The following is a 102153-nucleotide window of genomic DNA, read 5'->3' on the forward strand; positions in this document are numbered from 1 at the left end:
CACGCTTTCGGCATCCGCCGTGGCCAGCCATTTGCCATCCGGCGACAGAACCATGTCGATCACCGCATTGCGGTGCGGGCGGATGCGGTGCAACTCGGCCCCCGTCACCGCATCAAGGATCAGGAGATGCCCGGTGGACAGACCAACCGCCAACAATTGCGAGCCGGGCAGCAGGGCCGCCTGCGTCGCCTGCGGCACCGGGAATTTGCGGATCAGCCGCTGGCTTTTCATATCCCACAGCGCGATCTCGGCGTCATTGCCAAGGGCCAGAGTGGTGACCATCACCGATTCGTCGGCGGCAAAGCCGATCGAATGGATCGAGGCGATGTCCTGAAAGAAATAGTAATGCGGGTTCGAGGGTTGCAGGCTGAACTCTGCCGCGCGGCCCGCCTGCGCCGCCGTCAGATCGGCCAGCGGCAGGTTCAGACGCGCTGCCGGGTCGGTCGCTTCGGGTGCGATCACGCCCCAAAGGTCGCCCTGCCGCACCGGCACCACCCCGCCCTCGTGCCGCCAGAAGTCCTGAAACTGCGGCTCGGCGGCAAAGCGGCCATCGGCGGTGATAAAGCCGCGCAGGTCGCCCACGACCACCCCCGCCAGCCCGTCGGAAAAACTGTAGGCCTGATCGAACTGCGCGGGAATCACCCAGGCGCCGGTCCGGTCGATATAGCCCCATTTGCCGCCCTGATCCTGCACGGGCGCCAACCCTTCGGCAAAGTCGCGGGCGGCAAGGAACTGATCGGGAATTTCAAAATAGCTGTCCCAGGGGCCGATATAGCCCCAAAGATCGCCCGTCCGCGCCGCCGCGAACTCTTCGGAAAAGCCGCGCACCTCGGCGAACACCGCCTGCCCGTTCTTCACCGCGCCATAAGCGCAATCCAGATGGCCGACCTTGCCTGCGATGGCCACGGGAACGCTGCCATTCTGCGGCACGCCCATCGCCGTGACCCCTTCGAGGCTGCTGGTGGCAGGTTCGTCGCCGCGATGCACGGCCACGGGCACACCTTTGGACGTGCCCACCATACAGGTGCCGTCATTGCCGATCAGCGTGTCGAAGGGCAGCACCTGTTCGTCGGCCTGCCCGCTGGGCCCGACGGCCCACCATTGCCCCTGCCAGAGCATCGGCGTGTAGATGTCCGGCTTGCCGATGGCATCGAACTCGAACGGGGTGGCGGTGCCGCCTGCGATGTCCACCACGCCCCATTTGCCGTTCTGCCGCACCGGAAAGCGGCCCATGCCCGGCGTGCCCACCGCCTCAAACTGCGGCTGCCAGACCCATTGGCCGTCAGCCGCCATCAGCCCCCAAAGATCACCCTGCCGCAGCGGCACCACCCCCTGATGGGCAGAGCCTGCATCCTGAAACTGCGGGGTCACCACCCAGCGAAAGCCGTCTTCGGCCAAGGCTGGCGCGGGCAGAAAGGCAAGCAGGAACAACAGGCGACGCATGGCAAATCCTCGGGTCCGGGCGCGGCCAGACTGACCGAAGCGGGCCGCCCGGGGCAAGTGACAGTTGCGGTCATCCTGCCCGGCGCCTAGCCTGCCGCAAACGGAGGCACCGATGCAGCTCTACACCTCGCCCACCACGCCCTTTGGCCGCAAGGCCATGCTGATGCTGCTGGAGACGGGCCTTGCCGGGCAGACCACGCTGCATGAGGTCGCGGGTTCGCCGACCGACCCGGGAAACATGCCGGTCGATCGTAACCCCTTGGGCAAGATTCCGGCGCTGGTGCTGGAGGACGGCCGGACCCTGTATGACAGCCGGGTGATCTGCCGCTATCTCGACGCCCGTTCGGGTGCGGGGCTTTACCCGCAGGGCGAGGCGCTTTGGGATGTGCTGACGCTTGAGGCGACGGCGGACGGCATCATGGAGGCCGCCCTGCTGATCGTCTACGAATCCCGCCTGCGCCCCGAAGAGCGGCGCCATGCCCCTTGGGTCGAGGGGCAATGGGCCAAGGTCGCCCGGGCGCTGGACGCCATCGAGGCGGGCTGGATGGCCCTGCTGGAGGGGCCTCTGACGGCGGCGCATCTCGCCCTTGCGGCGGCGCTGGGATATCTTGACTTCCGGCATGACGCGCGGGGCTGGCGCGCAGGGCATCCGCAGCTTGCGCAATGGGCCGAAACCATTGCCGCGCGCCCGTCGCTGATGGCCACCCGCCCCCCGGTTTAGCCGCCGTTAGGAAGCCGGGGCTGCGCCTTCAAGGTCACGCCCCACGACAAAGCGGTTTTCCGCGCCCCTGCGCGCCTTTGACCGCTGGACGGGCCGCCCTTCCTTGGGTAAACCCGCCCGGCAAGGCTGCGGGAAACTGCGGCCGCATCGGTATATGGGTCGCAAGCCCGGCGGCCCCGGAAGGGAGAAGTTCTCGTGTCCCACGCAGACGATCACGCAGGCACCCGCAGGGATTTCCTGTATTACGCAACCGCCGGGGCCGGCGTCGTTGCCACCGGCGCAGCGGTCTGGCCGCTGGTCAATCAGATGAACCCCTCGGCCGATACCCGCGCGCTGTCGTCGATCTTCGTCGATGTCTCGGCGGTCGAGGTCGGCACGCAGCTCACGGTGAAATGGCGCGGCAAGCCCGTGTTCATCCGCCGCCGCAGCGCGGACGAGATCAAGGCAGGCCGCGATACCGCGCTGTCCGATCTGGTCGATGCCAAGGCCGAAAACGCCAACAAGCCCGATGCCGACGCCTCGGACGCCAACCGCACCCTCGACGAAGCGGGTGAATGGCTGGTGATGATGGGCGTCTGCACCCACCTCGGCTGTGTGCCGCTGGGCGATGGCGCGGGCGATTTCGGCGGCTGGTTCTGCCCCTGCCACGGCTCGCACTACGATACCGCGGGCCGCATCCGCAAAGGGCCGGCGCCGCGCAATCTGGACATTCCGGTGGCGCAGTTCACCGACGCCACCACCATCAAGCTCGGGTAAGGAAACAAAAGATGGCCGGTATTCCGCACGACCATTACGAGCCCAAGTCGGGCCTTGAGAAGTGGCTCCACACCCGCCTGCCGGTGGTGAGCCTTGTCTATGACACCCTGATGATTCCCACGCCCAAGAACCTGAACTGGATGTGGATCTGGGGGATCGTCCTTGCCTTCTGTCTGGTGCTGCAAATCGTCACCGGCGTCGTGCTGGTGATGCATTACACCCCGCATGTGGACATGGCCTTTGCCTCGGTCGAGCATATCATGCGCGACGTGAACGGCGGGCACATGCTGCGCTATCTGCACGCCAACGGCGCTTCGCTGTTCTTCTTTGCCGTCTACCTGCACATCTTCCGCGGCCTCTACTACGGCAGCTACAAAGCGCCGCGCGAAGTGACCTGGATCGTCGGGATGCTGATTTACCTCGCGATGATGGCGACGGCCTTCATGGGCTATGTGCTGCCCTGGGGACAGATGTCGTTCTGGGGTGCCACGGTGATCACCGGCCTGTTCGGCGCGATCCCCGGCGTGGGTCCGACCATTCAGGAATGGCTCTTGGGCGGCCCGGCGGTGGACAATGCCACGCTGAACCGCTTCTTCTCGCTGCACTACCTTCTCCCCTTCGTGATTGCGGCGCTGGTTGCCGTTCACATCTGGGCCTTCCACACCACCGGCAACAACAACCCCACGGGTGTTGAAGTGCGCCGCGGCTCGAAAGAAGAAGCGCAGAAAGACACCCTGCCCTTCTGGCCCTATTTCGTGATCAAGGACCTGTTCGCTCTGGCGGTTGTGCTGGTGGTGTTCTTCGCGGTCGTCGGCTTCATGCCGAACTTCCTCGGCCACCCCGACAACTACATCGAGGCGAACGCGCTGGCGACCCCGGCCCATATCGTGCCGGAATGGTATTTCCTGCCGTTCTACGCTATCCTGCGCGCCTTTACCGGCGACGTCTGGGTGGTGATGCTGGTGAACTGGGTGACCTTCGGCATCGTGGACGCCAAGTTCTTTGGCGTGCTGGCGATGTTCGGCGCCATCGCCGTTCTGGCGCTGGTGCCGTGGCTGGACACCAGCCGCGTGCGCTCGGGCAAATACCGGCCCAAGTTCAAGGCGTGGTTCTGGCTTCTGGCCATAGACTTCGTGGTGCTGATGTGGGTGGGCGCGATGCCGACCGACGGGATTTATCCCTACATCTCGCTGATCGCCTCGACCTACTGGTTCGCTTATTTCCTCGTGATCCTGCCGCTCTTGGGCGTGCTTGAAAAGCCGCTGCCGCAACCGGCAACGATCGAGGAAGACTTCAAGGCCCACTACGGCACTCCGGCCGAGTGAGAGAAAGGAACTGACTGAGATGTTTCGTAAAATCGCAATCAGCGCCGTCTCTGCCCTCTGCTTGGCAACCGGCGCGGCCTTTGCGGCAGGTGGGGAAGTCCATATCGAGGATATCCCCTTCTCGTTCGAGGGGCCGTTCGGCACCTTTGACGAACACCAGTTGCAGCGCGGCCTTCAGGTCTTCACCGAGGTTTGTGCAGCCTGCCACGGCCTGAAATACGTCCCGATCCGCACCCTGTCGGATGAGGGCGGCCCTGCCCTGCCGGAAGATCAGGTGCGCGCCTATGCCACCCAGTTCACGGTGATCGACAAGGAAACCGGCGAAGAGCGGGAAGCCAAGGCGACCGACCACTTCCCGGCCAACACCGGGGCGGGCGCACCGGACCTGTCGCTGATGGCCAAAAGCCGGGCGGCGTTCCACGGTCCCTATGGCACCGGCATCAACCAACTGTTCCGCGGCATCGGCGGGCCGGAATATATCCATGCCATCCTGACCGGCTATTCGGGCGAGGAAAAGACCGAGGCGGGTTCGACCTTCTACGAGAACCACGCCTTCTCGACCGGCTGGATCAAGATGCCGGCGCCCCTGTCGGATGATCTGGTGACCTATGCCGACGGCACCAAGGCCACCGTGGACCAGATGGCGCAAGACGTTTCGGCCTTCCTGATGTGGACCGCCGAGCCGAAGATGATGGCGCGCAAGGATGCTGGCTTCAAAGCCGTGATCTTCCTGATCGTGCTGGCCTCGCTGCTTTACCTGACGAACAAGCGGCTCTGGTCGGGCGTCAAAGGCAAGAAGCACGCCTGATCTGTCAGACTTCGGAAACCCCCGCTTCGGCGGGGGTTTTTCTTTGCCTATATGCCCAGATAGGCCCGCAAGGCCGGGGGCGGATCGGCGAAAAGTTCCGCAGTGGGCCGTGGGGCATGGGCGATGCCATCGGCCACCAGAATGGTCTGATCGGCAAAGCGCCGGGCATCCGCCGGGTCATGGGTGACCATCAGCACCGTCGCCCCATCCGCCAGTTCCGCAACCAGATCCAGCATTTCCGCCTTGAGCGCGGGGCCAAGCGCCGCAAAAGGCTCGTCCAGAAGCAGAAGCGGCCGCTCCCGCAGCAGCGCCCGCGCCAGTGCCGCCCTGCCGATCTGCCCCCCCGAAAGCTGTGCCGGTTTGCGCGCGCCCATACCCGCAAGCCCCACCCGTTGCAGCGCCTCTTCCACCCGGGCGCGCTGACCTGCGTCAAGCCGCAGATCGGCGCGCAGGCCAAGGCCAAGGTTTTGCGCAAGCGTCAGATGGGGGAACAGGTTCTGATCCTGAAACAGGATGCTCAGGGGCCGGTCTCCGGGCGCCCGCCCTGCCAGATCTTGTCCGGCCCACAAAACCCGCCCAGCGACCGGGGCAAAGAACCCCGCCACCGCCATCAGCAGCGTCGATTTCCCCGCGCCGGACGGCCCGATCACCGCCACCCGCGCGCCCACAGGCACCGTCAGATCGGCTTGCAGACGGAAGTCGTCCTGCCTCAGGTCTAAATGCTCAAGCCGCAGCATGGCGGGCCCCCCATCGGTCAAACAGCCAGAACAGCGCGAAACTGAGGCCCACCAGCAACAGCGCCGCCGAAGCTGCCGCCTCCATCCGGTAAGCGCCGGTGAGACGCTGCACCAACAGCGGCAAGGTCACCCCCCGCTCTCCGGCGAAGAGCGCGATCACCCCAAGGTCGCCCATCGACAGTGCCGCAGCCAGCCCGGTGCCAAAGCCCAGCGGCCGCGCCAGCCGGGGCAGCACCAGAAGCCGCAGCCGGGCAGCCCCCCGCAGCGACAGGCTCTCGGCCAGCCGCGCATAATCGGCCTCAAGCCGCAGCGCCTCGGGCAAAAGCAGGCGGAACAGATAGGGCAGCGCCAGCGTCGCATTCACCAGCATGGTGACCGGCAGGGCCAGCCGCTCCACCGGGGCGACGGGCTGCACCAGCAAAAACAGCCCCGTCCCCATCACCAGCCCCGAAGCCGCAAGCGGCAGCATCGCCGCCAGTTCCGCCCAGCGCCGCCCGGCAACCCGGGCCTGCATCAGAACCAGCGCCGCCACCGCGGCCAATACTGCCGAAAGCACCGCCACCACCAGCGACCTTGCCGCCGCCCAGCCGACCGAAGGCGGCAGCGCCACCACCCCCGGCGCCCCGCGCCAGACCACCGCCAAGAGCGGCGCCAGCAGGAACCCCGCAGCCAGCACAATCATCAGCGCATCCACGCCCCGACGCCAGCCACCCGGCGCGGGCATCTCCACCTCGCGCCCCAGCCCGGCGCCAAAGCCCTCGACCCGGGCCAGCCGCATTGCAGCCAGCGTCACAGTCGCGCAAAGCGCAAATTGCACCGCCGCCAGCGTGGCCGCCTTGCCCGGCAGGAAATCGAACCGCAGCGCCTGATAGATCGCCAATTCCACCGTGCTGGCCTTTGGCCCGCCGCCCAGCGTCAGGGCCACAGCAAAAGAGGTCAGGCACAGAAGGAATACCAGCGCCGCCGCACCCGGCAAGGTCGCGCGCAACATCGGCAGCTCAAGATGCCGGAACTGCGGCCCCGGCCCCATGCCGAGCGCCTGCGCCAACCGGAACCGTTCGGCCGGGATCGCCTGCCAGCCGTGAACCAGCATCCGCGTGACCAAAGGCAGGTTCAGGAACACATGAGCCAAAACCACGCCATGCAGCCCAAAGACCGACAGCGCGGGCAGGCCCAGAACCGCCAGCAGGCTGTTCACCGGGCCCGAGCGGCCAAAGACTGCCAGCAGCCCCAGCACCGCCACCACCACCGGCAACAGAAAGGGCGCCGCCATCAGCCGCAGCAACAGCCCCCTCCCGGCAAAGCGCCGCCGCACCAAAGCCCGCGCCAGCGGCACCGCCAGCAGGGCCGAAACCGCCGCCGACAGCGCCGCCTGCAACAGGGTGAACCGCAGCGCCGCCCAGTCCGCCGGGCCAAGCCCGCCGCCGCCGCCCCAAACCGCCGTCACCGCCGCGCTGCCCAATGTCAGCGCGACGATGATCAGCGCCAGAAGCGCCGGGATCAGCGCGACAGCGCGGCTTGCCATTCCGCCACCGCCGCCTCACGCAGCGCGCCCGCCTCGTCGGAGGAGAAGAGCAGCGATTTGGCGGGCTGGATCAGCGTGCCGAACCCCTCGGGCAGACCCGCGGCAGGGACATTCGCCGGATACATCCAGTTCGTCGTCGGGATCACCGATTGCGCCGCATCGCCCACCAGATAGGCGAGGAAAGCCTTGCCCAACTCCGGCTGATCAGACCCCGCCAGCAGGCCCGCAACCTCGACCTGAAGATAGTGCCCTTCGGCAAAGGGGGCCGCAGCCTTGCTATCATCGCTTTCCGCGATCAGGTGATAGGCGGGCGAGGTGGTGTAAGACAGCACCATATCCGCCTCCCCCTCAAGGAACATGCCATAGGCTTCGGACCAGCCGGGGGTGACGGTCACGATGTTATCGGCCAGCGCCGCCCAGATGTCCGGCGCGCGGTCGCCGTATGCCGCCTTGACCCACATCACCAGACCAAGGCCGGGGGTGGAGGAACGCGGATCCTGAATCAGGATCTTCACATCCGACGCCGCCAGCGCCTCAAGGCTCGCGGGCGGGTTCGGCAGTTTTGCCTTGTCATGCACGAAGGCGAACCAACCCCAGTCAAAGGGCAGGAACTGCGCATCTTCCCAAGCCACCGGCAGGCCGGTGACGGCAGGCTGCCCATGCGGCGCGAAAAGGCCGCTCTCGGTGGCGGCGGCGGTCAGGTTGGTGTCCAGCCCGACAACCACATCGCCTTCGGATGCGGCGCCTTCAAGCTGCACCCGTGCCAGAAGGGCGGCGCCGTCGCCCGCAGTGACAAAGCGCAGGTCACAGCCGCAGGTCGCCTCGAACCCTTTTTCGATCGCGGGGCCCGGGCCCCATTCCGAGGCAAAGCTGTCATAGGTCATGACGGTAAGAACGGGCGTTTCGGCGCCTGCGATGGTCGCAAGGCAGGTAACAGCCGCAGCGAGGGGGAGCGTCTTCATGGTATCCTCCAGGTGCGACGGAATGGTCGGGCTGGAGGCTGTCCATGCACCTTCCCTCCGCCGGTATGATCCGGTTCAGGTTCGACGGGTTCGCTTGCGCATCTCAGCCCCTTGCAGGGCTCCCCGAGGTGAGGAGGAACATAGCGCCGCTTTCGCCGGGCGCAAGGGGCGGGTTCAGCCGGCCGCGCTGCGCGGGCCGGGTGTGGCCAGACCCCGATCAAACGCCGTTTTGGACGCAGCATAGCTGTGGCGGATTTCCTGGAGATCGGCAGAAGCATCACCCTGCGCGGCCCGGCGCTCCCCGATCTGGCAGAGGCTGGCGAAATCGGCAAAGCCAAGGTTCAGCGCCGCACCTTTCAGGAAATGCAGATCGGCCTCAAGCCGCGGAGCGCCCAGAAGGTTCGAAAGGCGGCTGACAACCTCATCCGCTTCTTCAAGGAAAAGCGTCACCACTTCGGCGAAATCCGTCGCGCCGATCTCATCACGCAATGCGTTCACTCTGCCCCAGTCGATCATGGTTCATCCCGCCCACAGCGGCCTCTGCCCAGCAAGCCCCAGATAACCCTGCCGCGACAGATTTAACAATTGGTGACCGCGCCTGCAGCCGAAAGCGCGAGTTTTAGATTTCACCTTCCCTTAAGCCCTTGGGCCCAAAACGGTGCGAAGGAATGGGGGCCAACCGTGGATCTGTCGTCAACACCGCAGCCAAATCCCGACCGATTCGGGCACTCCGCCGGCGCGGGCCAATCGGTTCTGGTCGTCGATGACAGCCGCGCTCAGCGCCGGATGCTAACTGTGCAACTTACCCGCTGGGGCTATCGCGTGACCGAGGCCGAATCAGGCGAGGCGGCGCTGCGGCTGCTGACCGACACCGGATTTGACCTGATTCTGTCCGACTGGATGATGCCGGGGATGAGCGGGCTGGAATTCTGCCGCGCCTTCCGGGCGCTGGGGCGCGAAAGCTATGGTTATTTCATCCTGCTCACCTCGAAATCCGACAAGGCCGAGGTGGCCGACGGGCTTGAGGCGGGGGCGGATGACTTCCTAACCAAACCCGTCAGCGCCGATGAGCTGCGCGCCCGCCTGCGCGCCGGGGAACGGCTTTTGGCGATGCAGCGCGAACTGGTGGAAAAGAACCGGCTGCTCGGCGCCGCTTTGGGCAAAATCCAGCAGCTTTACGATTCGCTCGACCGCGACCTGATCGAGGCGCGCAAGCTGCAACAGACCCTTGTGCGCGAAAGGTTCCGCGACTTTGGCGGCGGAACGGCCAGCCTGCTCTTGCGGCCTTCGGGCCATGTCGGCGGGGATCTGGTGGGCAGTTTCGTGATCAACCCGCGGCGCGTGGCGGTCTATTCGGTGGATGTTTCCGGCCATGGCGTGGCGTCGGCGATGATGACGGCACGGCTGGCCGGGCTGCTCTCGGGCGCTTCGCCGGATCAGAACATCGCGCTGACCAGCGCGGCGGACGGGCGGCGCGATGCCTGGCCGCCCGAACTTGTCGCGGCCCGCCTGAACCGCATGATGATCGAAGATTTGCAGGTCGATCAGTATTTTACCATGGCTTATGCCGAAATCGACCTTGCCACAGGCCAATGCATGATGGTGCAGGCCGGCCATCCCCACCCGATGGTGCTGCGCCATGACGGCGCGGTCGAGGTGCTGGGGCAGGGCGGCCTGCCGGTGGGGCTGATCGAGGGGGCAAGCTATCAGCGTATCGCGCTTAGGCTTTTCCCGGGCGACAGGTTGATGCTGGTGTCGGACGGCATCACCGAATGTCCTGACCCCGCGGGGCAAGAGCTGGGCAGCGAAGGGTTGCAGACGGTGATGCAGCATCACGCCGCCCAGCCCTCACCACAACTGCTGGAAACGCTGGTCTGGGATCTGGTGCGCCATGCCGGAACCGATGAATTTCCCGATGATGTTTCGGCCCTGATCTTCGATTTCCGCGGCGGGGGTTAGCACGCCAGAATCCGTGCCACCATGGCACGGTCGCCCGGATTGCCCAGCTCCTGCACCGCCGCTCGCGCCTCGATCCAGACCGCCTGATGCCCGGGTTCCGTCGGCGGGCCGACGCGCAGCACCGGCCGCGCGACATAGACCGTGCAGAGCTTTTCGGCCCACAGATCATATTCCGGCATATAGCAGAACCGCCGGAACGCACCAAAGCGGCGGATGCCCGCGATATGCCAGCCGGTTTCCTCCATCACCTCGCGGTGCAGGGCGGCAATCGGATGCTCTCCCCTGTCTATGCCGCCACCCGGCAGTTGGAACTCGGGCACCGGGGCGGCCTGATGGGTGACCAGCATCGCATCGCCATCCAGCAGCACCGCATAGACGCCCGGCCGCCGCCTGTAGCTCTGCCCCGCCTTCACCGCTTCGCCATACCGCCGGATCGACATGCCCCTTGGACCTTTCGTTGCCCTGCCTATATAGGCGCGGTATGCCAACACTGGCAGCCTTAGGAAACCCCGATGAATCCCGAACAGATCGCATGGGACGATACCGTCCTGCCTTTCCAGCTTGACCGCTCTGACATCCGCGGCCGCGTGGTGCGGCTGGATGGGGTATTGGAACAGGTTCTGCACCAGCACAATTACCCCCCGGTGATCGAAGCCTTGGTGGCCGAGGCCGCCCTGCTGACCGCGCTGATCGGGCAGTCGATCAAGCTGCGCTGGAAGTTGAGCCTGCAAATTCGCGGCAACGGTCCGGCGCGGCTGATCGCCACCGATTACTACGGCCCGAGCGACGAGGGCGAGCCCGCCCGCATCCGCGCCTATGCCAGCTATAACGCCGAGCGGCTGGACCACGAGGCGCGGCCCTTCAGCCAGATCGGACAGGGCTATTTCGCGGTCATGCTCGATCAGGGCGAGGGCATGGTGCCCTATCAGGGCTTTACCCCCATCGCCGGAGGCAGCCTTTCCGCCTGTGCAGAGACGTATTTTGCCCAGTCCGAACAATTGCCGACCCGGTTTGCCCTGCATTTCGGCAAAAGCCAGGTTCCGGGCGGGACCAGCCATTGGCGCGGCGGCGGCATCATGCTGCAACACATGCCGCCAGCGGGAGGTGCGGTCGCGGCCGAAGGCGGATCGGGGGAAGGCGGACTGTTGTCGCACAGCGATATCCTCTCTGGCGATCAGTCGGAAAACTGGACCCGGGCGAATGTGCTGCTGGATACGGTCGAGGAACTGGAGCTGATCGGCCCCTCGGTGACGCCTGCCGACCTTCTGGTGCGCCTGTTCCATGAGGAAGAGCCGCGGGTGTTTGACGCCCAGCCGCTGCGCTTTGGCTGTTCCTGCTCGGAAGACAAGGTGCGGCAGGCGATGTCGATCTATTCGCAGAAGGACATCGCGCATATGACCACGCCCGAGGGCAAGGTCACCGCAGATTGCCAGTTCTGCAGCGCGCATTACGAGCTGGACCCCAAGACCCTGGGGTTCGAGGGCAAGAATGCCTGAGATTGATCGCCTCCGCGCCGCGCTTACGCGCCCCGGGGGCGATTCGTCTGACTTCGACCTGAACCCGGGGCTGGTCTTGCCACCGGGCCGCGTGCTGCGGCCTGCGGCGGTTCTGGTGGCCATCTGGCAGGATCGGCTGATCCTGACCAAACGCGCCTCGCATCTCAAGCACCACCCGGGACAGATCGCCTTCCCGGGTGGCAAGGTTGATCCCAGCGACGACAGTGCCGAGGCCGCCGCCCTGCGCGAGGCCCGCGAAGAGATCGCCCTTCCCTCCGCCACGGTCGAGCTTTTGGGCCGCCTGCCCGCCCATGAAACCGTGACGGGATTTAGCGTAACCCCCATTTTGGGCCATATCAGAGACGCTTTTTCCCCGGCGCCAGAGGCGGGTGAGGTGGAAGAGGTCTTTACCGTGCCGCTGTCCCATGTGCTGAACCCGGCGCGCTATGTAGTGGAGCGGCGGCTTTGGCGGGGGGAGTGGCGGCATTATTACGCTGTGCCCTATGGCCCCTATTACATCTGGGGCGCAACGGCCCGTATTCTGCGCGGTCTGGCCGAGCGGGTTGGGCCATGAAGGTTTCGGGCGATTGGCTGCAGGCCGAGCCGACACAGGCGCTGTGCGCCGCGCTGGAGGCTGCGGGGTTTCAGGCCCTGTTCGTGGGTGGCTGCGTGCGCAATGCGCTTTTGGGCGTAGAGGTTGGCGATATCGACATTGCCAGTGACGCCACACCCGAAACAGTCTCTGACATTGCGGTTTATGCCGGTTTTCGGGTGGTGCCGACCGGCATCGAGCATGGAACGGTGACCGTCATCGCAGGCGGTATCCCGCATGAGGTGACAACCTTCCGCCGCGATGTCGAGACCGATGGCCGCCGCGCGACCGTCGCCTTTTCCTCGGATGTGGCCGAAGACGCGGCGCGGCGCGATTTCACCATGAACGCGCTTTATGCCCGTGCCGATGGCAGCGTGATCGACCCCCTGGGTGGCCTGCCCGACCTGCTGGCGCGCCACGTCCGCTTTGTCGGAGAGCCCGAGGCGCGCATCCGCGAGGATTACCTGCGCATCCTGCGGTTCTTTCGCTTTCATGCCCATTATGGTGATCCGAAAAACGGAATTGATGCCGAGGGGCTGGCCGCCTGTGCGGCTCTGAGTGCGGGTTTAGAGACACTTTCAGCCGAGCGCGTCACCTCTGAAACCTGCAAGCTCCTGGCGGCGCCGGACCCTGCCCCGGCGGTTGCCGCCATGGCGCAGGCGGGTGTTCTCGCCCGGATTCTGCCCGGCGCCGATCCCCGCGCGCTGGCGCCGCTGGTGCATCTTGAGGCGGGCGCCCCGCCCCGCTGGCACCGCCGCCTTGCCGTGCTGGGCGGGAATGCGGAGAAGCTGCGCCTGAGTCGCGCCGATACAGTCACTATAACGGCGATCAGAGACGAAATTGGCAGCATGAACAGCCCCGCCGCGCTTGGCTTTCTGCATGGCGCAGTCACCGCGACGGATGCTGTCCTAGCGCGTGCCGCCCTGCTGTCGCCCCTGCCACAAGACTGGCAGGCGGCCATCGCAAGGGGCGCCGCCGCCCGCTTTCCCGTCGCAGCCGCCGATCTGCCCGACCTTGCCGGCCCTGCCCTTGGTGCCCGTCTGAAACAGTTGCGCGCGCGCTGGCTGGCCAGCGACCTGCGACTGAGCAAGGAAGAACTTTTAGCCTGACTGTTTCCCTCGGGAGAAAAAACCTCTATATCCGGGGTCCAATTCCAGGTGAGATCATGTTCCGCTTCTTCGAGGGTCTGGTTGACCCCTACGCCACCTATACCCCCACCGACACGCCCCCGCGCAAGCTCTGGCCCTTTCTGTGGGATTATATCGTTCCCTTCCGCTGGGTCTTTGCCGCGACGGGCACTGTCGCCATTGCCAATGGTGCGCTGGATATCGCGCTGATCTGGTATGTCGGGCGTCTGGTAGATCTGTTGTCCACAGGCAGCCCGGCGCAGTTCTGGGCCAGCCACTGGGCCGAGGTGCTGGGCGTGGCGTTTGTGGTTCTGGTCATCCGTCCCGCCGTGGGCGTGACCGGGGTTGCCCTTTTGCACAACACCATCCTGACCAATTTCGGCACCATGATGCGCTGGCGCGCCCATGCCCATGTGCTGCGTCAGCCCGTCGGCTGGTTCGAAAGCGATTTTGCTGGGCGGATCGCCAACCGGATCATGCAGGCGCCGCCCGCCGCCGGGGAGGCGGTGTTCCAGACCTTTGACGCGGTTGCCTTCGCCTCGACCACGCTGGTCGGTGCGGCAATCATGCTGGCGGGGTCGGACCCGCGGCTTCTGGTGCCGCTGATCCTGTGGTTTGCGGGTTATATCGCGCTGATGCGCTGGACCGTGCGGCGTGCCGGCCCCGCCTCGACCGCCAGCTCCGAGGCGCGATCCGCGGTGACGGGCCGGGTCGTGGACGCCTATTCCAACATCCACTCGGTCAAGCTTTTCGCCCATACCGAGCGCGAGCTGGAATATGGCCGCGAGGCGATCGAACGGTCGCGCACCACGTTCCAATCGGAAATGCGCATCGTCACCACGATGGATCTGGTGCTGACCGTGCTGAACGGTTTCCTCATCGTCTCGGTCATCGGCTGGGCGATGTGGCTATGGTATGGCGGCGGCGCTTCGGTGGGGGCGGTGGCGGCGGCTGCGGCGCTTGTGCTGCGGCTGAACAGCATGACCTACTGGATCATGTGGGCGACGACCAACCTCGTGCAGAATCTGGGCACCGTGCAGGAGGGGATGGAGACGATCACCCAGCCGGTCACGCTGGTTGATGCGCCCGGCGCCAAGCCGCTGGCCTTCACCCGCGGCGAGGTGCAAATCGAAGGTGTCAGCCATCACTATGGCCGCGGTTTCGGCGGGTTGCAGGATGTCAGCCTGAACATCCGCCCGGGCGAAAAGATCGGTCTGGTCGGCCGCTCGGGCGCCGGGAAATCGACGCTGGTGAAGCTGATCCTGCGGTTCTACGACAGCGAGTCGGGCCGTATCCTGATTGACGGCCAGGACATTTCCCGCGTCACACAAGACAGTCTGCGGGCACAGATCGGCATGGTGCAGCAGGACAGCAGTCTGATGCACCGCTCGGTGCGCGAGAACATCCTTTACGGCTTCCCCGATGCCTCCGAAGCGCAGATGATTGCTGCGGCCAAACAGGCCGACGCGCATGAGTTTATTCTGGGTCTGGAAGATCCGCAGGGCCGCAAGGGATATGACGCCCATGTGGGCGAGCGGGGGGTAAAGCTTTCGGGCGGGCAGCGGCAACGGGTGGCTCTGGCGCGGGTGATCCTCAAGGATGCGCCGATCCTGATTCTGGACGAGGCAACCTCGGCGCTCGACTCCGAGGCAGAGGCGACGATTCAGGATGCGCTGTTCGGCGTGATGCAGGGCAAGACGGTGATCGCCATTGCGCACCGGCTGTCCACCATCGCAGAGATGGACCGCATCGTCGTGCTGGAAGATGGCAAGGTGGCGGAAGTGGGCAGTCATGCCGAACTTCTGGCTCTGAACGGCCTTTATGCCCGGTTCTGGGCCCGCCAATCGGGCGGTTTCATCGGGATGGATCTGGAATGATGAACCTCATACTCGGGCCTCGTATTCCGCCTTTCGCCGAGGCGGAGGTCCCGCCGCCGCCCCGGATGTGGGCCTTTTTCGGCTGGGCCCTGAAAGGGGCCTGGGCCGGAATCATCTGGGCTGCGCTCTGGTCGGCGGCGGCGGGTTCGCTCGAGGCGGTTTCGGCCACCATTCTGGGCCATGTGATCGACGCCGCCACCAGCGCCGAACCGGCAACGGCGCTGGCGAACCACTGGCACCTCGCGCTGGGGTTCCTTTTGTTCTATCTGCTTCTGCGCCCGGCAATTTTCGGAATGAACACCGCTGCCGCCTCGGTTCGGCTGGAGCCGAACCTGTTTCCGCTGATCCTGTCGCGCATCCACCGCTGGACCATGGGGCAGGCGGTTACATTCTTTGACAATGATTTCGCCGGACGCATCGCGCAAAAGCAGATGCAGACGGCACGGGCGGCAACCGATGTGGTTTCGGGAACCATCGAAACCGTGGCCTTTGCGCTGGCTTCGGTGGTGGGGTCGGTTGCGCTGCTCTTGGCGATTGACGTGCGGGTTTCGGGCCTGCTTGTGCTGTGGGTGATTGCCTATGGGCTGTTCATTCGTGGGTTCCTGAAGCGGATCAGGGCCGCTTCGGGCGCGCGGGCGGCGGCGCGGGCGATGGTGACGGGGCAGATCGTCGATACCGTCACCAATATGAAAACCGTCAAGCTGTTCGCCCATGCCGAGCATGAGGACCGCGTGGCGCTTGAGGCGATGGCGAGCTTCCGCGAAAAGGCCACCGAATACGGCATCATCTCAAGCTGGTTCCGGCTTGCACTGATGGCGCTGGCGGGGGTTTTGCCGGTGATGTTGGTGGGTGGCACCGTGGCGCTCTGGTTGCAGGGCCATGCGACGGCGGGCGACATCGCGGCGGCGGGGGCAATTTCCTTCCGGCTGGCACAGATGACGGGCTGGGTTTCGTTCAGCCTGATGGGCATTTTCGGTAATCTGGGCGAGGTGGAGGATGGTATCCGCACCCTGACCCCGCCCTATACGCTGGCCGATGCGCCCGACGCGGGCGAGATGCCGCGCGTCACGGGAGATGTGCAGTTCGATGCCGTCAGCTTTGCCTATGGCCGGCGCAGCGAAAGCGGTCGCGGCGGGGTGGACGGCATCAACCTGCACATCCGCCCGGGCGAAAAGATCGGCGTGGTCGGGGCTTCGGGTGCCGGCAAATCGACACTGGTTTCGCTCTTGTTGCGGCTCTATGATGCCGAACAGGGTCACATTCTGATCGACGGGCAGGATGTGCGCGACGTGACGCAGGAAAGCCTGCGGCGGCAGATCGGCATGGTCACGCAGGAAACCGCCATGTTCAACCGCACGGCGCGCGAGAACATCCTTTACGGCAACCCCGAGGCGACCGAGGCACAGATGATCGCCGCCGCCCGCGCCGCGGAGGCGCATGACTTCATCCTCTCGCTGCGCGACCATCAGGGCCGCGCCGGCTATGACGCCTATCTGGGCGAGCGGGGGGTGAAACTGTCGGGCGGGCAGCGGCAGCGGATCGCGCTGGCGCGGGCCTTCCTGAAAGACGCGCCGATTCTGGTGCTGGACGAGGCAACTTCGGCCCTTGATTCCGAGGTCGAGGCCAGCATTCAGGACGCGCTGGCGCGGGTGATGCAGGGCAAGACCGTGGTGGCCATTGCGCACCGTCTTTCCACCATCGCCGAGATGGACCGCATCATCGTGCTTGACGCGGGCCGCATCGTCGAGGAAGGCAGCCACAACGAACTTCTGGCGCGGGGCGGGCTTTATGCGCGCTACTGGAACCGTCAGTCGGGCGGCTTCATCGGCACCGAGGAAAAGGAACCGGCGTGAGGATCACCATTGACCGGCTGGGCCATCTGGGCGACGGCATTGCGCTGACCGACAGCGGCACGATCTATGCCAGTGGCCTGCTGCCCGGCGAGGTGGCCGAGGGCGCGTTGCAGGGCGATACGCTGATCAACACGCGGATCGTCACACCCTCCGCTTTGCGGGTCAAACCGCCGTGCAGTCACGCAAAGACCTGCGGCGGCTGCCTGATGCAACACGCAACCGACGCCTTTGTGGCCGAGTGGAAGGAAAGCATCATCCGCGGCGCGCTGGCCGGTCAGGGGCTTGAGGCGCCGTTCCGGCCCATCGCCACCTCCCCCGCCCGCTCGCGCCGCCGGGCAACGCTGACCGGGCGCAAGACCAAGGGTGGCGCGCTGTTGGGGTTTCACGCCCGGGCGTCGGACCTGCTCTTGCCGGTGCCCAACTGCCAGCTTTTGCACCCCGATCTGATGGCCACCTTCCCGGGGCTTGAGGCGCTGGTGCGGCTGGGCGGCAGCCGGACGACCGAGCTGCAACTGACGGTGACCCGCAGCCTTGCCGGGGCCGATGTGGCGGTCTCGGGTGGCAAAGACCTCGATTCAACCCTGCGGCTGGAACTGGCCCGGGTGACCGAGGCGCACGGCTTTGCCCGTCTGACCTGGGGCGATGAAACCGTGGCCCTGCGCGCCAGCCCGGTGCAGCGGATGGGCCGCGCGCTTGTCACCCCGCCGCCGGGCGCCTTTCTGCAGGCCACGGCCGAAGGGGAAACTGCGCTGTTGCAGGCGGTGGCGCTGGCCATCGGTTCGGCCCGCAAGATCACCGATCTTTTCGCCGGCTGCGGCACCTTCGCTCTGCCCTTGGCCGAACGGGCCGAGGTTCATGCGGTGGAAGGTGAAGCCGCCATGACCGCCGCCCTCGACAAGGCCGCCCGTCAGACCGAAGGGCTGCGCCGCGTCACCGTGGAAACCCGCGACCTCTTCCGCCGTCCGCTGGAACCGGATGAGTTCAAGGGGGTGGAGGCCGCGGTGATCGACCCGCCCCGCGCGGGGGCCGAGGCGCAAGTGGCGCGGCTGGGTGCCGCGAAGGTGCCGGTCATCGCCATGGTATCCTGCAACCCGGTCACCTTTGCCCGTGACGCCCGCAGCCTGTGTCAGGCCGGTTACCGGCTGGATTGGGTGCAGGCGATCGACCAGTTCCGCTGGTCCGCCCATGTCGAGCTTGCCGCGCGCTTCGTTCTGACAAAAGCGTGAGCGGCCATCGCCCTCTGGCCTGAGCCGATGTTTTCGGCTATGGCCAGAAAAAAACGGGGCAGAGCAGCATGGCCTTTCTGAGAATACTTCTGATTGTAGCCGCTTTTGTGGGGCTCGCGTCCTGCGGCGGCAAATTCCGCACCTATCATGGGCCGGAAATCACATCGATTCAGGTCCACAAGGCCGACCGCAAGATGTATCTCTTGCACAACAGCAAGGTCGTGAAGACCTATGACATCGGGCTGGGCGGCAATCCGGTGGGTCACAAGCAATTCGAGGGCGACCTGAAAACGCCCGAGGGCAGCTATACCATCACCCACCGCAACCCGAAATCGACCTATCATCTGTCGCTGGGCATCTCTTACCCCAATGCCAATGACCGCGCCTATGCGGCTTCGCAGGGCAAACAGCCGGGCGGAGACATCTTCATTCACGGCGCCCCGCCCAAAGCGGTGCGGAAATCGGTGCGCGACAATGACTGGACCGCGGGCTGTATCGCGGTGACCGACAAAGAGATCGAGATGATCTATGCCATGGTCAAGCCGGGCACGCCGATCCATATTCTGCCCTGAGGCGGAAAAGGCAAAGGGCCCCGCTGGGCCCTTTTTCGTCAGACGGGGTGGCGGGTTCAGCCGCCGGTCAGCATCGTCCACCAGATCTTGCCACCCGGCTCCTGGAACCAGGCGAACCCCGCCTCCCGCGCGCGGGCATCAAGAATAACCTCGCGGGTGTCCGGCTGCGCCATCCAGGCGGACAGCGTTTCCAGCTCGGTCTGATAGGTCTCGGAAATCAGCTCGCCCAGAAGCTGGCCGGTATAGCCGACGCGCTGCACCCGAACCAGCGGTGACGAGCCGTCCGAGCCGAAATGCCAGGGCCGGTTCTGCACCGACATATCGCGTGCATGGGTCAAGGCAGCCGCGTTCAGTGCGGCGTTGAAGTTCAGCGCCGGCGCGCCCTTGGCCTGACGCAGCGCATTCACGGCATCCAGCAGGCGATATGGAATCTTGGCCGCCTCGGCCCCCGAAATCACATAGACCTGCGGCAAAGGCTTGCCATCCGAGCCAAGGCGCGGCTCGGCCGACGTGGCCACACAACCCGACAACGCCACCGCCGCGCCGCCGATCATCAGAACTGTCCGTCTGTCCATCATCTCTCTTTTCCGTGCCCGCCCGGTGAACCCCGGTTCTTGGCAGCGCCTCTGCCCGTGCCTGCCCTCGTGCTTATCCAAAGCTGCGGCAAGGATCAAACAGCCTGTGCAATCTTTGGCCGATTGCCGCGCGTTTGATTGCTGGCGCCCCGCCACAAGAGTAGAAGGCGGCCAAAGACCCGCTTTGGAGACCTGCGGATGACCGCCGAACGCCACCCCGGCCTGAACCGCCGCCGCTTTCTGACCACCTCCGGCGCGCTGATCGGCGCCGCAGCCCTTGCCGCCCCCGCCCTTGCGCAGGGTGTGATGGAGGGCACGACCGAATTCGCCTCGCTGGCGACGAACCCGGTGCGCAACAACATCTCGTCCTTCACGATGAAGGAGTGGCGCGATTATTTCGACAATCTGCGCAACGGTGCGATTCTGGCCGACCTGACCAGCCGCGCCGTGCATTTCTGGAGCGAGGATGAGTCGATCTATCGGCTTTACCCCTCGTCGGTGCCGCTGAATGAGGAACTGACCAAGCGGGGCCGGACCACGGTGATCCAGAAGGTCGAAAATCCGGTCTGGATTCCCACCAAGGACGAGCTGACCCGCAACCCCGACTGGCCCCGCCGGGTCGAGGGAGGGTCGCCTGAAAACCCGTTGGGTGTGCGGGCGCTTTACCTTGGCTGGCCCGCCTATCGCATCCACGGCACCCATGACACGCGCAAGATCGGCCGCCGTTCGTCCAATGGCTGCGTCGGCCTTTATAATGAGCATATCCTTGAGCTTTATGGCTATGCCAAGGTCGGAACGCAGGTTCTGTTCCTGTGATCGTGACTGGACAGGGCGGCGCCCTGTCCCCATATCGTGCCGTAATGAGTGACGGAGTATCCCCATGACCGACAAGACCCCGGCCATCAACCGCCGCCTTTTGCTGGCCGCCACGGGCGGCGCGCTGGCCGCAGCCACCGTTCCGGCCCGCGCGCAGGACAACAGCACCGAATTTGTGCCCCCGGCCGACAGCCCGGTGCGCAACAACATCTCGTCTTTCCGCATCCTGAACTGGCAGGACCATTTCGCCTCGACCAAGAACGGGGCGATTCTGGCCGACCTGACTTCGCGCGCGCTGCACTACTGGAGCGAGGATCTGTCGATCTATCGGCTGTATCCCACTTCGGTTCCCCTGAACGAAGAGCTGACCCGGCGCGGCAAAACCGAGGTGATCCAGAAGGTGGTCAATCCGCCGTGGCGGCCCACCGCCTCGATGAAGGAACGCAATCCAAGCTGGCCTGATCTGGTCGAGGGCGGCTCTCCCGAAAACCCCCTTGGAACGCGGGCGCTTTACCTTGGCTGGCCCGCCTATCGCATCCATGGCACCCATGACACGCGCAAGATCGGGCGCCGTTCGTCCAGCGGATGCGTCGGGCTTTACAATGAACACATCGAAGAGCTGTTTTCCTTTGCGAAAGTCGGCACGCAAGTGTTGCTAATTTGACGACATCGGCCAGTGCCTGCCTGTTTGGTAGCCGCGCCAGATTGCAAATCACCGCGCGACATCATTAGAGAGCAAGCACGAGGAACAGTCTTGGGTTCGTGCCGTCACCTCTGTCAAATTGGCCGCACGAGATAACTGGAGGTTAACATGAAGAAACTTGCGCTCGCCGCCGCTCTGTCGCTGGCTGCTACCACCGCTTTCGCCGGTGGCGTTGCTGAACCGGTGATGGAAGAAGAAGTTGTCAAGGCCGCGACCTCGTCGTCGGCTTCGGGCATCATCGTTCCGATCCTGCTCCTGCTGGTCGTTGCGGCTGCCGTGTCGTCGTCGTCGTCGGCTGACTGATATTTCGGCTTTGCCGGAATGAAACGGCAGCCTTCGGGCTGCCGTTTTGCATTTCGGGCTTCACAGTTTGCTTGATCCGCGCCGCAATGTGGCGCAACCCTTGAAAACGGGCCGCCCCATGCGGGGACAGCGCCGGATTTCCGCCAGATTGGAGTTTCCGATGAAAAAGATCGCCCTTGCCGCCGCCCTCTCGCTGGCCGCCACCACCGCTTTCGCCGGTGGCGTCGCCGAGCCGGTGATGGAAGAAGAAGTTGTCGCCGCAGCCACCTCGTCTTCGGCTTCGGGGGTTATTGTGCCCCTGCTGCTGCTCCTGATTGTCGCGGCCGCCGTTTCGTCGTCCTCGGGCAGCGAAGCACCCTAAGGGCTTCGGCGCCTTCCGATACTGTTGTAGGAAAATCGCAACACAGGTGAAACTGTGCTGCGATTTTTCGTTTGTTTGCCAGATGGCGCCGCCTCTGCAATCTTCGGCCTGCCCACTGGCCTTCCGCCAGGAGCGCCGGACACGCATGTCTTGGCCTGCCAAATGGAGTGCTGAATGAAAAAGATCGCCCTTGCCGCCGCCCTCTCGCTGGCCGCCACCACCGCTTTCGCCGGTGGCGTCGCCGAGCCGGTGATGGAAGAAGAAGTTGTCGCCGCAGCCACCTCGTCTTCGGCTTCGGGGATCATCGTCCCGATCCTGCTGCTTTTGGTGATTGCCGCCGCCGTTTCGTCGTCCTCGGGCAGCGAGCCGCGGTAAGCCGACAGGGCTTTGCGGTCACATCCTGACCGCTGACTGTTGTAGGAAAATCGCAGCGCAGGTGAAACTGTGCTGCGATTTTTCGTTTGTTTGCCAGATTGCATTGCCTCTGCAATCTTCGACCTGCCCGCTGGCCTTCCGCCAGGAGCGCCGGGAGTTCTGCCCCCGGCCTGCCAAATGGAGTGCTGAATGAAAAAGATCGCCCTTGCCGCCGCCCTCTCGCTGGCCGCCACCACCGCTTTTGCGGGCGGCGTGGCCGAGCCGGTGATGGAAGAAGAAGTTGTCGCCGCAGCCACCTCGTCTTCGGCTTCCGGGGTTATCGTGCCCCTGCTGCTGCTTCTGATTGTCGCGGCCGCCGTGTCGTCGTCCTCGGGTGGCGGCGAAAGCTTGTGATCAAAGGGCTACGCACCTGTAGCCCGCAGACTTGAAATATTGGAGCTGACCATGAAAAAGATTGCCCTTGCCGCCGCCCTCTCGCTGGCCGCCACGACTGCTTTTGCGGGCGGCGTGGCCGAGCCGGTGATGGAAGAAGAAGTTGTGGCCGCCGCCACCTCATCTTCGGCTTCGGGAATCATCGTCCCGATCCTGCTCTTGCTGGTGATCGCGGCTGCTGTGTCGTCGTCGGGTGGCGGCGAGCGCGGCTGATATGGCGTCTGGCCGGGCGCGTTAGCGTCCGGCCTGCACCCAGCCCTGCAGATTATCGCCGATCACGGCGGTCAGCGCATCAATATGCGCAGCCTCGTCGTTCAGGCAGGGAATATAGGTGAACTCCTCGCCCCCCGCGTGCAGGAAACTCTCGCGGATTTCGCCGTTGATTTCCTCAAGCGTTTCAATGCAATCGGCGGAAAAAGCGGGGGCCATAACCGCAATCCGCTTCTTGCCCTGCCGCGCCAGTTCCGCGACATGCTCAACCGTATAGGGCCGCAGCCATTCCTCGCGGCCAAAGACCGACTGGAAGGTCGTCACGATCTCTCCCTTGTCCCAGCCCAGACGTTCGCGCAGAAGGCGCGAGGTTTTCTGGCACTGGCAGTGATAGGGGTCACCCTCCATCAGATAGCGTTTCGGCATCCCGTGATAACTGGCAATCAACAGGTCGGGCCGCTGCGGCAGCGCGGCATAGGCCCGCTCGACCGATTGCGCCAGCGCCTCGATATACAAGGGATGCTCGAAATATTCGGGCACGGTGCGCGCCGCGGGCTGGCGTTTTTCCTTGGCCAAAGCCGCGAAGAACGCATCATTTGCCGTGGCCGAGGTGGCCCCCGCGTAATGCGGATACAGCGGGAAAAACAGGATCTTCTCGCAGCCCGCCGCCACCATCGCCCGCACCTTTGACGCGGTTGAGGGGTTGCCGTAGCGCATACAGAAATCGACCATGACGGTATCGCCATATTCCGCCGCCAGCCGTGCAGCGATGGCTGCGGTCTGATCCTTGGTAATGGTCATCAGCGGGCTTTCGCCCTTGTCGTGGTTCCAGATCAGCTTGTAATTCGCGCCGCTGGTGAAAGGGCGTTTGGTCAGGATGATAAGCTGCAACAGCGGCTGCCACTTCCAGTCGGGAATGTCGATCACCCGCTTGTCGGACAGAAACTCGCTCAGATACCGGCGCATCGACCAATAGTCATAATTGTCGGGCGTGCCGAGATTGGCCAGCAACACGCCGACCTTGGCCGGTTTCACCGCCGGGTGATCCGCCGGGGCATGGGCCAGACGCCCTGTCCTGTCGCTCATCGCTTGCTCCCTCGCTCGCTTTGCATCCGAGATAACCCGCCGCGCCGCGCGGTCAACCGTTCTCGCGCGGAAGCGGGCGTTCCGCCGCATGCAGCGCCTCTGCCAGCCGGGTCGCGGCCGAGCCGGGGCGCAGCGGTTTCTGCTGGCTGTCATGCGGGGCCCAGCCGGTGAGCGCGATCACCTCGAACGTCGCGGGGATACGGCCGTCAGCCGTGGCGAATCGCTCGTGATAAAGCGCCATCGCCCGGGCCAGCACCGCCCGCCGCGTCGGGCGCCGCAGCCGCGCCATCAGCGCATTGCCTTCCCCCATCGCCCGCAGATCGGCCATCAGGTGCAAGGCATCGCGGTAAAGCACGGTCTTGGTATAGCTGTCGGCCACCGGCAGTGCGAAACCCGCGCGCTGCAACAGCGCGCCAAGGTCACGGATTTCGCCCATCGGCAGCACCCGGGGCGAAAGCCCGCCCGTCACCTCTGCCTCAGCCTCGGCCAGACAGGCGCGGAGTTCGTGCAGCGTCTGGCCGCCGAACATCAGACCCAGAAACAGCCCGTCGGGTTGCAAGGCACGGCGGCATTGCACCAATTGCCCCACCGGGTCATTCGCCCAATGCAGCGCAAGCGCGTGGATCACCAGATCATGGGCGCCCTGATGCAGATCCAGCGTTTCGTCATCCGCCACCACCGGGAAATCCGGCCACAGGGCGGGAAAACCGCTCACCACCACCGGCGTCGTAAAGGTTCTGTTAACCTCGGTGAGTCTCTCCTGAATCTCGTCGCGCGCCTCTTCCTGCAGGAAGAACGCGGTGGCGCGGGCGCGGTGGCGGGCCAAGGCGGCCCGGTCTGTCAGGATCGGCGGCGTCATGGGCGCGGACCATAGGGGGAAGCGATGGGATTGCAAGTGGCGCTGCATCTGGTCTACCCGCCGCAATGCCTTACCTGCGATGCGCTGGTCACCAGCGATTTCGGCCTCTGCGGCCGCTGCTGGCGCGAGACGCCCTTTGTCGCCGGGCTGGTCTGCGATCTCTGCGGCACCCCCCTGCCGGGCGCGGATGACGGCAAGCCGGTGCATTGCGACGATTGCCTTGCCATCGCCCGCCCATGGAGCCGGGGGCGGGCGGCACTTCTCTATAAGGACAATGCGCGGCAGATCGTGCTGTCGCTCAAACATGGTGACCGGCTGGATCTGGCCCGCTCGGCGGCGCAGTGGATGCTGCGGGCGGCGGCGCCGATTCTGCTACCAGGAATGCTGGTGGCGCCGGTGCCGCTGCACTGGCTGCGGCTGCTCAAACGCCGCTACAATCAGTCGGCGCTGTTGTCGGCTGCCGTGGCCCGTCATGCCGGGCTTGACCACTGCCCCGATCTGCTCATCCGCCGTCGCAGCACGCCCAGCCAAGAGGGGCGGGACCGCAACGCACGCTTTGCCAACCTTGCCGATGCGCTGGTGCTGCACCCCCGCCGCGCTACGCGGGTCGAGGGGCGGCATGTGCTGCTGGTCGATGATGTGATGACTTCGGGTGCCACGCTGGCCGCCGCCGCCGAAGCCTGCGTTGCAGGCGGCGCAACGGGGGTTTCCGTTCTGGTGCTGGCCCGCGTTGCGAAGGATGCCTAAATCCTTATAGTTACCGCGACTGCAAAGGATCGGCCCATGAAATCCGTCGAAATCTACACCACGCCCACCTGCCCCTATTGCCTTGCTGCCAAGCGGCTGCTCGCGAAAAAGGGCGTCGGCTTTGCCGAGATTGACGTATCGCGCGACCCGTCGCTGCGCATCGCCATGACCGAGCGGGCGGGCGGGCGCCGCACGGTGCCGCAAATCTTCATCGGTGGCACCCATGTCGGCGGCAGCGACGACCTGCACGCGCTGGACTATGACGGCAAACTGGACCCGATGCTGGCATGATCCGCGCGGCGCTGATCCAGCTTACGGTTTCCGACGATCCGGCGGCCAATCTGGCCGTCACGCAGGCCCGGATTGCCGAGGCGGCTGCGGGCGGTGCGGGTTTCGTGCTGACGCCGGAGTGCAGCAATATACTGTCGTCGAACCGCACGCATCAACGCGCCGTGCTGCGGCAGGAAGAGGATGACCCGACGCTGGCCGCGCTGCGCAAACAGGCAGCCGGTCTTGGTATCTGGCTGCTGATCGGCTCGCTCGGGGTGCTGACACAGGATGCCGATGGGCGGTTTGCCAACCGCAGCCTGCTGATCGGGCCGGATGGCGCCGTGGCCGCGCGTTATGACAAGATCCATATGTTCGACGTGAATGTCTCGGAAACCGAGGTTTACCGCGAAAGCGCGGCCTATAGGCCCGGCGCGCAGGCCGTGGTCGCCGAAACGCCCTTTGCCAAGATCGGCATGACGGTCTGCTATGATGTGCGGTTCCCCCATCTCTACCGCCGTCTTGCCAAGGCCGGGGCGCAGATCCTGACTGTGCCCGCCGCCTTCAACCACATCACCGGCGCCGCCCATTGGGAAACCCTGCTGCGCGCCCGGGCGATCGAGACCGGCTGCTTCGTGCTGGCCCCGGCGCAAACCGGCCTGCATCCCGAAGCGCATGGTCCCGGCACCCGCCGCACCTATGGCCATTCGCTGGCCATCGCGCCCTGGGGCGAGGTGCTGGCCGATGCCGGAACGGCGCCGGGGGTGACCTTTGTCGATCTGGACCTTGATCAGGTGGCCAAAGCCCGCGCCCGTGTGCCCTCGCTCTCTCACGACCGCGAGTTTGACGCGCCATGAACGAGCGCACCGACGATCTGGCGATCACCCTGTTCGGAGAGTTGTTCATGGCCGATCAGCTCGCCCGCAACCGCATCTCCAAGGCGCTGCCCAAGGGGATGGAACTGTCGCATTTCTCGGTGCTGAACCATCTGGCCCGGATCGGGGATGAGCGCACCCCGGCCCAGCTTGCCCGCGCCTTCCATGTGACGCGGGGGGCGATGACCAACACCTTGTCGCGGCTGGAATGGGCCGGGCATATCCATATCCGGCCCGATTGGGATGATGCCCGGCAGAAATTCGTCGCCATCTCGCCCGCAGGCAGGGCGGCGCGCGATGCCGCGGTGGCTGCCGTCGTGCCGCTGATTTCCGATGTGGTGGGCGCCCTTGGCGCCGACAAGGTGCGCGCCCTCTTGCCGGTGCTGCGCGAATTGCGGGTAAAGATGGAGGGCGAGGGCTGACCCCTTGCCGCCGCGCGCGCGCTGGCCCATCCTGACGCCATGCGCATTCCTTTCCTGCCCCCCAACGCAATGGCGGCCTTCTGGCGGTTCTACCGCCGGACCGAGCAGGCCGAGCTTGACCTAATCGCGGCCGGGGTGGCCTTTTACGCCTTTCTTGCCATCTTTCCGGCAGCGGCTGCGGTGATTGCGCTCTGGGGGTTTGTGTCGGACCCGGCGATGATCCGGCAGGAGATGCAGCTTCTGCGGCCCGTGGTGCCGCCGGATGTCTTCACCCTTCTGTCAAATCAGGTCGAGCAGTTGCTGGCGGTTTCCTCCTCGAATTTCGGGCTGACCACACTCTTGCCCACGGCGCTGGCCCTGTGGTCGGCACGGGCCGGGGCGGCGGCGCTGATCCGCGGGCTGAATGCCATTCATCAGCGGCCGAACCGCGCCGGGCACCGGCATCAGTTGCGGGCGATGTTCCTGACCTTCGTGCTGATCGGGCTGGTTCTGGCGGCGATGGTGATGGCGCTGGTGGTGCCCTTGCTGGCCACGTTCCTACCCGAAGGTCCGCTCTGGACACGGATGGCCAGCACCACAAACCTTGGTCTGGCAGTCCTTCTGGGGGTTCTGGCGGTCGGGCTGGCCTTTCGCCTTGGGCCCAACCATGGGCCCAGCGCGCCGCCGCTTCTGTCTTGGGGGCTTTTGGTGGCGGTGGTCCTCTGGGTGCTGGTGACCAAGGGCTTCATGCTCTACCTGTCGAATTTTCCCAGCTATAACAGGGTTTATGGGTCTATCGGCGCGGTGGCCGCGCTGATGATGTGGCTGTATCTGTCCGCCTATGCCGTGCTGATCGGCGCCGCGGTGGACGCCGAGCGCCAACGCGCCCGGCGCCAGTCGCCCTAGGGCTGCGCTTCGGCGCCCGCCCGGGTCACCCGGTAGAACCCGGGCGCCAGCTCCATCCAATCGCCCGCGGCGCCATCTGGCCAGATCACCCGCACCTTGGCCAGCGTCGCCGCACCCAGCCCGAAATGCGTCCAGCCAAGCTGCCCGCCGCCATGGCCGCCGCCCACGGTAATTTCGCGCCGCTGCCTGTGGCCATCCGCCTCAACCTCGATCCATGCGCCGATGGCATTGCGGTTGTCGCCCTCATCAGCCAGCGCGAGTTGCAGGAAGCCGCCCGCCCCCGCCGTCACGTTGCGCCAGATCTGTGCGGGTTCCCAGCGGTTCACCACCACCAGATCCATCAGGCCATCCCGGTTGAAATCGGCCAGCGCACCGCCGCGGGCATTGCCCATGCTGGCCACACCTGCGATATCGCCCATTTCGGCAAACTTGCCATCGGCTTTCTGCACCAACAGGTTGTTGGGGTCTTTCATCGCAAAATCCGGCATGGACGAGACATTGCCCTTGGCCACGAAGAGATCGGCCAGCCCGTCGTTGTTCACATCTTCGAATTGCGCGTGCCAGGCGGTCGAAGGGTGCAGGTCGCCGCCCGTATAGGGCCGGTGGGCGGTAACCCCCCGGGCAAACGCCTGATCCTCATAAACCGGCGCCACCGGCTTGCCCTCGGGCGGCGGCACCAGCGATTGCAGCTTGTTATCGGCCATTGACGTCAGGAACAGTTCGGTATCGCCATCGGCATCCAGATCGCGCGAGGCGATGCCCATGCCCCAGATGCGCAACCGCTTCCAGCCCTCGGCCTCGGTATAAAGCCGGGGGTCTTCGTGGCGCTTGATGTGCCAAAGCTGCTCTTGCCCGCCCTTGTAATATTCACGGTCATTCGAGACCCGCAGGTCGGAAAAGCCCTGACCGGCCCAGTCCGAGAACAGGATCGACAGCGCACAGAAGCTGGGCAGCAATTCCTCGGGTGGGGCGAAGCCGCCGCTTTCGGCGGGCATGTGCAGCCAATTCGGCGTGCAAGAGCCCCATGGGAACGCCTCTTCCTTGCGGTCGATGTAATTGCCCACGGCAAGGGTGGGCCAATCCGCCCCCGGCTCCCACCGCGCAGCAAAGGCGGTGGACCATGCGTCACCGCCGTCAAAGTTCCAGTCGGCGCTGGCATCGTCGAACCGGCAATCGCCCAGCCCTCGCATCAGCTTGTTGGCCCCGACCCGCAGCACCGCCAGATCGACATTGCCGTCGCCGTTGACATCCAGCGGCCAGGCGCCGGTCACCGCGTCGATCTCAAGCCCGCTGTCGCGCTTTTCAAAGCGCAGCGGACCGCCCTTTTCGGACAGGTTGCGATAGAGACCCGAGGGCGCTTCGCCGCCCGACAGGAACAGATCCTGCGCGCCGTCGCCGTCGCAATCGAACACGGCAGCACCGCCACCCACCATATATTGCCAATCGCCCATATAGGCGGTGGACAGGCCCGCCGTGGCGGTTTCCTCAAGGTATTTCGGCGCAAGCGGCTCCTGCGCAAGCGCGGGCGCGGCCAGCAGAATCAGGGCGATCAGGCTGCGCATCATGCCTCCCGGGTTTTCAGTTGCGCGACCTTGGCCGCGATGCAGGCCCCCTGGGCCAGACCCTGCTCGATCGCCGCGCGGAAGTGGATGCCGCCATACAGGCGCGAAATGGCCGCCTCGTTCGCGGCTTCGGCAAAGCTCGTAAAGGGGCGCACCGGCAGCCCGTCATCGGCATGGGCACCATCCTCGAAAGCAAAACCCTCGCCGAACAGCGCCGTCAGCACCCCCGCCGCTGCCCCCGATTGTGTCGAATGCCCCGAGGGATATTCCGGGAAGGGCGGGGTGTTCAGCAACGGCTCCCATTTCGGGTCGATCACCCGGCGGATATAGGTCAGGGGCCGGACCAGATCATAGCGGAACTTGGCATCCCAGCAGGCGATGAAGGCATCGGCCACCGCAATGCCCAGAAGCGCCAGAACCTCGGCCTGCCGGTCAACCGGGGTGGCGTCGCGGGCAAAGATTTCCAGCACAATGGAAATCCAGTGCCCGGGCGGGGTCGAGGACAGCATCGGATCATCCGACCAGAACCGCGCGATCAGCTTTTGCTCATCCGTCAGGCTGCGCGAGGTGTCATAGACCTCTTTCGCCTCGTTATAGAAGGCCGAGCCGGGCTCTTCGCTGTAGTCAGGCGGCGGCGGCAAGCCGCAATCGGCGCCCGAAGCCAGCACAAAGGTCCGCACCGTGCCCCAATAGGGCAGAAGCGGCGCCTGTTGCACCGCCACTTTCGAGGTGGGCACCCATTGCGACGGCAGCTTGTCCTTGGCGGCCTCCATGGGGAAACCCATGTTCTCGATCTCGGCGCCACCATCGGTTTCGGCCCAGGCAAGGATATGGGCGGCAATCGCCGCGCCATGGGCACGGCTGGCCGCCTCGGTTGCGGCATCGGCACCGCCGGACAGCACCTTGTCCTGCTGCGCGGCCATCGCCGCCATGGCACGCTGCCCGGTGGGGCCGGTGCGGCTGAACAGCGCCGGAACCGCCGTGGTGAAGGCCCCTTGCAGCACAAAGGCCGCATCCAGCCCCTTCGGCGCGGCGGGCGGCGGTGTCAGCCCCTGCACCTGCCCCGCCAGCGAGACCAGACCGCCCGGCCCGCCCACAAGCGCCTCGTGCAGGGTGATGCCCAGATAGGCGAAGGACCGGCTGGCCACGGGCGGCGAATAGGTGGCGGTGTGGCGCACCAGCTCCAGCACCAGACGATACCAGTCGGCCAGCACCGCCGCCCCATCCGGGGCCGCCTGCGCAGAGCGGGGCAGCGACAGCAGCAAAGGCATGGCGGCAGCGCCCAGAAGCGCCCGGCGATTGATCCGATGGGTCAAGGGCAAGGCGTTCTCCTCCGTAAACGTTTGCGCTATCAAATAGCCACAAAGCGCCCCTTGCGGATAGATGCCTATTGCAGGCCCGGACCGGGAAATTGATCTGCGGCGGATTGCCCTTTGCGGCCAAGGCTGGGATAATCCTACAACCACTTGTGGGGGATGCGATGTTTGGTGTTGGCGCCCGGGGTCTGGGCCGAGTTCTGGTGCTATCGGCGGCCTTCGGGCTGATCACCCCCGGGGCGGGGGCCTTGGAAACACTGGTTTTTCGGGCGCCCGGCGCAGACAAGGCGCTGGAAGACATCCTGCGGGGCGCATCCGTCCTGCTGGGTCAAGAGAAGGCCGGAAACAGCGCGGCACAAGATCTTTTCGCTGATGCGCGGGCCGAATACGGCGCCCTTTTGAATGCGCTTTATGCCGCCGGGCATTACTCGGGCGTGATCCACGTCTATATCGACGGGCGCGAGGCGGCGTCGATCGCGCCCTTGGACGCGCCTTCACGGATCGACCGGATCGAAGTTGTGGTCGAACCCGGCCCGGCTTTTACCTTTTCGCGCGCCAGCGTCCATCCCCTGCCGCGCGATGCCGAAATCCCCCAGGGATTTGCCCCCGGCAAACCCGCCGAAAGCGGTCAGGTTCTGTCGGCTGTCACAGCGGGCATCGACGCCTGGCGCGGCGAGGGTCATGCCAAGGCGCGCGCCGCCGCGCAGGATGTGGTGGCCGACCACCGCGCGGCCACGCTTTCGGCCGATGTAACGCTGGACCCCGGCCCGCGCCTGCGCTTTGGCCCGCTGACGATCGAGGGCAACAAAAGGATGCGGACCGAGCGGGTGCGCGCCATCACCGGCCTGCCGGAGGGTGAGGTCTATGACCCCGCCGAGCTTGAGGCCGCAAAGTCGCGTCTGCGTCGTTCGGGCGTCTTCAGCTCGGTCACCCTGACCGAGGCCGAGCGGATCCTGTCGCCCGACCTTCTGCCGATCACCGCCACGGTGATCGAGGAAAAGCCCCGCCGCTACACTTTCGGCGCCGAACTTGCCAGTTTTGACGGCGTGTCGCTGACCGGCGGCTGGCTGCACCGCAATCTGTTCGGCGGGGGCGAGCGGCTGCAGATTTCCGGCGCCATCACCAATATCGGCGCGGCAACCAGCGGGATTGACTATACGCTGGGTCTGACCCTGTCGCGCCCGGCCACATTCACGCCCGACACCACGCTGACCTTTGAAACCACACTGGCCAAGCTGGACCAAGAGGATTTCGCCGCCGACCTCTTTGGCGTCACGCTGGGCCTGAGCCATGTGTTTTCCGACAGCCTCTCGGGCAGCGCGGGCTTTGGTTACGAATATGCCCGTGTCACGGACGAAACCGGCGTGAACCTTTATCGCAACCTGTCGCTGCCGCTGGCGCTGACATGGGACCGGCGCAACAGCAAGACCGACGCCACCAAAGGCTTTTATGTGGATGCCAAGCTGAAACCCTTCCTTGGCTTTGGCATCACCGACAGCGGAGCGCGGCTGGCGCTGGATCTGCGTGGCTATCGCGGTTTTGGCGACGAAGAGCGTTTCGTGCTGGCGGCGCGGGTGCAGGCGGGGGCGATATTGGGTGCCAGCCTGCTGGGCACGCCGCGCGACTATCTCTTCTACTCGGGCGGCGGCGGCACGGTGCGCGGGCAGCCCTATCAGTCGCTGGGCGTGAATGTGCTGCGCAACGGGCCGGACAGTTTCCGCACCGGGGGCACCCAGTTTCTGGCCGCCTCGATTGAGGGGCGGGCGAAGATCACCGAAAAGATCGGCGTGGTCGGTTTCTTCGATGTGGGCCGGGTCGATGCGTTGGGCTTCTTCGGCGATGTCGGCGACTGGCACGCGGGCGCCGGGCTGGGCCTGCGCTATGCCACCGGCGTCGGGCCGATCCGGCTTGACCTTGCAATGCCCGCGGGTGGCAAGACCGGCGACGGACTTCAAATCTATGTTGGCTTGGGGCAGGCGTTCTGATGCGGTATCTGGTTCTTGCCATCGGCCTTTTGCCGCTGCCCGCGCTGGCCGATGACCGTGGCTATCTGCAGGCGCTTCTGGAAGACAATCTTTCCGGCGCCGGGCGGCAAGTTTCAATCACCGGCTTTGCCGGGGCGCTGTCGTCGCGGGCGACGATCGAACAACTGACCATAGCCGACGATACCGGGGTCTGGCTGACGCTGAAGGATGTCGCGCTGGACTGGAATCGGTCGGCCCTGCTTTCGGGCGCAGTTTCGGTCAACGAACTCTCTGCTGCCGAAATCGTGCTGGACCGCCTGCCGCAGCCGGGCGAAAGCGCCCCCTCGCCCGAGGCAGGCACCTTTGCGTTGCCTGAATTGCCGGTTTCGGTGGATATCTCCAAGGTCGAGGCGAAACGGATCGTGCTGGGCCCCACCGTTCTGGGCAGCGCGGTGGAGGGCAGCTTTGCCGCCTCGGTCAGCCTGATCGGCGGTGAGGGCAAGGCCAGCCTGACACTGGATCGCACCGACGATGGCCCCGAGGGGGCGATTGCGCTGACAGCCGATTATTCCAATGCCAGTCAGCGCCTGTCGCTGGACCTGTCCGCGCGTGAGGGCGCGGGTGGCATCGCGGCCACACTTCTGGGTTTGCCCGGCACACCTGCCGCTTCGCTGGAAATCCGGGGCGAAGGGCCGTTCAGTGACTTTGCCACCGATGTGGCGCTGGCCACCGACGGGGTGGACCGGCTCGCAGGGCAGATCACCGTCAAGGCGGCAGACAAGGATGCGACCGCCTTTGCCGCCGATCTTTCCGGCGACCTCGCGCCGCTCTTCTTGCCGGAATATGCCGAATTTTTCGGCAACCGCGTGGCGCTGGAGGTGACTGGCCAGCGTGAGGCGGACGGGCGGCTTGACCTTGGCAAGCTTGACCTTTCGGCAAAGGCGCTGACCCTACAGGGCGCTTTGTCACTGGGCGCCGACGGGCTGCCGCGCAGTTTCGCGCTGACCGGGCGGATTGCGGCGGCGGATGGGGCGCCGGTGCTGCTGCCGCTGACCACCGATCTGCCGGTGCGGGTGACCTCGGCCGACATCACGCTGGGCTTTGACGCGGCGCAGGACGAAGGCTGGCGTGCCTTGGCCAGCATTCAGGGGCTGGACCGTGCGGATTTCCGCGCCTCGCGGCTGACGCTTGCGGGGTCTGGCCGGATCGCGCGGGGCACGGCACCGCGGATCGGCGCCACCTTCCGCTTTGATGCCGAAGGGCTTTCTCCAACCGACCCCGCCCTTGCCGCGGCGCTGGGCAGTTTCGTGTCGGGCGATGCCGTGGCCTATTGGACCCAAGGCGACGGAGCCGTTTCAATCCCACGGCTGACCCTGTTGGGCGAGGATTACAGCGCGCGTCTGGGCGGGCAAATCACCGGACTGGACGCGGCGCTGACGATTTCGGGCCGGGCCGAGGCTGAAATGGCCGATATGGGCCGGCTGTCTGGCCTTGCCGGGCGTAAGCTGGGTGGAGCGGGCGTGGTCACCGTCTTTGGCAGTGGCAGCCCGCTGACCGGCGCCTTCGATGCTGAGGTGACTGCCGAGGGCACCGACCTTTCGGCGAGTATCCCCGAACTAGACGGCCTTCTGAAAGGCACCTCGCGCGTTGAACTTTCGGCTCGCCGCGACCAGACCGGCACCGAACTGCGCAAGCTGACCCTTGCCGCGACCAGCCTTGCGGCCACGGCGCAGGGCCGCATCGCCAGCAGCGGCGCCGATCTGACTGCCGATCTGGCCTTTGCCGATCTCTCGGTTATGGGCGCGCGCTATGGCGGGGCGCTCAAGGGCAAGGCACATCTGACCGGCACGCTGACCGAAGGTGCCGCCACGCTGGACGCCACCGGCAGCGGCCTGCGCATTGGCCAGGACGAGGCGGACAAACTTCTGGCGGGGCAAAGCAATGTTTCGCTGGAACTTGCGCTGAAAGAGGGTGCTGTGCAGGTGCAGCGGGCCGAAGTTTCAAACGCGCAACTGCAAGCCAGCGCCACGGGCGCCATTTCGGCAGGGGTCCAGACCCTGGACATCACGGCGCGGCTGGTCAATCTGGGCCTGATCCTGCCCGAATTTCCGGGGCCGTTCACGGTTGAAGGCAAAGTCAGCCAGCAAGCGGCAGGCACCGAGCTGCGCCTTGTCGGCAAGGGGCCGGGCGGTATTGATGCGGTGCTGGCCGGGCGGCTGTCCCCGGACTTCGCCAGCGGTGATCTGAGCGTGACAGGTAAGGCGCAGGCGGCGCTGGCCAATGCCTTTATCGCACCGCGCGCAGTTCAGGGCGGGCTGGGGTTCGATCTGCGGCTGAACGGGCCGCTGGCGCTGTCGTCGCTGTCGGGCACCGTCAATCTGGCCGAGGGCCGGCTTTCTGACCCTGCCCTGACCTTTGCCTTGCAGGGTATCGCCGCACGGGCCGATCTGCGCGGCGGGCGGGTGGTGCTGGATGCCACGCTGCCGGTTACCACGGGTGGCCAGATCGACCTGGCAGGCAGCGCCGGGCTGACCGCGCCTTTTGCGGGTGACCTGACCGTCGGGCTGCGCCGGGTGACTCTGCGCGACCCCGAGCTTTATGAAACCACGGTGAACGGCGATTTGCAGGTAAGCGGCCCGCTTGCCGGCGGCGCGCGGATTTCCGGGCGGCTCGCCCTTGCCGGGGCAGAGCTGCGCGTGCCTTCGACCGGCTTTGGCGGCGCGGCGGGCATCGAGGGGCTGCGCCATCTGGCCGAGCCTGCGGCGGTGCGTGCCACCCGTGCCCGCGCGGGGCAGATGGACGGGCCTGCCACCGGCGGAAATGGCGGCGGCCCGGCCTATGGGCTCGACATCACGGTGTCCGCGCCCAATCAGGTCTTTGTGCGGGGCCGCGGTCTTGATGCTGAACTGGGTGGCGAAGTGCGGCTTTTGGGCAGCACGGCGGCGGTGGTGCCTTCGGGCGCGTTCAACCTGATTCGCGGGCGGCTGGACATTCTGGGTAAGCGGCTCGACCTGTCCGAGGCGCTGTTGCAGATGGAGGGCGAGCTGATCCCCTATCTGCGCATCGTGGCCCAGACCGAGACCGATACAGCCACGGTCGGCGTGACCATCGAAGGTCCGGCGACCGATCCGAAGGTCAGCTTCACCTCGGTTCCCGACATGCCCGAGGAAGAGGTTCTGGCGCAGCTTCTGTTCGGGCAGACCCTGCAAAACCTGTCGGCGCTGCAGGCGCTGCAACTGGCCAATGCGGTGGCCACGCTGGCGGGCCGGGGCGGTTCGGGCGTGGTGGACCGGCTGCGCAAGGGCTTTGGCCTCGACAATCTGGACGTGAAGACTTCGGCGGCGGGCGGGGCCGAGCTGACGGCGGGCAAATACCTGACCCGCAACATCTATAGCGAGGTCACCGTGGACCAGAGCGGCAAGAGCCAGATCAACCTGAACCTTGACGTGTCCAAGTCGATCACGCTGCGCGGGCGGGCCAGTTCCGATGGCACCACCGGCGTCGGCGTTTATCTTGAGAAAGACTACTAGGCGGCGCTTTCGCGCCCGGCACCCAGAATGCTGTCGCTGACATGGGCCAGCGCCAGCGCCGCCGCCCCCTGGGACCACAGAAGATCGCCCCAGGCGTGAATCTCGATCGGGGTCGGCGGGCGGCCGGTGGGGATCACCAGATTGGCCATCTCGGCCAGCGTGTCTTCGGCGTAAAGATAGTCATAGCGCATCCGCTCACCCGAGAGGATGATCAGCGCCGGGTCGAACAGGTTCACCACATTGGCCAGCCCCACCGCCAGATAGCGCCCGGCCCGGCGAAAGATCGACCGGGCCGTCGCATTGCCCGCCTTGGCCTGGGCAAACAGGCTTTCCAGCAGAACCGAAACGCTCTGGCTTTCACGGTGGCCCCAGTTCAGCGCCGTCGTCGCCTCCCGCGCAAGGGCATAGTCGGCCAGATAAGCCTCAAGGCAGCCGCGCTGACCACAGCGGCACAACGCGCCGTCCAGTTGCACCTTGGTATGGCCGATCTCCATGCCCACGTTCCGCGCGCCACGATAGAGCCGGTGGTTCATCACGAACCCCATGCCCACGCCATGTTCCAGCGTGACCACGGCGAAATCCGACAGATCGCGCCCTGCACCGAACCACAGCTCTGCCATGGCCACCAGATTGGCGTCGTTATCGACGGCCACCGGAATCCCCAGCCGGGTCGATGCGGCGGCAGCCAGATGCACCCCCCGCTCGATCAGCACCGAGGACCACAGCACCAGACCTTCGGAAAAATCGACAAAGCCGGGCACGCCGATGCCCACCGCAGAAAGCTGATGCCGGGGCACCCCCGCCTTGGCGCAGACCCGCGACAGCAGGGTTTCCAGATCGTCCAGCAGGTCGCTGGTGCGCATCGGTCCGGGCTGACGCGGGATGGAATCATCGGCAATCATGTTGCCGGCAAAATCGACGATCACCGCCGTCTGCTCGCGGTCCGACAGCTTCATCCCGGCGACGAAATGCGCATTGGCCCGCACGCCCAGCGCCACCGCCGGCCGCCCGCGCCCCTGATCGCCGTCGCGTGAGGCGGAAACCTCTTCGATCAGCCCCGCCGCAATCAGTTCCGAGGTGACCGTGGTGACCGAGGCAGGCGAGACGCCCAGATCCTTGGCGACCTGCACCCGGGCAATCTGGCCCGCGGCGCGGACCCGCTCGAACACCTGTTGGCGCAGCGGGCGTTGCAGATCGGACAGCGGCGTGAACAGCGGGCCAGCGCCCCGCACCCCGTCTTTCGCAATCGCCTCTCTGTTCCGTCTCAGCATTATTTCGCCACTTGAACTAAACTTCGCGGTTTTCGCTGCAATGCCGCCTGATTTTGCTGCGCTGCGGCAGGTTATCGCGTTGTTTCTTGCGCTTCATCAGATTGGACTGCCATTTTTATTTTGACAACTGAATTTATTGGCGGCAATCTTTCCCCCGTTACGGCGAATCCGCCGAACCGGCCCGGGAGAGGCCGTTTCCATTGGGAGGAAATTCATGCGTAATGCGCTTCTCGTCGCCATTGCGGCGGTTGTCGGCTTTTCGTCGGCTGCCCTGGCGGAAGGCAAGAAAATCGGTGTGTCCTGGGCCCAGTTCCAGGAAGAGCGCTGGAAGATCGACGAAGCTGCGATGAAGGCCGCTATCGAAGCTGCCGGCAACGAATACGTCTCGGCCGACGCGCAATCCTCGGCTGAAAAGCAGCTTTCGGACGTTGACGCGCTGATCGCGCAGGGCGTGGATGCCCTGATCATCAACGCCTGGGACAAAGACGCCATCGGCCCGGCCGTGGACAAGGCCGCTGCCGAAGGCATTCCGGTCGTCGGCTATGACCGCTTGATCGAAGACAACCGCACCTTCTATCTGACCTTCGACAACGTTGGTGTGGGCCGTATCATCGCCCAGGAAGTCTTCAAGCTGGCGCCGAAGGGCAACTATGCCATCATCAAGGGCGACCCCGGTGACCCGAACGTCGGCTTCCTGCGCTCGGGCATGGAAGAAGTGATCGGCGCTGCGGTTGCTTCGGGCGATATCAAGATCGTCGGCGAAGCGAACTCGGACGGCTGGAAGCCCGAGAATGCCCAGAAGAACATGGAACAGATCCTCACCGCCAACAACAACGCCGTTGACGCCGTTCTGTCGCAGAACGACGGCATGGCAGGCGGTGCCGCTGCCGCTCTGGCCGCGCAGGGCCTGAACGTTCCGCTGGGTGGCCAGGACGGCGACCTTGCCGCGATCAACCGCGTGGCACGCGGCACGCAGACCGTTTCGGTCTGGAAAGACGCCCGCCAGCTTGGCAAGGCTGCCGGCGAAATCGCCTCGGCTCTGGCCGATGGGGCGGCGCTGGACTCGGTCGCCGGTGCGATCAAGTTCTCGGGCGGCGAGAAGGGCGTTGAAATGAACGCCATCCTGCTGACCCCGACGCCGATCACCCGCGAAACGCTGAACGTGGCGATCGACGCGGGCCACATCACCAAGGAAGCCGCCTGCGAAGGCGCGCTGCCCGACGTCGCTGCCTGCCAGTGATCTAGCCCTTGTCCGGCGCCGCTGACCTGCGGCGCCGGCTCTTTTCCAAGTCGGGTGGTTCTGCGTCCGCATCATGGCGCATCCCGCGCGCTGTTGCGCAGGCGGGCATCCCCGGCCAGATCCCTCTCACAGGTTGGACGAGGACATGAGCGACACCCCCCATTCCGCACAGACATCGGCGCCGGGCGAAGGCGGATTCCGCCGTTTCCTGCGCGCCACGGAAATTGACCCGCGCCTTCTGGGTATGCTGGGCGCCCTGCTGCTGATCTGGCTGGGCTTTCACCTTTATGGCGCGCTGGTGCTGGGCGAGGGATCGTTCCTGACGCCGCGCAACCTGTGGAACCTGTCGGTGCAGACCGCCTCTATCGGGATCATGGCCACGGGCATGGTTCTGGTCATCATCACCCGCAACATCGACCTGTCGGTCGGCTCCATCGTGGGTGTGGTGGGGATGTATACCGGCCTGTTGCAGGTGGAATGGCTGCCCCCCTCAATGGGGTTGGGCAATCCGATGATCTGGATCATCGCGGTGGTCTTCGGCATCGCACTGGGCACGCTGATTGGCTGGTTCCACGGGCTGCTGATCGCCTATCTGGCAATCCCCTCCTTCATCGTCACCCTTGGCGGCCTGATGATGTGGCGCGGCATGGCCTTTCTCGCCTCGAGCGGACGCACAATTTCGCCGGTCGATACGACCTTTGCTCTGCTGGGCGGCGGGCCCTACGGCTCTATCGGGGCGACGGGAAGCTGGATTTTGTGTGCCATCGCTTGTGCTGGAATCGTCTGGGCGATGATGCGCGGCCGCGCTGCGCGCAAACTGCACGGCTTTGCCCTGCGCCCGATGTGGGCGGAATATGTGGTCGCCGGGATCAGCGCCGGTCTGGTTCTGATCGCCACGCTGATCGTGAACGCCTACCCTTGGCCGAAAGGCATCCTGAAGGATTACTACGCCAAGCTGGGCCAAGAGGTGCCGGAAGGTGCATTTGTCGCCCATGGCTTTGCCTATCCGGTCATCATCATGGTGGTGGTGGTTCTGGTGATGACAGTCCTGATGACCCGCACCCGCTTTGGCCGCTATGTCTTTGCCATCGGCGGCAACCCCGAGGCTGCGGCGCTTTCGGGCATCAACACCCGCGCCATGACGGTCAAGATCTTTGCGCTGATGGGCGCTTTGGCCGGGATTGCCGCCGTCATCGCCAGCGCCCGCCTGAACAGCGCCACCAACGCGCTGGGCGATCTGGACGAACTGATGGTCATTGCCGCCGCCGTGGTCGGGGGCACCTCGCTTGCCGGGGGGGTCGGCACGATCTATGGCGCGATCATCGGCGCGCTGGTGCTGGTCTCGCTGCAGACCGGCATGGTTCTGATCGGCTTTGGCGACGGCTCTTACCGCAAGATCGTGATCGGGGTGGCGCTGGTTCTCGCCGTCTATCTCGACATCGTTTACCGCAAGCGCATCAAGTAAAGGGGCAAAGCCATGACAAAAGAAAATCGCGGCACCCCGCTTGTCGAACTGCGCGACATCTCGATTGCCTTCGGCGGGATCAAGGCGGTGGATCACGTCACCGTCGATCTTTACCCCGGTGAAGTCGTGGGCCTGCTGGGCCACAACGGCGCGGGAAAATCGACGCTGATCAAATGCCTTTCCGGGGCCTACAAGAAAGACTCGGGGCAAATCCTGATCAACGGGCAAGAGGTTGAAATCAACGACCCGCGCGACGCCCGCGCCCAGAACATCGAGACGATTTATCAGACGCTTGCGCTGGCCGATAACCTTGATGCCGCCTCGAACCTGTTCCTTGGTCGCGAGCTGGTGAACAAATGGGGGTTCGTCGATGAAACCAAGATGGAGGCCGAAACCCGCAAGATCATGGGTCGCCTGAACCCGAACTTCAAAAAGTTCAACGTTCCGGTTTCGGCTCTGTCGGGTGGTCAGCGCCAGTCGGTGGCCATCGCCCGCGCGGTCTATTTCAACGCCAAGATCCTGATCATGGACGAACCGACCGCCGCCCTTGGCCCGCATGAAACCCAGATGGTTGCCGAACTGATCGACGAGTTGAAGCGGCAGGGTCTGGGCATCTTCCTGATCGAGCATGACATCCATTCGGTGATGAAGCTCTGCGACCGCGCTTCGGTGATGAAGAACGGTCAGCTTGTCGGCACGGTGAACGTGAACGAGGTCACCGATGACGACATTCTGGGCATGATCATTCTGGGCAAGAAACCCGCCAAGGCCGCGTGATGTATATCGGGCTTGACCTTGGCACGTCGGGGCTGAAGGCGGTGCTGATCGGCGCGGACCAGAAGGTTCTCGCCGAGGCCACTGCCCCACTTGAGGTGTCGCGCCCCCATGACGGCTGGAGCGAGCAGGCCCCCGCCCATTGGATTGCCGCTGCCGAAGCAGTGCTGGACGCGCTGGCACCGCAGGGGCTGGCGGGGGTGCGCGGCATTGGCCTTTCGGGGCAGATGCATGGTGCGACCTTGCTGGACAAGGCCGACGACGTGCTGCGGCCCTGTATCCTGTGGAACGACACCCGTTCCCATGCCGAGGCGGCGGCGCTGGACGCCGATCCCCGCTTTCGCGCGCTGTCGGGCAATATCGTTTTCCCGGGCTTTACCGCACCGAAACTCGACTGGGTGCGCCGGCACGAGCCTGCAATCTGGGACAAGGTTGCCAAGGTCTTGCTGCCCAAGGATTACCTGCGCCTCTGGCTGACCGGAGAGCATGTGGCGGAAATGTCCGATGCCGCCGGGACAAGCTGGCTGGATGTCGGTGCGCGCGACTGGTCGGATGATCTTCTGGCGGCCACGGGCCTAAGCCGCGCGCAGATGCCGCGGCTGGTCGAAGGGTCTGCCGTGTCGGGTGTGCTGCGCCCGGAACTTGCCGCGCGCTGGGGCCTGCCTGCGGGCGTGGTCGTCGCGGGCGGCGGCGGCGACAATGCCGCCTCGGGCGTGGGCGTGGGCGTGGTCCGCGCCGGAGAGGCGTTCGTCAGCCTTGGCACCTCGGGCGTGCTGTTTGCCGCCAACAACGGCTATCAACCGGCGCCGGAAACCGCCGTGCATACCTTCTGCCATGCCCTGCCCGAAACATGGCACCAGATGGGGGTGATCCTTGCTGCGACCGATGCGCTGAACTGGTATGCGCGGCTGGTCGGGCAGGATGCCGCCACGCTGACGGGCGAACTTGGCACCTTCCGCGCGCCGTCGCGCACCCTCTTCCTGCCCTATCTGGGCGGAGAGCGGACGCCTTTGAACGATGCCGCCGTGCGCGGCGCCTTCATGGGGCTGGAACATGCCACCGACCGCACGGCAGGCACCCGTGCCGTGCTGGAAGGCGTGACCTTTGCCATCCGCGATTGCCGCGATGCCCTAGCCGCCACCGGAACCCGGCTGGAAAACCTGATCGCGGTGGGGGGCGGCTCGCGCTCGGACTACTGGCTGAAGGCGATTGCCACGGCGCTGGATTGCCCGGTGCTGCTGCCTGTCGCAGGGGATTTCGGCGGAGCCTTTGGTGCCGCACGCCTTGCCCTGATGGCCGCCACCGGCGCCGGGGCCGAGATTGCCAGCCTGCCCGCCATCGCCCGCAGAATAGAGCCTGATATGGCCCTTAGAGACGCATTCGACGCGGGCCATGCCCGCTATCGCGCCGCCCAATCCGCCGCAAGGAACCAGCCATGACCGATTTCTTCAAATCCATCCAGCCGATCAAATACGAAGGCCCGGAAAGCACCAACGAATTTTCCTTCCGCCATTATGACCCGGACGAAGTGCTGCTGGGCAAGCGGATGGAAGAGCATCTGCGATTTGCCGTCGCCTATTGGCATTCTTTCGCTTGGCAGGGCGGTGACCCGTTCGGCGGCCAGACCTTTGAGCGGCCGTGGTATGCCGACACGATGGAAGGCGCCAAGCTCAAGGCCGATGCGGCATTCGAGCTGTTCGACATTCTGGGCACGCCGTTCTACGCCTTCCACGATCTTGACGCCCGCCCCGAGGGGGCAACTTTTGCCGAGTCGAAGCGCAATCTGGAAGAGATCGTCGATTACCTCGGCAACAAGCAGGCCAGCCACAAGGCCAAGCTGCTCTGGGGCACGGCGAACATGTTCACCCATCGCCGCTGGATGTCGGGCGCCGCAACCAACCCCGACCCCGAGGTTTACGCCTATGCCGCCGCGACGGTGAAAAGCTGCCTTGACGCCACGCTGAAGCTGGGCGGACAGAACTATGTCCTCTGGGGCGGGCGTGAGGGCTATGAAACCCTCTTGAACACCGACCTGAAACGCGAGCGGGCCCATGCCGGGCGCTTCCTGCAACAGGTTGTGGACTATGCCCACAAGATCGGCTTCAAGGGTTCGATCCTGATCGAGCCGAAGCCGCAGGAACCGTCCAAGCATCAGTATGACTATGATGTTGCAACGGTTTACGGCTTCCTCAAGGATTTCGGGCTTGAGAAAGAGGTCAAGGTCAATATCGAGCAGGGCCATGCCATTCTGGCCGGCCACAGCTTTGAGCATGAGATTGCGACAGCCGCCGCGCTGGGTATTTTCGGCTCGATCGACATGAACCGGAATGACTATCAGTCCGGCTGGGACACCGACCAGTTCCCCAACAACCACGCCGAAAAGGCGCTGGCCTTCTATGAAATCCTGCGGGCGGGCGGCTATACCACCGGCGGCACCAACTTTGACGCCAAGGTGCGGCGGCAGTCGCTGGATGCCGAGGATCTGGTGCTGGCGCATGTCGGCGGGATGGACACCTGTGCGCGGGCGCTGCGCGCCGCCGCCTATATGTTCGAGGATGGCCCGCTGGAAGCCGCCCGCAACGCCCGCTATGCCGGGTGGGACCGCGAGGGGGCCAAGGCCATGCTGGCCCAGCCGCTGGAGGTGATCGCGCAGGCGGTCGAGGATAACAACATCAATCCCAAACCGCGCTCGGGCCGGCAAGAGCGGCTGGAAAACCTCTGGAACCACTATATCTGACGTGTCTAAATAGCTTTGGGGACGGCGGCGCGCTGCTGCCGTCCTTTCCATTTGAAGGGCCTGCCATGACCTATCTTCCCGCCGAAAACCGCTATGACCGGATGGTTTACCGCCGCTGTGGCCGCACGGGGCTGATGCTGCCCGCGATCAGTCTGGGCCTGTGGCACAACTTTGGCCATGACACGCCCCATGCCACAAAACAGGCGATCTGCCGCACCGCCTTTGACCATGGCATCACGCATTTCGACCTTGCCAACAATTACGGCCCGCCGCCCGGTTCCGCCGAAGAAGCATTCGGCGAGATTTTGCGGAATGATTTCAGCGGCCTGCGGGATGAACTGATCATTTCATCCAAAGCCGGTTACCGGATGTGGGACGGCCCCTATGGCGAATGGGGCAGCCGCAAGAACCTGATTGCGTCCTGTGACCAAAGCCTGAAGCGGATGGGGCTGGATTATGTGGACATCTTCTATTCCCACCGTTTTGACCCTGACACGCCGCTTGAGGAAACCATGGCTGCGCTGGACCATATCGTGCGCTCGGGCCGGGCGCTGTATGTCGGGATTTCCAGCTATAACAGTCAGCGCAGCCGCGAGGCGGCGGCCATTCTGAAATCGCTGGGCACGCCCTTGGTGATCCACCAGCCCAGCTATTCCATCCTGAACCGCTGGGTGGAAACCGATGGGCTGAAAGATACGCTGGCCGAATTGGGCGTGGGGTCTATCGCCTTCACGCCGCTGGCGCAGGGGATTTTGACCAAGAAGTATCTGGGGGGTATTCCGGCGGGCAGCCGGGCGACGCAGGGCAAATCGCTGGACCCAAAGACGATTTCCCCGCGCGCCATCGAATCGGTGCGGGCGCTGGATGCAATGGCACAGGCGCGGGGGCAGACGCTGGCGCAGATGGCGCTGGCCTGGGTGCTGCGCCACGGCGGCATCACCAGCGCGCTGATCGGGGCATCGAAGCCCGAACAGGTGGTGGATTGCGCGGGCGCAGTCGGCAATCTGGACTTCACCGTTGAGGAACTGGAGCGGATCGACGCGATTTCGGAAGAGAAAGACATCAACCTCTGGGCAAAATCCTCATCGGAGTAAGCGATGGATCACCTGCGCCGCGCGCCGTTTCATCTGGATGACGAAGCCATCGCCTGGGTGGCGGCGACGCTGGCCGGCCTGACACCCGACGAAAAGGTCGGGCAGCTTTTCATCCACATGTCGATGGGGCAGGATCCGCAGGAGCTGGCGCGCCTTGCGCGGCTGCATCCCGCCGGGGTGACCCGGTTCTTCACGCCGGATATACGTCACGAAACGGCCTTTATGGACGATATTCGCGCGCAGGCGCGGGTGCCGCTGCTGATCTCGGCCGATCTGGAAGGCAGCCGGATGAGCCTGCCCTTCGGCACCGAACTGCCCAATCCGCTGGCGCTGGCGGCGGTGGATGATGTGGCGGCCACCAGCACCATCGGCCGGATCATGGCCGAAGAGGCCCGGGCAATCGGGATCAACTGGAGCTTCACTCCGGTTCTGGACATCAACGCCGCCTTTCGCAGCCCCATCGTGGCGACGCGCGGTTTCGGGGCAGATGTGGCACGGATCGAACGGCACGCTCTGGCCCAGATCGCGGCGTTTCAGACGGCAGGTGTGGCGGCAACGGTCAAGCATTGGCCCGGAGAGGGCCATGACGACCGTGACCAGCATCTGGTGACCACGGTCAACCCCCTGACGCTTGAGGATTGGGAGGCCAGCCATGGGCGGCTTTACCGCGCGGCGATTGCTGCGGGGGTGATGTCGGTGATGTCGGCCCATATCGCCTTTCCGGCTTTCGTCCGCAGTCTTGACCCAGAGGCGGGGCTTGAGGCGTTTCGTCCGGCTTCGGTCAACCGGGTTCTGAACCAAACCCTGTTGCGCGAGCGGCTGGGTTTCAACGGTCTGATCGTATCGGATGCCACACCGATGGCCGGGTTCGGGGCCTTTGGACCAAGGGCGCAGATGCTGCCCGAAGTGATCGAGAATGGCTGCGACCTGATCCTGTTCTCGCCCGATCCCGCGGCGGATTTTGCGCTGATCTCGGATGCCGTCCGGTCGGGGAAGATCAGTGCCGAACGGCTGGAACAGGCTCTGATCCGGGTGCTGGGGCTGAAGGCGGCGCTGGGGCTGCATCGCGGCCCCGCGGCGCCTGCGGTGGCGCTGGCCCCCGAGGCGCATCGGGCGGCGGCGCGGGCGGTGACCGCGCGGGCGCCGACACTGGTCAAGGATGTGCAGGGGCTGCTGCCGCTGTCGCCGGGCCGGCATCGGCGGGTGTTGGTGATTTCGGGCGGGGTCATCTCGCCCATCCACCCCGAGCCGGCGCCGTTCGATCTGCCCGACCTTTTGCGTGCCGAAGGGTTCGAGGTGACGGATTACACCCCCGGAACACCCATCACCCGTGAGAGCTTTGATCTGGTGCTGTATCTTTTCGGCGAGGAAACCCTGCTGACCCGCGGCCGGATTTTTCTGGATTGGGCGCGGATCATGGGTGGGTTTATGGGCGCAATGGAGCGGGTCTGGCATGAGGTGCCGACGGCGATGATCTCGTTCGGCTATCCCTATATGCTCTATGACGCGCCACGCGCGCCCTGCATGATCAACGCCTATGCAACGATGCCCAGTATGCAGGCGGCGGTGCTGGAATGCCTGTTGGGCCGGGCGCCCTGGCAGGGGCGCAGCCCGGTCGATCCGTTCTGCGGGCTTGAGGATGCGCGGTTCTAGCGTTTGACGCTGGCGGTGACATAGTTCACCGACAAGTCGCGGTCCGACAGCGCCCAGCGCCACGACACCGGGTTGAACACCATGCCCTTGCGGTCTACCGGATCAAGCCCCGCATTGCGGATCAGCGTGTAAAGCTCGTCCGGGGTGATGAACTTGGCCCAGTCATGCGTGCCCTTGGGCAGCCAGCGCATCACCCATTCCGCCCCGACAATCGCCATCATGAAGCTTTTCGGATTGCGGTTGAGGGTGGAGCAGATCATCAGCCCGCCGGGTTTCAGCAATTGCTGACAGGCGGTCAGATAGGCCAGCGGATCGGCGACATGTTCCACCACTTCCATGTTCAGGACGACATCGAACCGTTCGCCCGCTTCGGCCAGCGCCTCGGCGGTGATGTTGCGATAGTCGATGGTCAGGCTGGATTGCTCGGCATGAAGCTGCGCCACCGGAATGTTGCGCGGCGCGGCATCGGCGCCCAGCACATCGGCGCCCAGCCGCGCCATCGGCTCGGACAAGAGGCCGCCGCCGCAGCCGATATCCAGAATCCGAAGCCCGGCAAAGGGCGCCCGCGCGGTCAGGTCACGCCCGAATTCGGCGGCAATCTGGCGGGTGATGTAATCGAGCCGGCAGGGATTCATCAGATGCAGCGGCTTGAACTTGCCATTCGGATCCCACCATTCGGCGGCCATCGCCTCGAACTTGGCAACTTCGGCGGGGTCGATGGTGTTGACGGCGGGCATTGCGAACTCCTTGCACACGCGCGCCAAGCGGCGCAGTCTGTGCCCCGTATATAGGACGGACATGGACCAGAGATCAGGCCAAAAGCGCGCAGTCGAATATCTTTACCCCGCGATTGATCCCTTTGATCAGCGGGTGATGGACATGGGCGACGGGCACCGTGTGTTCGTTGAACAATGCGGCAATCCCGCGGGTGTGCCGGTTCTGGTGCTGCATGGCGGGCCGGGGGGTGGATGCAGCCCGGCGATGCGGCGGTATTTCGACCCGGCGGTCTATCGCGTGGTGCTGTTCGATCAGCGCGGCTGCGGCCGCTCGCGCCCCCATGCCAGCGTCGAGACGAACACCACATGGCATCTGGTCGCCGATATCGAGCGTATCCGGCAGGCGCTGGGGATCGAGCGGTTCATCCTGTTCGGCGGCAGTTGGGGGGCGACGCTGGCGCTGATCTATGCGATTTCGCACCCCGAACGGGCGGCGGCGCTGGTGCTGCGCGGGGTGTTTCTGGCGACGCGGGCCGAACTGGACTGGTTCTATGGCGGTGGTGCTGGTGGATTTTATCCCGACCTTTGGGCGCGGTTTCTGGCACCGATTCCGCCGGCCGAGCGGGGCGATCTGATCGGCGCCTATCACCGGCGGCTGTTCAGCGGCGACATGCTGTCAGAGGGTCGCCACGCCCGCATATGGGCCAATTGGGAAAACGCGCTGGCCTCGGTCCAGTCCGAGAGTGGCATGGGCGAGGGTCCGTCCGACTATGCCCGCGCCTTCGCCCGGCTGGAGAATCACTATTTCCAGAATGCCGCCTTTCTTGAAGAGGACGGCTGGATTTTGAAGAACCGCGGGCGGATTACCCATCTGCCGGCAACCATCGTGCAGGGGCGGTTCGACATGATCTGCCCGCCACATTCGGCATGGAAACTGGCCGAGGGCTGGCCTCTGGCCCGGCTTTGGATGGTGCCGATGGCGGGGCACGCCCTGTCGGAACCCGGCATCAGCGAGGCACTGGTGCGCGCGATGAATGAACTTCGCCCGCAGATCGCCCCTTGAAATGACGCAAGCGTGATCCATGTCTAGGGGGCAGACCGGGCCCCTCTGACGATATCCTATCGTGATGTCGGACTGCATCGAGTGCGCTCGATGGTCATGCCCGGTGTCTTTTCGGCTGCCCTCAGGCGTGCATTGCAACAATGAGGACGGTATGGACCTTCTGACGACGCTATTTCTGGGAACCCCGCTGTGGATGTGGGGAACCTTCATTGCCATTGTGATCGGCCTTCTGGTGCTGGACCTTGGCGTTTTGCACAAGGATGGCGAAACCGAGATCGGGGTGAGCGAGAGCCTCAAGCTTTCGTCGATGTATGTGACGCTGGGCCTGGCCTTTTCCGGCTTTGTCTGGTGGACCAAGGACTGGGATTCCACCGCGAATTACCTGACGGCCTTTGTGGTGGAAAAGACGCTGGCGATGGACAATATCTTTGTCATCGCGCTGATCTTTTCCTTCTTTGCCATTCCGCGCGCCTATCAGCACCGCGTGCTGTTCTGGGGCATTCTGGGTGTGATCGTGCTGCGGGGCATCATGATCGGCCTTGGCGCCACGCTGGTCGCGCAATATGGCTGGATCCTGTATATCTTCGCCGCCTTCCTGATCTTCACCGGCATCAAGATGATGTTCGTTTCCGAGGAAAATCATAGCCTTGAGGACAACCGCCTGCTGCGCTTCCTCAAGCGGCGGATGAATGTGACCGAGAGCTTGCGCGGCAATGCCTTCTTCGTCAACGAACCGCATCCGACCACCGGCAAGCTGACCCGCTATGCCACGCCGCTGTTTCTGGCGCTGATCCTGATTGAGGTGGCCGATCTGGTGTTCGCGGTGGATTCGGTGCCTGCCGTCTTCACCATCACCACCGATCCTTTCGTGGTCTATACCTCGAACATCTTTGCCATACTTGGCCTGCGCGCGCTTTATTTCGCGCTGGCGGCGATCCTGCATCGCTTTGCCTATCTGAAATATGCGCTGTCGCTGCTTCTGGTGTTCATCGGGTCGAAGGTGTTCATTGCCGACTTGATGGGTTGGGCGAAGTTCCCGCCCTCGTGGTCGCTGGGCATCACCTTTGCCATCCTTGGCGCGGGCGTGGTGTTTTCGCTGTGGAAGACGGCGCGCGATACCCGTCTGGCGCGGCCCGCCCAATAGCCTGCTTCCCCCCCGCCTGCGTTTGCGCTAGGCGGGGGGAACGATCAGGAGGGCGCTATGAGCTTCAACACCTTTGGCCATCTGTTCCGCGTGACCACCTGGGGCGAAAGCCACGGTCCCGCGATTGGCGCCACGGTGGACGGCTGCCCGCCGGGCGTGGCGTTGAGCGAGGCAGACCTGCAACCCTGGCTGGACCGGCGCAAACCCGGCACCTCGAAATTCACCACCCAGCGGAAAGAGCCGGATCAGGTGCGGATTCTGTCGGGGGTGTTCGAAGGTCGCACGACCGGCACGCCGATCCAGTTGATGATCGAGAACACCGACCAACGGTCAAAAGACTATGGCGACATTGCGCAGGCTTTTCGGCCGGGCCATGCCGATATCACCTATCATCAGAAGTATGGCGTTCGGGATTATCGCGGTGGCGGGCGGTCTTCGGCGCGGGAAACCGCCAGCCGGGTTGCGGCGGGCGGCGTGGCGCGGGCGGTGCTGGCGGCGCTGGTGCCGGGACTGCGGATCAGCGGCTATATGATGCAGATGGGGCCAAAGGCGATTGACCGCAGCCGGTTCGATGCCGCGGTGATCGAAGGCAACCCCTTCTGGTGCCCCGACCCGGTCGCGGCGGCAGATTGGGCAGTCTATCTGGATGAGCTGCGGCTGGCACATAACTCGGTCGGCGCGGTGATCGAGGTGGTGGCAGAGGGCGTCCCGGCGGGGCTTGGTGCGCCGCTTTATGCCAAACTGGACAGCGATCTTGCCTCGGCGATGATGTCGATCAATGCCGTCAAGGCGGTGGAGATCGGTGATGGCATGGCAGCGGCCTGCCTGACCGGCGTCGAGAATGCGGACGAAATCCGCATGGGCGCCACGGGGCCAGAGTTCCTGTCGAACCACGCGGGCGGCATCCTTGGCGGGATTTCCACCGGGCAGCCGGTGGTCTGTCGTTTTGCCGTCAAGCCGACCTCCAGCATCCTGACCCCCCGCCGCACCATCAACCAGCGCGGCGAAGAGGTGGACCTGATCACCAAGGGCCGGCATGACCCCTGCGTCGGCATCCGCGCCGTGCCGGTGGGCGAGGCGATGATGGCCTGCGTTCTGCTGGACCACCTGCTGATGGACCGCGCCCAGACCGGCGGCCAGCGCGGGCCGATTGGCAGCTAAGGCTCGGGCACATGCAGGATGATGCCGTCCAGCGCGGGTGTCATCCTGATCTGGCAGGACAGGCGCGAGGTGTCGCGCCGTTCCGCCTCGGCCACGTCCAGCATGGCATCCTCAAAGGTTTCCGGGCTGCCGGAGCGGTCGGCCCAGACGGCATCGACATAGACATGGCAGGTCGCACAGGACAGTGACCCGCCGCATTCGCCCACCACGCGGGGCACATTGGCGGCGACAGCGGCCTCCATCAGGTTCTGGCCTTCGCGGACCTCGGCGCTGATCTGGCGGCCGTCGGAGAGTATCCAGGTGGCTTTCATCGCGGCCTCACACATACCAGACATAGAAATCGCGCAGCGCGTCACCTTCCAGCGCGGCAGTCTTGTCCACCTCGGCGCGCTTCATGAAGATGTGGTTCTCGCACAGCCCCTGCCCCACGGCGGCGCAGAGCGCGGTGTCGGTAGCCAGATCGTCCATCGCTTCGCCAAGCGAGGCGGCAACGCCCTGCCCGGCGTCGATCCGGTCAAAGCAATCGCCTTCCTCCATCGGCAGCAGGGGATAGCCGCCCTCGAACCCCAGCCGTGCCGCCTGCAACACCGCGGCGACGGCGGTATAGGGATTGGCAGAGGCGTCCGGCATCCGGTGTTCCAGCCGGGCCTTCTTGCCGCCCTCGGCCGAAACCCGCACGGTCACGCCGCGATGATCCCCGCCCCAGTTGCACCAATAGCCGGAAAGCGAGGCCGGTTGCAGCCGCGCGTAAGACAGGGCCGTGGGCGCCACCAGCCCCGCCAATGCCTTGTGGTGCCGCATCCAGCCCGCGACGCAGCCCCGGGCCAGATCGTTCAGCCGGTCCGGCCCGCCCCGGTCGCCATTGGCAAGGGCGTTGTGGCCCTTGGCATCCTCAAACGACAGGTTGATGTGCATTCCTGAGCCGCCCTTGCCCGCAATCGGCTTGGGCAGGAAGGTCAACAAGACGCCGTGATCCAGCGCCACCTCGCGCGCCATCTGGCGGAAGAGGACAACCTCATCCACGGCGCGCACCGCCTCGTCATAGGAAAGGGTGAATTCGAACTGCGGGGTGTCATATTCGGCGGTGATCAGTTCAAGCCTGAACCCCGCCGCAAGGGCCGCATCCCAGATGGCATCGGTGAACCGCTGCGGATCGGTGAAATTGCCGGTGCCGTAAACCACGCCGCCGGGGGTGTCATAAGGGACAAGCTTGCCCTCGTCATCCTTGACCAGCGCGAAAGCTTCAAGCTCGATGCCGACTTTGGCGGTCAGCCCGTGCTTTTGCCAATCGGCCTGCGCCCGTTTCAGCGCACCGCGCGGGCAGAGCGGCAGGGGAAGGCCGTCATCGCCGTAAAGGTCGCCGAGGACGACGTTTGTGTCCGGCTCCCATCCGGCGCGAATCTCATCGGCCTTCCAGCGCAGGGCCATGTCGGGCAGCCCCTCGCGGCATTTGGTATGCGGAGCGTCGAGCAGCAGATCCTTGTCGTAATGCACCGAGAAGGTGGGCCGGGCGAACCGGCTTTCGTCATCGCGCATCTTGTGGGCGGGAAGGTATTTCCCGCGCATGATTGACAGATGGTCACAGAACATCGCACGCAGGCGGTCGGTCATCGGATACTCCCTGTCGCGGTCTGACGCCGCTATTGCATGGTGATGCGGACGGGCAGTTCCTTGATGCCGCCCACAAAGTTGGAACGCAGGAATTTTTGCTCTCCGGCAGGTTCGATCCTGCGGATCCGTTTCGCAAGCTCTTCGAAGAGAACGCGAACCTCCAGCCGGGCCAGCCACATACCAAGACAGACATGCGGCCCGCCTTGCCCGAAGGCGACATGGCGGTTCACCGTGCGGGCCAGATCGACGCGGAAAGGGTCGCTGAAGGCCGTTTCGTCACGATTCCCTGACAGGAACCAATACAGCACCTTCTGACCTTGCCGCACCTGTTTGCCATGAAATTCGAAGTCGCGGGTGGCCGTGCGGCGGAAATAGATCGCAGGGGTGGCCCAGCGGATGATCTCATCCGCCATCGTGTCCCAGACCTCGCCACGCTGCAATTGGCCCAGCAGTTCGGGCTGATGGGCCAGCGCCTGAATACCGGCTGCGATGGAATAGCGGGTGGTGTCATTGCCCGCAGCAACCAGAAGGCAGAAGAAGTTGCGGAATTCGTGTTCCGGCATGACCTGCCCGTCAGGGCCGGGCTGCAGGATAAGGTTGAGAACGCCCGAAGTATCGCCGCTTTCCGCCTTTTTGCGCATCAGATCCTTGGCATAGACAAAGAGTTCCGCCCCGGCCGGAGAGTTGAAGGGCATCATGCGAAATTCATCCGTTGTCATCTTGTCGAGGACGTGGCTGGTAAAGTCCGGGTCGGTATTGGCGATCAGCGCATCGCCACGTTCGACCAGCCAAGGCAGATCTTCGTCTGGGGTGCCGATGATGCGGCCCAGCATCCGCATGGGCAGTTGACGGGCGATTTCGCGGGTAGCGTCGAAGGTGCCCTTTTCCAGCGCCGCATCAAGGATGGGCCCGCACAGCTCGCGGATCAGCGGTTCGAACTGCGCAATGACGGGTTTCGAGAAGGCTTTGGCAACCTTGATCCGGGTCTGCATATGCTCGGGCGCATCGGTTTCCTGAAAGGTGCGGCGGGCGAGGTATTCTTCATAGGTCTGATCCTCCATTCGAATACCGCGGGCGGAGGAGAGAAGGTCGGGCTGCCCGTTCAGCGCCAGAATGTCCGCGTGGCGGGTAACCGACCAGAAACTTTCCCCCGCGCCCCATTCGGTCCAGTGCATCGGATCGTCGCGGCGCAGGCGGGCAAAGGTGTTGTGCGGCGCGCCGGCAGCAAAGGTGTCATGGCTGGTCAGATCGGCGTGGCCGTCATCGGTGGGGGTCCAGATCGTCACGGGCAGGCTCCTCTTGAGCGGCGGATACAAAATATGCTAATGACATTCATAAATATGTAAAGCGGGAAGATCATGCATATTGCGGTTCTGATGGCGAACACCGACGAAAGCGCCTTTGCGCAGGCCCATCCGCGCGATGGCGAGAAGTTCCGCGCGATGTTGCAGGGGTGCCGGGCGGATTGGCGGGTCACAGTCTTTTCGGTGAAGGACGGGGAGTTTCCGCCCGATGACGCCCGCTTTGACGGTTGGCTGATCACCGGCAGCCCGGCCTCGGTGAATGATGATTCGGCGTGGATTGGGCGACTTCTGGCGCTGATCCGGCGATTGGCGGACGAGGGGCAGCCGGTTTTCGGCGCCTGTTTCGGACATCAGGCGGTTGCAAAGGCACTGGGCGGACGGGTGGGGCCAAATCCCGGAGGTTGGGTGTTCGGGTTGGCGCGAACAGAGATGGAGGGCGTTGGAATCAGTCTCTATGCGGCACATAGGGAGCAGGTTCTGGATCTGCCGCAGGACGCTGTGGTGCTGGGCGGCAATGCGGAATGTGCGGTTGGCAGCTATGCCATCGGCCGGCGCATTCTGACCACACAGTATCACCCCGAGATGGGCCCGGAGTTTGTTGCCGCGCTGGTCGAAGCTTTTGCCGATAGACTGCCGGAAGAGGTGGTTGCACGCGCCCGCGCTTCGATCTCGGGGCGGCAGGCGGATTCGGACTGGATCGCGGAACGGATCGCGCGATTCTATGAAGAGGCGGTCAGATGAGGAATTCGGCCAGAATCTCGTCCCGGGTGATGTCGCGGTAGGCGAAAGCGGCGGCGTCAAGCTGCGCAAAGAGCGCCGCGAAATTCTCGGCCCGGGCGGTTTCGATGCCGATCAGGACAGAACCGAAGTTGCGGGCGGATTTCTTGAGATATTCAAAGCGGGCGATATCATCTTCGGGGCCCAGCATGGCGAGAAATTCCTTCAGCGCGCCGGGGCGCTGCGGCATCCGCAGGATGAAGTATTTCTTGACGCCGGAATAGCGCTGCGCCCGCTCCTTGACTTCTGGTAGGCGCTCGAAATCGAAATTGCCGCCCGAAGTGATGCAAACCACGGTCTTGCCCGCGATCTCCTCGGCCAGTTCGGGCAAAACATCGACGGAAAGGGCGCCGGCGGGCTCCAGAACGATGCCCTCGACGTTCAGCATGTCCAGCATGGTGACGCAGATGCGGTCTTCGGGGGCGAGGAGAACCTCTTCGGGGCGAATCCAGGAGAGATGGGCAAAGGTCTTGTCCCCCAGACGGGCGACGGCAGCGCCATCGACAAAGCTGTTCACGGTCTTGAGCTTGACCGGCTCGGCCGCCTGAAGCGCTGCGGTCAGGCTCGCACCGCCAAGCGGCTCGACAAAGCGGAAGGCGGTCTGCGGCGCCTCGGCCCGCAGATAGGCGGTGACGCCCGAGGCAAGACCGCCGCCGCCCACAGGAAGGATGACCAGATCGGGGGCGCGGCCAAGCTGATCGAGTAATTCGACGGCAACCGAAGCCTGACCCTCGATTACATCCTCATCATCAAAGGGGGACAGGAAATGCGCGCCCTTTTCCGCGCAAAAGCTTTGGCTGGCGGCAAGGGTCTGGTCGAAATAGTCGCCGGTCAGCACGATGCGGACTGCATCGCCGCCAAAGGCGCGGGTCTTGTCGATTTTCTGCTGCGGCGTGGTGACGGGCATGAAGATGGTGCCCTGAACGCCGAAATGGCGGCAGGCGAAGGCAACGCCCTGCGCATGGTTGCCCGCCGAGGCGCAGACGAAATGCCGCTGTGCAGGATTGGCGGCGCGGACCTTGCGCATTGCATTCCAGGCGCCGCGCAGCTTGTAGCTGCGGACTGGCGAAAGGTCTTCGCGCTTCAGCCAGATATCGGCGCCGAAGCGGCGCGACAGATGGTCGTTCCGCTGCAGCGGCGTGCGCGGAAAGAGATCGCGCAGGGCGCGGGTGGTGGAGCGGGCGGCATCGGCAAAGCTGGTCATATGTCAGGCTTGGCCGATGCAGGGCGATTGTGCAAGTCAGACCAGCGGGCGCTGTTCGATGTAATGGCCGTAAAGCGTGGTCAGGATCGAGACCCCGACCATCGTGACGAGCCAGTTGGTCACAAGCTGCCAGAGGATGGCTGTGATCATCAGATGGCCGAAAACCACCATTCCAATCAGGTTTATCACGAAGATCGCCCCGACGATGATCACCGTAAGTTCGGCAAGTGCCCGGTTGTCATGGGCCGTCGCGCGCCAGCCTGCCAGAACCTCGCTCTCGACGCCCAGCGCCTGACCCGGCAGCGCCGCAGAAAGCCGCAGGCCGGCAAAAACCAGCGGCAATTGCACGATCAGTGTCATCAGCAGGACGCCAATCAGGCCAAGCCCAAAGTGGAACAGGCCCGAAAAGAGGACGCCGACAATCATCCCCCAGACGATTGCGGGCAGCAGGATGATCAGGCCAAGCAGCAGGGAGCGCAGGAAATAGGCCAGCATCCGGTCCTGCCGGAAGGTGGGCAGAAGGTCTGGCTTTTCGTTGAGCAAAACATAGCGGTGCCAGCCGACGGCAATCCAGAGGCCGGTAGTCACGGCGACCAGTAGCGTTATCAGCATCCCAAGACCCATGCCGCCGGTCATGCCGCCAGCGCCCATTCCAGCCTGTGCGGCCATGCCGAGACCGAAGATCAGGCCGACAACGGCCTGCACCGCATAGAGCAGCCCCGAAACCCGGAGGGCACCTTCGAGATTGCCCGTGACCTGACGGACGGAGTGGCGGAATATCTGCAAACCCTTCAAATCTGGCTCCATCGGCTGAAATCCGGATCAGTGGCGCAGGAATGCCGCGGCAAGTCAACCTTGGGCTGCGGAGCTGCGAGGGCCCCCGTTGCGGGGCGCGCGGCTTGCCCTTTCGGGGATTTCCCGATAATCGCGGGACAAACCGCGATGGAGCGTCCCATGTCCAAACCGAAGAAAGTCGTCCTTGCCTATTCGGGCGGGCTTGATACCTCGATCATCCTGAAATGGTTGCAGACGGAATATGGCTGTGAGGTGGTGACCTTCACCGCCGATTTGGGTCAGGGCGAAGAGCTGGAACCGGCGCGGCAGAAGGCCGTTCTTCTGGGGATCAAGGAAGAGAACATCCATATTCTGGATGTGCGCGAAGAGTTCGTGAAGGATTTCGTCTATCCGATGTTCCGCGCCAATGCGCTTTATGAAGGGGAATACCTTCTGGGCACCTCGATCGCGCGGCCGCTGATCGCCAAGCATCTGGTGCAGATCGCCCAAGCCACCGGCGCCGATGCCGTGGCCCATGGCGCGACCGGCAAGGGCAATGATCAGGTGCGGTTCGAGCTGGGTGTGGCGGCGCTCGACCCGTCGATCCGGGTTATCGCGCCCTGGCGGGAGTGGGATCTGTCCAGCCGGACCAAGCTGATCCAGTTCGCCGAGGAAAACCAGATTCCGATCGCCAAGAACAAGCGGGGCGAGGCGCCCTTCTCGGTCGATGCGAACCTGCTGCATACCTCTTCCGAGGGCACCGTTCTGGAGAACCCGGCCGAGGAGGCGCCCGATTATGTCGCCCAGCGCGTGGTTGCCGTGGAAGATGCGCCGAACACGCCGGAATATATCGAGATTGCCTTTGAAAGGGGCGATGCAGTGGCGCTGAACGGTGAGGCGCTGTCGCCCGCAACCATGCTGACCCGGCTGAACGAGCTGGGCGGCAAGCATGGGATCGGTCTGCTGGACTTCGTGGAAAACCGCTTTGTCGGGATGAAATCGCGCGGCCTTTATGAGACCCCCGGCGGCACCGTCCTGCTGGCCGCCCATCGCGGCATCGAGCAGATCACGCTGGATTCCGGCGCAGGCCATCTGAAGGATTCAATCATGCCGCGCTATGCGGAGCTGATCTACAACGGCTTCTGGTTCAGCCCTGAACGCGAGGCGCTGCAGGCGCTGATCGACAAGACGCAGGCACATGTGACAGGCACCGTGAAGCTGAAGCTTTACAAGGGGGTCGCCCGTGTTGTGGCCCGGTGGTCGGACCATACGCTTTACAGTGAAAAACATGTGACCTTCGAAGAGGATGCCGGCGCCTATGACCAGAAGGACGCGGCGGGCTTCATCCGGCTGAACGCGCTGCGCCTGCGCCTGATCGCCACGCGGAATGCGCGGGTGGCGAAGAAGGGCTAGGCTGCGTTCCTGCAATGTTTCACGTGAAACAAGGCCGCGCCGGGAAACCTGCGCGGCCTTTGCGTTCGTGACGTAACGGCGCGGTTGCGTCAGCGGGCATCGTGCCTAACCTGCCGGAGAACCGCAGGAGAGATCATGGAAGACATTGCAGCAGGCATTCGCAAAGCGCTGGAAACAAAACGCTTTTCCGGCAGCCTGAAATTCGACTGCGGCGTGGATGGCGTGATCGTTATGGCCGACGGAACTGCCAGCACCGAGGACCGCGAGACGGATTGCACCCTGCGCCTCAGTCAAGAAAATCTGGTCAGCCTGCTGAAGGGCAAACTGAACCCAATGGTTGCCATGGCGACGGGCAAGTTGAAACTGTCGGGCAATCCCGCCGTTGCAATGGGGCTGGCCAAGCTTCTCGCGTAGGATGGGCAATATTGCCCATCCTACAGTTTAAGTGCGGCAAGCCTTTCATAATAGGGCAGTGCCTGATCCGCCAATCGCTGATATTCCGGTGCCAGCGCCGGAAGCTCCCCCTCGGGTTCGTCAAAGCCGGTTGAGGCATGGACGGCATTATACCAATGCGGCGCCCAAGCCCCGTCATAAGGCTTGGGCCCGGCGGGCCAGCGCAGCATCGCCTCGGTAAAGGCAATGCCCAGCGCCGCACAGAGCCGTTCCAGCACCTCGCGCGGGCGGGCACGGATATCGGCGGAATCGACGACCAGCGGCGCATGGCCCAGCCAATCCGCAACTTCGTCAAACAGTTCGGCCTGTTGCACAAAGCCGATATCGGCCAGCACCGGCGCCTCGCGCTTTTTCGAATAGCTGGCCACCACCCGCGCCGGATGCCGGATCAGGAAGACGTTCTGCAGCCCGCGCATGAAGGCCCGGTCAAAGCCGGAAATCATGTGCAGCGTCATATGCTTTTGATAGAACAGCGGCTGCCCGCCCGGATGCGGCCCCAGACATGCCGCCGCAACCGCCTCGGGCGCAATCTGCCCCGCCGCGATCACCGCCTCTTTCATCGGATGGTCCAAGCCGGTCGCAGCAAGATAGGCGGCATAGAACGGCTCATCCCAGACCGCACAATCACCCCGCGCCGCGAAAGCATACATCATCGCGGTCGAAAGGTTCCGCGGGCCGCTCCACATGGCGATCTTCATGGTCATGCCTCCCTCTTTCCCGGCCGCTCACGCACCGACCAGCGACTTGTAAAGGCCCCGGATCCGCTCGGTCACCGGGCCGATCTGCCCGGTTCCGATCACCCGCCCGTCGATGATGCCCACCGGGGTTTGCGCCCCGAACGTGCCGGTCAGAAACGCCTCATCCGCGCCATAGGTGTCCACCAGTGAAAAGTTCCGCTCGTAAACCGGAATGCCGTTCGCCCGGCAAAGCCCGATCACCTTGCCCCGGGTGATGCCGTTCATGCAGTAATCGCCGGTCGAGGTCCAAACCTCGCCCTTGCGCACGATAAAGAAGTTGCAGGCATTGGTGGTGTTCACAAAGCCATGCACATCCAGCATCAGCGCCTCATCCGCGCCGGCCTTTTCGGCGGCGATACAGGCCAGGATGCAGTTCAGCTTGGAATGCGAATTCAGCTTGGGATCCTGCGTCATCGGCAAACCCCGCATATGCGGCACCGTGGCCAGCCGGATCGGGCGCGGCAGGCTGGGGCGCGAATGTTCCATGATGATCACCATGGTCGGGCCGCGCTGGCTGAGTTTCGGATGCTGGAACGGCCGGGTCTTCACCCCCCGCGTCACCATCAGCCGGGCGTGGGCATCGCTGACCATGCCATTGGCCGCTTGCGTTTCCAGAACGGCGGCCACCACCGCAGCGCGGTCCATCCCGATATCAAGGTCGATCGCCCGCGCCGCTTCGAACAGCCGGTCGATATGTTCGTCCAGAAAGCTCCAGCGCCCGTTGTAAAGCCGGATCCCCTCCCAGACACCATCGCCCAGCATGAAGCCCGAATCATAGACAGACACCATCGCTTCGGCTTTCGGCACGACTCGGCCGTTCACCCAGATCAGGATGGTTTCGTTGCGCGCATCCTCGGCGGCCTGATGGGTGGAAACATGGTCGGTCATGGCGGTTCTCCTCTGGCCGCCACGCTATGCGGGCGGGGCGGAAAGGCCAAGGGGGTCTGGAATCCCGCGCTTGTGACGACTCGGGCAGCATGGTCTACTCGCCCGGCATTTGTCACAGCCGCTTTGCCGGAGGTCGCGATGAAATCGACGATCAAATTTCCCCGATTCGATGCCGAACTTGATACCGACTGCTGCGACCCCTACAACAACGCCGAACTGACGCTGACGCTGCGGCTGGGTTTTACCCAGATCAACCCGGCGGGCGGGGCTGCCGCAGGCAGCCATCATGATTATGGCAATGCCGCCAAGCCAACCCGCAAGACGATCAAATGGACAGATGCCGCCTGGAAGACCTGGAAAGACAACTTCTGCAGCACGGCGCAAAGCTTCTGGACGGGCAAATTCTGGCTGGTCAATGATGCCGGCAGTTTTCCCTTCGTGACGAAATCCGGCCAGGGCTATATCCCGAATGTCTGGTGCCGGATGAAGATCGTGGCGCAGGATGGTAGCGCGGCCAACAATCACCACAGCATCAGCGTGGTCCGCCTTGACCCATCCGAAAGCTGGTTCGGCTCGCATTCCACGCTATACGACAGCAAGGACACCGACCTTGTGCAGAAGAACACCGACAGCGCCGGCAACAAGGTAATGCAGCGCGCCCATGTCCATGAGGTGGGGCATCTTCTGGGCCTTGGCCATGTCGATATCGGCAAGGCGCATTGCCCGGCTTCGGGCGACACCAATGCCTCGGCCTGTTATGGTGTGGCCGACAATGACATGAAATCGGTGATGGGTTCTGGCATGGAGCTGCGGCTGGAACATGCCGAGCCTTGGCGCGAGGCGATCCGCGGCTTTTCCATTGGCGAAGTGCTGACCGGCGTGCTTGCCCCGGGCAAGCTCTTCCTGCCCTTCGGCAGGCTGCTGATCGGCGCCAATCCGCTCTTTGCAGTCTGGCCCGCCAAATTCAAGCGCCACTACCCCCGCACCGCCGAAGAGGTTGCGGCGGGCACCCTGATCACCGCCAAACCCGCGAGACCGGCATGACAAGACCCAGCCAACGCAGCATGGCCTTTTTCGCAGCGGCGCTGGTCGCCGCGCTGGCGATCTGGGGAACCAGCCTTGCCCGCGCCGAAAAGCAGGGCACGACGCAGAACAGCGCAGAGGAATGCAAGATGGACCCGGTAGCCCAGTCGATTTGTGTCTATGATCTGATCCTTGACGATATCCGCGACAATTACCGGCAACGCGGCGGCGGCGGCATTTCCGGTATCGTGCAGACCTCAACCACCGGCTTCACCGCCCGGCTGGAACAGGAAGGCCGCGTCGATGTGCGCAGCTATGAAATCCGGTTCGAGGCAGACGGCCGCCCGGCCATCGTTTCGGTCACCGAAGCAACCGAAACGATGTAGGCGCCAGCCTCAGCCCACCTTGCAGGCGGCCATCACCGCCATGTTCAGAATGTCGTTGACGGTCGAATTGGTGCCGCAGATTTGGATCGGCTTCTTCACCCCGGTCAAAATCGGCCCGATCACCGTGGCCCCGGCCATTTCCTGCATCAGCTTGACCGAGATCGAAGCCGAGTGGCGGGCCGGAACCACCAGAATATTCGCGGGGCCGGTCAGGCGGCAGAACGGGTAATGCGCCATCACCTCGGGGTTCAGCGCCACATCCACCGTCATCTCGCCCTCATATTCGAAATCCACCTTGCGCCCGTCCAGCAGGGCTGGCGCCAGATGCATCTTCGTCGCCCGCTCTGACACCGGATAGCCGAAGGTCGAGAAGCTCACGAAAGCCACCCGCGGCTCCATCCCCAGGCTGCGCGCCACCCCGGCGGCCCGCGTGGCGATCGTCGCCAGATCCTCGGGCTCGGGCCATTCATGCACCAGAGTATCGCCAATCAGCACGATCCGCCCCTTGTGCAAAAGCGCCGTCACCCCCACCGCCCCGTCCGAAGCCCGGGCATCGAACACATGGTTCAGAAGGCTAAGAACATGGGCCGATTTCCGTGTCGCCCCGGTCACCAACCCATCGCCATGGCCATGCTGCAGCATTAGTGCCGAAAATACATGCCGGTCACGCGCCGCCAGCCGGTGAATATCGTGCCGGTCAAAGCCCTGCCGTTGCAGGCGGTTGTAGAGAAAATCCTTGTAGGTATCGAGGTGCCGCGAATTGGCGGCATTCACCACCTCAAGTTCGCGCACGGCATCCCCCAGCCCTGCCGTCTCCAGCTTTTCACGCACGTCCGCCTCGCGCCCCACCACCAGCGCCCGGCCCAGACCGGCCCGCTGATAGGCGACGGCGGCCCGCAGCACGCGCGGGTCATCGCCTTCGGCAAAGATCATCCGCGCCTGCGCCTGACGTGCGCGGGCGTGGATGCCCTGCAAAATGCTCGCCGTCGGGTCCATCCGCGCCTTGAGGCTTTGCTCATAGGCCCTCAGGTCGATGATCGGTCGCCGCGCCACGCCGGTATCCATTCCGGCCTTAGCCACCGCAGGCGGAATCACATGGATCAGCCGCGGGTCGAAGGGCGTCGGGATGATGTAATCGCGCCCAAACGAGAGTTTGCGGCCATAGGCCATCGCCACCTCATCCGGCACATCTTCACGCGCCAGAGCCGCCAAGGCCCGGGCACAGGCAATCTTCATCTCGTCATTGATGGCGCGGGCGTGAATGTCCAGCGCGCCGCGGAACAGATAGGGAAAGCCCAGAACGTTGTTCACCTGATTGGGATAGTCGCTGCGCCCGGTCGCCACAATGGCATCGGCGCGGACGGCATGGGCCTCTTCCGGGGTGATTTCCGGGTCCGGGTTGGCCATGGCAAAGATCACCGGATTGTCGGCCATGCTGGCCACCATCGCAGGCGTCACCGCCCCCTTGGCCGAAACGCCCAGGAACACATCCGCCCCCACCATCGCCTCTTCCAGCGTGCGCGCCGGAGTATTGGCGGCATGGGCCGATTTCCACTGGTTCATCCCTTCGGTCCGGCCCTGCCAGATCACGCCCTTGGTGTCGCACATGATGCAGTTGTCATGCCGCGCGCCCATGCTTTTCAGCAGTTCCAGACAGGCGATCCCCGCCGCCCCTGCCCCGTTCAGCACGATCTTCACATCACCGATCTTCTTGCCGGAAATCTCCAGCGCATTGATCAGACCCGCCGCACAGATCACCGCCGTGCCATGCTGGTCATCATGGAACACCGGAATGTCCATGATCTCTTTCAGCCGCTGCTCGATGATGAAGCATTCCGGGGCCTTGATATCCTCAAGGTTGATGCCGCCAAAGGTCGGCCCCATCAGCGAGACCGCCTTGATGATCTCTTCTGCGTCTTCGGTGTCCAGCTCGATGTCGATGGCATTCACATCGGCAAAGCGCTTGAACAGCACCGCCTTGCCTTCCATCACCGGCTTGGACGCCAGAGCGCCCAGATTGCCGAGGCCCAGAATGGCCGTCCCGTTCGAGATCACCGCCACCATATTGCCCTTGACGGTATAGTCATAGGCGGTCTCGGGCCGCTCGGCGATGGCCAGCACCGGCACGGCAACGCCCGGGCTGTAGGCCAGCGAGAGATCGCGCTGGGTCGCCATCGGCGTTGAGGCGACGACATCATATTTGCCGGGGCGCGGTTCCAGATGATAGGCAAGCGCCTCTTCCGGGGTGATTTTCGTTTTGGTCATCAGGGGGCCATCCTGTCTGCAAGGTGTCCGCTCATACCGCCGCATCGCCCGTCTGCATAGGGCGACGATTGGCGCTTTTCGCCACGGGCGGGCTTTTGTAGGGTCTGGGCGGTATCGAGGAGAGCAAGGTGAGCGAAGAAACCGTCACGCCGATGATGGCGCAGTATCTGGAGATCAAGGCGCAGAACCCCGGCGCGCTGCTGTTCTACCGGATGGGCGATTTCTATGAGATGTTCTTTGACGATGCCGTCGCCGCCGCGGAGGCACTGGATATCGCGCTGACCAAGCGCGGCTTTCACATGGGCGAGCCGATCCAGATGTGCGGCGTTCCGGTTCATGCCGCCGAAGGCTATCTTTTGGCGCTGATCCGCAAAGGGTTCCGCGTGGCCATCGCCGAACAGTTGGAAGACCCGGCCGAAGCCAGGAAGCGCGGCTCAAAATCGGTGGTGCGGCGCGACGTGGTGCGGCTGGTCACGCCCGGCACCCTGACCGAAGACTCGCTGCTTGAGGCGCGGCGGCACAATTACCTCGCCGCCTTCGCCGAGGTGCGGGATGCCGCCGCGCTGGCATGGACCGATATTTCCACCGGCGAGCTGCGGGTGATGCCCTGCCCTCCGGCGCGGCTTGGGCCTGAACTCGCAAGGCTTTCCCCCCGCGAGGTGCTGATCAGCGAAGCGCGCGAGCGCGACTGGGCCGAAACCGTCGCCGAGGCGGGCGGCGCATTGACCCCGCTCGCCCGCGGCAGTTTTGACAGCACCAGCGCAGAAAAGCGACTCTGTGCGCTTTGGGGCGTGGGCTCGCTGGATGCCTATGGCAGCTTTGACCGTGCCGAGATCGCCGCGATGGGGGCGATTGTCGAATATCTCGACCTGACCCAGCGCGGCAGACTACCGCTCTTGCGGCCACCGTTGCGCGAATTGCCCGGCGGCACGATGCAGATCGACGCCGCGACCCGTCGCAATCTGGAGCTGACGCAGGCGCTTTCGGGCGGGCGCGAAGGCTCGCTGCTGGCGGCGGTGGACCGCACGGTCACTGCTGCGGGCGCAAGGCTGCTGGACCGGCGGCTGTCGGCGCCCTCGCGCGACCTGTCGGTGATCCGCACCCGGCTGGACGCCGTTCGGCATCTGGCCGGGGATACAACCCTGCGCGAAGCGCTGCGGAGCGATCTGCGCCAAGTGCCCGACATCGACCGCGCATTGAGCCGCCTTGCGCTTGACCGCGGCGGCCCGCGCGACCTTGCGGCGATCCGCGCCGGTCTTGCCCGCGCCGCGCAGATCAGCGAGCGCCTTGCTGAAGCGCCGCCGCTGTTGACCGGCGCCGCGCAGGCACTGCGCGGCCACGGGGCGCTCGTCGATCTTCTGGAGGCGGCGCTGGTTGCCGAGCCGCCGCTTTTGGCGCGGGATGGCGGCTTCATCGCGGCGGGCCATGATGGCAATCTCGACGAGACGCGCACCTTGCGCGACGAGGGGCGCGGCGTGATTGCGCGTATGCAGGCGGATTACATCGCCCGAACCGGAATTCAGAGCCTGAAGATCAAGCATAACAATGTACTGGGCTATTTCATCGAAACCACCACGACCCATTCGGAGCGGATGTTTGCCCCGCCGCTGAACGAAACCTTCATCCACCGCCAGACCACCGCCAATCAGGTGCGCTTTACCACCCTGCCCCTGAGCGAGATCGAGACCCGCATCCTCAACGCCGGAAACCGCGCGCTCGAGATTGAAAAGCGTCACTATGAGGCGCTTAGAGACGCTGTGATGGCGCAATCCGGCCCGGTAGCGCAGGCAGCCCGCGCGCTGGCAGAGATTGATCTGGCGGCAGCCTGGGCCGATCTGGCAATGGGCGAGAACTGGTGTGAACCGCGCATCGACGACAGCCGGGCGCTGAACCTGCGCGGCGCGCGGCATCCGGTGGTCGAGCGCGCCCTGCGGCGCGGCGGCGGCCCCGCCTTTGTCGCCAATGACTGCGCCCTGTCAGAAGGCGAAACGCCGGCCATATGGTTGCTGACCGGGCCGAACATGGCGGGCAAATCGACATTCCTGCGCCAGACGGCGCTGATCGCACTTCTGGCGCAATGCGGCAGCTTCGTCCCTGCCACGTCGGCCCATATCGGTCTGGTCAGCCAGCTTTTCAGCCGAGTCGGCGCCAGTGACGATCTGGCCCGCGGGCGATCTACCTTCATGGTGGAGATGGTGGAGACTGCCGCAATCCTCAATCAGGCGGACGACCGGGCCCTGGTCATTCTGGACGAGATCGGCCGCGGCACTGCCACCTATGACGGGCTATCCATCGCCTGGGCCACGCTGGAGCATTTGCACGGGGCCAACCGCTGCCGCGCGCTTTTCGCAACGCATTACCATGAGATGACGGCGCTTGCGGCAAAGTTGCCGGGCGTGGAAAACGCCACCGTGGCGGTAAAGGAATGGGAGGGTGAGGTCATCTTCCTGCATGAAGTGCGCAAGGGTGCCGCCGACCGCAGCTATGGTGTGCAGGTGGCGCGATTGGCGGGGCTGCCCGCGAGCGTGATCGAGCGGGCGAAAACGGTTCTGGAGGCGCTGGAGAAGGGCGAGCGCGACGGCGGGCGGCAGAAAACCTTGGTAGATGATCTGCCGCTGTTCCGGTTGGCGCCGCCACCTGCGCCCAGACAGGCACCGAAGGAATCGGCGGTTGAAGCGCGACTGAAGGAGATCAGCCCGGATGAGCTGACGCCGATGCAGGCGCTGCGGCTGATCTATGAGATGAAGGAAATGGCCGGGAAGTGACGCCCGGAGGGTCCGGGAGGGCGGGCCCTCCCGGCCGGCACCAATATCAACCGGGCATCGAGGAAACGCCGACCTGTGCCGGGCGCAGAAGGCGGTCGTGCAGCAGGAAGCCTTCGGTCATCACCTGAATGATCTGTCCTGCCTTGGTGCCCGGCAGGGGCGCTTCGAACATCGCCTGATGCATCTGAGGGTCGAAGGTATCGCCAGCCACCGGCGAAATCGGCTTGACCCCGTGCTTCGTCATCACATTGGTCAGTTCGCGCAGCGTCAGCTCGACGCCCTCGATCAGCGCACCCGCCTGACCACGGGTTTCGTCGCTTGCCGCGTCAAGGGCGCGCTTGAGGTTGTCATAAACCGGCAACAGATCGCGGGCGAGGCGCGTGCTGCCATATTGTTCAGCCTCACGCCGGTCGCGGTCGGCACGTTTGCGGGCGTTTTCAGCATCCGCGAGCGCGCGCATGAAGCGGTCGCGCAATTCATCCCGTTCGGCGCGCAGCGCATCAAGTTCTTCTGCCGCGATGAAATCTTCAAGCCCGTCCGGCTCGGTGCCCTCGGGGGCCGGAGTGTCTTGTGCCATGTCCGTCTTCCTTGTCTTTCCGTTCTCTCTCAACCCGCGCCGCGATCCGACAGGAGCCTGCCAACCAACTGCGCCGTGTAATCGACGATCGGGACGATGCGGCCATAGTTCAGCCGGGTCGGACCGATCACCCCTACCGCGCCGATGATCTTTCGATCCGCGTTCATATAGGGAGAGACCACCAGAGAGGAACCCGAAAGTGAGAAGAGTTTGTTCTCGGAGCCGATAAAAATGCGCACCCCCTCCCCCGTTTCGGCCAGTTCAAGGAAGTCGGCGATGTCGCGCTTGCGTTCCAGATCGTCAAACAGGCTGCGGACCCGCTCGATATCCTGCGCTTCGGTGCTGTCGATCAGATTGGCCCGACCGCGCACGATCAGCCGTTCAGCCTGCTCGCCGGGATTTTCCCAAAGGGCAAGGCCGGATTCGACCAGCGCCCGGGCGAGAACGTCAATTTCCTGGCGGTGACGCTCGATCTCTTTGGCGATGCTGCGGCGCAGCTCGGACAGGGTGCGGCCTTCGGCCAGCGCGTTCAGGAAATTGGCCGCCTCGCGCATGGATGAGGGGGTTTGGCCAGCGGGCGGTGTAAAGAGGCGGTTCTCCACCTGCCCGTTGGCCAGCACCAGCACCACCAGCGCACGATCCGGCGACAGCGAGACAAATTCGATATGGCGGATCGGCGCCTCTTGTTTTGGCGCCAGAACCACCGATGCGCCGCGGGTCACGCCGGAGAGGGTCGCGCTGACCATATCCAAGAGCGAAGTCACATCCTGGCCGCCGCTGGCAAGCGCGGAATCCATCACTTCACGATCTTCGGCGGTGACCGAGCCGACTTCGAGGAGGCCATCGACGAAAAGGCGCAGACCCATTTGAGTGGGAATACGACCGGCGGACACATGCGGGCTGCCAAGCAGGCCGAGGTATTCGAGATCCTGCATGACATTGCGGATCGTGGCGGCCGACAGGCGCTCGCTCATGCTGCGGGTGAGGGTGCGGGAGCCTACGGGATCGCCGGATGCGAGATAGCTTTCCACCACGCGGCGAAACACCTCGCGGGAGCGGTCGTTGAGGTCGGTCAGAATCTTGGTGCCGTCGCTCATGTCCGGGATCCGTTCAGACAAGGACTATAGGGAGGTGCCGCGGGCAGCGTCAATGTGGGTTGCATCGGGACAGATGACGGGCCTATCTGACAAAAAGCGGAAAGGACATGTTATGCGGCCCTCTGGACGGAAACTTGATGAACTGCGCGCGGTGTCGATCGAAGTCGGCGTGATGCGGCACGCCGAAGGTTCGTGCCTGATCAAGATGGGCGATACGCATGTGCTGTGTTCGGCCACGATCGAAGACAAGGCGCCGCCCTTTCTGAAGAACACCGGGCTGGGCTGGGTGACAGCGGAATACGGGATGCTGCCGCGCGCCACCAACAGCCGGACCCGGCGCGAAGCAGCTGCCGGAAAGCAAAGCGGAAGAACGCAGGAGATTCAGCGCCTTATCGGACGGTCTCTGCGCGCGGGCGTGGATCGCAGCGCGTTGGGAGAACGGCAGATCGTGGTCGATTGCGATGTGATCCAGGCCGATGGCGGAACCCGCTGCGCCTCGATCACGGGGGGTTGGGTGGCATTGCGGCTTGCGGTGAACCGGCTGCTGAAAAGCGGCGTGATTGCGACGGATCCGATCATCGACCACGTCTGCGCCCTTTCTTGCGGGATCTATGGCGGTCAGCCGGTGGCGGATCTGGATTATGCTGAGGACTCGGTTGCGGGCACCGACGGCAATTTCGTGATGACGGGTCGCGGGCGCCTGATCGAGGTGCAGATGTCAGCCGAGGGGGCCACTTTTTCGCGCGCGGAAATGACCGAGCTTCTGGATTTGGCCGAGGCCGGAGGCGCGGCGCTGGTCGCGGCGCAAAAGGCGGCGCTGGGGCAATGACGCGCAAGTTCGGCGGCGGCCGGCTGGTTCTGGCGACGCACAACCGGGGAAAACTGGAAGAGATCGCCGATCTTCTGGAGCCTTTTGGCGCCTCGGTCGTGTCGGCGGGCAGTTTGGGCCTGCCTGAGCCAGAAGAGACCGAGGACAGTTTTGTCGGCAATGCGCGGATCAAAGCCCATGCTGCAGCGCAGGCCAGCGGCCTTCCGGCGCTGGCAGATGATTCCGGCATCACGATTGACGCGCTGGGGGGTGCGCCAGGGGTTTACACGGCGAACTGGGCTGAAACGCCAGCTGGCCGCGATTTTGCCATGGCGATGCGCCTGACTTGGGACAGGCTTGAGGCGGTTGGCGCAGCATATCCCCGCCGGGCGCAGTTCCGCTGCACCTTGGTTCTGGCGTGGCCCGATGGTCATGATGAGGTGTTCGAGGGCGTCATGCCCGGGCAAATCGTCTGGCCCATGCGCGGTGATCAGGGTCACGGCTATGACCCGATCTTTCAGCCGGACGGTCGGGATCTGACCTTTGGCGAGATGGACCGTTGGGAAAAGAACCGGATCAGCCACCGGGCTGATGCCTTTCGCAAACTGGTGGCGGAGTGTTTCACGTGAAACAAATCTCGACAGGATCGCCATTCGAGGCGCAGCTCGGCTACAGCCGGGCCATCGTGAAGGGCGGCTGGTGCTTTGTGTCGGGCGTGACCGGCTATGACTATGCAACGATGGCGATGCCGGAATCAGCACTGTCGCAGGCACAGAATTGTTTCGCCACCATCGATCGCGTTCTGGCTGAAGCCGGATTCACCATGACCGATATCGTCCGCGTGCGGTATACGATCACCGATGCCACGCTGGTCGAGCAAATCGCACCAGCACTTGCTGCGGCGCTTGGCGCCATCAGGCCCGCAGCAACCATGGTCGTTGCCGGTTTGATCCGCCCCGAGATGATGGTGGAAATCGAAGTCACTGCGTTCCGGGGGTAACGTATGGAAGACTGGCGCCATGGCGGCTTCGGCCTTTACCTGCATTGGCCGTTTTGCCAGTCTAAATGCCCCTATTGTGATTTCAACAGCCATGTTTCTGCCGAGATCGACCAAGATCAGTGGCGCCGCGCCTATCTGACGGAAATTGATCGTCTGGGCGGTGAGACAGGCGGGCGCATCCTGCAAAGCGTCTTCTTTGGTGGTGGAACGCCCTCATTGATGGCGCCAGAGCTGGTTTCGGCCATCATGGACCGGATTCGGGCGACATGGCCAATGGTTAATGACGCTGAGGTGACGCTTGAGGCGAACCCCAGCTCGATCGAGGCCGGGCGATTCGCCGCCTTCCGGCAGGCCGGGGTCACGCGCATCTCGATGGGGATGCAGGCCATGAACGACGCCGACCTGCGTCGTCTTGGGCGCCTGCATACTGCGGACGAGGCGCGCCGGGCGTTCGAGACAGCCCGCAGGATTTTTGATCGTGTCAGCTTTGACCTGATCTACGCCCGACAAGACCAATCGCTGACGGATTGGCGCGCCGAACTCACCGAGGCGCTGGCCCTGACCGTTGATCATCTGTCGCTGTATCAACTGACCATCGAATCCGGCACCGCCTTTGCTGACCGGCTCGCACGGGGCGGATTGCGCGGGCTGCCGGGTGAAGACCTCTCCGTCGAGCTTTATGAGGCGACGCAAGAGCTGTGTGATCGCGCCGGGATGCCTGCCTATGAAGTGTCGAACCACGCGCGTCCCGGCGCCGGGTCGCGCCACAACATGATCTATTGGCGCGGCGGCGATTATGCCGGGATCGGCCCGGGTGCGCATGGACGCCTGACACTGGGCGGAACGCGGTGGGCGACCGAGGCGCCCCGGAGTCCGGGTCTCTGGTTGGCGCAGGTGGGCGCCGAAGGCCAGGGCGAGTTGCCGCGCAGCGCGCTGTCCCCGCTTGATCATGCGGAAGAATATCTGCTCATGTCGTTGCGACTGAGCGAAGGGACTGACCTCGGGCGGCTATCCCGCCTCTATGGCGAACGGTTGGCGCTGGACCGCCTTGCGCCCTTGGTCGAACTTGGCCTGCTGCACGAGCCCGGTACACAGCTTGTCACGACAGAACGCGGCCGGCTTGTGCTGAACGCCCTGCTGGCAGAAATCGCCGCCGCCCTGCTCTAGGTGTCAACCCAGCGCATCACGGCTGGCCTGCGACAGCACACGGCACAGCATATCCAGATCGTCCAGCGTGTTATAGGTGATCGTCAGTCGGCCACGCTCACCGCCCGGCTCGTGGTTGATCGTCACGCCCATTTTCAGATTGGCACTCAGGTCGCCCTCAAGCACGCGGGTATCGGCATCCTTCTCGCGCATTCCGGCAAGCCGGGCCCGGGCCGCCGCCGGCACAGCCGACTTGCGCACCAAAGCCTCGGTCTGCCGCACGGTCAGGCCGCGGCCAACAACCTGGCGCGCAAGCTCGGTGGCGTTTGGTGTGGTAATCAGCGCTCTGGCGTGTCCCGCGGTCAGAGTGCCGGCTTCGACCATCGACTGCACATCCTGCGGCAAAGCCAAAAGACGCAGAATGTTGGCGATGTGGCTTCGGCTCTTGGACAGCGCCTCGGCAATCTTTTCCTGGGTATGCCCGAAGCGGTCCATCAACTGGCGATAGGCTTGTGCCTCTTCGATCGCACTCAGATCCGCGCGCTGAACGTTCTCGATGATGGCGATTTCCAGAACTTCAGTATCGTCCAGCTCCCGAACGATCACCGGCACCTGATGTATCTGCGCCATCTGCGCGGCCCGCCAACGACGCTCGCCCGCGACGATCTCGAATTGCTCGGGATTGCCGGTCGGGCGCACGATCAACGGCTGAATGATTCCCTTCTTGCGCAGGGAATCCGCCAGATCCTTCAGTGCCGAAGGCTCAAACGTCCGGCGCGGCTGGTTGGGATTGGCGATCAGCCGGTCAGTCGCAAGCAGGCGGTCCGGCGCGATGGCACCATCCGCAGCCGTCTGATCCAGACGCACATCCGCCATGAGGGCGGACAGACCCCGACCAAGACCCCGACGCTCCATCTTCTTCTCCATCATCAGACCTCTGTCGGCAGATTGCGCTGCAATGGGTGCCGCAAGAGGATTTCCTGCGCAAGCATCCGATAGGATTCGGCCCCCCGCGACGCCGGATCATAGTCGGTCACCGGCAGCGCAAAGGACGGCGCCTCGCTGACCCGGACATTGCGCGGGATAACCGTCTTGAACACCAGATCCCCCAGCGTGCGGCGGGCATCCGCCTCGACCTGTTGCGACAGGCGGTTCCGCGAATCGGCCATGGTCAGCAGAATCCCCTCGATCCGAAGCCCCGGATTGGCCGCCTGACGGACCTCGCGCACGGTCAGCATCAGTTGCGACAGCCCCTCCAGCGCAAAGAACTCAGCCTGAAGCGGCACCAGAACCGAATGACAGGCCACCAAAGCATTCACCGTCAGCAAGCTGAGGGATGGCGGGCAGTCGATGATCACGAAATCCGGATCAATGCCATCCAGGCCCGCACCCCGAACGGCATCATGCAGCAGAAAGCTGCGTTTTTCATTCGCAACCAGCGTCATATCCGCCGAAGACAGGTCTGCATTCGCCGGGCAAATCCACAGTCCGGGTGTCGCGCTTGGCATGGCCACCTGCGAAACCGGCACCTCGTCAATCAAAAGATCATAGGTCGTCAACTTGCGGTCCGCCGGCAGAATGCCAAGCCCGGTCGAGGCGTTGCCCTGCGGGTCCAGATCCACCAGCAAGACCCTCGCACCCAGCGCCACCAGAGCCGCAGACAGATTGATCGCAGTCGTCGTCTTGCCGACGCCACCCTTTTGGTTGGCGACCGCGATGATCCGCCGGTGATCCGCAAAGAGCCCGCTAGACATGGTGTATATCCGTAATCTTCAGAATTGCCGCGCCGGAATCTGTGACGCTGACGGTTTCGGCGAGCGTGAAGCGCCATGCCCGCCGCGCCTCGTCAATTTCCTGCTGTCGGCCAGCGCCCTTAGAAAACAGGCAGGTTCCATCCGTGCCAAGCAGCGGCGCTGCAAGGGTCAGAAGTTGCGCCAGAGAGGCAAGCGCGCGGGCTGAAACGACATCGGCCCGAAAATCGCTGATCTGCTCGATCCGGCGGCAAAGAACCGTGCAGCGCAGCCCAAGCTCTCGGACCGCCTGCCGCAAGAATACCGCCTTGCGCTGATCGGATTCGACCAAAGTCACCGCGCGTTCCGGGTGGCGATGCGCTGCAAGAATCGCAACCACGATCCCCGGAAAGCCGCCACCGCTGCCAATATCCGCCCAGCTTTGCGCATTCTCGGGAGCGAGACAGTAAATCTGTGCAGAATCAATCACATGACGGTCCCAGATATCCGCGACCGTCGATTTGGAAATCAGGTTGATCTTTGGATTCCATCGCAGAACAAGCTCGGCAAATCGCTTCAGATCCGCCGTTTCACCCGCGCTCAGGGACACCATCGCCGCTTGCTGCGGCATCTCGCCCGTCATGATACCCGAATGCCCGCTGCGCGCTTGCGCAGATGCGCAAGGATCAGCGTCAGGGCGGCCGGCGTCATGCCCTCAATCCGCGCGGCATCGGCCATATTGGCCGGACGGCGACGAGTCAGCTTTGCCGCAAGCTCGTTTGACAGGCCAGGCAGCCCGGTGAAATTGAAATCTTCGGGGATACGCTTTTCCTCATCCTTGCGCAGCTCTGCCACTTCATTCTGCTGGCGATCAAGATACTGCGCATAGAGAGCGTCCCGGGCAACCTGCGTTCTGATCTCAGGCTCCACCGCCGCGTAGTCTGGCACGAGCGCGTCAAGCTGTACCTCGGTCACATCTGGAAAAGCCATGATGTCCAAGGCCGTGCGGCGCGCGCCGTCGGGGCTGACGTGGATTCCCGCGGCAAGCAGTTCGCGTGGGGAAAACCGTTCGGCTGAAAGCACATCGCGCGCGGCGGACAGGGCCGACAACTTGCGCTCGAATGCCACCTTGCGCTCTTCCCCAACGCAGCCGATGGCGATTCCAATGGGTGTCAGCCGCTGATCGGCGTTGTCGGCACGCAGCAACAGACGAAACTCTGCGCGCGAGGTAAACATCCGATAGGGTTCGGTTACCCCACGGGTCACCAGATCATCGGTCATCACGCCGATATAACTGTCGGTCCGGTGCAGCAGGAGCGGATCGCGCCCAAGTGCCGCCAGACCTGCATTGAGCCCCGCAACCAGCCCCTGCGCCGCAGCCTCTTCATAGCCAGTTGTTCCGTTGATTTGGCCCGCAAGGAAAAGCCCGGGAATGGCCCGCAACTCAAGCGTGCGCGACAATTCCCGCGGGTCAAAGTAATCGTATTCGATCGCATAGCCGGGCTGTGTGATCACCGCCTGTTCCAGCCCGTCAATCGAGCGGACATAGGCCTCCTGCACCTCGGCCGGCAGAGAGGTGGAAATGCCGTTCGGATAGACCGTGTGGTCTTCAAGCCCTTCCGGCTCAAGGAAAATTTGATGCGATGCCTTATCGGAAAACCGCACGACCTTATCTTCGATCGACGGGCAATATCGCGGCCCGACCCCTTCGATATGTCCGCCATACATCGCCGAGCGGGACAGGTTGCTCCGCACGATGTCGTGGGTCCGCTCATTCGTATGGGTGATGCCGCAGGAAATCTGCCGTGCAACGGGTGCGCGGCTGAGGAAGGAAAACAGCACGGGTTCGTCATCGCCCGGCTGCTGTTCAAGCTTGCTCCAGTCAATCGTGCGGCCGTCAAGGCGCGGCGGCGTTCCGGTCTTGAGCCGCCCGCGCCGAAGACCCAGCGCCGCAAGCTGCTCTGCCAAGAGAACCGAAGGCCGGTCCCCGACCCGACCGCCAGGCCGCTGCACATCGCCGATATGGATCGTCCCGTTCAGAAAAGTGCCCGCGGTCAGAACAACCGCTTTGGCCTCCAGCTCGATACCGTCCGACAGCACAACACCGCGGCACCGCTCCCCATCCATGCGCAGGGCCGACACTTCTGCTTCGACAACGTCCAGCGTTTCAATGGCATCCAGCGCCGATCCAATGGCCGCGCGATACAGCGCGCGATCCGCCTGCGCCCGCGGGCCCTGAACCGCCGGACCCTTCCGACGATTGAGTAGGCGGAACTGAATGCCCGCCCGATCCGTGGCCACACCCATCAACCCGCCAAGGGCATCAATCTCGCGCACAAGATGGCCCTTGCCCAGACCGCCGATGGCCGGGTTGCACGACATCACGCCAATCCCCGCCCGCCGCAGCGAAACAAGCGCCGTGCGGGCGCCAAGGCGGGCCGCCGCCGCGGCAGCCTCTGCGCCGGCATGGCCGCCGCCGATAACAATGACATCGAAATGTTTCACGTGAAACACTCCTACTTTCCAATACAAAAGCTCGAGAATATCTCCCCGAGCAGGTTTTCCGCGTCGATACGCCCGACAAGGATCTCGAGCGCATGTGAGGCCGCCCGCAATTCCGCCGCGGCCAGTTCAGCCCGCCCATCCTGCATCCGCAAATGGCCTCTGGCGCCATCAAGAGCATTGCGCGCGCGCTCCAAGGCGATACGCTGCCTTTCCCGAATCAGCAACCCGGCACCTGAGGCCCGCTGCGCCAATACTGTCGAAATCCCCGAAAGAAGCCGGTCCAAGCCCTGCCCCGTCACGCCCGAGACAGCATCCGGGTCGCCCGTCAGATCGGCCTTGCCTTGCACCACGATATCGTCCGGCTCTGGCGGAACCATCAGCGTCTCTGCCGCCTCGGTCAGCAGAAACACCCTCAAATCCGCCAGCCTCGCGCGGTCAATCGCACGAGAGATGCCGACCTGCTCTATCCTGTCCGCAGCCTCGCGCAGACCCGCGGTATCAAGCAAGGTGACGGCGAGGCCGCCAATATCCATCCGAACTTCGATAATGTCGCGTGTCGTTCCGGCAATCTCCGATGTTATCGCCGCCTCACGCCCGGCCAGCGCGTTCAAAAGTGTGGATTTTCCGGCATTTGGCGCACCAAGGATGGCCACTTCAAAACCGTCTCTCACCCGCTCGGCAGCCACCGCACCAGCAAGCTCATCAGAAAATTGCACCCGCAGCGCATCTATGATCGCAAGCACTTCGGGCGAAACATCGACAGGAACCTCTTCATCGGCAAAATCTATCGTCGCCTCGACCAGTGCCGCCGCCCGCACCAACTGGCCACGCCAAGCCTCGGCCCGCCGACCGAGTTCCCCCGACATCACCCGCAGGGCTTGCCTGCGTTGCACTTCTGTCTCCGAATCGATCAGATCGGCCAGACCCTCGACCTGCGACAGGTCCAGCCGTCCGTTTTCCAGCGCCCGCCGGGTAAATTCGCCCGCCTCAGCGGGTCGCAACCCCGGTTGTTCCGACAAGACCCGCAACACCCGGGCCACAACCGCCAGGCTGCCGTGCAGATTAAACTCTGCCATCTCTTCGCCGGTAAAGCTTCCGCCCTTGGCGAAAACCACCACCAGAGCCTCGTCGATCACCTCGCCTTGCCAGATCAGCCGCCGCAGCCCCATACGCCGCGGCTCCGGCAAGCCCCCGCAAAGCTTGGCCACCGCATCATGCGCCGCCGGGCCCGATATCCGCACAACGGAAACACCCGCCCGCCCCCGGGCGCTTGCCAGGGCAAAGATCGTGTCCATCGTCATTTAGCGAACTCCGCCCTCAGGCGTTCATCGAATCGAAGAATTCCGAGTTTGTCTTGGTCTGCTTCAGCTTGCCAAGCAGGAATTCAATGGCATCCGTCGTTCCCATCGGGTTGAGGATGCGGCGCAGCACATAGGTCTTCTGCAGATCCACCTTGTCAACCAGCAGGTCTTCCTTCCGCGTGCCCGACTTCAGGATATCGATGGCCGGGAACACGCGCTTGTCGGCAACCTTGCGATCCAGCACGATTTCGCTGTTCCCGGTGCCCTTGAATTCTTCGAAAATCACTTCGTCCATCCGGCTGCCGGTATCAATCAGCGCCGTCGCAATGATCGTCAGGCTGCCGCCCTCTTCGATATTCCGCGCCGCACCAAAGAACCGCTTCGGCCGCTGCAACGCATTGGCATCCACCCCCCCCGTCAGCACCTTGCCGGACGACGGAACAACCGTGTTGAATGCCCGGCCCAGACGGGTGATCGAATCCAGCAGAATGACGACATCCCGCTTGTGTTCAACCAGACGCTTGGCCTTTTCGATCACCATTTCAGCCACTGCAACGTGCCGCGTCGCCGGCTCGTCGAAGGTCGAGGACACAACCTCCCCCTTCACGCTGCGTTGCATGTCCGTCACTTCCTCGGGACGCTCGTCGATCAGCAGCACGATCAGATAGCACTCGGGGTGATTGGTCGCCACAGAATGGGCAATATTCTGCAAGAGAACGGTCTTACCCGTGCGCGGCGGCGCGACGATCAGCGCCCGCTGACCCTTGCCGATGGGGCAGACCAAGTCGATGATCCGGGCCGAACGATCACGAATGGTCGGATCTTCGATTTCCATCTTCAGCCGCTCATCAGGGTAAAGCGGCGTCAGGTTGTCGAAATGCACCTTGTGCCGCGCCTTCTCGGGGTCGTCGAAGTTGATCTTCGTCGCCTTGATCAGGCTGAAATAGCGTTCATTCTCGCGGGGTGCCTGAATCACCCCTTCAATCGAATCCCCGGTGCGCAGGCTGAACTGCCGGATCATCTCGGGGCTGACATAGATGTCGTCTGGCCCGGGCAGATAGTTTGCCTCGGGGCTGCGCAGAAATCCGAACCCGTCCTGCAACACTTCCAGCACACCGTCGCCGCCGATTTCCCAGCCCTCTTCGGCATGTTCCTTGAGGATCTGGAACATCATCTCGCCCTTGCGCATCGAAGGTGCGTTCTCGATCTCCCATTCCTCCGCCATTGCCAGAAGCTCGGCGGGGGTCTTGGCTTTCAGATCGGCCAGGTTCAGATGTTCGATAGTCATGGAAATGCCCTCTTGCGTGCCGCAGGGTGCAGAATCAGCGCTGGATAAGGAAAAGCGTTCGGACCGGACGGCCCCGCTGACCCGGACCTAATGGCGCAAGCAGGCCGAGTCAATCTTCTCAGAACCGAACAATGACCGAAAACACGATGATCAGCATCAAAACCGTCGGAACCTCGTTCATCATCCGGTAACCCCGGCCCGAAATCCGGTAGCGCCCCATCACGAAATCCTTGCGCCGCGCCATCAACCAGTGGTGGAATACCGTCATGCCAAGAACCGCTGTCGCCTTGGTCCAGGGCCAGATCTCGCTCCAGTCAACAATCCCTGGCGTAAACACCAGCGCAAGACCAAAGACCCAGGTGGCAATGCTCGCCGGCCCCATGATCGCCCGCAGCAAGCGCCGTTCCATCAGCTGAAACATCGCATCGGTGGCACTTCCCGGCTCCACCTGTTCGGTGTGATAGACAAAGAGCCGCGGCAGATAGAACAACCCCGCCATCCACGAGATCACCGACACCACATGCAGCGCCTTGATCCAGAAATACCAGTCCGACAGAAAATCGCTCATCTCACCGCACCTTTCTTTCTTCTTAAAAAGGAAAAGAAAGATAAAGAAAAGATGATGATGAAGAGGTTCGGGATAACTGAAATGCGGCAAAAGCCCCCAGAGTTCTGCACAGGCGGAAGTCTGTGGATAGCCGACCGGAGGCGCAAAACTGACATGATAAATCAAATAAAAACAAAAGGATGACGGACAACACAGAGCATTTCGTTCATCCACAGGGTGGGGATTTCAGAACAGTCCAAGCCCCAGCCAAGACCTTGCACACATCGGGATAAGAGGGGCTCGGCGCTTGACAAAAAGCAGGGGATTTCCCCTTGTCTCATCTGTCCCCAAGGACAGCCAAGAGAACATAAGCAGCATATCCACAGCCATGCCCCGCCCGCTCATCCTTGCCTCCGGCTCTGAAATCCGGCTTCACCTCCTCCGGTCTGCGGGGCTGGATGTTCATGCGCAGGTGGCGCGGATTGACGAAACCCTGATCCGCGCCGGTCTTGCCGCAGAAAAGGCCCACCCCCGCGATATCGCGGATATGCTTGCCGAGATGAAGGCCGCCCGGATTGCGGCAAAAGCCCCCGATGCGCTGGTGCTGGGCTGCGATCAGGTGCTGGAGTTCCGGCATGAAGTCTGGGGCAAGCCCGAAACGCGCGATGAAGCCGCGGCGCAGTTGGGCGCCTTGCGCGGACAGACGCATCGGCTGCTGTCGGCACTTGTGCTGTTCGACGCAGGCGAACCGATCTGGCGCCACATCGGTGAGGCGCGGCTGATCATGCGGCACTTCAGCGACGCGTTTCTTGAGGGCTATCTTGATCGTAACTGGCCCCAGATCGGCCATTCGGTGGGCGGCTACAAGCTGGAGGAAGAAGGCATCCGCCTGTTTGATCGGATCGAGGGCGACCATTTCACCATTCTTGGCCTGCCTCTTTTGCCCTTGTTGACCTATCTTGGAACTCGGGGTTTCATAGCGACATGACCGACCTCCCCCGTATCCCTCTGGCCGGCGTGATCGGCCATCCCATCGCGCACAGCCGCTCTCCGGCGCTGCATGGCTTCTGGCTCAAGCGGCATGGGATCAAGGGGCATTACATTCCGATGGATGTGGCACCCCAAGATCTCAAGGAGGCGCTCAACCTCTTGCCGCGGCTTGGCTTTGTCGGGGTGAACGTGACCATTCCGCACAAGGAAGCGGTGCTGCAGCTTGCCGATATCGTGACGGATCGCGCGGCGCTGATCGGCGCGGCCAATACACTCATATTCCGCAAGGATGGCCGACTGCATGCCGACAACACGGATGGCGCGGGCTTCATGGCCAACCTGCGCCAAAATGCGCCGGACTGGAACCCAGCCGCCGGTCCCGCCGTTGTCTTTGGTGCCGGAGGTGCCGCACGGGCGGTGATTGCCGCACTGATCGAAGTTGGGGTTCCGGAAATCCGGCTGACCAACCGCACCCGCCCGCGCGCCGAAACCCTGCGCGCCGATTTCGGGGCCAAGGTTCTGGTCGAAGACTGGACGCAGGGCGGCAACATGCTGGAAGGTGCGGCGACGGTGATCAACACTACCTCGCTGGGCATGGCGGGCAAACCGCCGTTCCGCGTGCCGCTGGATGCGCTGGAACCGACGGCGCTTGTTACCGATCTGGTCTATAATCCCTTGCAGACGCCGCTGCTTTTGGAGGCCGCCGCGCGGGGCTGTCGCACGGTCGATGGTCTGGGAATGCTGCTGCATCAGGCGGCTCCCGGCTTTGAACGCTGGTTCGGGCCGCGCCCCGAGGTCGATCAGGCCACCCGCGACGCTGTGCTGTCGGCATGACCTTCCGGCTCGGCCTCACTGGCTCGATCGGCATGGGGAAATCCACCACGGCCGCACTCTTCGCTGCCGAAGGGCTGCCCGTCTGGGACGCCGATGCAGCGGTCCACCGTCTCTATGCTGCGGGGGGTGCTGCCGTTGCCCCGCTTGGCGCACTCTGCCCGCAGGCCATTCGTGGCGGGAGTGTTTCACGTGAAACGCTCAAACACCACATCGCCGCCGACCCCACCCTTCTCCCCGCCATCGAAGCCGTGGTTCACCCCTTGGTGGCCCGGGACCGCGCAAATTTCCTTGCCTCAAGCCCTGCCGACATTGCCATTCTCGACATTCCGCTCCTCTTCGAGAAAGGCAACGAGGCTGAGATGGACGCCACCCTCCTGGCCACCGCCCCGCCCGCCCTGCAGCGCGCCCGTGTCCTTGCCCGTCCCGGCATGACTGAGGCGCAATTCGCGCTGATCCTGTCGCGCCAGATGCCCGACAGCGATAAACGCGCCCGCGCCACCCATATCGTGGAAACGCTCAGTCTTGATCAGACCGCGGCCTATGTCCGCGCCCTGATTGCCCATATCCGGACCAACCATGCGTGAGATCGTCCTCGACACCGAAACCACCGGGTTTGAACCCTCGGAAGGCCACCGCATCGTCGAAATCGGCGCGGTGGAGCTTTTGAACCACCTGCCCACCGGCAACACCTTTCACCAATATATCAACCCGCAGCGCATGATGCCGAAAGAGGCGTTCGACGTTCACGGCCTCGGCGACGATTTCCTGCGCGACAAACCCCTGTTCCGCGATGTCGGTCAGGCGTTTCTCGATTTCATCGGCGATGCCAAACTGGTCATCCATAACGCCAGCTTTGACATGAAATTCCTCAACGCCGAACTGGAATGGGCCGGGCTTCCTGGCCTGCCGTCGCAGCGCGCTGTCGATACTCTGATGATGGCGCGGTCGAAATTCCCCGGCTCCCCGGCTTCGCTCGATGCGCTGTGCCGCCGCTTCGGTGTGGACAATTCCCGCCGCGACAAACACGGCGCGCTTCTCGACAGTGAAATTCTGGCTGAGGTCTATCTGGAGCTGATCGGCGGCCGGCAACCCGATCTGGTCCTGGCCCCGACCCGCCCGACCCCCAGCCAGACGCAGGCCCGGGTTGACACCAATTGGCGGCCGAAACCCCGCCCCACACCGTTGCCCCCGCGCCTGACCGAAGCTGAGATGGCCGCGCATGAGGCATTTGTGGCCAAGCTGGGCGATGCCGCGATCTGGAAGCGCCGCCTGTCCTGACCGGCAAATGAAAAGGCCGCCCCGAAGGACGGCCTGCCCACCCCAAACGGGATATGTCAGTTCGGCTGGGCCTGCGCCGCCTGCGCCTGATTGCGCCGCGCCACTTCCTGCCGGTAAAGCGCAAGGAAATCCACCGTATCGATGTTCAGCGCCGGGAAACCGCCATCGCGCGTCAGATCCGAGATGATCCGCCGCACGAAGGGGAACAACAGCCGCGGGCATTCGATCAACAGGAAGGGGTGCAGTTGCTCTTCCGGCACGCCCTCGACATGGAATATCCCGCCGTAATCCACTTCGCACAGGAACAGCGTTTCGCCATTCGCCTTGTTCTTCGAGGTGACCTTGTATTTCGAGATCACGTCATATTGATGATCCGCCGGGCGCTTGCGCGCGTCCAGACTGACGACCACCTGAATATCTGGTGCCACCTCGGACGAGGTCACACCCTTCTGCGCCACCATGTTCTCAAAGGACATGTCCCTCACGAACTGCGCCAGCACCGACATACGGACCTGCGGCGCGGCGCCGTTTTCTTCGGCCATACGAAACTCTCCTCTCACTCCGGGTTGTTTCGTTCCTAGCAGGTCGCCCGCCAGTCCTCAATGCCGCGCCTCAATGCCGCGTCCAGCCCGAAGGCGGCCGCAATTCCCGGGTTTCCGGCTCGATTTCATAGAATTCGCCGTCGATCACCGTCGCATCGGTCCGCCGACCCGCACCTGCAGCCTGCAAGCGCATTGCCAGCACCCCCACCACCAGCCGCCGCACCAGCGGCACCAGCAGGATCAGACCCAGCGTATCGGTCAGAAATCCGGGCAGGATCAGCAGCATCGCCGCCACCGCCAAAAGCGCCCGCTCCGCCAGCGGTGAAAGCAGATCGCCCCGCACCCGGTCAATCGATGGCGCCCCGATCCGCCGCAGGATCGTCACCCCCAGAACGCCGCTGCCCACCACCACGGCCAGCGTTGCCCCAAGCCCGATCCAGCCGCCCACCACGACGAACAGGGCTATTTCCGCCAAGGGAAGCACCAGAAATGCCGCGCCGATCCACTTCATGCCAACTCCCTTGGCCGGTTTCTGCCCGGCACGGTAGACTTGCCCGTCTTCCCACCCTACATAAGGGCGCAGCGCCCGGATCGCCAACCCCCGGGCCCCCGAGGTGCCGATGAATTCCTCCCTGATCCAGCTTCTCGTCCTGGCCGGGATTGCCGTGTTCCTGATCCTCAAGCTGCGCTCGGTTCTGGGCACGCGCGAAGGATTTGAAAAGCCACCCCTGCCTGTCGAAGACGCCCGCCCCCGCGGCAAGCGCGACTTCGAGGTGATCGAGGGCGGCCCTGACCGCGACATCATCGACCATGTCGCGGATGGCAGCGATGCCGCCAAGGCGCTTGCCGCGATGAAACTGGCCGAGCCGGGTTTTTCGGTGTCCGAATTCCTCTCCGGCGCCCGCGGCGCCTATGAGATGATCCTGATCGCCTTTGAACATGGCGAGCTGGACCGCATCCGCCCCTTCCTCTCCGACGAGGTTGAGGCAAGCTTCGCCCAAGCCATCAATGCCCGCGAGCGGGAGGGCCTGACAGTCGAGGCGAATTTCGTCGGCACCCGCGAACTCACCCTCGCCGATGCCGAATACAACCGCGAAACCCAGACCGCCGAGATCACCGTGCGCTTCCTTGGCGAACTCACCTCGGTCGTGCGCAACAAGGCCGGTGAGGTCGTCGAAGGCTCCACCACCGAGATCAAGCGCCAGCGTGACGCATGGACCTTCTCGCGCCGGATGGGGGTTTCCGATCCGAACTGGCAGCTTGTCGCCACCGGCGAGTGAGATGCGGCGATGCGCGCGCTTCTCCGCTCGCTTTCGCTGGTGGCGGCCGTGACCGCCGCCAGCCCCGCCCCGGCCCAGATGCTCGACTTCGAGGCTCTGGCGGGCTGGGAAGAGGATGACCACCGCGCTGCACTGACCAGCTTTCTGGAAACCTGCGACCGGCTCGATGCCGCCGACTGGACGCCGCTCTGCCGCCTCGCCCCCGAGGCGGCCAAGTCCGAAGCCTCCGCCCGCGCCTTTTTCGAGCTTTTCTTCCGCCCTGTCCTGATCGGCACCCCGCCGGCCCTGTTCACCGGCTATTACGAGCCGGAACTCAAAGGCTCCCCCACCCGCACGCCGCGCTTTGCCTGGCCGATCTATCGCCGACCACCCGAATTGCAGGATGGTCAGGTCTATCTCGACCGTGCCGCCATTGAGGCTGGCGCCCTGCGTGGCCGTGGCCTTGAGATCGCCTGGCTCGAAGATCCGGTCGAAGTGTTTTTCCTGCATATTCAGGGCTCTGGCCGCATCCGTATGCCCGACGGCCATGTGATCCGCGTCGGCTATGCAGGGCGCAATGGCCACGCCTATCGCTCGGTCGGGCAAGAGATGGTCCGCCGCGGCACCCACCGCCCCGATCAGGTTTCGGCACAGGAAATCCGTGCCTGGGTCAAGCGCAGCGGCCGCACCGGCATGGATATGCTGAACTTCAATCCCTCTTACATCTTCTTTCGCAAACTGGCCGACCTCCCCGCTGACAAAGGCCCGATCGGCGCCATGGGCCGTTCGATCACCGCATTCCGCTCGATCGCCATCGACCCCGCCTTCACCCCGCTCGGCGCGCCGGTCTGGATCGAAAAAGACGGCGAAAACCCGATCCGCTCGCTGATGGTGGCACAGGACACCGGCGGCGCCATCAAGGGGCCACAACGTGCCGACATCTTCTTTGGCACCGGATTTGACGCCGGAGAGGCGGCAGGAACCGTCAAGGACGGCGGGCGGATGATCGTCTTGCTGCCCATCGACCGCGCCTTCGCCATGCTGCCCGAGGGCTGATATGGCCCGCCGCCGCAATCTTCACCCTGATGAGGAAGACCTCTGGCAGGCCGTCGCCCGCACCACCCGCCCGCTGCACCCCAAGCCGCTGCACCGGGCCCCCGAACCCACGCCGCTGCCGCACAAGCCCGAGCCGCACCCTGCGCCCCGCCTGCCGACCTTTCGGCTCGGTGAAAAGGCCCGTGTGATGCCTGCCGCCCCGCAACTCAGCCCCACCCCGGCCGAGGCGCTTGCAGCCGCCGCCCTGCGCATGGACGCCAAGACCCACGCCCGTATGACCCGCGGCAAACTTGCCCCCGAGGCGCGGATCGACCTGCACGGGCTTACCCTGACCGAAGCGCATGGCGAACTGGTGCATTTCGTGCTGAATGCGCAATCCGCCGGGCTGCGGCTGATTCTTGTCATCACCGGCAAGGGCAAGCGCGGACTGGATCACGGCCCGATCCCGCAGCGCATCGGTGCCCTGCGCCATCAGGTGCCGCAATGGTTGCGCCTGCCGCCGCTTGGCCCGGCGGTTCTGCAGATCACCGAAGCGCATCTGAAACACGGCGGCGCGGGCGCCTATTACGTCTATCTGCGCCGTCGCTAGCGGGTCAGCTCGCTGCCCACCGTGGCGATCGGCTTCAGCACCACCTGCGTCGCACTTTGCACGGTCATCACCACGCCGGGCAACAGGCCGACCCGGGCGGCACGGTCCGCCTCGAACGCGCCCTCGATCTCGGAAATCCGCTGCATCAGCAGGATCAGCGCGGGGGAATCGCCCACTGTGAAATGGGCCGCGCCCGCCGCAAAGGCGCTGACATCCAGAAAAGTCACCTTCAGATCGGCCACCTGCGACAGGTCCGACAGGGAACCCAGCCGCTCCCGCTGCCCGGTCAGGCCCGCAGATATCCGCAGAATCTTGTCGCGGTTCGATCCGAAGATGACGAAAGGTTGCGGCAATTCGCCCATCGCCCTGGCTTGCGCGCGGAAGACATCCACGTCGATATCCGGCGAAATCAGGATCACCCCTGACAACCGTCCCAACGCCTTGCTGTCCCGCTGCAACGCCACCGTGCGCAGCGCCTCCATGGTCAGCGCCGAGCCCATGGAATGCGCCACCAGCAGAACGCGCGTCGCGCCGGCATCGGCAAGCTGATCCAGCAGCGCCGCAAGCCCGTCGCGCGCAAAGATCGCCGAATCCCGGTCATAGACATAGCCCAGCGGCTCTGCCGCCGAGGGCCAGGCGTAATGCACCACCACCCCCGGTAACTCCAGGTCATGGGCAAACTGCGCCACCCGATAAAGCCCTTCCGAGAAGTTGTTGTTATAGCCATGGACAAAGACCACCGCTTCGCCGCCTTCGGCCTTCAGCGCCGCGGAAAGATCACCGCGAAATGCCGGTTCGTCGGGATAGGTCCGCGCCGAAACCGTCAGAAAATCCCGCTCGGGGTCTGGCTTGGCAAAGCGTGAGGGCCAATTGATCTCGCCCAGCTTGCGTTTCGGCGGGATCGACACGGCATAGCGGGCAAACCGGGTCACCTCTGACCGTTTGTTGCCATAGGTTCCGTCCGGCTGCAGATCGCGTGTGGTGCCGATGAAGATGGTCTCAACCTTGCCGACCTTGCCGGCCTCGGTATCGACCGTCATCTTGCCGCGCGGCGCACAGGCCGCCGCCAGCACAAGGCACAACACAAGAAGAAGTCGTGTGGTTGGGGTTTTGCGCGTCATCTGGTGCCAGTTGCGCCGCCTTCGCCCGTTCGGTCAAGCCCGCAACGGCGCATCGGCAAGATGCCGTTACAGCACATAGCGCGAAATATCGGCCGAGCGCGCCAGTGCCCCCACATTGGCCTCGACGAAATCGCCGTCCACCTGCACCCGATCGCCCGAACGGTCGGGTGCGGTAAAGGAAAGCTCCTCGAACACCCGCTCCATCACGGTATAAAGCCGCCGCGCCCCGATATTCTCGACGCTGCGGTTCACCTCGGCGGCAATCCGGGCAATTGCCGCGATCCCGTCTTCGGTAAAGCTCACGGCAACCTCTTCCGTCGCCATAAGCCCGGCATATTGCCGGGTCAGCGCATTCTCGGTCTCGGTCAGGATGCGGATGAAATCCGCCTCGGTCAGCGGTGACAGTTCGACCCGGATCGGCAGACGGCCCTGCAATTCCGGCAACAGGTCTGAAGGCTTGGCGATATGGAACGCGCCCGAGGCGATGAACAGGATATGGTCGGTCTTCACCGGCCCGTATTTGGTGGAAACCGTCGTCCCCTCGATCAGCGGCAAGAGATCGCGCTGCACCCCTTCGCGCGACACATCGGCGCCGCGGGCATCGGCGCGGGCGCAAATCTTGTCGATCTCGTCCAGAAAGACGATGCCGTTTTCCTGAACCGCTTCCAGCGCCGCCGCCTTCACCGCCTCGTCATCCAGCAGCTTGTCGGCTTCCTGCCCGATCAAGAGGTCATAGCTCGCGGCCACCGTGACCCGCTTGCGCGCCATGCGTCCGCCGAACGCCTTGACGATGTCCTGCAACCCCTGCATCTGGCCTTCCATCCCGGGGCCCAGCGGCAGGGCGGGCGCAGGTTCCTGCACCTCGACCTCGATCATCGTTTCGTCCAGCTCTCCGCGGCGCAGCTTGGCACGGAACATCTCGCGGGTCTGGGCGCGGGCCTCTTTGCCGGCCAGTGCCTCGATCACCCGCTCTTCCGCCGCCTCGCGGGCCCGGGCGCGGACATCCTCGCGCATCCGGCTGCGGGTTTCGATCATCGCGGCATCGACCAGATCGCGGATGATGCTGTCCACATCGCGCCCGACATAGCCGACCTCGGTGAACTTGGTTGCCTCGACCTTCAGGAAAGGCGCCCGGGCCAGTTTGGCCAGCCGCCGCGAGATTTCCGTCTTGCCCACGCCGGTCGGCCCGATCATCAGGATATTCTTCGGATAGACCTCTTCCCGCAGATCGTCGCCCAGCCGCTTGCGCCGCCAGCGGTTGCGCAGCGCCACGGCCACTGCCCGCTTGGCCTCGCGCTGGCCGATGATGAAACGGTCCAGCTCGGAAACGATCTCGCGCGGGGTCAAATCGGTCATTTGGTGATCTTCTCCACCGTCAGATTGCCATTGGTGTAAACGCAGATATCGGCCGCAATCGCCATGGCCCGCCGTGCCACCTCTTCGGCGGAAAGATCGGATTGCATCAACCCCCGCGCTGCGGCCAGCGCGAAATTCCCGCCCGAGCCGATGGCGGCCACGTCATGCTCCGGCTCCAGAACGTCGCCCGCGCCGGTGATCACATACAGGTCGGCGCCGTCGGTCACGATCAGCATGGCTTCAAGGTTGCGCAGATACTTGTCCATCCGCCAATCTTTGGCCAGATCGACACAGGCCCGCGCCAATTGCCCCGGGGCAGCCTCAAGCTTTTTCTCCAGCCGTTCCAGCAGGGTAAAGGCATCGGCGGTCGATCCGGCAAAGCCCGCCACCACCGCATGGCCACCGGGGTTCAGCCGCCGCACCTTGCGCGCCGTGCCCTTGATCACGGTCTGGCCAAGGCTGACCTGCCCGTCGCCCGCCACCACCACCTCGCCGCCACGCCGCACGGCAAGGATTGTCGTGCCGTGCCAGCCGGGAAACCTGTCGTCCATCCGCGCCCCCTTTGAGCTTTCGCTCTATATGGAAGGCCGCCTGCCCCCGTGCAACCAGACTTGCCGCTGGATCGCGGAAGCCCGCCCGCGTATCCATGGCGCATGAGCGCCGCGCAAACCCTCCACTTCCACCTGCCCCCCTGGCATATAGATCGCATCCGGGCGGGCAAGGGCGGCATCCTGAACCGGGTGGTTGAAACGGTTGAGGCGCGGGGCTGGACTGCGGTGCTGCAGGCCGAGACGGAAACCGCCGCCCTGCCTGTGGCCGAGGGGTATCACCTTGTCCTCAACCGCCCGGTGATCGGCGCCAATACCCTCACTCTGCGCCGCTGCCTGCGCGACCCGTTCTGGCGGATCGAGGCGACGAATGACCGTTGGGATTGGCAGATCGCCCGCAAGCCCTTTCGCCCCGGACAGGTCACAGGGTCATGCGGGGCTTTCATGGCAAACTGGCGCGGCCGGATCTTCGGCGACCTGCCCTTGTCGCCGCAGGGCCATGTCCTGATCCCGCTTCAGGGCAAGTTGTTGGAACATCGGCATTTTCAATCGATGAGCCCGATCGGCATGATCCGCGCTACACTGGCGGCGGAACCTGACCGCCCGCTGATCGCAAGCCTGCATCCCAAGGAAACCTATTCGGAAGATGAGCTTGCCGCCCTTGCCGCGCTGATCGCCGACGAGCCCCGGCTGACACTTGCCACACGGCCCACGCCCGATCTTCTGGCGGGCTGCGACTATGTGGTTACCCAGAATTCCTCGACCGCCCTTGCCGGTTATTTCGCCGAAAAGCCGGCGGTTCTGTTCGGGCGGATCGACTTTCACCATATCGCCGGATCGGTGCCCGATTTGGGGGTGGATGCCGCCTTTGCCCGCGCTTTGGGCCCGGCACCGGCCTTTGCGCGCTATCTCTTCTGGTATTTCAAGCGCAACAGCATCATCGCCTGGGCCGATGACGTGCAGGACCGTATCGCAGACAGTCTGCGCATGCAGGGCTGGCCGATATGAAAAGGGCGCCCGAAGGCGCCCCGATCCACAATCGCAAAAGGCTCAGATCGCCGAGGCAATCCAGTTGGCCAGCGCCGCCTTGGGCGCCGCGCCAACCTTGTTCGACACCACCTGACCATCCTTGAACAGGAAGAGCGAGGGGATGCCACGCACACCCAGAACCGCCGGGCTGTCGGGGTTCTCGTCCACATTGACCTTTACGATCTTGACCTTGCCGGCATATTCCGCCGCCAGCTCTTCCAGAGCCGGGCCGATCTGACGGCAGGGGCCACACCACTCGGCCCAGAAATCGACGACAACCGGAATATCCGACTTGCGGACTTCGGTGTCGAAAGTGGCATCGGTCACTGCAACGGTATTGGCACCCATGGCGGGGTCTCCTGAGGGAAAGGGTCGGTTAAGGAAGCTAGGGATCGCGGCGGGCAACGTCAAGGGATAGCGGCGCGCAGCATAGCAGCCCTCACAATATCGGGAGGCAGCGGCATGAGCATGGCCTGTCGGGTCCAGAGGATCGCGGTTTCGATCCGCCGCCCGGGCCAGATCTGCGCCAGTGCCGCCGCATAGGCGCCCATCTGGCGCAAGAGCCCCTCGGGCACATCTTCGGCGCGGTCGGGAATCATGTTGTTGGTCTTGAAATCCACCGCCAGAACCCGATCCGTCGTCACCACCAGCCGGTCGATGCTGCCCAGCATCCGACCCGAACCCAGCGGGGCCGTCACCCCGACCTCCGCCAGAGTGCCCTCGGCGAAAAGTGGCGCAAGGGCAGGGTCGTCCAGCACCGCCAGAGCCTCGGGCAGCACATCGGCGCGCAACGCGGGGTCGGGCAGCAAAACCGCCGCCCGCGCGGCCCGCGCGGCTGCCGGCAGGCCGGCAAGCTGTTCGAGCAGCAGATGCAGCGCCGTGCCGCGCGCCAGCGCCGCCGCCTCTTCCAGCCCCTCACCCGGCAATGCCTTGGCGCCACCCAGATTGGAGGGCGACAGGGGCCGCCCGGTTTCGGGCGGCGGGGGTGCAGTGACAGACGCCCAGCCGGGCAGCGTGACTGCGGCGGGGCCAGCCGCCTCTGGTGCTGTTGGCAGCGGGTCGGGCCAGTCGCCGGTTTGATAGCGCAGGCGTCCGGCAGGTCCGGGCATGGCCCCCACCGCCTGCATTCCGCGCCGCACCTGCAGATACCAGCTCCAGTCGAGCGGTGCCTTCGCCCCGGCGCCGGTTTCCATCGCGGCCTTGCCCGCCCCCGCCACGATCAGCCAGCAGCGCGCCCGCGTCAGCGCCACATAAAGCAGACGCAGACTTTCCTCGGCCTGCCGCCGCATCCGCGTGTTGCGGGCGGCGGCGATGGGTGCCGGGCTGTCCTCTTTCGGCAGTTTCCAGGCCGGCAATCCGCCCTCGAGCAGGAAAATCTCGTCCCGTTCGCGTCTTTCGCGGTCGGCGGTGTCGGGCAGGATGACGATGGGCGCCTCAAGCCCCTTGGCGCCATGCACCGTCATCACCCGGATACGGCCTCCGGCGCCATCGGCCTGCCGCTTGACCTCGACCTCTTCCGAATCCAGCCAGATCAGAAAGCCGGTCAGGCTGGGCACTTCGGTTTCCTCATAGGCCAGCGCCTGTTGCAGCAATTCGTCGATACCGTCCTCAGCCTCGCTGCCAAGGCGGGCAATCAGGCGGCGGCGGCCATCATGGCGGGTCAGCGCCCGGTCGATCAGATCGAAGGGCCGCAGGAAATCGGCCTGATTGCGCATATCCTCCAGCATTGCGCGGGCCGTCTGATTCGGCCAGTCGCGCAAAGCCTCCCAGAGAAAACCCTTGCGCCCCTGCGCGAGCCGGTAAAGCGCATCCTCGCTCCAGCCGCACAGCGGGGAGCGGAGCAGCGCCGCCAGCGACAGATCATCCTCGGGCGTTGCCAGAAAGGCCAGAAGGGCGCGCAAATCCTTGACGGCCAGTTCCTCGCCCAGCTTCAGCCGGTCCGCCCCGGCAATCGGCAGCCCGGCCTTCTTGCAGGCGCGGATGATCGCCGCAAACAACGCATCCCGGCGCTGGACAAGGATCAGGAAATCCCCGGCGTGAACCGGGCGGGCGCCGGACGGGTCTTCCTTGCGATCGACGGGAATCTGCACGCCCGAACGGATCATCATGCCGATTTCAGCGGCAATCTGGCCGGCAAGCCGGGCGCTGTGGTGGGTTTCAGCAATCAGATCGACGGGATTGTCCCAATCCTCATCAGCTTCGGTCTTGACCGGCTCAATCAGCGGCCAGAGATCCACCCGTCCCGGCATCGCATCCTTGAAAGCGATGTGGTTCAATGGATCACCGACGGCCTCCGGGAAACTGTCGCCGAAGGTCTCATCAACCAGACGCAGCACGGCGGGCGAGGACCGGAAGGAATATTCCAGCTCCAGCGACTGGAACTGCTGGCCTGCCGCGCGAAAGCCCTCGGCAAAGGCCAGATGTTTGCGATCAAAGGCGGCAACATCGGCGCCCTGAAAGGAATAGATCGACTGCTTCTTGTCGCCCACCACGAAAAGCGTGCGCTCTCCGGCCCGCGCGCCTTCGCCGGCGGTGAATTCGCCGGTCAGAAGCTCGATGATCCGCCATTGGTCGGGCGAGGTGTCCTGCGCCTCATCCACCAGAATGTGGTCGATGCCGCCATCCAGCCGGAACAGCACCCAGGCCGCGACCGAGCGGTCTTCCAGCAGCGCCTTGGCCCGGGCGATCAGATCGTCAAAGTCGAGATAGCCGCGGGCCGCCTTGGCCGCCTCGTAGCGCGGCAGGAAAGCAGCGGCAAAGCGGTGCAGCGTTGCCGTGCGCTCGGCTGCGCGCAGGGCGAGGCGCCGGGGCCGGGCCGCCTCGACCCGCTGCATGAAGTGCTGAAGCGGCTCAAGATCGGCGCCAAGCGCCGCGCGGCAGTCTTTGGTGGGCAGCCGGTCCAGCTTGGCGCCATGCGGCTGTTTGGTTTCCGCGCCATAAAGGAACAGCCCTTCAAGCGCCGCGAGCGTGGCCGGATCGGGGCGCAGCAGATCAAGCGTGGCGAGCTTTTGGGCAAGGCCCACATCGGTGGATTTTCCGGCCAGCAGGACCGGCGCGATCCGTTCGCGCAGCGCCGCTTCGCCGCCAAGAAAGACATCCTCCATCACACGGGCAAGGTTTGCTTCACCATCAAGGCCGAAGGCACGGCGGGCTATCGCTGGGTCTGACATGTCAGCAAAAGCCGCGCGGTGACGGATGATCTCGGCGGTCAGGCGCGAAAAATCCTCTCCTGTAAAGGCCGCGGCCACCTCTGCAATCAGGTCGGGCGCGGCGCTGTCGGCCAGATCTTCGACGATTTCCGCCCGCAGAAGCTTGGCAGAACGGTCGTCCATTTCGCGGAAAGCCGGGGCGACGCGGGCTTCGAGCGGAAAGCGGCGCAGCAGCGTGGCGCAAAAGCTGTGGATGGTTTGAATCCGCAACCCGCCCGGCGTTTCAAGGGCCCGGGCAAAAAGCCGCCGCGCCTTGGTCAGATCGGCAGCAGACAGGGTGCCCTCATCGCCCAGCTCTTGCAAAGCGTCACGAAGCGGCCCGTCGGGCATCATCGCCCAATCGCCAAGCAGGCGGAACAGGCGGTTCTGCATCTCGGTCGCGGCGGCCTTGGTATAAGTAAGGCACAGGATATGCTGCGGCTCGACCCCGCCCAGCAGAAGCCGCGCCACGCGGTCGGTCAGCACCCGGGTCTTGCCCGAACCAGCATTGGCAGCAACCCAGGTCGAGGCGCGGGGTTCGGCGGCGCGGACCTGACGCTCCGAGGCGGCATTGCGGATCATGGCGCGTCCTCCGGCCCGACGGGCGCGGGTGCGGCGCGGTCCGACATCTGCCATTCCCCGTAGCGCGAGAGATGGTCGTAATCGCCTTCGTGGCGCTCTTCGAACAGCGCGCGGCGGGCGGTGTAGCCGGTGCTGCGCTGATGATAGCGGCGGATCAGGGTGACGAAGCGCCGCCATTCCGCCTCGATCCGTTCGGGGGTGAGGGCGGTTTCCACCACCTTCTCACCCGCGCCAAGGCCGACATAGCTGATCAGGGCAACCTCGCTTGGCCCCAGATCGGGAAAACCGCCGCGTTCGGCCATTGCGGCGGCCAGAAGCAACTGCTTTTCATAGATTTTCTGCTGGTTTTCTGTCGGGGTCTGACCGGATTTGTAGTCGATCAGATGCAGGCGGCCATCGGCAAGCCGGTCGATCCGGTCGGGCGTGCCGAAGAGGGTAAAATCAAGCTCTTCGACCTGCGCGCTGCCGCGGGTTTCGACCTTGAGCGTGGTGCCGCCATGCTTGCGGTCCTGTGTCAGCACATGATCCGCCACGCGCGCCAGTCGCGCCAGCCAGAGGGCGCGGGCGCTGGGGAAAGGGGTTTCTTCGGCCAGAACCTCGGCTGCAAGCGAAAGGAGACGGCGGCGCGCGGCATCGGTGTCTTCCTCCGGGGGGCGCTCGCCGGCGAAACGTTCGAGGATGCGGTGATAGGCGGTGCCGCGGTCGCGGGCGTCGGCCGATGGGTGCAGCGGGTCCAGCGGGTAAAGCCGCAGCATGTGGCGGGCATAGATTGCATAGGGGTCGCGGATCAGCCGCGCGATGGCGGTAAGCGGCAGGCGACGCGGTCGATCGGCCACGGGCGGCATGGGCGCTGGGCGGGACGCGGGCGGAGCTGGAGGCGTGGATTCGAGACAAACCGCCCTGTCGAGCCAGATTTTGCCGCGGTCGCGCATGGCGGCAAGTGCCTGTGGGCCGCCCTGCCCGGGCAGGCCGGACATCAGATTGGTCAGCCGGTTCAGCCAGCGCGAGGGAACGGTTTCCGCCTCGGCATCGCGCTGGGCGCGGGTCAGGACCACCTGCGGTGCCCCGATGGCCTGCTGATAATCATGGGCGGAAAGACCGATCCGCCGCTCGGGCAGAAGAAGGCCGGCCTCTTTGCGCATGGCGCGGTTCAGCCAGGGGTCCGGATCGGGCAGGCGCGGCCATGTGCCGTCGTTCAGCCCGCCCAGAATGACCAGCTCTGCGCCTTGAACCCGGGCCTCGATCGTGCCCCAGAACCGGATGCCCGGATGGCTTTGCGCGGGTTCGCGCACCTCGCCGCGGGCGATCAGGGCGCGAAAAAGGTCGCGGTATTCGGCGGCGGTCATGGCGCCGCCGGAACCGGCCTCGGCGGCAAGCTCGTCCATCAGATGCAGCGCTTCCTCCCCTGCGGCACGGTCCCAGAGGGCGCCGGAACCGTCGGCGGCGGTGCCCCGCGCCAAGGCTTCGGCAAGATGGCGATGGCGGGTGACATGGCGGGCCAGCGGTTCGGGCGCATCCGCCACAGGGGGCGGCAGACAGGCGGACAGGGCGGCGGCCCAACCCTCGGCGGCAGGGTCGTTGAGGCTGGCGGCCCAATGGCGCAGGTCGTCGGGCAGCGGGAAAGCGGGACCATGGCGGCGCAGGCGCAGCTCAAGCTCCCGCGTAAGGCGCAGATGGTTGCCGCGGTCGCCGCCGCAGGCTGTCAGCGGGTGTTTCAGCAGCACCAGAAGCCGGTCCGCCGAAAGGCGGGTGCAGATGAGATCGGCGACATGGCGCAGAAAACGCCCGGGCGCCGACAGCGCCAAGGGCCGACCCGCGGAATCGTCGGGCAGGATGCCCCAACGGTCGAGTGCTGCCGCAACCCGGCGTGTCAGCATCCGGTCCGGCGTGATCAGGGCCGCGGATTTTCCCATCTCGGCCGCTTCGCGCAATACGAGGGCTATGGCCAGGGCTTCGGCCCGCAGACCCGGCGCCTCTATCAGCGTCATATCGGCGGTGGCTGCGACCAGATCGGGCAGGTGCGGCCCTTCGGCGAGCCAGCGATCGGTGACCGGTGCGGGGCGGAGGGACAGGGAAATCAAACTGTTGCGGGCGGGGCTCGGTGCCGGTGCTGTCGTCCAGCCTTCGAGCTTGGCGGGGTCAAGCCCCAGAGTAGCCGCGAGACGACGATAGCGGAACTGCGGGTGATCCTCGGCGGTCAGGATATCCGAAAGCGCATCCCAGGCAGAGGCGGGCATGTCGCCGTCATATCCGGGCAGAACCAGGGCGCCCTGCTGCAGCGCGGCCACCGCCGCCATCAGCCGTGCCGTGGTGCCGCGCGACCCAGTCGATCCGGCAACGATCACCGGATCGACGGGCGGTTCGGCCTGCCAGCGGGCGATGGTCCGCTCCACCGCCAGACGTTGCCGCAGACCGGCGTCGGGGTTCGACATATCCTCAAGCTGTGGGGCGATGATGCCGAGGAAGGCCTGAATCCGTGCCCAATGTTCGGAATGGTTCGCCACGTCCAGTGCGGCAATGGTCTGCGTGCTGACCTCTTCGGCCTGCATTTCGTCCATCAGTTGCGCAAGGCTGTCGGCCAGGTCGAAAGTTGCGGCGCGCGGGGCAAGGTCGGGTTGGGCATCAAGCAGCCGCGCCACCAGTTGCGCCAGCAACAGGCGGCGGCGCAGGGCCGGCACCGGCGGCGGCAGGCCGAGTGCGGGATCGTCGGGCAGATCGGTGATCAGCCGCAGCCGCGGTAAAAGGAGGGCGCCACGCTGTTGGAAGGCTTCGATCACCCGGCTGCGCATCCGGGCGGTGTTGAGGTAAAGCGTGACGCGCGCCATGGCTTCGGGCGGGGTATGCGCCATGCGCGTGCAAAGTCCCGCGACCAGTTCGGCGGGAAAATCGGCACCGGGCGGCAGGGCATAGGCGCCGGGCGCGATCATGCCTCGCCTCCGGCCAGCAGGGCTTCGGCTTCGGCGATGCCCTCGGGATGGCCGACATCGCACCAGCCGCCCTGATGGATCAGACCGTAAACCCGACCGCGGGCAATGAGGATGTCCCAGAGGCGGTTGAGCGAGAAGATCTCTTCATCAATCTCGGCCAGCCCCCCGGTCCGCAGAATCTGGGCGCCGAGATAGACAGGCGCTTCGGCGCCTTCGGCGCGGCGCAGGCGGCCATCGGCGCCGATCAGAAAATCGCCCCGGCCGCTGTGGCCGCGGGCCTGCGCCCGGGGGGCCAGCAGGAGGAGGGCATCCATCCGTCCATCGTCCCACGCTTCCGCCAGTTCCTGCAAAGGATTGCGGCCGGTCCAGACGGCATCGGCGTTCAGCGTCATCACCGGACCCTTGCCCAGAAGTGGCAGCGCCTGCCGCAGGCCGCCGCCGGTCTCCAGCAGGATCGGTTCGCGGCTGAGGGAGATGGGCCGGGCGCAGAGGTGGCGGGCGATCTGTTCGCCCAGATGGTGGAGGTTCACCACGATGGGCCGCGCGCCCGCGGCATCTGCCAGCGCCAGCGCGTGGTCGATCAGGGGCCGCTCCGCGACCTCGATCATCGGCTTGGGTCGGGTCGCGGTCAGGGCGCCCATCCGGGTGCCGCGCCCGGCTGCAAAAAGCATCAGCGGAAATGACCGCATTTTTCACCTATCCGTCGCAGCACGCCGGGGTCCGGTGCCGGAAGAAGCTGGTCGCACAGGCGGCGCAGCGGGGCAAGTTCGGGCTGTGCCAGATTCTCTTGCAATTGTGCCCAGACCCGGGGCATCAGCGGCAGGTATCCCGCCTTGCCTGCAACAAGGCACAGCCGGGCAAAGATCCCCAGAATCCGCAGCGCGCGCTGGGCGCCAAGTGCTGCATAGGCGGGCCGGAACCGCGCCTCCTCTTGCCCGGTCATTGTCAGAAAATGCGCCTGCGCCTTGGCAACGGTTTCACGTGAAACATCCCGCCGTGCATCCTGCAACATCGAGACCAGATCATAACCGGGCTGGCCAAGCTGGGCGAGCTGGAAGTCCAGCAGGCCGACCCGCGCCAGGCCCGTGCGATCCGGCAGCCAAAGCAGGTTTTCAGCATGGAAATCACGCAGGATCATCACCCGCGGGCCGTCGGCATGGCGCTGCAGCAGCCCGGTCAGCAGGGCGCGGAAGGCCGTGCTGTCCATCCGGTCGCCCGTGGCCGCAAAGCGATACCAGTCGAGCGCAAAGGCGGCGGCATCGGCCCAGTCCGCCGCCGACAGATCGGGCAGGCCGGGTGGCGGCGGCGCGGCCTGTAATCGGAGCAGCACATCAACCGCCGCCCCGTAAAGCCCAGGCTCGGCCTGCGGGTCGGCGGCCACCAGTCGCGCAAAAAGCCCGTCGCCAAGATCCTCAAGCAGCAGAAACCCCTGTGAAAGATCACGGGCAAGACAGCGTGGCGCCGAAAGGCCAAGCTGCCGCAAATGGTCGGCAATGGCCAGAAACGCCGCAGGATCATCGCTCTTTCCGGGCGGCGCATCCATCAGGACCGCCGTTTCGCTGCCGCGCCAAAGCCGGTCATAGCTGCGGTCCGAGGCGTCTCCGGCCAGAAACGCGCGCCTTGCTGCGCCCCATCCTGCTTGTTGCAGAAAGCGGTCTGAAATGGCGCGGCGATCAGGCATTGGCAGCCCATTCGGCGGCCAGCGCCGCCGCCAGTTCCGGGCGCCCCGGCAGCGCGATCAATGCCTGCCGCCCCTCTCCGGCGGCACTCAGCCGCAGCCGCATGGCATCCCGCGGTGCAGAGTCGCCCAGCCGTTCGGGCCATTCGATCAGCGTGATGGCATGGGTCATGGCCTCGTCCAGCCCAAGCTCCAGCGCTTCATCCGGGTGGGTCAGCCGATAGAGGTCGGCATGCCAGATTTCCACATCCTCCGCCTGATAGCTTTGCACAAGGGTAAAGCTTGGCGAGGGGACGTCTTCCATCCGGCCCAGCCGCGCCCGGATGATCGCCCGCGCCAGATGGCTTTTCCCGGCGCCGATCGGCCCTTCGAGCAGAAGGCAATCGCCCGCCCGCAGCCGGGGCGCCAGCCAGGCACCCAGCCTGTCGGTGGTGGCCTCATCCGTAAGAAACAGCGTCAGTTCAGGGGGGCGGGCTTGGTCCATCCCCCAACACTACCGCCCCGCGCCGCGACCGCAAGCCAATCAGGCGCGGCGGCGATCCTCATCGCGCGAACCGCGCGTGGCTTCGCTGCGGTTCGCGGCCAGACGGAACGCCGTCAGCGTCGCCCCTCCCGCAAGGGGCGCAAAGCGGCAGGTCAGGAGCCGCCCGTCCAGAAGCCGCGCCTCCGCCTGCCAAGCCAGCCGATCCCCTACGGTCGAGACATAATCCTCAACCTCGGACCAAAGCGCGGCCGGCGCGGTCATCTCGCGCCAATAGCGGGCCAGCGCCCGCACCGGAACCTCGCCAACCGTCATCGTCGGATCATGCGTCCACAGGGCGGCATAGGCGGCATTGGTCATCACAAGATGACCCTCGCGGGAGAAGACCGCCACACCCTCTTCCATGGCGTCGATCACTGACTGGCCAAGCTCCAGATCGGCGCGATAGCGCCGCGTGCGCAGCATTTCGGTCGAAATATCCTCGATCATCAAGGCCAGTGCGCCGTTGGGATGCGGCCGCCCGGTCACGCGAAAGGTCTGGCCATCGGCCAGATTCCAGGTGTCCTCATACAACCCCTGCGAGGCCGCGCGTTCCATATCCACCAACTGCCGTCGCCAGCCGCGATAGTCCTTCGGCTCGGGCAGCATGTTGCGGTCGCGCAGCGCATCCAGCACAGACAGCAGCGATGGCCGCAGCGTCAGGAAATCGGGCGGCAGTCCCGTAAGGTCCAGCAGCGCCGGATTGAAAAGCTGCAACTGTCGCTGGCTATCGAAAATCGCCAGACCGATCGGCAGTTGTGCAAAGGTCTTCGTCAGCGTCTGCATGAAATCGCGCAGCGCCGTTTCCGCCTGCACCAGCGCGTCGGTCGAGCTGGCGAATACCAGACGGTCGCCATCCGTCCCCGTTACCGCCGTCACATCGAACCATCGCGTCGCCCTGCCCGGAGGGTTGAGGGCAACCCGCTGGCCCAGCGCCAGCTCCGCTGTCGCCCGCCGCTCGAACAGCCGCGGAAGCGGCCATGTCAGCTCGTGGCCGGGCGGCAGATTCTCCATTGCCGCCACAAGATAGGCTGCATTTGTCCAAACCACCGCGCCTTCCACATCTTCGCGCCAGCACAGCCCAGGCATTCCGGCAACCACCCGGCGCAGCGTTTCCACCTCTTCGGCAAGTGCGTTGTGGGTGAAAGGGTCCGGCCCCGCCCCCGTCGCGGCACCGGGCACGCTGAGTTGCAGCCGCATCAATCCGCCCCGCAACTCGGCCTGCAAAAGCGCGGGCGGGCCTTTACCCGGCTGCGATACCAGGTGCAGTGTCCCCTGTTCGGTCAGATCAGTCAGCCCGGTTTCCAGGTTGGGAAAGCGGGCAGAAAGATGCCGGATCAGCTTTGCCCAAGGGCCACCGGAACCCTGAAGCGAGTGGATCAGCGCGCGGGCCGCGCCGCTTCCATCTATCAGCGCTTCACCGTCGAACAGGAAGACAGTGCCGGGATTGCTGTCGGAAAAGATGCTCTGCGCGACGGGCCCGCGCCGTTCGGCGGCGGCGGCATGAATGAACAGCCCGGCCAGCGCCGACAGAAGTCCTGTTGTCACCAGCCCAACCGCAAGAATGAAACCCACGACGGCACTCCCAAGCCCCAGAATCTCAACCTAGGCGCGATTTTGTTAAAAGTGTGTTAAAAGTTTGAGCGCAACCCCGAGTTTAAAGATCAGGTGATCAGCCGGTTCTCGCCCAGAGCCTGCCCTTTCGGTGCAAAGATCGCCGAAGCCGGCCAGATCACCTCGACAATGGCACCGCTGCGGTCCGGCCGCTCTTCCGGTGTCAGGAACGGGTCGCCGGCATTGGCAAAGGACAGGTCGGCGCCGGTCCGCTCCAGCAAGGTCTTGGCAATGAACAGGCCCAGACCCATCCCCTCATATCCCGGGCGCGCTGCGACATCCTGCGCGCTGCGGCGGGCCCGCACGAAAGGGTCGCCGATCCGCCCCAGAACGCCGGGCGGGAAGCCTTCGCCATCGTCAATGATCCGCAGCGTCAGGTTGCGCAGCGTCCAGCTTGCATCGACCCAGACCCGGCTGTGCGCGAAATCCACCGCATTCTGCACCAGATTGCGCACGCCATGAATCAGTTCTGGCCGCCGCAGGATGATCGGCTCGGGCAGGTCGCCCCGGGAATCCGGGGCAAAGGTAAAGATCACCTCCTTGCCCCGCGCCAGATGCGGCTCTGCCGCCTCGCGCAGCACGGTGCCAAGGGGGGCCGCGCGCAGATGAAGGTCTTCCTTGCCGGCCTTGCCCATCGACCGCAGGATATCCCGGCACCGATCGGCCTGTTCGCGGATCAGTCTGGCATCGTCCAAGAGGTCGGGATTGTCCTGCAATTCGTCGATCATCTCGGAGGAAACCAGTTTGATCGTGGCCAGCGGCGTGCCCAGCTCATGCGCCGCGGCGGCAATCACGCCGCCCAGATCGGTCAGCTTCTGTTCCCGCGCCAGCGCCATCTGCGTGGCCAGCAGTGCATCCGACATCGAGTGCATTTCTGTTGCCACCCGGCGCGAATAAAGCCCCAGAAACAGAATCCCGATGATCAGCGACAGCCAGAAGCCAAAGCCGAAAATCCCCGGCACCTGCAACACCTCACCCGAGGCGGCGCGCAGCGGCACGTTGAAGAATGCGATCAGCGTCACAAAGAACACCGCCATCGCGCCCAGAAGGATGGTGGAGCGCAGTTCCAGCGCCGAAGCCGAAACGGTAACCGGCGCAAGGATCAGCAGTGCGAAGGGGTTGGTCAGGCCGCCGGTCAGATAAAGCAGGAAGGAAAGCTGCGACAAATCGAACAGCAGCGTCAGCATCGCCTCGGTTTCGGTCAGCCGCTTGTTCTGCGGAAAGATGTAGATCGAGACCAGATTGGCGATCACCGCCGATCCGACGGCCAGCAGGCAAAGCCCCAATGGCAGTTGCAGCCCGTAATGCCGGTCTGCCACCAGAAGGGCTGCCATCTGCCCGACAATGGCCATCCAGCGCAGCAGGATCAGCGTGCGCATCCGCAGCCAATCGGCCCGTTCCGGGCGTTCGTAAAGGGGGGAGGCTGCGGTCATGGCGGGCCCTGCACTCTGGTCATTGCCTGCCAAGGGTGGCAACATGACGGGGTGATTGGCAAGAGCGGTCGGGAGATGGCAATGGGACGGGTTTATGCGGCGCTGGCCGTGGCGGTGACGGCGGCTTTTGTCGGAGTGCCCGCTTGGTATTACTATCAGAACCGCGCCAGCGACCCCTTTGCCGATTGCCGTGGCGGGGCTGTTGGAGGGGGTGCCATCGGCGGGCCGCTCTCGCTTGTGGATGGTGCAGGCAAGGCGGTTACGGAAAAGGACATCTTCACCAAACCGACGCTGCTTTATTTCGGCTATACCTTCTGTCCCGATGTCTGCCCGATGGACAATGCCCGCAATGCCGAAGCGGTCGATATTCTGGAAGAGCGGGGATATGACGTGCAGCCTGCCTTCATTTCCATCGACCCGGCCCGCGATACGCCCGAGGTGGTGCGCGAATATGCCGAAAACCTGCATCCCAAGATGATCGGGCTGACCGGCTCGGAAGAACAGATCAAGGCCGCTTCGGCCGCCTACAAGACCTATTTCAAGAAGCAGGAAGATGGCGACCCGAATTTCTATCTGATGGACCATTCGACCTTCACCTATCTGGTGCTGCCCAAGGCCGGCTTTGTCGAATTCTTCAAGCGCGACGACACCGCCGATGCGATGGCCGACCGCGTGGCCTGCTATGTTGACAAGGCCCCGGGTTGAGGCATTTGACGCTGCCGCGCAAGCAAACTAGCTTGGAAAATACATCTTCGGGAAAAGGGGGCCGGCATGGCGGATGAGCTTGGCGCGGAATTGGGCGTGGATCGCACCCTGCTGTTGGTCGATGATGACGAGCCTTTTGTAAAACGGCTTGCCAAGGCCATGGAAAAGCGCGGCTTTCTGCCGGAAACCGCAGGCAGCGTTGCCGCTGGCCGTGCCATAGCCCTGACCCGCCCGCCGGCCTATGCCGTGGTTGATCTGCGGCTTGAGGACGGCAATGGGCTGGATGTGGTCGAGGCGCTGCGCGAACGGCGGCCCGATTGCCGCATTGTCGTGCTGACCGGATATGGGGCGATTGCGACCGCCGTTGCCGCCGTCAAGATTGGCGCCACCGACTATCTTTCCAAACCGGCCGATGCCAACGATGTGACCAATGCCCTGCTGTCGCGCAGCGAGGCGCTGCCGGAGCCGCCGGAAAATCCGATGTCCGCCGATCGTGTGCGATGGGAGCATATCCAGCGTGTCTATGAAATGTGCGACCGCAATGTTTCCGAAACCGCCCGGCGGCTTTCGATGCACCGCCGGACGCTGCAACGTATTCTGGCCAAGCGCAGCCCGAAATAAGCCAAATCGAATGGCGCGCATTGGCTCTGTTGCACAAATCCCGTGAGGGATTCATCTCGTGAATCCAGCGTGGTAGCCGGCGTGCATGAGCAGACCCAT

At 64.5% G+C, this 102153-nt stretch carries 99 protein-coding genes and 1 riboswitch (1 of these 100 cut by a window edge); of the genes, 56 read left to right on the plus strand and 43 right to left on the minus strand.

The window, feature by feature from the left end:
- Positions 1 to 1443: the start of a WG repeat-containing protein gene (locus tag HS053_RS14125; RefSeq protein WP_174211903.1), read on the minus strand. It extends 2646 nt beyond the left edge of the window; only the first 1443 of its 4089 coding nucleotides appear in the window; it begins with the start codon at positions 1441 to 1443; its stop codon lies beyond the left edge, outside the window.
- A 112-nt stretch (positions 1444 to 1555) separates the two neighbouring features.
- Between HS053_RS14125 and HS053_RS14130 the strand changes: the two genes are divergently transcribed.
- From HS053_RS14130 to HS053_RS14145, 4 genes are all read left to right on the plus strand, one after another.
- Complete coding sequence (locus tag HS053_RS14130; RefSeq protein ID WP_174211904.1) at positions 1556 to 2164, plus strand: glutathione S-transferase N-terminal domain-containing protein; 609 nt, start codon at positions 1556 to 1558, stop codon at positions 2162 to 2164.
- A gap of 195 nt (positions 2165 to 2359) precedes the next feature.
- Positions 2360 to 2920, plus strand: coding sequence for a ubiquinol-cytochrome c reductase iron-sulfur subunit (gene petA / locus HS053_RS14135; protein WP_174211905.1), 561 nt, complete (start codon positions 2360 to 2362; stop codon positions 2918 to 2920).
- A gap of 11 nt (positions 2921 to 2931) precedes the next feature.
- On the plus strand, positions 2932 to 4245 hold the full coding sequence (petB, locus tag HS053_RS14140) for a cytochrome b (RefSeq protein WP_174211906.1): 1314 nt from the start codon (positions 2932 to 2934) through the stop codon (positions 4243 to 4245).
- 19 nt (positions 4246 to 4264) lie between these two features.
- Complete coding sequence (locus tag HS053_RS14145) at positions 4265 to 5053, plus strand: cytochrome c1 (protein WP_174211907.1); 789 nt, start codon at positions 4265 to 4267, stop codon at positions 5051 to 5053.
- A gap of 47 nt (positions 5054 to 5100) precedes the next feature.
- On the opposite strand, the gene HS053_RS14150 is transcribed toward HS053_RS14145, so the two are convergent.
- From HS053_RS14150 to HS053_RS14165, 4 genes are all read right to left on the minus strand, one after another.
- Positions 5101 to 5790 (minus strand): thiamine ABC transporter ATP-binding protein, encoded by a 690-nt coding sequence (locus tag HS053_RS14150; protein WP_174211908.1) that lies wholly within the window; start codon positions 5788 to 5790, stop codon positions 5101 to 5103.
- Positions 5777 to 7315 (minus strand): ABC transporter permease subunit, encoded by a 1539-nt coding sequence (locus HS053_RS14155; protein ID WP_174211909.1) that lies wholly within the window; start codon positions 7313 to 7315, stop codon positions 5777 to 5779. Before HS053_RS14155 ends, HS053_RS14150 begins: the two co-directional genes overlap by 14 nt.
- Positions 7291 to 8277, minus strand: coding sequence for a thiamine ABC transporter substrate binding subunit (gene thiB / locus HS053_RS14160; protein WP_174211910.1), 987 nt, complete (start codon positions 8275 to 8277; stop codon positions 7291 to 7293). The genes HS053_RS14155 and thiB overlap by 25 nt, the downstream gene beginning before the upstream one ends.
- A gap of 35 nt (positions 8278 to 8312) precedes the next feature.
- Positions 8313 to 8413, minus strand: a riboswitch (TPP riboswitch).
- A 38-nt stretch (positions 8414 to 8451) separates the two neighbouring features.
- A complete protein-coding gene (locus HS053_RS14165) occupies positions 8452 to 8793 on the minus strand; it encodes an Hpt domain-containing protein (protein ID WP_174211911.1) in 342 nt (113 codons plus the stop codon).
- A gap of 171 nt (positions 8794 to 8964) precedes the next feature.
- Between HS053_RS14165 and HS053_RS14170 the strand changes: the two genes are divergently transcribed.
- Positions 8965 to 10236: a PP2C family protein-serine/threonine phosphatase gene (locus tag HS053_RS14170; RefSeq protein WP_458358898.1), complete on the plus strand. Its 1272-nt coding sequence runs from the start codon at positions 8965 to 8967 to the stop codon at positions 10234 to 10236.
- Here HS053_RS14170 and HS053_RS14175 read toward each other — a convergent pair.
- On the minus strand, positions 10233 to 10676 hold the full coding sequence (locus tag HS053_RS14175; protein ID WP_174211913.1) for an NUDIX hydrolase: 444 nt from the start codon (positions 10674 to 10676) through the stop codon (positions 10233 to 10235). The two genes, HS053_RS14170 and HS053_RS14175, sit on opposite strands and share 4 nt — an antisense overlap.
- 72 nt (positions 10677 to 10748) lie before the next feature.
- Between HS053_RS14175 and hslO the strand changes: the two genes are divergently transcribed.
- From hslO to HS053_RS14210, 7 genes are all read left to right on the plus strand, one after another.
- Entirely contained in the window at positions 10749 to 11732 is a 984-nt protein-coding gene (gene hslO, locus HS053_RS14180; protein WP_174211914.1) for an Hsp33 family molecular chaperone HslO, read from the plus strand.
- Entirely contained in the window at positions 11725 to 12306 is a 582-nt protein-coding gene (locus HS053_RS14185) for a CoA pyrophosphatase (protein WP_174211915.1), read from the plus strand. The genes hslO and HS053_RS14185 overlap by 8 nt, the downstream gene beginning before the upstream one ends.
- A complete protein-coding gene (locus HS053_RS14190; RefSeq protein ID WP_174211916.1) occupies positions 12303 to 13433 on the plus strand; it encodes a CCA tRNA nucleotidyltransferase in 1131 nt (376 codons plus the stop codon). The genes HS053_RS14185 and HS053_RS14190 overlap by 4 nt, the downstream gene beginning before the upstream one ends.
- 56 nt (positions 13434 to 13489) lie before the next feature.
- Positions 13490 to 15328: an ABC transporter ATP-binding protein gene (locus tag HS053_RS14195; protein ID WP_174211917.1), complete on the plus strand. Its 1839-nt coding sequence runs from the start codon at positions 13490 to 13492 to the stop codon at positions 15326 to 15328.
- The gene (locus tag HS053_RS14200; protein WP_458358897.1) at positions 15328 to 17181 is read left to right on the plus strand and encodes an ABC transporter ATP-binding protein; all 1854 of its coding nucleotides are present in this window, start codon (positions 15328 to 15330) and stop codon (positions 17179 to 17181) included. Before HS053_RS14195 ends, HS053_RS14200 begins: the two co-directional genes overlap by 1 nt.
- A complete protein-coding gene (locus tag HS053_RS14205) occupies positions 17178 to 18407 on the plus strand; it encodes a class I SAM-dependent RNA methyltransferase (protein ID WP_174211919.1) in 1230 nt (409 codons plus the stop codon). Before HS053_RS14200 ends, HS053_RS14205 begins: the two co-directional genes overlap by 4 nt.
- Before the next feature lie 68 nt (positions 18408 to 18475).
- Positions 18476 to 18979, plus strand: a complete 504-nt coding sequence (locus HS053_RS14210; protein ID WP_174211920.1) for a L,D-transpeptidase family protein — start codon at positions 18476 to 18478, stop codon at positions 18977 to 18979.
- 56 nt (positions 18980 to 19035) lie between these two features.
- Here the strand turns inward: HS053_RS14210 and dalA are convergent, their stop codons facing one another.
- On the minus strand, positions 19036 to 19554 hold the full coding sequence (gene dalA / locus HS053_RS14215; RefSeq protein ID WP_174211921.1) for a divisome-associated lipoprotein DalA: 519 nt from the start codon (positions 19552 to 19554) through the stop codon (positions 19036 to 19038).
- Positions 19555 to 19752: 198 nt separating this feature from the next.
- Between dalA and HS053_RS14220 the strand changes: the two genes are divergently transcribed.
- From HS053_RS14220 to HS053_RS14250, 7 genes are all read left to right on the plus strand, one after another.
- Positions 19753 to 20370 carry a L,D-transpeptidase gene (locus tag HS053_RS14220; RefSeq protein ID WP_174211922.1) on the plus strand — a complete coding sequence of 206 codons (618 nt, stop codon included), beginning with the start codon at positions 19753 to 19755 and terminating at the stop codon, positions 20368 to 20370.
- Positions 20371 to 20434: 64 nt separating this feature from the next.
- Complete coding sequence (locus HS053_RS14225) at positions 20435 to 21034, plus strand: L,D-transpeptidase (RefSeq protein WP_174211923.1); 600 nt, start codon at positions 20435 to 20437, stop codon at positions 21032 to 21034.
- Positions 21035 to 21181: 147 nt separating this feature from the next.
- Positions 21182 to 21376, plus strand: a complete 195-nt coding sequence (locus HS053_RS14230; protein ID WP_174211924.1) for a hypothetical protein — start codon at positions 21182 to 21184, stop codon at positions 21374 to 21376.
- A 160-nt stretch (positions 21377 to 21536) separates the two neighbouring features.
- On the plus strand, positions 21537 to 21737 hold the full coding sequence (locus tag HS053_RS14235; RefSeq protein ID WP_174211925.1) for a hypothetical protein: 201 nt from the start codon (positions 21537 to 21539) through the stop codon (positions 21735 to 21737).
- Positions 21738 to 21911: 174 nt separating this feature from the next.
- The gene (locus HS053_RS14240; RefSeq protein WP_174211926.1) at positions 21912 to 22112 is read left to right on the plus strand and encodes a hypothetical protein; all 201 of its coding nucleotides are present in this window, start codon (positions 21912 to 21914) and stop codon (positions 22110 to 22112) included.
- Between the two features lie 189 nt (positions 22113 to 22301).
- A complete protein-coding gene (locus HS053_RS14245; RefSeq protein ID WP_174211927.1) occupies positions 22302 to 22505 on the plus strand; it encodes a hypothetical protein in 204 nt (67 codons plus the stop codon).
- A 51-nt stretch (positions 22506 to 22556) separates the two neighbouring features.
- A complete protein-coding gene (locus HS053_RS14250; protein WP_174211928.1) occupies positions 22557 to 22757 on the plus strand; it encodes a hypothetical protein in 201 nt (66 codons plus the stop codon).
- 21 nt (positions 22758 to 22778) lie between these two features.
- Here HS053_RS14250 and hemH read toward each other — a convergent pair whose 3' ends face one another.
- Complete coding sequence (hemH, locus tag HS053_RS14255; protein WP_174211929.1) at positions 22779 to 23840, minus strand: ferrochelatase; 1062 nt, start codon at positions 23838 to 23840, stop codon at positions 22779 to 22781.
- A gap of 52 nt (positions 23841 to 23892) precedes the next feature.
- Positions 23893 to 24699: a methyltransferase domain-containing protein gene (locus HS053_RS14260; protein ID WP_174211930.1), complete on the minus strand. Its 807-nt coding sequence runs from the start codon at positions 24697 to 24699 to the stop codon at positions 23893 to 23895.
- Positions 24700 to 24723: 24 nt separating this feature from the next.
- Here HS053_RS14260 and HS053_RS14265 point away from each other — a divergent pair, with 24 nt between their 5' ends.
- Genes HS053_RS14265 through HS053_RS14285 form a run of 5 tightly spaced genes read left to right on the plus strand, consistent with a single transcriptional unit; the run spans position 24724 to position 27895 of the window.
- Positions 24724 to 25446 (plus strand): double zinc ribbon domain-containing protein, encoded by a 723-nt coding sequence (locus tag HS053_RS14265; protein ID WP_174211931.1) that lies wholly within the window; start codon positions 24724 to 24726, stop codon positions 25444 to 25446.
- A gap of 36 nt (positions 25447 to 25482) precedes the next feature.
- Positions 25483 to 25737: a glutaredoxin 3 gene (grxC, locus tag HS053_RS14270; RefSeq protein WP_174211932.1), complete on the plus strand. Its 255-nt coding sequence runs from the start codon at positions 25483 to 25485 to the stop codon at positions 25735 to 25737.
- Positions 25737 to 26570, plus strand: coding sequence for a carbon-nitrogen hydrolase family protein (locus tag HS053_RS14275; protein ID WP_174212004.1), 834 nt, complete (start codon positions 25737 to 25739; stop codon positions 26568 to 26570). The genes grxC and HS053_RS14275 overlap by 1 nt, the downstream gene beginning before the upstream one ends.
- Positions 26567 to 27010, plus strand: a complete 444-nt coding sequence (locus HS053_RS14280) for a MarR family winged helix-turn-helix transcriptional regulator (RefSeq protein ID WP_174211933.1) — start codon at positions 26567 to 26569, stop codon at positions 27008 to 27010. The genes HS053_RS14275 and HS053_RS14280 overlap by 4 nt, the downstream gene beginning before the upstream one ends.
- Before the next feature lie 39 nt (positions 27011 to 27049).
- Positions 27050 to 27895, plus strand: a complete 846-nt coding sequence (locus tag HS053_RS14285) for a YihY/virulence factor BrkB family protein (RefSeq protein ID WP_174211934.1) — start codon at positions 27050 to 27052, stop codon at positions 27893 to 27895.
- Here HS053_RS14285 and HS053_RS14290 read toward each other — a convergent pair.
- Complete coding sequence (locus HS053_RS14290) at positions 27892 to 29457, minus strand: CRTAC1 family protein (protein ID WP_241699870.1); 1566 nt, start codon at positions 29455 to 29457, stop codon at positions 27892 to 27894. The genes HS053_RS14285 and HS053_RS14290 overlap by 4 nt on opposite strands.
- Complete coding sequence (locus tag HS053_RS14295; protein WP_206677612.1) at positions 29457 to 30779, minus strand: vanadium-dependent haloperoxidase; 1323 nt, start codon at positions 30777 to 30779, stop codon at positions 29457 to 29459. The genes HS053_RS14290 and HS053_RS14295 overlap by 1 nt, the downstream gene beginning before the upstream one ends.
- 158 nt (positions 30780 to 30937) lie before the next feature.
- Between HS053_RS14295 and HS053_RS14300 the strand changes: the two genes are divergently transcribed.
- Both HS053_RS14300 and HS053_RS14305 read left to right on the plus strand, forming a co-directional pair.
- On the plus strand, positions 30938 to 32758 hold the full coding sequence (locus tag HS053_RS14300) for an autotransporter assembly complex protein TamA (RefSeq protein ID WP_174211936.1): 1821 nt from the start codon (positions 30938 to 30940) through the stop codon (positions 32756 to 32758).
- Positions 32758 to 36267 (plus strand): translocation/assembly module TamB domain-containing protein, encoded by a 3510-nt coding sequence (locus tag HS053_RS14305; protein WP_174211937.1) that lies wholly within the window; start codon positions 32758 to 32760, stop codon positions 36265 to 36267. Before HS053_RS14300 ends, HS053_RS14305 begins: the two co-directional genes overlap by 1 nt.
- Here the strand turns inward: HS053_RS14305 and HS053_RS14310 are convergent.
- Positions 36264 to 37538, minus strand: coding sequence for an ROK family transcriptional regulator (locus tag HS053_RS14310; RefSeq protein ID WP_174211938.1), 1275 nt, complete (start codon positions 37536 to 37538; stop codon positions 36264 to 36266). The genes HS053_RS14305 and HS053_RS14310 overlap by 4 nt on opposite strands.
- A gap of 214 nt (positions 37539 to 37752) precedes the next feature.
- Here HS053_RS14310 and HS053_RS14315 point away from each other — a divergent pair, with 214 nt between their 5' ends.
- From HS053_RS14315 to HS053_RS22535, 7 genes are all read left to right on the plus strand, one after another.
- Positions 37753 to 38778: a substrate-binding domain-containing protein gene (locus HS053_RS14315; protein WP_174211939.1), complete on the plus strand. Its 1026-nt coding sequence runs from the start codon at positions 37753 to 37755 to the stop codon at positions 38776 to 38778.
- Positions 38779 to 38923: 145 nt separating this feature from the next.
- Complete coding sequence (locus tag HS053_RS14320) at positions 38924 to 40243, plus strand: sugar ABC transporter permease (protein ID WP_174211940.1); 1320 nt, start codon at positions 38924 to 38926, stop codon at positions 40241 to 40243.
- A 12-nt stretch (positions 40244 to 40255) separates the two neighbouring features.
- On the plus strand, positions 40256 to 41020 hold the full coding sequence (locus HS053_RS14325) for an ATP-binding cassette domain-containing protein (RefSeq protein WP_174211941.1): 765 nt from the start codon (positions 40256 to 40258) through the stop codon (positions 41018 to 41020).
- Positions 41020 to 42456 (plus strand): xylulokinase, encoded by a 1437-nt coding sequence (gene xylB, locus HS053_RS14330; RefSeq protein WP_174211942.1) that lies wholly within the window; start codon positions 41020 to 41022, stop codon positions 42454 to 42456. Before HS053_RS14325 ends, xylB begins: the two co-directional genes overlap by 1 nt.
- Positions 42453 to 43754: a xylose isomerase gene (gene xylA / locus HS053_RS14335; RefSeq protein WP_174211943.1), complete on the plus strand. Its 1302-nt coding sequence runs from the start codon at positions 42453 to 42455 to the stop codon at positions 43752 to 43754. The genes xylB and xylA overlap by 4 nt, the downstream gene beginning before the upstream one ends.
- A 65-nt stretch (positions 43755 to 43819) precedes the next feature.
- A complete protein-coding gene (mgrA, locus tag HS053_RS14340) occupies positions 43820 to 44848 on the plus strand; it encodes an L-glyceraldehyde 3-phosphate reductase (protein WP_174211944.1) in 1029 nt (342 codons plus the stop codon).
- A 3-nt stretch (positions 44849 to 44851) separates the two neighbouring features.
- Positions 44852 to 46501, plus strand: a complete 1650-nt coding sequence (locus HS053_RS22535; RefSeq protein WP_174211945.1) for a glycoside hydrolase family 3 protein — start codon at positions 44852 to 44854, stop codon at positions 46499 to 46501.
- Here the strand turns inward: HS053_RS22535 and ubiG are convergent.
- Positions 46498 to 47238 carry a bifunctional 2-polyprenyl-6-hydroxyphenol methylase/3-demethylubiquinol 3-O-methyltransferase UbiG gene (gene ubiG / locus HS053_RS14350; RefSeq protein ID WP_174211946.1) on the minus strand — a complete coding sequence of 247 codons (741 nt, stop codon included), beginning with the start codon at positions 47236 to 47238 and terminating at the stop codon, positions 46498 to 46500. The genes HS053_RS22535 and ubiG overlap by 4 nt on opposite strands.
- A 61-nt stretch (positions 47239 to 47299) precedes the next feature.
- Between ubiG and pip the strand changes: the two genes are divergently transcribed.
- The 3 genes from pip to aroC all read left to right on the plus strand — a co-directional run bounded on the left by pip (position 47300) and on the right by aroC (position 50585).
- Positions 47300 to 48280 carry a prolyl aminopeptidase gene (pip, locus tag HS053_RS14355; protein ID WP_174211947.1) on the plus strand — a complete coding sequence of 327 codons (981 nt, stop codon included), beginning with the start codon at positions 47300 to 47302 and terminating at the stop codon, positions 48278 to 48280.
- Positions 48281 to 48431: 151 nt separating this feature from the next.
- A complete protein-coding gene (locus HS053_RS14360) occupies positions 48432 to 49424 on the plus strand; it encodes a TerC family protein (protein ID WP_174211948.1) in 993 nt (330 codons plus the stop codon).
- Between the two features lie 57 nt (positions 49425 to 49481).
- Positions 49482 to 50585, plus strand: coding sequence for a chorismate synthase (gene aroC, locus HS053_RS14365; RefSeq protein ID WP_174211949.1), 1104 nt, complete (start codon positions 49482 to 49484; stop codon positions 50583 to 50585).
- On the opposite strand, the gene HS053_RS14370 is transcribed toward aroC, so the two are convergent.
- The 3 genes from HS053_RS14370 to HS053_RS14380 are packed head-to-tail and all read right to left on the minus strand — an operon-like array spanning position 50582 to position 53482.
- Positions 50582 to 50896, minus strand: coding sequence for a 2Fe-2S iron-sulfur cluster-binding protein (locus tag HS053_RS14370; RefSeq protein ID WP_174211950.1), 315 nt, complete (start codon positions 50894 to 50896; stop codon positions 50582 to 50584). The genes aroC and HS053_RS14370 overlap by 4 nt on opposite strands.
- Positions 50897 to 50903: 7 nt before the next feature.
- Positions 50904 to 52196, minus strand: a complete 1293-nt coding sequence (locus HS053_RS14375) for a type I glutamate--ammonia ligase (protein ID WP_174211951.1) — start codon at positions 52194 to 52196, stop codon at positions 50904 to 50906.
- Positions 52197 to 52225: 29 nt separating this feature from the next.
- A complete protein-coding gene (locus tag HS053_RS14380; protein ID WP_174211952.1) occupies positions 52226 to 53482 on the minus strand; it encodes a cytochrome P450 in 1257 nt (418 codons plus the stop codon).
- 72 nt (positions 53483 to 53554) lie between these two features.
- Between HS053_RS14380 and HS053_RS14385 the strand changes: the two genes are divergently transcribed.
- Positions 53555 to 54241 (plus strand): type 1 glutamine amidotransferase, encoded by a 687-nt coding sequence (locus HS053_RS14385; protein ID WP_174211953.1) that lies wholly within the window; start codon positions 53555 to 53557, stop codon positions 54239 to 54241.
- On the opposite strand, the gene ilvA is transcribed toward HS053_RS14385, so the two are convergent.
- Together ilvA and HS053_RS14395 are read right to left on the minus strand one after the other, a co-directional pair.
- Entirely contained in the window at positions 54234 to 55481 is a 1248-nt protein-coding gene (ilvA, locus tag HS053_RS14390) for a threonine ammonia-lyase IlvA (protein WP_174211954.1), read from the minus strand. The genes HS053_RS14385 and ilvA overlap by 8 nt on opposite strands.
- Before the next feature lie 36 nt (positions 55482 to 55517).
- Positions 55518 to 56288, minus strand: coding sequence for a hypothetical protein (locus tag HS053_RS14395; protein WP_174211955.1), 771 nt, complete (start codon positions 56286 to 56288; stop codon positions 55518 to 55520).
- 147 nt (positions 56289 to 56435) lie between these two features.
- Between HS053_RS14395 and HS053_RS14400 the strand changes: the two genes are divergently transcribed.
- Both HS053_RS14400 and HS053_RS14405 read left to right on the plus strand, forming a co-directional pair.
- Positions 56436 to 57668, plus strand: coding sequence for an argininosuccinate synthase (locus HS053_RS14400; protein WP_174211956.1), 1233 nt, complete (start codon positions 56436 to 56438; stop codon positions 57666 to 57668).
- Positions 57669 to 57800: 132 nt separating this feature from the next.
- The gene (locus tag HS053_RS14405) at positions 57801 to 58082 is read left to right on the plus strand and encodes an SCP2 sterol-binding domain-containing protein (RefSeq protein ID WP_347233334.1); all 282 of its coding nucleotides are present in this window, start codon (positions 57801 to 57803) and stop codon (positions 58080 to 58082) included.
- Between the two features lie 20 nt (positions 58083 to 58102).
- Here HS053_RS14405 and HS053_RS14410 read toward each other — a convergent pair whose 3' ends face one another.
- Positions 58103 to 58819, minus strand: coding sequence for a sulfotransferase-like domain-containing protein (locus HS053_RS14410; protein WP_174212006.1), 717 nt, complete (start codon positions 58817 to 58819; stop codon positions 58103 to 58105).
- A gap of 27 nt (positions 58820 to 58846) precedes the next feature.
- Positions 58847 to 59746 (minus strand): D-amino acid aminotransferase, encoded by a 900-nt coding sequence (locus tag HS053_RS14415; RefSeq protein WP_174211958.1) that lies wholly within the window; start codon positions 59744 to 59746, stop codon positions 58847 to 58849.
- A gap of 138 nt (positions 59747 to 59884) precedes the next feature.
- Between HS053_RS14415 and HS053_RS14420 the strand changes: the two genes are divergently transcribed.
- A complete protein-coding gene (locus tag HS053_RS14420) occupies positions 59885 to 60790 on the plus strand; it encodes a zinc metalloprotease (RefSeq protein ID WP_174211959.1) in 906 nt (301 codons plus the stop codon).
- Positions 60787 to 61155: a hypothetical protein gene (locus HS053_RS14425; protein ID WP_174211960.1), complete on the plus strand. Its 369-nt coding sequence runs from the start codon at positions 60787 to 60789 to the stop codon at positions 61153 to 61155. The genes HS053_RS14420 and HS053_RS14425 overlap by 4 nt, the downstream gene beginning before the upstream one ends.
- A gap of 9 nt (positions 61156 to 61164) precedes the next feature.
- Here the strand turns inward: HS053_RS14425 and HS053_RS14430 are convergent, their stop codons facing one another.
- Positions 61165 to 63420 (minus strand): NADP-dependent malic enzyme, encoded by a 2256-nt coding sequence (locus tag HS053_RS14430; protein WP_174211961.1) that lies wholly within the window; start codon positions 63418 to 63420, stop codon positions 61165 to 61167.
- 128 nt (positions 63421 to 63548) lie between these two features.
- On the opposite strand from HS053_RS14430, the gene mutS reads away from it, so the two are divergent.
- The gene (gene mutS / locus HS053_RS14435; RefSeq protein WP_347233333.1) at positions 63549 to 66185 is read left to right on the plus strand and encodes a DNA mismatch repair protein MutS; all 2637 of its coding nucleotides are present in this window, start codon (positions 63549 to 63551) and stop codon (positions 66183 to 66185) included.
- Positions 66186 to 66231: 46 nt separating this feature from the next.
- Here the strand turns inward: mutS and HS053_RS14440 are convergent, their stop codons facing one another.
- Complete coding sequence (locus HS053_RS14440; RefSeq protein WP_174211962.1) at positions 66232 to 66762, minus strand: nucleotide exchange factor GrpE; 531 nt, start codon at positions 66760 to 66762, stop codon at positions 66232 to 66234.
- A 29-nt stretch (positions 66763 to 66791) separates the two neighbouring features.
- On the minus strand, positions 66792 to 67859 hold the full coding sequence (hrcA, locus tag HS053_RS14445; RefSeq protein ID WP_174211963.1) for a heat-inducible transcriptional repressor HrcA: 1068 nt from the start codon (positions 67857 to 67859) through the stop codon (positions 66792 to 66794).
- A 112-nt stretch (positions 67860 to 67971) separates the two neighbouring features.
- Here hrcA and rph point away from each other — a divergent pair, with 112 nt between their 5' ends.
- From rph to hemW, 4 genes are read left to right on the plus strand one after another with little or no spacing between them, the layout of a single operon-like run.
- Positions 67972 to 68688, plus strand: a complete 717-nt coding sequence (gene rph, locus HS053_RS14450; RefSeq protein ID WP_174211964.1) for a ribonuclease PH — start codon at positions 67972 to 67974, stop codon at positions 68686 to 68688.
- Complete coding sequence (gene rdgB, locus HS053_RS14455; protein WP_174211965.1) at positions 68685 to 69296, plus strand: RdgB/HAM1 family non-canonical purine NTP pyrophosphatase; 612 nt, start codon at positions 68685 to 68687, stop codon at positions 69294 to 69296. Before rph ends, rdgB begins: the two co-directional genes overlap by 4 nt.
- Complete coding sequence (locus HS053_RS14460) at positions 69293 to 69667, plus strand: Rid family hydrolase (protein WP_174211966.1); 375 nt, start codon at positions 69293 to 69295, stop codon at positions 69665 to 69667. The genes rdgB and HS053_RS14460 overlap by 4 nt, the downstream gene beginning before the upstream one ends.
- 3 nt (positions 69668 to 69670) lie before the next feature.
- Positions 69671 to 70834, plus strand: coding sequence for a radical SAM family heme chaperone HemW (gene hemW / locus HS053_RS14465; RefSeq protein WP_174211967.1), 1164 nt, complete (start codon positions 69671 to 69673; stop codon positions 70832 to 70834).
- A 3-nt stretch (positions 70835 to 70837) separates the two neighbouring features.
- Here hemW and HS053_RS14470 read toward each other — a convergent pair whose 3' ends face one another.
- From HS053_RS14470 to HS053_RS14500, 7 genes are all read right to left on the minus strand, one after another.
- A complete protein-coding gene (locus HS053_RS14470; protein ID WP_174211968.1) occupies positions 70838 to 71743 on the minus strand; it encodes a ParB/RepB/Spo0J family partition protein in 906 nt (301 codons plus the stop codon).
- Positions 71743 to 72567, minus strand: a complete 825-nt coding sequence (locus tag HS053_RS14475; RefSeq protein WP_174211969.1) for a ParA family protein — start codon at positions 72565 to 72567, stop codon at positions 71743 to 71745. Before HS053_RS14475 ends, HS053_RS14470 begins: the two co-directional genes overlap by 1 nt.
- Entirely contained in the window at positions 72560 to 73174 is a 615-nt protein-coding gene (rsmG, locus tag HS053_RS14480) for a 16S rRNA (guanine(527)-N(7))-methyltransferase RsmG (RefSeq protein WP_174212008.1), read from the minus strand. Before rsmG ends, HS053_RS14475 begins: the two co-directional genes overlap by 8 nt.
- 8 nt (positions 73175 to 73182) lie before the next feature.
- Complete coding sequence (mnmG, locus tag HS053_RS14485) at positions 73183 to 75057, minus strand: tRNA uridine-5-carboxymethylaminomethyl(34) synthesis enzyme MnmG (protein WP_174211970.1); 1875 nt, start codon at positions 75055 to 75057, stop codon at positions 73183 to 73185.
- Positions 75058 to 75059: 2 nt separating this feature from the next.
- Positions 75060 to 76343: a tRNA uridine-5-carboxymethylaminomethyl(34) synthesis GTPase MnmE gene (gene mnmE, locus HS053_RS14490; RefSeq protein ID WP_174212009.1), complete on the minus strand. Its 1284-nt coding sequence runs from the start codon at positions 76341 to 76343 to the stop codon at positions 75060 to 75062.
- 22 nt (positions 76344 to 76365) lie between these two features.
- A complete protein-coding gene (gene rho / locus HS053_RS14495; RefSeq protein ID WP_174211971.1) occupies positions 76366 to 77637 on the minus strand; it encodes a transcription termination factor Rho in 1272 nt (423 codons plus the stop codon).
- A 118-nt stretch (positions 77638 to 77755) separates the two neighbouring features.
- Positions 77756 to 78205, minus strand: a complete 450-nt coding sequence (locus HS053_RS14500; RefSeq protein ID WP_174211972.1) for a CopD family protein — start codon at positions 78203 to 78205, stop codon at positions 77756 to 77758.
- A 367-nt stretch (positions 78206 to 78572) separates the two neighbouring features.
- On the opposite strand from HS053_RS14500, the gene HS053_RS14505 reads away from it, so the two are divergent.
- The 4 genes from HS053_RS14505 to dnaQ are packed head-to-tail and all read left to right on the plus strand — an operon-like array spanning position 78573 to position 81286.
- Positions 78573 to 79172 carry a Maf family protein gene (locus HS053_RS14505; protein ID WP_174211973.1) on the plus strand — a complete coding sequence of 200 codons (600 nt, stop codon included), beginning with the start codon at positions 78573 to 78575 and terminating at the stop codon, positions 79170 to 79172.
- Positions 79169 to 80008 carry a shikimate dehydrogenase gene (locus HS053_RS14510; RefSeq protein WP_174211974.1) on the plus strand — a complete coding sequence of 280 codons (840 nt, stop codon included), beginning with the start codon at positions 79169 to 79171 and terminating at the stop codon, positions 80006 to 80008. The genes HS053_RS14505 and HS053_RS14510 overlap by 4 nt, the downstream gene beginning before the upstream one ends.
- Entirely contained in the window at positions 80005 to 80592 is a 588-nt protein-coding gene (gene coaE, locus HS053_RS14515) for a dephospho-CoA kinase (RefSeq protein WP_174211975.1), read from the plus strand. Before HS053_RS14510 ends, coaE begins: the two co-directional genes overlap by 4 nt.
- Positions 80585 to 81286: a DNA polymerase III subunit epsilon gene (gene dnaQ / locus HS053_RS14520; RefSeq protein ID WP_174211976.1), complete on the plus strand. Its 702-nt coding sequence runs from the start codon at positions 80585 to 80587 to the stop codon at positions 81284 to 81286. Before coaE ends, dnaQ begins: the two co-directional genes overlap by 8 nt.
- Positions 81287 to 81342: 56 nt before the next feature.
- On the opposite strand, the gene secB is transcribed toward dnaQ, so the two are convergent.
- A complete protein-coding gene (secB, locus tag HS053_RS14525; protein ID WP_174211977.1) occupies positions 81343 to 81828 on the minus strand; it encodes a protein-export chaperone SecB in 486 nt (161 codons plus the stop codon).
- A gap of 70 nt (positions 81829 to 81898) precedes the next feature.
- The gene (locus tag HS053_RS14530) at positions 81899 to 82339 is read right to left on the minus strand and encodes an FxsA family protein (RefSeq protein WP_174211978.1); all 441 of its coding nucleotides are present in this window, start codon (positions 82337 to 82339) and stop codon (positions 81899 to 81901) included.
- Positions 82340 to 82448: 109 nt separating this feature from the next.
- On the opposite strand from HS053_RS14530, the gene HS053_RS14535 reads away from it, so the two are divergent.
- From HS053_RS14535 to HS053_RS14545, 3 genes are read left to right on the plus strand one after another with little or no spacing between them, the layout of a single operon-like run.
- Entirely contained in the window at positions 82449 to 83108 is a 660-nt protein-coding gene (locus tag HS053_RS14535) for a Tim44/TimA family putative adaptor protein (protein WP_174211979.1), read from the plus strand.
- 9 nt (positions 83109 to 83117) lie between these two features.
- The gene (gene mltA, locus HS053_RS14540) at positions 83118 to 84143 is read left to right on the plus strand and encodes a murein transglycosylase A (protein ID WP_174211980.1); all 1026 of its coding nucleotides are present in this window, start codon (positions 83118 to 83120) and stop codon (positions 84141 to 84143) included.
- Position 84144: 1 nt separating this feature from the next.
- Positions 84145 to 84732, plus strand: coding sequence for a Smr/MutS family protein (locus HS053_RS14545; protein ID WP_174211981.1), 588 nt, complete (start codon positions 84145 to 84147; stop codon positions 84730 to 84732).
- On the opposite strand, the gene HS053_RS14550 is transcribed toward HS053_RS14545, so the two are convergent.
- The 3 genes from HS053_RS14550 to hslV form a co-directional block, all read right to left on the minus strand.
- Positions 84729 to 85853 carry an alpha/beta hydrolase gene (locus HS053_RS14550; protein WP_174211982.1) on the minus strand — a complete coding sequence of 375 codons (1125 nt, stop codon included), beginning with the start codon at positions 85851 to 85853 and terminating at the stop codon, positions 84729 to 84731. The genes HS053_RS14545 and HS053_RS14550 overlap by 4 nt on opposite strands.
- Before the next feature lie 66 nt (positions 85854 to 85919).
- Complete coding sequence (gene hslU, locus HS053_RS14555; RefSeq protein WP_174211983.1) at positions 85920 to 87209, minus strand: ATP-dependent protease ATPase subunit HslU; 1290 nt, start codon at positions 87207 to 87209, stop codon at positions 85920 to 85922.
- Positions 87206 to 87760: an ATP-dependent protease subunit HslV gene (gene hslV / locus HS053_RS14560; RefSeq protein WP_174211984.1), complete on the minus strand. Its 555-nt coding sequence runs from the start codon at positions 87758 to 87760 to the stop codon at positions 87206 to 87208. Before hslV ends, hslU begins: the two co-directional genes overlap by 4 nt.
- 102 nt (positions 87761 to 87862) lie before the next feature.
- On the opposite strand from hslV, the gene HS053_RS14565 reads away from it, so the two are divergent.
- The gene (locus HS053_RS14565) at positions 87863 to 88765 is read left to right on the plus strand and encodes a hypothetical protein (RefSeq protein ID WP_174211985.1); all 903 of its coding nucleotides are present in this window, start codon (positions 87863 to 87865) and stop codon (positions 88763 to 88765) included.
- Between the two features lie 42 nt (positions 88766 to 88807).
- On the opposite strand, the gene trxA is transcribed toward HS053_RS14565, so the two are convergent.
- The 8 genes from trxA to regB form a co-directional block, all read right to left on the minus strand.
- Positions 88808 to 89134, minus strand: coding sequence for a thioredoxin (gene trxA, locus HS053_RS14570; protein ID WP_174211986.1), 327 nt, complete (start codon positions 89132 to 89134; stop codon positions 88808 to 88810).
- A gap of 59 nt (positions 89135 to 89193) precedes the next feature.
- On the minus strand, positions 89194 to 92556 hold the full coding sequence (addA, locus tag HS053_RS14575; RefSeq protein WP_174211987.1) for a double-strand break repair helicase AddA: 3363 nt from the start codon (positions 92554 to 92556) through the stop codon (positions 89194 to 89196).
- Complete coding sequence (gene addB / locus HS053_RS14580) at positions 92553 to 95483, minus strand: double-strand break repair protein AddB (protein ID WP_174211988.1); 2931 nt, start codon at positions 95481 to 95483, stop codon at positions 92553 to 92555. Before addB ends, addA begins: the two co-directional genes overlap by 4 nt.
- Positions 95480 to 96172, minus strand: a complete 693-nt coding sequence (locus tag HS053_RS14585; RefSeq protein WP_174211989.1) for a nucleotidyltransferase family protein — start codon at positions 96170 to 96172, stop codon at positions 95480 to 95482. The genes addB and HS053_RS14585 overlap by 4 nt, the downstream gene beginning before the upstream one ends.
- Positions 96154 to 97164, minus strand: a complete 1011-nt coding sequence (locus HS053_RS14590; RefSeq protein WP_174211990.1) for an aminoglycoside phosphotransferase family protein — start codon at positions 97162 to 97164, stop codon at positions 96154 to 96156. The genes HS053_RS14585 and HS053_RS14590 overlap by 19 nt, the downstream gene beginning before the upstream one ends.
- A complete protein-coding gene (gene tsaE, locus HS053_RS14595) occupies positions 97157 to 97645 on the minus strand; it encodes a tRNA (adenosine(37)-N6)-threonylcarbamoyltransferase complex ATPase subunit type 1 TsaE (RefSeq protein WP_174211991.1) in 489 nt (162 codons plus the stop codon). Before tsaE ends, HS053_RS14590 begins: the two co-directional genes overlap by 8 nt.
- A 39-nt stretch (positions 97646 to 97684) precedes the next feature.
- Positions 97685 to 99256 (minus strand): PAS-domain containing protein, encoded by a 1572-nt coding sequence (locus HS053_RS14600; RefSeq protein WP_174211992.1) that lies wholly within the window; start codon positions 99254 to 99256, stop codon positions 97685 to 97687.
- 89 nt (positions 99257 to 99345) lie between these two features.
- Entirely contained in the window at positions 99346 to 100728 is a 1383-nt protein-coding gene (gene regB / locus HS053_RS14605; RefSeq protein WP_174211993.1) for a sensor histidine kinase RegB, read from the minus strand.
- Positions 100729 to 100809: 81 nt separating this feature from the next.
- Here regB and HS053_RS14610 point away from each other — a divergent pair, with 81 nt between their 5' ends.
- Both HS053_RS14610 and HS053_RS14615 read left to right on the plus strand, forming a co-directional pair.
- Positions 100810 to 101433, plus strand: a complete 624-nt coding sequence (locus HS053_RS14610) for an SCO family protein (protein ID WP_174211994.1) — start codon at positions 100810 to 100812, stop codon at positions 101431 to 101433.
- Positions 101434 to 101499: 66 nt separating this feature from the next.
- Entirely contained in the window at positions 101500 to 102054 is a 555-nt protein-coding gene (locus HS053_RS14615) for an ActR/PrrA/RegA family redox response regulator transcription factor (protein ID WP_174211995.1), read from the plus strand.
- Positions 102055 to 102153 lie beyond the last annotated feature (99 nt).

The sequence above is a fragment of the Tabrizicola fusiformis genome, from assembly GCF_013328815.1.
Classification (GTDB): Bacteria; Pseudomonadota; Alphaproteobacteria; order Rhodobacterales; family Rhodobacteraceae; genus Fuscibacter.

Coding starts and splice junctions, on each gene's coding strand:
- HS053_RS14360 (WP_174211948.1), top strand. CDS start 48,432: ATGGACCTTCTGACGACGCTATTTCTGGGAACCCCGCTGTGGATGTGG.
- HS053_RS14150 (WP_174211908.1), bottom strand. CDS start 5,790: ATGCTGCGGCTTGAGCATTTAGACCTGAGGCAGGACGACTTCCGTCTG.
- HS053_RS14325 (WP_174211941.1), top strand. CDS start 40,256: ATGACAAAAGAAAATCGCGGCACCCCGCTTGTCGAACTGCGCGACATC.
- HS053_RS14565 (WP_174211985.1), top strand. CDS start 87,863: ATGAGCGCCGCGCAAACCCTCCACTTCCACCTGCCCCCCTGGCATATA.
- HS053_RS14225 (WP_174211923.1), top strand. CDS start 20,435: ATGACCGACAAGACCCCGGCCATCAACCGCCGCCTTTTGCTGGCCGCC.
- HS053_RS14590 (WP_174211990.1), bottom strand. CDS start 97,164: ATGCCTGATCGCCGCGCCATTTCAGACCGCTTTCTGCAACAAGCAGGA.
- HS053_RS14290 (WP_241699870.1), bottom strand. CDS start 29,457: ATGCGCAGCCTGATCGCCCTGATTCTGCTGGCCGCGCCCGCGCTTGCG.
- xylB (WP_174211942.1), top strand. CDS start 41,020: ATGTATATCGGGCTTGACCTTGGCACGTCGGGGCTGAAGGCGGTGCTG.
- hslO (WP_174211914.1), top strand. CDS start 10,749: ATGAATCCCGAACAGATCGCATGGGACGATACCGTCCTGCCTTTCCAG.
- HS053_RS14415 (WP_174211958.1), bottom strand. CDS start 59,746: ATGACCGACCATGTTTCCACCCATCAGGCCGCCGAGGATGCGCGCAAC.
- hslU (WP_174211983.1), bottom strand. CDS start 87,209: ATGACCGATTTGACCCCGCGCGAGATCGTTTCCGAGCTGGACCGTTTC.
- HS053_RS14305 (WP_174211937.1), top strand. CDS start 32,758: ATGCGGTATCTGGTTCTTGCCATCGGCCTTTTGCCGCTGCCCGCGCTG.
- dalA (WP_174211921.1), bottom strand. CDS start 19,554: ATGGACAGACGGACAGTTCTGATGATCGGCGGCGCGGCGGTGGCGTTG.
- dnaQ (WP_174211976.1), top strand. CDS start 80,585: ATGCGTGAGATCGTCCTCGACACCGAAACCACCGGGTTTGAACCCTCG.
- mnmE (WP_174212009.1), bottom strand. CDS start 76,343: ATGGACACGATCTTTGCCCTGGCAAGCGCCCGGGGGCGGGCGGGTGTT.
- petB (WP_174211906.1), top strand. CDS start 2,932: ATGGCCGGTATTCCGCACGACCATTACGAGCCCAAGTCGGGCCTTGAG.
- HS053_RS14190 (WP_174211916.1), top strand. CDS start 12,303: ATGAAGGTTTCGGGCGATTGGCTGCAGGCCGAGCCGACACAGGCGCTG.
- HS053_RS14545 (WP_174211981.1), top strand. CDS start 84,145: ATGGCCCGCCGCCGCAATCTTCACCCTGATGAGGAAGACCTCTGGCAG.
- HS053_RS14420 (WP_174211959.1), top strand. CDS start 59,885: ATGAAATCGACGATCAAATTTCCCCGATTCGATGCCGAACTTGATACC.
- HS053_RS14615 (WP_174211995.1), top strand. CDS start 101,500: ATGGCGGATGAGCTTGGCGCGGAATTGGGCGTGGATCGCACCCTGCTG.
- HS053_RS14375 (WP_174211951.1), bottom strand. CDS start 52,196: ATGACCGACCGCCTGCGTGCGATGTTCTGTGACCATCTGTCAATCATG.
- HS053_RS14230 (WP_174211924.1), top strand. CDS start 21,182: ATGAAGAAACTTGCGCTCGCCGCCGCTCTGTCGCTGGCTGCTACCACC.
- HS053_RS14320 (WP_174211940.1), top strand. CDS start 38,924: ATGAGCGACACCCCCCATTCCGCACAGACATCGGCGCCGGGCGAAGGC.
- HS053_RS14250 (WP_174211928.1), top strand. CDS start 22,557: ATGAAAAAGATTGCCCTTGCCGCCGCCCTCTCGCTGGCCGCCACGACT.
- HS053_RS14510 (WP_174211974.1), top strand. CDS start 79,169: ATGACCGACCTCCCCCGTATCCCTCTGGCCGGCGTGATCGGCCATCCC.
- HS053_RS14315 (WP_174211939.1), top strand. CDS start 37,753: ATGCGTAATGCGCTTCTCGTCGCCATTGCGGCGGTTGTCGGCTTTTCG.
- HS053_RS14410 (WP_174212006.1), bottom strand. CDS start 58,819: ATGAAGATCGCCATGTGGAGCGGCCCGCGGAACCTTTCGACCGCGATG.
- HS053_RS14430 (WP_174211961.1), bottom strand. CDS start 63,420: ATGACCAAAACGAAAATCACCCCGGAAGAGGCGCTTGCCTATCATCTG.
- HS053_RS14470 (WP_174211968.1), bottom strand. CDS start 71,743: ATGATGGAGAAGAAGATGGAGCGTCGGGGTCTTGGTCGGGGTCTGTCC.
- HS053_RS14285 (WP_174211934.1), top strand. CDS start 27,050: ATGCGCATTCCTTTCCTGCCCCCCAACGCAATGGCGGCCTTCTGGCGG.
- grxC (WP_174211932.1), top strand. CDS start 25,483: ATGAAATCCGTCGAAATCTACACCACGCCCACCTGCCCCTATTGCCTT.
- HS053_RS22535 (WP_174211945.1), top strand. CDS start 44,852: ATGGATCACCTGCGCCGCGCGCCGTTTCATCTGGATGACGAAGCCATC.
- rph (WP_174211964.1), top strand. CDS start 67,972: ATGCGGCCCTCTGGACGGAAACTTGATGAACTGCGCGCGGTGTCGATC.
- trxA (WP_174211986.1), bottom strand. CDS start 89,134: ATGGGTGCCAATACCGTTGCAGTGACCGATGCCACTTTCGACACCGAA.
- HS053_RS14535 (WP_174211979.1), top strand. CDS start 82,449: ATGAATTCCTCCCTGATCCAGCTTCTCGTCCTGGCCGGGATTGCCGTG.
- aroC (WP_174211949.1), top strand. CDS start 49,482: ATGAGCTTCAACACCTTTGGCCATCTGTTCCGCGTGACCACCTGGGGC.
- ubiG (WP_174211946.1), bottom strand. CDS start 47,238: ATGCCCGCCGTCAACACCATCGACCCCGCCGAAGTTGCCAAGTTCGAG.
- HS053_RS14425 (WP_174211960.1), top strand. CDS start 60,787: ATGACAAGACCCAGCCAACGCAGCATGGCCTTTTTCGCAGCGGCGCTG.
- HS053_RS14505 (WP_174211973.1), top strand. CDS start 78,573: ATGCCCCGCCCGCTCATCCTTGCCTCCGGCTCTGAAATCCGGCTTCAC.
- rdgB (WP_174211965.1), top strand. CDS start 68,685: ATGACGCGCAAGTTCGGCGGCGGCCGGCTGGTTCTGGCGACGCACAAC.
- HS053_RS14165 (WP_174211911.1), bottom strand. CDS start 8,793: ATGATCGACTGGGGCAGAGTGAACGCATTGCGTGATGAGATCGGCGCG.
- mltA (WP_174211980.1), top strand. CDS start 83,118: ATGCGCGCGCTTCTCCGCTCGCTTTCGCTGGTGGCGGCCGTGACCGCC.
- HS053_RS14475 (WP_174211969.1), bottom strand. CDS start 72,567: ATGTCTAGCGGGCTCTTTGCGGATCACCGGCGGATCATCGCGGTCGCC.
- HS053_RS14145 (WP_174211907.1), top strand. CDS start 4,265: ATGTTTCGTAAAATCGCAATCAGCGCCGTCTCTGCCCTCTGCTTGGCA.
- secB (WP_174211977.1), bottom strand. CDS start 81,828: ATGGCCGAAGAAAACGGCGCCGCGCCGCAGGTCCGTATGTCGGTGCTG.
- HS053_RS14370 (WP_174211950.1), bottom strand. CDS start 50,896: ATGAAAGCCACCTGGATACTCTCCGACGGCCGCCAGATCAGCGCCGAG.
- HS053_RS14610 (WP_174211994.1), top strand. CDS start 100,810: ATGGGACGGGTTTATGCGGCGCTGGCCGTGGCGGTGACGGCGGCTTTT.
- HS053_RS14130 (WP_174211904.1), top strand. CDS start 1,556: ATGCAGCTCTACACCTCGCCCACCACGCCCTTTGGCCGCAAGGCCATG.
- HS053_RS14280 (WP_174211933.1), top strand. CDS start 26,567: ATGAACGAGCGCACCGACGATCTGGCGATCACCCTGTTCGGAGAGTTG.
- addB (WP_174211988.1), bottom strand. CDS start 95,483: ATGATCGCGCCCGGCGCCTATGCCCTGCCGCCCGGTGCCGATTTTCCC.
- coaE (WP_174211975.1), top strand. CDS start 80,005: ATGACCTTCCGGCTCGGCCTCACTGGCTCGATCGGCATGGGGAAATCC.
- HS053_RS14240 (WP_174211926.1), top strand. CDS start 21,912: ATGAAAAAGATCGCCCTTGCCGCCGCCCTCTCGCTGGCCGCCACCACC.
- HS053_RS14395 (WP_174211955.1), bottom strand. CDS start 56,288: ATGGAGCCAGATTTGAAGGGTTTGCAGATATTCCGCCACTCCGTCCGT.
- HS053_RS14245 (WP_174211927.1), top strand. CDS start 22,302: ATGAAAAAGATCGCCCTTGCCGCCGCCCTCTCGCTGGCCGCCACCACC.
- ilvA (WP_174211954.1), bottom strand. CDS start 55,481: ATGACCAGCTTTGCCGATGCCGCCCGCTCCACCACCCGCGCCCTGCGC.
- addA (WP_174211987.1), bottom strand. CDS start 92,556: ATGATCCGCAATGCCGCCTCGGAGCGTCAGGTCCGCGCCGCCGAACCC.
- HS053_RS14530 (WP_174211978.1), bottom strand. CDS start 82,339: ATGAAGTGGATCGGCGCGGCATTTCTGGTGCTTCCCTTGGCGGAAATA.
- HS053_RS14200 (WP_458358897.1), top strand. CDS start 15,328: ATGAACCTCATACTCGGGCCTCGTATTCCGCCTTTCGCCGAGGCGGAG.
- HS053_RS14235 (WP_174211925.1), top strand. CDS start 21,537: ATGAAAAAGATCGCCCTTGCCGCCGCCCTCTCGCTGGCCGCCACCACC.
- hrcA (WP_174211963.1), bottom strand. CDS start 67,859: ATGAGCGACGGCACCAAGATTCTGACCGACCTCAACGACCGCTCCCGC.
- mgrA (WP_174211944.1), top strand. CDS start 43,820: ATGACCTATCTTCCCGCCGAAAACCGCTATGACCGGATGGTTTACCGC.
- HS053_RS14210 (WP_174211920.1), top strand. CDS start 18,476: ATGGCCTTTCTGAGAATACTTCTGATTGTAGCCGCTTTTGTGGGGCTC.
- HS053_RS14585 (WP_174211989.1), bottom strand. CDS start 96,172: ATGCGGTCATTTCCGCTGATGCTTTTTGCAGCCGGGCGCGGCACCCGG.
- HS053_RS14195 (WP_174211917.1), top strand. CDS start 13,490: ATGTTCCGCTTCTTCGAGGGTCTGGTTGACCCCTACGCCACCTATACC.
- HS053_RS14440 (WP_174211962.1), bottom strand. CDS start 66,762: ATGGCACAAGACACTCCGGCCCCCGAGGGCACCGAGCCGGACGGGCTT.
- HS053_RS14310 (WP_174211938.1), bottom strand. CDS start 37,538: ATGCTGAGACGGAACAGAGAGGCGATTGCGAAAGACGGGGTGCGGGGC.
- rho (WP_174211971.1), bottom strand. CDS start 77,637: ATGACTATCGAACATCTGAACCTGGCCGATCTGAAAGCCAAGACCCCC.
- HS053_RS14185 (WP_174211915.1), top strand. CDS start 11,725: ATGCCTGAGATTGATCGCCTCCGCGCCGCGCTTACGCGCCCCGGGGGC.
- pip (WP_174211947.1), top strand. CDS start 47,300: ATGGACCAGAGATCAGGCCAAAAGCGCGCAGTCGAATATCTTTACCCC.
- HS053_RS14260 (WP_174211930.1), bottom strand. CDS start 24,699: ATGACGCCGCCGATCCTGACAGACCGGGCCGCCTTGGCCCGCCACCGC.
- HS053_RS14385 (WP_174211953.1), top strand. CDS start 53,555: ATGCATATTGCGGTTCTGATGGCGAACACCGACGAAAGCGCCTTTGCG.
- hslV (WP_174211984.1), bottom strand. CDS start 87,760: ATGGACGACAGGTTTCCCGGCTGGCACGGCACGACAATCCTTGCCGTG.
- rsmG (WP_174212008.1), bottom strand. CDS start 73,174: ATGCCGCAGCAAGCGGCGATGGTGTCCCTGAGCGCGGGTGAAACGGCG.
- tsaE (WP_174211991.1), bottom strand. CDS start 97,645: ATGGACCAAGCCCGCCCCCCTGAACTGACGCTGTTTCTTACGGATGAG.
- HS053_RS14265 (WP_174211931.1), top strand. CDS start 24,724: ATGGGATTGCAAGTGGCGCTGCATCTGGTCTACCCGCCGCAATGCCTT.
- hemW (WP_174211967.1), top strand. CDS start 69,671: ATGGAAGACTGGCGCCATGGCGGCTTCGGCCTTTACCTGCATTGGCCG.
- regB (WP_174211993.1), bottom strand. CDS start 100,728: ATGACCGCAGCCTCCCCCCTTTACGAACGCCCGGAACGGGCCGATTGG.
- xylA (WP_174211943.1), top strand. CDS start 42,453: ATGACCGATTTCTTCAAATCCATCCAGCCGATCAAATACGAAGGCCCG.
- thiB (WP_174211910.1), bottom strand. CDS start 8,277: ATGAAGACGCTCCCCCTCGCTGCGGCTGTTACCTGCCTTGCGACCATC.
- HS053_RS14300 (WP_174211936.1), top strand. CDS start 30,938: ATGTTTGGTGTTGGCGCCCGGGGTCTGGGCCGAGTTCTGGTGCTATCG.
- HS053_RS14220 (WP_174211922.1), top strand. CDS start 19,753: ATGACCGCCGAACGCCACCCCGGCCTGAACCGCCGCCGCTTTCTGACC.
- HS053_RS14550 (WP_174211982.1), bottom strand. CDS start 85,853: ATGACGCGCAAAACCCCAACCACACGACTTCTTCTTGTGTTGTGCCTT.
- HS053_RS14400 (WP_174211956.1), top strand. CDS start 56,436: ATGTCCAAACCGAAGAAAGTCGTCCTTGCCTATTCGGGCGGGCTTGAT.
- HS053_RS14500 (WP_174211972.1), bottom strand. CDS start 78,205: ATGAGCGATTTTCTGTCGGACTGGTATTTCTGGATCAAGGCGCTGCAT.
- HS053_RS14175 (WP_174211913.1), bottom strand. CDS start 10,676: ATGTCGATCCGGCGGTATGGCGAAGCGGTGAAGGCGGGGCAGAGCTAC.
- hemH (WP_174211929.1), bottom strand. CDS start 23,840: ATGAGCGACAGGACAGGGCGTCTGGCCCATGCCCCGGCGGATCACCCG.
- HS053_RS14155 (WP_174211909.1), bottom strand. CDS start 7,315: ATGGCAAGCCGCGCTGTCGCGCTGATCCCGGCGCTTCTGGCGCTGATC.